Source organism: Pseudomonas sp. D3-10 (assembly GCF_051132175.1).
Taxonomy (GTDB): Bacteria; Pseudomonadota; Gammaproteobacteria; order Pseudomonadales; family Pseudomonadaceae; genus Aquipseudomonas.
In genome coordinates this window covers 398490-513832 of record NZ_CP071668.1, presented here as the reverse complement: position 1 = coordinate 513832, position 115343 = coordinate 398490, and the positions used below count along the sequence as shown (strand labels likewise).

Here is a 115343-nt window from a genome sequence, read left to right as displayed (position 1 = left end):
CTGGCACCGACCCTGGCACTGATCGACTCGGCAAATATCGGCAAGCGCATGGATTTCGACTCGGACATCCTTGTGCGCCTGTCCTGGCGCAACCAGCCGATGCGCTGGCTGCGCACGCGGGTCCATTACCCTCTGGACGGGGTCTCGCACTTTCGCCTGTTCCACGACAATGTGCTGATTTCTCGCATGCACACCCGGCTGTTCTTCGGCATGCTGGTGCGCTTGCCGGTGATTCTCTGGCAACGGTGGCGCCCATGAGCACAAACCAGCAGCACTGGGCGGATCGCCAGGAGCGCGGTAGCTTCTGGCTGATGAAACTCACCGCGTTTGCCGCCAAGGTGTTGGGCCGTCGGCTGCTGACACCGGTGCTGTACGGCATCGTCCTGTACTTCTTCGTTTTTGGTCGCAGCGCCCGGCAGGCGGCCTGGCAGTATCAGCAGCGCCTCGCCGACTGGAGCGGCCGCCCCGAGTTGCGCCCGACCCACCGTCGAGTCTTTGGGCAATTCATGGCCTTCGCCGACTCCCTGCTGGACAAGCTCGACGTCTGGAACGGCAAGCTAAGCATCGAGCAGATCGAAATCGTCGACCCGGCGCTGCTGCGCAACCATTTGCGCGACACGCGAGGGCAGATGTTGGTCGGCGCACACCTGGGCAACCTGGAAATGTGCCGAGCCCTGGCCGAACTGGGTGAAAAGGTCACCATGAACGTGCTGGTGCATACCAAGCACGCCGAGCAATTCAATCGCTTGCTGGGCGAAGCCGGCGCCACGCACTTGCGGCTGATCCAGGTCAGCGAGCTAAACCCGGTGATCATGCTGCAACTGAGCGAACGCCTGGAGCGCGGTGAGTGGCTGGCGATCGCTGGCGATCGCGTACCGCTGCATGGCGGGCGCAGCGTGACGGTGGACTTCATGGGGTATCCGGCGGCATTCCCGCAAGGCCCCTGGCTGTTGGCCGGCCTGCTGAAATGCCCGGTCAACCTGCTGATGTGTCTCAAGCACGAAGGACACTATCGCGTCACCCTCGAACCGTTCGCCGATGCCGTGGTGTGGAAGCGCAACGAACGCGACCACGTGATTGCCCATTGGGCCGGCTTGTACGCCGAACGCCTGGCGCAATATTGCCTCCAGGGGCCACAACAGTGGTTCAACTTTTACCCTTTCTGGAAGACCGATGACGATGCCCACTCTTGAGCCGGTAACCTTCGGCGAACGCCCCCTGCGCATTGAAGATGTGCTGGCCCTGGCCAACCGTCAGGCGCCGACGCAATTGCAGGATGATCCGACGTTCCGCCAGCGCATTGCCAAGGGTGCGCAGTTCCTCGATTCCCTGCTGGACAAGGAAGGCGTCATCTATGGCGTGACCACCGGCTACGGCGACTCTTGCGTGGTGGCCGTGCCGTTGCACCACGTCGAGGCCCTGCCCCGTCACCTCTACACCTTCCACGGCTGCGGCCTGGGCAAACTGCTCGATGCCCAAGCCACTCGCGCCGTGCTCGCGGCCCGTTTGCAGTCGCTGTGCCACGGTGTGTCGGGGGTGCGGGTGGAACTGCTGGAACGGCTCCAGGCCTTCCTCAAGCACGACATCCTGCCGCTGATTCCGGAAGAAGGTTCGGTGGGCGCCAGTGGCGATTTGACTCCGCTGTCCTACGTCGCCGCTACGTTGTCCGGTGAACGGGAGGTCATGTTCCGTGGCGAACGCCGCCTGGCCGCCGACGTGCACCGCGAGCTGGGCTGGACGCCGCTGGTGCTGCGGCCAAAGGAAGCCTTGGCGCTGATGAACGGCACCGCCGTGATGACCGGCCTGGCCTGCCTGGCCTTTGCCCGCGCCGACTACCTGCTGCAACTGGCGACCCGCATCACCGCGCTGAACGTGGTCGCCCTGCAAGGCAATCCGGAACACTTCGACGAACGCCTGTTCGCCGCCAAGCCGCACCCGGGGCAGATGCAGGTCGCCGCGTGGCTGCGCAAGGACCTGGCCATCGACGCCCCGACCGCGCCGTTGCATCGTCTGCAAGATCGCTACTCCCTGCGCTGCGCCCCGCATGTGCTCGGGGTATTGGCCGACAGCCTGGGCTGGCTGCGCGGGTTCATCGAAACCGAACTCAACAGCGCCAACGACAATCCGATCATCGACGCCGAAGCCGAGCGCGTGCTCCACGGCGGGCACTTCTACGGTGGGCACATCGCCTTCGCCATGGACAGCCTGAAGAATCTGGTGGCCAACGTCGCCGATCTGCTGGATCGCCAGCTCGCCCTGCTGGTGGACGAGCGATACAACCATGGCCTGCCTAGCAACCTGTCCGGCGCCAGCGCCGAGCGGGCGATGCTCAACCACGGCTTCAAGGCCGTGCAGATCGGCACCAGCGCCTGGACCGCCGAAGCCCTGAAAAACACGATGCCGGCCAGCGTGTTCTCGCGCTCTACCGAGTGCCACAACCAAGACAAGGTGAGCATGGGCACCATCGCTGCCCGAGACGCGATCCGCGTGCTGGAGCTGACCGAACAGGTCGCCGCCGCCACCTTGTTGGCCGCCAACCAGGGCGTCTGGCTGCGCAGCCGCGCCGAAGACGCACGACCGCTGCCACCGGCCCTGGCCACGATGCACGAGCAACTGACCGAGGATTTCCCGCCGGTCATTGAAGACCGCGCCCTGGAAGGCGAACTGCGCCTGTGCCTGCAACGCATTGCCGAACAACACTGGAGGCTGCATGCGTAGCCAAGGCGTTCTGCACGTCGACACCCAGATCGTGGTGCCGTTTTTTGACGTCGACTCGATGAACGTGGTCTGGCACGGCCACTACGTCAAATACCTGGAAGTGGCCCGCTGTGCCCTGCTCGACCTGATCGGCCACAACTACAACGACATGCTCGAATCGGGGCATGCGTGGCCGGTGATCGACCTGCAGTTGCGCTACGTACGCGGTGCCGTGTTCGGCCAGACCCTGACCGTGCGCGCCAGTCTGGTGGAGTGGGAAAACCGGCTGAAGATCAACTACCTGATCAGTGACGCCGCAACCGGCGAACGCTTCACCCGCGCCAGTTCCGTGCAAGTGGCCGTGGACATGGCCACTCGCGAGATGCTGCTGGCCTCGCCTCGGGTGTTTGTCGAAGCGGTCGAGAGGAAACTGTCATGAAGCGCCTGCTCACCTGGCTGCTGCTGTGCAGCCTGTCGCCGCTGGCCCAGGCGTTCGACCTGCAGCAATTGAGCGATCAACTGGCGCGCCCGGACGTGATCCACGGCCAGTTCATCCAGGAAAAACACCTGCGCGCCCTGCCCCAGCCCCTCGTCAGCAAGGGCCGCTTCGTGCTGGCGAAAAACCAGGGCCTGCTGTGGCTGCTGCAAACGCCGCTGCAACAGGACTATCGCATCACCGCCAAAGGCATAGCCCGGCGGGACGGCAGCACCTGGCAGATACTGCCGAACAAAAGCGCCGGCGCCCAGCAGAACCGGTTGTTCCTGGCGGTGTTGCAGGGCGACAGCAGTGGCTTGCAGCGTGACTTTGAACTGAACCTGTCGGGGGAGCCGCAACAATGGAGACTCACCCTGACCCCACGCTCGGCGCTGCTCAAGCAGGTCTTCCACCAGATCAACATTGACGGCGGCCAATTGGTCCAGCGCATTGAACTGCTGGAAGCCCAAGGCGACAGTACCGTCCTGCTTATGCGCGAGAGCACCAGCACGCAACCCTTGAGCGAAGCGGAGCAACATGACTTTTCCGAGTGAACGGAGGCTGCCGTGGCTGTTCTTGATCCTGCTGCTGGCAGTGCTGGCGCTCGCCGGTTGGCAATGGCGCAACGGTGCGCCGTTGTCGGCGAACCTGATGGAACTGGTGCCGGGCACATCGCCGGATGCGCTGGAGCTGATCGCTGAACAACGCATGCAGGAACCACTGAACCGCGAAGTGTTGGTGCTCGTCGGCCACGCCGACCGCCAGCAAGCCATCGCCCTGGCCCGCAGCCTGGGCGAGCAATGGCAGGCCAGCGGCCTGTTCGACAAGGTCCAGTGGACGCTTGAAGCCGACCTGCCTGCGCTGCGCAGGCAATTGCTCGACGGCCGGCTGGCCATGCTGTCGGCAACTGATCGGCAACAGTTGATCGACCAGCCCGAGGCATTTATCCAGCAACGGGTGCAAGCGCTGTTCGACCCGTTCAGTGGCTTCAGCCTGGTGCCGAGCCAGGACGACTGGCTAGGCCTGACCGGGCGCATCCAGAACAGCCAGCCCCAGCGCGGCGCCATCGAGCTGGACGTCGGCAGCGGTGCGCTGGTTGCCGAAGCCGACGGCAAGCATTGGGTCATGTTGCGGGCACGCACCCAGGGCAATGCCTTCGACATGAACCTGCCCCTGCAGGTGGCCGAGCTGCTGCAACGCAGCCGCGAGCACGCGAGCCAGGCCCAGGGCAATCTCTTGGCGGCCAGCGGCCTGCTTTACGCCGCCAGCGGACAGCAACAGGCCTCGCGGGAAATCACTTGGGTCGGCGGCGGCGCAACGGTGGGCATCCTGTTGTTGTTGTTGCTGGCCTTCCGCCGCTTTGCCGTGTGGCTGGCGTTCGTGCCGGTGCTGGTGGGCATGTTGTTCGGCGCGGTGGCCTGCGTGGCGGTGTTCGGTCGCATGCACGTCATGACCCTGGTCTTGGGTTCGAGCTTGATCGGCGTCGCCGTGGATTACCCACTGCATTATCTGTCCAAGAGCTGGAGCCTCAAGCCGTGGCGCAGCTGGCCGGCGCTGCGCTTGACCCTGCCGGGCCTGAGCCTGAGCCTGGCGACCACCTGCATCGGCTACCTCGCACTGGCCTGGACACCTTTCCCGGCCCTGACCCAGATCGCCATCTTCTCCGCCGCAGGCCTGGTCGGCGCCTACCTGACGGCGGTCTGCCTGTTGCCGGCGTTGCTCAAGCGGGCGGACTTGCGTCCCGCACAGTGGCCGCTGCGGGTGTGCGAAGCCATGCTCCAGTGGCGAGAAGCGCTGCTGGCCCGGGTGCGCACGCCCGTCCTGTTGGCGTTGCTGTTGGCCTTCTGTGGCGGTGGCCTATGGCAACTGAGCAGCAAGAACGACATCCGCCAGTGGATCGGCACGCCCCAGCAGCTGACCGACGAAGCCCGCGATGTGGCTCGCATCACCGGTTTCCAGCCCACCAGCCAGTTTTTCCTGATCCGTGCCGACGACCAAGCGCAACTGCTGGAGCGCCAGACCGCCCTCAACGAGCGGCTGGACCAGTTGATCGGCTTGGAAAAACTCCAGGGCTACCTGTCTCTCAATCAACTGGTCAGCCCGCCCGCCGAGCAACAAAAAATCCGTGAGGCCCTGGCCCGGTTGCCGGCGTTCTGGCAGCCATTGCTGGACGTCGGCGTGCCGGTTGCCGCGTTGCAAGCGCAGTTGCAGCAATTGCAGGCCCTGCCAGTGACCGACATCGACGCCGCGCTGACCGGCCCGCTCGCAGAACCCTATCGCACCCTCTGGCTCGGCCCGACAGCGCAAGGCGTGGCGGCGGTGGTCAGCCTGCAAGGCTTGAACGATGCCGCGTTGCTGCGGGTGCAGGCGGTTGACTTGCCCGGCGTGCAATTGGTCGATCGCCTGGGTGACCTCAATCGCGTCTTTGCCGCCACGCAGGTCAGCGCCGCCGAATTGAAACTGGCCTCCTGCGTGCTGATCGTCCTGGTGCTGATCTGGCCGTTCGGGGCTGGCGGCGCGTTGCGCGTTGTCGCCCTGCCGCTCCTGGCAGCGCTGTGCAGTCTGGCGAGCCTCGGCTGGCTGGGACAGCCGCTGACGCTGTTCAGCCTGTTCGGCCTGTTGCTGGTGACCGCCATCGGCGTCGACTACGCGATCCTGATGCGTGAGCAGATTGGCGGAGCCGCCGTGAGCCTGCTGGGTACGCTGCTGGCGGCGATCACCACCTGGCTGTCGTTCGGCCTGCTGGCGCTTTCCAGCACACCGGCGGTGAGTAATTTCGGCCTGGCGGTAAGCCTCGGATTGGCGTTCAGCTTCCTGCTTGCACCGTGGGCCGGGCGTCAACCCCATGGGTCCAGCGCTGCGGAGCCGGTCCAATGATGACGGCGCTGTTCTGGGTCATGGCCCTGGCGCTGTTCGCCGTGGCGACGCTGGCCGGGCGACGCTTCGGGCTGATCCCCATCGTCAGCCAATTGCTGCTGGCGACGTTCGGCCTGCCCTTGTTGATGTATGGCTGGATCGAGCCGGGCTGGCACCTCAGCGGTGCGCAACTGGTCGAGCCCGTGTGGTTGAAGAATCTCTACAGCCTCGCCTTCGCCCTGTTGCTGGGGCATATCCTCAGCGATGTGATCGACCTGCGCCTGGACCGCCAGAGCGTGAAGATTGCCCTGCCAAGCTTTGGCGTACCGTTTGCCTGTGGCTTGGCGACCGCGTTCTGGCTGCTGCCACCCCAGCCCTGGATCAGCTCGCTGGCGGTGGGGCTGCTGTTCGCGATCACGGCGATACCGGTGCTGTACCTGTACCTGCGCCATATCGCCTACCCGCCCGCCGCCACTCGCCGATTGGTACAGACGGCCATCCTGATCGACCTGATCTGCTGGAGCCTGTTCGCCCTGGCCCAGGGCAGCCTGCACCTGGGCAACCTGTTGCTGCCGCTGGCCGGTGCCTGCCTGCCGATGCTGCTGCGATTGGCGGGCCTGCGCCAACCGTTGCTGCACAGCGGCCTGTTCTTCGCCCTGCTGGTGGTGGCCGAACATTACCGACTCAATGCGCTCATCGTCGGCATCGGCTACCTGCTGTGCATGGCCGCGCTCAAGGTGCCGCTGGTATTGCCCCTCGGCGCCGAGTGGATGAACAGGTTGCAGACCTACCTGGCCATCCCGTTGATCCTGACGTTCGGTATCGTGCAGATCAACGTGCACAGCGCGATGGACAGCCTCGGCTGGGCCCAGCTGGGGGCGTTGCTGCTGTTGCCCATTGCCAGCAAACTGCTGGGCAACTGGCTTGGGCTCGGCTGGGCCGGGGCGTCCTTCGCCGGCGCCAGCCGCGTGCGGGAAAGTATCTTGCTGAATATTCGCGGCTTGAGTGAAATCGTCTTCCTCAATCTGCTGCTGCAACAACAACTCATCAGCCACGCGCTGTACTTCGCGCTGATGCTGATGGGTTTGATCGCGACTTTGCTGCCGGCCCTGGCCGGTTTTCACCGTATTCCTTCGCACGCCGTCCCGGCCAGGAGCCCCAGTGTCAACAGTTGAAATGGAACGTCGACAGGTCGTCATCATTGGCGCAGGCCCTTCCGGCGCCATCGCCGCCGCGCTGCTCAAGCGCAAGGGGCATGATGTGCTGGTCATCGAGCGCCAGCATTTCCCGCGGTTCTCCATCGGCGAGAGCCTGTTGTCCCACTGTCTGGATTTTGTCGAAGAAGCCGGCATGCTCGACGCGGTCAATGCCGCTGGGTTCCAGCGCAAGAACGGCGCTGCATTCGCCTGGGGCGAGCGCTACAGCGCCTTCGATTTCGGCGACACTTTCAGCGAGGGCAAGCCCACTACGTTCCAGGTCCAGCGCGCCGACTTCGACAAGTTGCTGGCCGACCAGGCGGCCCTGCAAGGGGTGGAAATTCGCTACGGCCAGGCCATTGCCAACGTTGATTTCAGCCTCGCCAGGCCGCAACTGGGCGTGCAGCGCGAGGATGGCAGCGAGTACCGGGTCGAGGCGGATTTCGTCCTTGACGCCAGTGGCTATGGCCGGGTCCTGCCGCGCCTGCTGGACCTTGAGGCGCCGTCCAATTTCCCGGTGCGCCAGGCCGTGTTCACTCACATCGAGGACCGCATCGACAGCCCGGTATTCGATCGCGAGAAGATCCTCATCACCACCCATCCGACGAAACGCGACGTGTGGTTCTGGACCATCCCCTTCAGCGATGGGCGTTGCTCGGTGGGCGTGGTCGCGGCAGCGGAACATTTCGCGGGCCGCACCAATGACCTCGATGCCTGCCTGCGCGGCTTTATCGACGAGACCCCAAGCCTGTCCGGCGTGCTGGCCAATGCTGCGTGGGATACTCCGGCGCGGACCATCGGTGGCTACTCGGCCAACGTGAAGACCCTGCACGGCCCTGGCTTTGCCCTGCTGGGCAACGCCGCGGAATTCCTCGATCCGGTGTTTTCTTCCGGCGTGACCATCGCCATGCGCTCGGCGAGCATGGCCGCCGGCGTGCTGCATCGTCAGTTGCAAGGCGAGCAGGTGGATTGGCAGGGCGAATTCGCCGAGCCACTGAAACGCGGCGTCGACACGTTCCGCTGCTACGTCGAAGGCTGGTATGCCGGCACGTTCCAGGACGTGATCTACTACACCGAAGGCTCCGCCGACATCCGCCGGATGATCAGTTCGATCCTCGCCGGCTATGCCTGGGATCAACGCAACCCGTTCGTCAGCGAACCCAAGCGGCGCCTGCGCGTGCTCTCGGAAATCTGCGCGAGCCCAGCGCCATGAGCAAACAACCATGAGCTACCTGAGCGATAACTACGTCCAAGAAACCCGCTTCGGCTTCTGGTTCCTGCGCAGCCACACCTGGCAGCATCATGTGCTGCGCGTGGCGGTCGAGGATCTGCGCGGTCTGTTCAATACCGCGCCGCCTTCCAATCCGGTGCTGCTGGATGCCGGTTGCGGCCAGGGCAAGTCGTTCCAGTACCTGCGCCAGGCATTCGCGCCGCAACGCCTGATTGGCGTGGACGCCGACCCCCACAGCCTGGACCTGAGCGCCCAAGAAGCCGCTCGCCAGGGCATGGCCGTGGAACTGATCGGCAGCGATTGCGCGACCTTGGCCGTGCCCGATGCCAGCGTCGACCTGCTGTTCTGCCACCAGACCTTTCACCACCTGGTGGAACAGGAAAAAGCCCTCGCCGAGTTCTATCGGGTGCTCAAGCCCGGCGGCTACCTGCTGTTTGCCGAATCCACCGAAGCCTACATCGATACCTGGGTGATCCGCTGGCTGTTCCGCCATCCCATGCACGTGCAGAAAAGCGCCGCGCAATACTTGGCGATGATCCGCAACCAAGGCTTCCAGTTCGAGGACCGCAACGTGTCCTATCCGTTCCTGTGGTGGAGCCGCGCCAAGGACTTCGGCCTCCTGGAGCGTTGGGGCCTGCGCCGGCCCAAGCCGTTCGGCGAGCGCGAAGAAACCTTGGTCAACGTGGTGGCACGCAAGCCGCTCGAAGGGACCGCCACATGATCCGCTGCCTGTTGATCGGTTGCCTGCTGCTGCTCAGTGCCTGCGCCAGCCACGCGCCGCTGCCCGAGCGCATGCCAACCCTGGCGCTGCCGCTGCAATTGCACATCGAGCGGCAACTGGACGGCCAGCGCCAGGATTGGCTGTTGGTGATCCAGCGTGAAAACACCGGCATACGCTGGTCGATGATGGACCCGCTGGGCATTCCCCTGGCGCGCCAGCGCCTGGTGGACAACCAATGGCAAGCCGACGGTCTGCTGCCGCCCAATGCCGAGGCGCGGGAATTGTTCGCTGCGCTATTGTTCGCCTTGACCCCGGAAACCGAGCTTGCCGATCGCTACCCCGTCGCCCGGCAACACGGTGTCGAACGAGCCCTCGATGCGCGTTGGCAGGTGCGCTACAAACGGCCCCTGGATTTTGAGCTGCGCCTGCCTCAAGGCCCGCACTACCGCATCACACCGCTGACCGAGAGCGCACCATGACCGCTTATCTGAACGCCCTCGGGGTCATCTGCTCCTTGGGCCGGGACAAACAAAACGTCGCGCGCAACCTGTTTGCCGGCGATTGCTCGGGCGTGCGCGTCGAAGCCGGCTGGGTGGCCGAGCGGGCATTGCCGGTGGCTGCGGTAAGGGGAGAACTGGCCCCCATCCCCGAGGCACTGGCGGCGCAACGCAGCCGCAACAATCAACTGCTGCTCGAAGCGGGGTTGCAGATTCGTGCTGACATCGACCAGGCCATCGAGGCGTACGGCCCCGCGCGCATCGGTATCGTTCTGGGCACCAGCACCTCGGGCATCGACGAGGCCAGCCAGGGCATTGCCCATTACCTGCGCGAGCAGCGGTTCCCCGAAGGCTACGATTACCAGCAACAAGAACTCAGCGCGCCGGCCAATTTCCTTTCCGACTGGCTTGGCTTGAGCGGGCCCTCCTATGTGATCTCCACCGCCTGCACCTCCAGCGCGCGGGCCTTGATGAGCGCCCGTCGCCTCCTGGACCTGGGCTTGTGCGATGCGGTGCTGTGCGGTGGCGTGGACAGTTTATGCAAACTGACCTTGAACGGTTTCTCTGCGCTGGAAGCGGTGTCGAACGAGCGCTGCAACCCGTTTTCGGTGAACCGCAGCGGTATCAACATTGGCGAGGCGGCTGTGCTGTTTCTCATGAGCAAGACGCCAGGCGACGGCCATTCGATCGCCCTGCTCGGGGATGGCGCCAGTTCTGACGCGCACCACATTTCCGCGCCGGAACCCAGCGGTCGCGGCGCCCGCCAGGCGATGGAAAAAGCCCTGCGCTGTGCCGGCCTGGACGCCAGCCAGATCGACTACCTGAACCTGCACGGCACCGCCACGCAACATAACGACGCCATGGAAAGCCATGCGGTGGCTGGATTGTTTCCGGCGGGCGTGCCCTGCTCGTCCACCAAGCCCATGACTGGCCACACGCTTGGGGCGGCGGGCGCGTTGGAAGCGGCTTTCTGCTGGCTGACCCTGAGCCCTGACAACGTCGCCCAGGCCTTGCCACCCCACCTTTGGGACGGCCAGGCGGACCCCGAGCTGCCGGCGCTGGACTGGATAGATAGCCGTGCCCGCCTGAACCCGACCTTCCCCCGACGCCTGATGAGCAACTCGTTTGCCTTCGGCGGCAACAACGTCAGCCTCATTATCGGAGACGCCCAATGATCGACTGGCCGCTCGCCGAATTGCTGCCCCATGCGGGCGACATGATTCTCATCGACCGGGTCGTGTCCTTCGATGACGAACAGATCCATGCACTCGCCACGGTCAAGCCCGGCGGCTTGTTCAACCGTGAAGACGGCGCGCTGCCGGCCTGGGTCGGCATCGAATTGATGGCCCAGAGCGTCGCGGCGTTCGCCGGTTGCCACGCTCGCCAGCGCGGCGATGCAGTGGAGCTGGGCTTTTTGCTCGGGACCCGCAAGTTCGAATGCAACGTCGAGCATTTCCCTCTCGACACTGAACTGGCCATCCATGGCGTGCGCTCCCTGGAAGACGACAACGGCATGGGTGTGTTCGAATGCCACATCCACGCGCCGGGCATCCATGCCACGGCGCGACTGAACGTATTTCGTCCGCCCCATGCTGCCCAGTACCTCAATGAAACTTCCGCAACAGGAACCCAGCCATGACTGAATCCGTACTGGTCACCGGCTCCAGCCGTGGCATCGGCCGCGCCATCGCCTTGCGCCTGGCCCAGGCCGGGCACGATATCGTCTTGCATTGCCGCAGCGGCCGCGCCGAAGCCGAAGCGGTCCTGGCAGACATCCAAGCGCTGGGCCGCAACGCCCGCGTCCTGCAATTCGACGTGTCCGACCGCGCCGCCTGCAAGGCCGCCCTCGAAGCCGACGTCGAAACCCACGGCGCCTATTACGGCGTAGTGCTCAACGCCGGCCTGACCCGCGACGGCGCCTTTGCGGCCCTCAGCGAAGACGACTGGGACAGCGTGCTGCGCACCAACCTCGACGGTTTCTATAACGTGCTGCACCCGGTGATGATGCCGATGATCCGACGCCGCGCCGCGGGACGAATCGTCTGTATCACGTCAGTGTCCGGCCTGATCGGCAACCGTGGCCAGGTCAACTACAGCGCCTCGAAAGCCGGCTTGATCGGCGCGGCCAAGGCGTTGGCCATCGAACTGGGCAAGCGCAAGATCACGGTCAATTGCGTCGCGCCGGGGTTGATCGACACCGCCATGCTCGATGAAAACGTACCCGTGGAAGAATTGATGAAGATGATCCCCGCCCAGCGCATGGGCACCCCGGAAGAAGTCGCCGGCGCGGTGAACTTCCTGATGTCCGCCGAAGCTGGATACATCACTCGGCAAGTCCTGGCCGTCAACGGAGGCTTGTGCTGATGAAGCGCGTCGTCGTCACCGGCATGGCCGGCATCACCTCCATCGGCAGCGACTGGGAGACCATCGCCGCCAACTTCGCCGCCAACCGCAGCGGCATCCGGCGCATGGATGAGTGGGACCGTTTCACCGAACTGAACACTCGCCTGGCCGGGCCCATCGACGATTTCCAGGTCCCGGCCCATTGGACGCGCAAGCAGTTGCGCAGCATGGGCCGGGTCTCACGCCTGGCGGTGGCCTCGGCTGAGCAGGCCCTGGCCGACGCTGGCCTACTGGGCGACCCGTCGATCAAGGACGGGCGCATGGGCGTATCCTGCGGCTCGTCCACTGGCAGCACCGATGAGATCAAGGCCTTCGGCAACATGCTGCTCAACAGCGTGGCCGAAGGGCTGAACGCCAACTCCTATGTGCGGATGATGCCCCACACCACGGCGGCCAACATCAGCATCTTCTTCGGCCTGACCGGACGGTTGATCCCAACGTCCAGTGCCTGCACCAGCGGCAGCCACGGCATCGGCTATGCCTACGAAGCAATCAAGTTCGGCCGCTTGCCGCTGATGCTCGCCGGCGGCGCGGAAGAACTGTGCCCGACCGAAGCGATGGTCTTCGATGCGCTCTACGCCACCAGCCTGAAAAACGATGCCCCGCAGACCAGCCCGCGTCCCTACGACAAGGGCCGCGATGGCCTGGTGATCGGCGAAGGCGCCGGCATGCTGGTGCTCGAAGAACTGGAACATGCCTTGGCCCGTGGCGCACGGATCCATGCCGAAATCGTCGGCTTTGGCAGCAACGCCGACGGCCAGCACGCCACCCGTCCCGAGTTGAGCACCATGCGCCGGGCCATGGAACTGGCCCTGGAGGATGCCGGCCTCGAACCGTCCGCCATTGGCTACGTCAACGGCCACGGCACGGCCACTGAGCAGGGCGACGTCGCCGAGACCCTGGCCACCAGCAGCCTGTTCGGCGAACACATGCCCATCAGCTCGCAGAAAAGCTTTTTGGGCCACACCCTGGGCGCCTGCGGTGCGCTGGAGTCCTGGTTCAGCATCGAGATGCTCAACCGCGACCTGTATGTACACACGCTCAACCTCGATGAGGTCGACCCCGAATGCGGCACACTCGACTACTTGCGCAGTGAGTTTCGCGCGATGAGCAACGAATACGTGATGAACAACAATTTTGCCTTCGGCGGGGTCAATACCTCGCTGATTTTCCGTCGCTGGCATTGATTCCCATCAATCCTCTGGTCAAGGAGACCATGATGCCGTTGAAGAAAATCGCTGTAACCGCCGCCCTGTTGCTCGGCGCCTTGCCAAGCCTCAGCCAGGCCCGTGATACCGCGTTGTACCTGCCATTCGACAAAGTGGTCGCCGAAGCCATCCGCACCGGCAAAATCGACGGCAGCGTGAAGTTCTACCTGGCCGGCCACAAACCGGCCGGCAACGTCTCCGTGGTCAGCCCGGGAGCGGTCACCAACAAGAAAACCAACGCGTTCAACAAGTCCGACGAAGCGGCCTGCGAATGGGTACTGCAATCAGCCCTGATCAGCCTGCACGAGGCCGCGAAAAACGCCGGCGCCAACGCCGTCACCAACATCGTCAGCTTCTACAAGCGCAACGAGCGCAAGGACCCCACGACCTATGAATGCCACGCTGGGGCAATCATGGCCGGGGTAGCGTTGAAAGGGGATCTGGCGAAGGTGCAGTAGTCAGGATTTGGGGCTTACATAGCTAAATCCACTGTGGCAGCGAGCTAGCGGTGAATCAGTACCGGTGATGCCGGATCTACTGACGTCATCGCGAGCAAGCTCGCTCCCACAGGCCTCTACCCAGACGCGCCCTTGTGGCGAGGGAGCTTGCTCCCGCTGGGCTGCGCAGCGGCCCCCAGCAGACTAACTGGCCCCCCTTTCAAACTCCTTCTCCGACACATTCGCACCGAGCCTGCCGAACGAGGTGCAACATGTGCTGGGCATCCATGGCCCTTTATCTGGTACCGCCAACCACTCTGCTGATGGCCTTAATGATGCTGGCTGAACGTCCGTCCACAATAATCATCATAGGGCGATCATCGTGCTGAGCAGCGCTCTCGCGCTCAACCTCGGGCCAGGAGACGCCAAGCAAAGATCAGAAATCGGAGTACATAATTTCCGAAACTTCCCACAACAAAACCCTTGAACCTCGCGCTAGGGTCACGTTCCCGACCACCAGCCAAAAATCCAAATCTCGCCATGAATTCACCGCCCGTCGGACCTGTCAACTCTGACAGTATCCAAAAGCTTCAAAGCGGTTCCAGATTCTAAACACGAAAAACATTCCTCAACCCCAAGGATGTTTTAGGTCAACGTTCGGCCGGCTGTTCGCCCTCCGAGCCACCACTCGTATGTTGATCTCTAACAACTACGGCCCGCCGATGGATAAGAAACTGATGGACACGATAACCTGGTCAGGCGTCGTCTCCACGTCTTCCTCACCCCACAGCGCAACCACGGCCGGGGAACAGAACGTGGTGGTTGACGATGTGAAGCTGACGCACGCTTACGCACATGTGAATGGAATATGCCTGCACTATGTGATCTGCGGCGATGGTGAGCAGCCGGTCCTGCTGGTGCATGGGTTTCCGGGCAGTTGGCGCAACTGGGAGCCGTTGATCGGGCCGTTGGTTCGGGCGGGTTTTACCCTCATCGTTCCTGACTATCGCGGCGCGGGTGAAACGGATATTTCCAGCGCTGGGTATGACAAGAAAAACCTGGCCCATGACCTGCGCGAATTGGTGATACATCTGAAGCTCAAGCAAGTCGATATCATTGGCCACGATATGGGGTTGATCATTGCCTACGCCTACGCCGCGCTTTATCCAGATGACACCAAGCACCTGATATTGATGGACGGATTCCTTCCCGGTATTCCCGGATGGGAAAGTGCCTACAACGGCGACCCGTCAACCGGCATCGCGAGCAAATGGCATTTCCGGTTTTTTGGCAAAACAGCTATCACCTTGATCAAGGGGCAGGAAAGAACCTACCTGGACCTGTTCTTCGATGACTTTGTCTTCGAAGGCAACGACAAAGTGCCGGATGAAGTGCGCCAGGCCCTGGTAACGGACTACGCCCGGCCTGGCCGAATGGAGGCCGCATTCAAACTTTACTCAGCCTGGGTGGAACACGACGCCAAGGACAACCTGGAGTTTTCCAGGAACAAGCTGACGGGTCCGGTACTCACCATCGGCGGCGATCATTCCCGGGGGCGGACGCTGATCGAGCAGGCCGCTTGCATTGCCGCGCAACCACACTCGCTGATATTGAAAAATACCGGGCACTGGCTCCTTGAAGAGCAACCGCAAGCTACTCGCGACGCAATTCTGGCATTCCTGCAATACAAGGAATATCCACATCCCCGAAATTCGTAACCCGAAGCTGACGACTGCACCGTCGCCCTTCCCATCGTGCGGTATTTATTTACCGCTCCTGCGTCGGCGTTCTCCAATAGCTTGCCTCTTCCGAAACTTTCCCAGGAAGAGCCCATGTTGGATAACGACTCACCGCCCCAGCCCAACATCCCACAGGGCAATGGCGCCAGCGATCCCAGTGCCGAATCGACACGCCAGGTCAGCGCCTCGCAGCGGCAAATGATAAACCTGAGCAAGGCCGCGCCACGTCCTTGCCGGGTCACCAGGCAACACTTGGAATATTGGTTCAAGCGAACCTTCCCCACCGTCGCGGGCGATATGGCGGTCGATCAGCTTTTCGTGCGCACATCGCAGAAGGCCCGGCTCTCTCAATCGGAACGTGAACCCAACGGGCAAAGCTCCAGACAAAAAAATGAAAATATTGCCGGCCTTAAACATTTTTTCTGGCGCGCCATTGCCGGCCAGGTAGATATCAGCGATAGCTTTGCTGATCTGGACAGCCTTGAAATAGTCGTGGAAATGGACGGCTCCAAGCGAGTGCCCACCGCCCTGAACAGTCCCGCGGCGAAAAAACAATTCCAGCGACTGCTCGGTACCACGCCAGTCGCTTATGAACAGCTGCTCATGACAGCGCTGGATGACTTCTGGGATACGCCGGCCGCGTTCAGCCAGGGACGAAACGTCAGTGAGTGGTTGGCGAACGAACTCGCTGCGCAACTCACGGCACTGGCGAACCTTCATCTGCATGACAAAACGCTGAGCCCGCCGATGCATAAGGCGATAATGGATTCGCTGTCGGCGCCGGACGCGGCGTCTCGTAACCAGCTGGCGGAGGGTACCAGGCCCGGGGTGTACAGCCTGATCGCCGCTTTCAATGATTGGGGATTGTCCGTTCCGGTAACCAGCGCCGCTGTCCTGTCGCGACATGACGCGGACGTGGAATGGGGAGGTGCCGTGCTGTACCGTCCCGGTAGGCCGTTGGAGGTCTACGAAGATTCAAAGCAACTGAAGATTTCCTTCATAGGCGACAGCACCGCAGATGAGGTGGAACTCGTGCCGTTGGAGCAAAACTTCCTGACGCGTCTGGTCACGGACGTGCGGACAACGCAAAAAGCCGCCATCCGCGATGCCTTGTCGAGCGATGTTGTCGACGGGGAAAACATCTCCGGTTGGATGCATCGGCTGGACGCCGCAGCGGACCTTGGAATGCGATTGGATCTGGCATGCGCCCTGGACGAACGTGAGTTTCGGCTGAAGCTCAAGAGCCTGCATCATTGGCTGCACGCCAGCCCCCATATCATCGGCAGCGACCGTCTGGCGTGGTGGCAGGCGACGCAGGCCTTACAAGAAACCCTCACCGATATGGCGGCGCCGCCGGACCCGGTTTCAATGGGCACTGCGCAGGCCATTCGGGACCAGGCTCGCACGCTGCTGGCCGGCTTCATCAAAGCGAAGTACCCAGCGGCTGATCCTGACGACATAACCTTGAGTATCCGAAAAGAGACAGTCGATCCGCACGCGCCGACGGGCCATTCACCGTTCGGGTCTGGGGTCTCAATGGGCAGTGCCAAAGCGTTCCAGGACGACACGCGCTTGCTGACGGACTGGGCGATGTCCAACCTGACGAATGATGAGCGCCAGGCAGCCCACCACACCGTCGTTGGCCCGTTGAGCTTTGCACAGATTGTCGATGTCATCGAGCGGGCCGACGTGGGTGCGCGCCTTCCGGCTGTGCTGCAACGCATGGCACGGGAGCGCCAGACTCAATGGATGGGTGTGAAAGCAAAGCACATGCGGGCCCAGGTGTGGGCGGCCCATATCTCGGGAGACCTGCGACACGACAAGGACAACACCGGCTTGAAGCTGGTCCTGGCGGCACTGGACCGCCCTGGATCGGCGGGACGTGGCAAGGTCAACGGGCATGAAGTGGTCGTCCGGCAATTGCATTGGGGCGACAGCGTATTGAAGGACCTGCTTGCGTTCGGAGTGAAGTCATTCGCCAGCCGTCCTTCGTTGACCTTGTACACGCCGGGTGCGCCGGACGGAAAAACCTTCAGGGACGTGGATGCATCAGGCAGCGGACGGGCGTTGCAAACAGCGTTGGCGCAGACCCTCACGGCCACCCCGGAGATGACCCGCTGGCTGATCTCCCATCTTCCGTTGCCGGAGCAAGCCGCTCAGGTCGCAGGCATGTTGCCGGCAGAAGATGACCTGACCGTCCAAGCGAAAATAAAAAAGGTCACGCAATCGGTTTTCAAATGGACAAGGGACAGGGCTCGAAACGATTTCGCCTTCAAAGTCACTTCGCCCGTGATCGAGGGAGACCTGTTGAAGGCGTTGCATGAAACGCAGATAACCCATGTCCTCAAAACGGTACAAACCCTGACAGTGAGCAACGCCGAACGCGACAGCGCGGCGGCTCGGGAAGGGCGTCGCAACGGTGTAGCCCTGTTGACCGGGGCTATGTCCATGGTTCCGGTGGGCCGCTTGGGTGGGATATTGGGACGAGCGATCTTGCCGACCCTGGCAGGCGGTGCCGCCGTCTCGGCGATACAGGATGAAGACGGCAGCGTCGGCCAGTGGACGAGCGATTTCATCCGCGGGCTGGGTGAGGTGCTGGCCGAGGGCGGGCAAGACTTGATCATGGCCCGCGCGACACGGCGTCGGGGCAAGGCCCATCCGGCCTTGGCATCGCTGCCTCGCATGCCGGACCCGCAGCTAAAGCCGTTCCAGCTCAAAGGCTTCGATGGCAAGGGGCTGCTGCCCGAGGGGCGCAGCCTCTATAGGGATGTGCAGGGACAGGGTTATCTGAAGCTCGGGAAGGATTACTTCAAAACGGCTTTCCAGAACGGCGAACAAGTCATCTACACACCGAGCAACCGCACGGACCAGCGCGCAGTGACGTGGGAAAACGGCCAATGGACCGTGCAGGAGCGGCAGCGTCTGCTCGGCGGAGGAGGGTATTTCAGCCGGGATCCGGAGCGTGCCGAAGATCGAACCTTCAACGCACTGGTGGAGGGCGTGCTGCCCAACGGGCATGACCTGCCTCGCGAAGTCGTCGACATGACGAAGCGTGTCGTCCGCACGATGCCTGAGACCTTGGCCGAACGCATACTCAAGGAAAGTATCGATGACGTTGGCGCCACCGACGTCGAGACTTACCGCTCGTTGATGAGAACCGTAAATCGACAGAATTTTGCCAGGCATAAAGCTCACCGTAAGAACCTGGCCAATAAAATCTGTATTTGGGAACTGGTTGAGCGAACGAATGACAATCTTCAAAAAGGAAAACACTTTTCCCTCACCCCGCCGCAAAAAATGCGGCTGTATGAGACGCTGGTCAAGCACAAGGATGAGTTCACCCTCGACCATCAACTCAAAGTAAGCACAACGATATTGCCCGACAACGTCACGGGTGCGAAATACATTGTGATCGTCCCGAAAACGGGAAAGAAAAAAGAGGCTGCCGACAGGATAGCCAAGGATATTACCGACACGGTGAAGTACGTGGAAAACTCCATGGACGCCAAGTTGGACACGATGTTTACCGGGGACGGGCCAGCTGTGGCGGCCGCAAGGCAAGCGTACCTGGATTCGCCGGAGTATCAGGCCAAGATCATCGACGAATTCAGGAAAGAAAGGGCCCGTCGACACAGACCCGGGTTACTCACCGAGATCAGGAATTTCAAGATCCCCTACATTATCGTCAACCGAGGCAAGACCCAGCGAAGCGCGTTTTTCACCACTGAAGAAGACATCAACAATTTCACCAGAACCCTTCAAAACTACAGCCCTTTCGATATCGAACTGGTCACCCAAGCCGCCTCCAACAAGGTCACCGGACAGGCTTCCGCTTCTGCTCCAGCCGCTATCACGCCGCAGGCTCCCACCGTTATTCCCAGGTACACGGTGACGATCAGCCCATTGGCTGAGGCGCAGATGTCATATGACAATTTCCCGGGAACCGCCAGGGTGAAAGTCATGGAGATCATGGATGACCTCCGTGCCGGCAGGATCACCACAAAAAAAATCAACCGATATTACTGGTACGACATGGCCCAGTTGGGTTTTGGCGGAGGAAGAGGTGCATGGCGCGCCGCGTTCGAACGTCACGGCGATACCTGGACTCTCCAAGGTTTTTACGACTATCACGCGACCCGAAACGCTACGGTCTGGGGGGATTGAGCAAGAGTGCCAGGTCAGCCCGTGGACCGCGGATACATTGCGTACAGAGCCTAGGATCCGGGTGAATCCGCTCCGTCGGTCAACAACGCCACAAACGCCGCGGCCATCGGCGAACGCTGGTCCTTGCGCTGGACCAGCCACACCGCCGAAACCGCCGCCGGGTCTAGCAGCGGCCGATAGACCACGCCGTCGATACGCATGCGTTGGTAAGACGCCGGCAACACCGAGACCCCGAGGCCAGCCGCCACCAGGCCGATGATGGTCATGGCCTCCCCTGCTTCCTGGGCGAAGTGCGGACTGAAACCGGCGTCGCGGGCCAGATTCAATAGCTGGGCGTAAAGACCGCTGCCGTAGCTTCGTGGGAAAAATACGAAAGGCTCGTGGGCCAGCGCCGACAGGTACAAGCCTTCGTCGCTGCCCTGGGCAAGCGGGTGCTTGGCGCCAAGCACGGCCACCAAGGGCTCGCGGCTGAGCTCGATTTCCACCAGTGAATCGGGCAACGGCAACGGCCGCATGATGCCCACCTCGATGGTTTCATCCACCAACGCATCGGAAACCTGGGTGCTACTCATCTCTCGCAGGTTGAGGTGGACGGCCGGGAAGCGTTGGCGAAAGTTGAAGATCGCTTGGGGAATGGTCGAATTGAACGGTGCCGAGGACGTGAAACCGATTTTCAGCTCGCCCAATTCTCCCAATTGGGCACGGCGCGCTACGTCGGCCGCCTTGTCGACTTGCGCCAGCACGCGTCTGGCTTCTTCCAGGAACAGCCGCCCGGCCTCGCTCAGTTCGACCCGACGATTGGTGCGCTCGAACAACCGCGCGCCGATTTCTTCTTCCAGCGCCTGGATCTGCTGGCTCAAGGGCGGTTGAGAGATGCCCAGGGCCAGCGCGGCGCGGCCGAAATGCAATTCTTCGGCAACGGCGATGAAGTAACGCAGGTGGCGCAATTCCATGGGTAATCCAATAGGTCGCAAAACGTCTTAAACAGGTCGAATAATATATTGGATAGAAACATTAGCCGGCTATATGCTTTTTTCAACGCCTGCCTGGTCGTGCTCCCGAGGTCAACCGTGAAAACTGCTACCGCTCCACTGGCCCATGAAGTCCCGTCTCGCACAGAGGACAACGTCGGCGCCGAACTCAAAGACATCTTCATTGAAAAAGGCACGCCGATGTTCATGCGTACGGTGCTCGCCTTGTTCTGTGGCGGCTTCGCGACGTTCGCCCTGCTGTATTGCGTGCAGCCCATGATGCCGCTGCTGTCCCTGGAGTTTTCAATCAACGCCGCCCAGAGCAGCTTGATCCTGTCGGTGGCGACCGGCCTGCTTGCCATCGGCCTGTTGATCACCGGCCCGATTTCCGACCGTATCGGTCGTAAATCGGTCATGGTGGCGGCGCTGTTTGCCGCGGCGCTCTGCACAATCGCCAGTGCCATGATGCCCACTTGGCAAGGCGTCCTGGTCCTGCGCGCCTTGGTGGGGTTGTCGCTCAGTGGCTTGGCCGCGGTGGCGATGACGTACCTGAGCGAAGAAATTCATCCCAAGCACATCGGCCTGGCAATGGGGCTGTATATCGCCGGCAACGCGATTGGCGGCATGAGCGGGCGCCTGATCGCCGGCGTGTTGATCGACTTCGTCAGCTGGCACACCGCAATGCTGGTAATCGGCGGCCTGGCCCTGATCGCGGCGGCGGTGTTTTGGCGGATTCTTCCTGAATCGCGCAATTTCCGCCCCCGGTCGCTGCATCCACGCAGTCTGCTGGACGGTTTCATCATGCACTTTCGCGACGCCGGCCTGCCGCTGCTGTTTCTTGAAGCCTTCGTGTTGATGGGCGCGTTCGTGACGCTGTTCAACTACATTGGCTACCGCCTGCTGGCCGCGCCTTATCACCTGGACCAGGCATTCGTCGGGCTGCTTTCAGTGGTGTACCTTTCCGGCATCTACAGCTCGGCGAAGGTGGGCGCCATGGCCGACAAGCTCGGGCGTCGCAAGATGCTCTGGGCGACCATCGCCCTGATGTTGGCGGGCCTCGTCCTGACCTTGTTCACACCGCTATGGCTGGTGATCATCGGCATGCTGGTGTTCACCTTCGGTTTCTTCGGGGCGCACTCGGTCGCCAGCAGCTGGATTGGCCGTCGCGCCCTCAAGGCGAAGGGGCAGGCGTCGTCGCTTTATCTGTTCAGCTACTACGCCGGCTCCAGCGTCGCGGGCACCGCGGGCGGCGTGGCGTGGCACCTGGGAGGCTGGAACGGTGTCGGCGTGTTCATCGGGACGTTGCTGGTGATTGCATTGTTGGTGGCGGTGAAACTGGCGAAACTGCCGCTGCTGCCGGGAAATGAGCAACACATAAACAGCCAGACATAAAAAAGCCCGTCCGGTAGGGGCCGGACAGGCGGGTAGGACAGGGCTGAAATCAGTCGTGATATTGGCCCGACAACTCATGCACCGCGCGCAGGAAGGCGCCGGCGTGTTCCGGGTCGACTTCCGGCGTGATGCCGTGGCCGAGATTGAACACATGGCCACTGCCCTTGCCATAGCTGGCGAGGATGCGTCCGACTTCGGCACGGATGGCTTCAGGCTTGGCATACAGCACGGTCGGGTCCATGTTGCCTTGCAGCGCGACCTTGTGACCGACACGCTGGCGGGCGTTGCCGATGTCGCAGGTCCAGTCCAGGCCCAAGGCATCGGCGCCGGCATCGGCGATACTCTCCAACCACAGCCCACCATTCTTGGTGAACAGGATCACCGGGACCTTGCGACCTTCGTGCTCTCGGATCAGGCCGCTGACGATCTTGCGCATGTAGGCCAGGGAGAACTCCTGGTATGCCGCCGCCGACAGGTTGCCGCCCCACGTATCGAAGATCTGCACCGCCTGGGCACCGGCCATGATCTGGCCGTTGAGGTACGACGTGACCGACTGCGCCAGCTTGTCCAACAGCAGATGCATGGCTTGCGGATTGTCGTAGAGCATCGCCTTGGTCTTGCGGAAATCCTTCGACGAGCCGCCTTCGACCATGTACGTCGCCAGCGTCCAAGGGCTGCCCGAAAAGCCGATCAACGGGACGCGACCGTTGAGTTCACGGCGGATGGTGCTGACCGCGTCCATGACGTAGCCCAGGTCCTTCTGCGGATCGGGGATCGGCAGGGCCTCGATGTCGGCCAGGGTGCTGACGACTTTCTTGAAGCGCGGACCTTCGCCGGTTTCAAAGTACAGGCCTTGGCCCATGGCGTCGGGGATGGTGAGGATGTCGGAAAACAGGATCGCCGCGTCCAGTTGCGGGTAGCGGTCCAGCGGCTGCATCGTGACTTCGCAGGCGAACTGCGGATTCATGCACAGGCTCATGAAGTCACCGGCCTTGGCGCGGCTGGCGCGGTACTCCGGCAAATAGCGACCGGCCTGACGCATCATCCACACAGGGGTGACGTCTACGGGTTGCTTGAGCAGGGCGCGAAGGAAGCGGTCGTTCTTCAGGGCAGTCATGTCGGCATCCGGAAAAAAAGTGCGGGCATTTTCTCAGAGCGCGACGTAAAAGGCACGGCAAGAGCCGTGCCTTTTATCTATCGGGGCAATTTGTCGCGGTGCCAAGCAACTTCAGCAGCACCACAAAACGACTGTGGGAGCGAGCCTGCTCGCGAAGAGGTCGGTCTATCCAATATTGAAGTTGGCTGACAGACCGCTTTCGCGAGCAGGCTCGCTCCCACAGGGTTACTGCATTTCAACTCGGGATCGCGTTCAGACCTGCAAGTAATCCAGGATCCCTTCCGCCGCATTGCGGCCTTCGAAGATCGCCGTCACCACCAGGTCGGAACCCCGGACCATGTCGCCGCCGGCGAAGATCTTCGGGTTGCTGGTCTGGTGCTTGTACCGACCCTGCTCCGGGGCAACGACGCGGCCCTGGCTGTCGGTCTGGATGCTGAACTGCTCGAACCATGGCGCCGGGCTCGGGCGGAAGCCGAAGGCGATGACCACGGCGTCCGCCGGGATGATCTCTTCGGAACCGGGGATCGGCTCGGGGCTGCGGCGACCGCGGGCGTCCGGCTCGCCGAGACGGGTCTCGACCACCTTCACGCCTTCGACCTTGTCCTCACCGACAATGGCGATCGGCTGGCGGTTGTAGAGGAACTTCACGCCTTCTTCCTTGGCGTTCTTCACCTCTTTGCGCGAGCCTGGCATGTTCGCTTCGTCACGACGATAGGCGCAGGTCACCGACTTGGCGCCCTGGCGAATCGACGTGCGGTTGCAGTCCATCGCCGTGTCGCCACCGCCGAGCACCACGACCTTCTTGCCCTTCATGTCGACGAAATCATCCGGCGACTTTTCAAAGCCCAGGTTGCGGTTGACGTTGGCGATCAGGAAGTCCAGCGCGTCGTAGACGCCCGGCAGGTCCTCACCGGCAAAACCGCCCTTCATGTAGGTGTAGGTGCCCATGCCCATGAAGACCGCATCGTACTCTTCGAGCAGTTGCTCCATGGTCACGTCCTTGCCCACCTCGGTGTTCAGGCGGAACTCGATGCCCATGCCGGTGAAGACTTCGCGACGATTGCTCAGCACGGTCTTTTCCAGCTTGAACTCGGGGATGCCGAAGGTCAGCAGGCCACCAATTTCGGGGTTTTTGTCGAACACCACCGGGGTCACGCCGCCACGTACCAACACGTCGGCACAGCCAAGGCCCGCCGGGCCCGCGCCGATGATCGCCACGCGCTTGCCGGTCGGCTTGACCTTGGACATGTCCGGGCGCCAGCCCATGGCGAACGCGGTATCGGTGATGTACTTCTCCACCGAACCAATGGTCACCGCGCCGAAACCGTCGTTGAGGGTGCAGGCACCTTCGCACAGACGATCCTGCGGGCACACCCGGCCGCAGACTTCCGGCAGGGTGTTGGTCTGGTGGGACAGCTCGGCGGCCTGGAGGATGTTGCCCTCAGCCACCAACTTCAGCCAGTTGGGAATGAAGTTGTGCACCGGGCACTTCCATTCGCAGTACGGGTTACCACAACCCAGGCAACGGTGGGCCTGGTCGGCCGACTGCTGGGGTTTGAAAGGCTCGTAGATTTCCACGAACTCTTTCTTGCGTTGACGCAACAGTTTCTTCTTCGGATCCTTGCGCCCGACATCGATGAACTGGAAGTCGTTATTCAGACGTTCAGCCATTGTTAAAACCTCATCAAACTCTTCAGGCGCATATCACTGCGGGTTGGCACGGGTGCTGGAAAGCAACGATTTCAGGTTGGCCGCCTTCGGCTTGACCAGCCAGAAACGACGCACGTAGTCATCGAGGTTCTCGGCGAGTTCACGACCCCACTCGCTGTTGGTTTCCTCGACGTACTCGTTCAGCACGCGTTGCAGGTGGCTACGGTAGGCCTCCATCGCCTCGCCGCTGATGCGCTGGATTTCCACCAGTTCGTGGTTGACCCGGTCAACGAACGTGTTGTCCTGGTCAAGCACGTAGGCGAAACCGCCGGTCATGCCAGAACCGAAGTTGTAACCGGTCTTGCCCAATACGCAGACGAAACCACCGGTCATGTACTCGCAGCAGTGATCCCCGGTGCCTTCCACCACGGTGTGGGCGCCGGAGTTACGCACGGCGAAACGCTCGCCTGCGGTGCCGGCGGCAAACAACTTGCCGCCCGTGGCGCCGTACAGGCAGGTGTTGCCGATGATCGCACTGTCCTGGGTCTTGTAGACGCTGCCCTTGGGCGGAACGATGACCAGCTTGCCACCGGTCATGCCCTTGCCCACGTAGTCGTTTGCATCACCTTCCAGGTACATGTTCAGGCCGCCAGCGTTCCAGACGCCGAAGCTTTGCCCGGCCGTGCCCGTGAAGCGGAAGGTGATCGGCGCATGGGCCATGCCCTGGTTGCCGTGTTTGCGAGCGATTTCCCCGGAGATCCGCGCGCCGATGGAACGGTCGCAGTTGCAGATGTCCAGTTCGAATTCGGCACCGCTCAGGTCGTTGATCGCCGCAGCGGCCATGTCGACCATCTTCTCGGCCAGCTCACCCTTGTCGAACGGCGGGTTGCGATCGACATGGCAGAACTGTGGCTTGTCCGCCGGAATCAGATCACTGCCCAGCAACGGGGTCAGGTCCAAGTGATGCTGCTTGGCGGTCTGGCCCTCGATCACTTCCAGCAGATCGGTACGGCCGATCAGCTCTTCCAGCGAGCGTACGCCCAGCTTTGCCAGCCACTCGCGGGTTTCTTCGGCCACGTAGGTGAAGAAATTCACCACCATGTCGACGGTACCGATGTAGTGGTCCTTGCGCAGCTTGTCGTTCTGGGTCGCCACGCCGGTGGCGCAGTTGTTCAGGTGGCAGATGCGCAGGTATTTGCAGCCCAGGGCGATCATCGGCGCGGTGCCGAAGCCGAAGCTCTCGGCGCCGAGGATGGCGGCCTTGATCACGTCCAGGCCGGTCTTCAGGCCACCGTCGGTCTGCACCCGGACCTTGCCGCGCAAATCGTTGCCGCGCAGGGTCTGGTGGGTTTCGGCCAGGCCCAGTTCCCACGGCGCGCCAGCGTATTTGATGGAAGTCAGCGGCGATGCGCCGGTGCCGCCGTCATAGCCGGAGATGGTGATCAGGTCGGCATAGGCTTTCGCCACGCCGGCGGCAATGGTGCCTACGCCCGCTTCCGCCACCAGTTTCACCGAGACCAGGGCCTTCGGGTTCACCTGCTTGAGGTCGAAGATCAGTTGCGACAAGTCTTCGATCGAGTAGATGTCGTGGTGCGGTGGTGGCGAGATCAGGGTCACGCCGGGAACCGCATAGCGCAGCTTGGCAATCAGGCCGTTGACCTTGCCACCGGGCAATTGGCCGCCTTCGCCGGGCTTGGCGCCTTGGGCAACCTTGATCTGCAGCACTTCGGCGTTGACCAGGTATTCCGGCGTAACGCCGAAGCGGCCGGTCGCCACTTGCTTGATTTTCGAACTCTTGATGGTGCCGTAGCGCGCCGGGTCTTCACCACCTTCACCGGAGTTGGAACGCGCACCGAGGCGGTTCATGGCTTCGGCCAGGGCTTCGTGGGCTTCCGGGGACAACGCGCCCAGGGAGATACCGGCCGAATCGAAGCGCTTGAGCACCGATTCCAGCGGTTCCACTTCACTGATGTCCAGCGGCGTGTCGAGGGTCTTGACCTTGAGCAGGTCGCGGATCATCGACACCGGACGGTTGTCCACCAGCGCGGTGTATTCCTTGAACTTGCTGTAGTCGCCTTGTTGCACGGCCGCTTGCAGGGTGTTGACCACGTCCGGGTTGTAGGCGTGGTATTCGCCACCGTGGACGAACTTCAACAGGCCGCCTTGCTGGATCGGCTTGCGCGGGCTCCAGGCTTCGGCCGCCAGGGCTTTCTGCTCGGCTTCGATATCGACGAAACGCGCACCCTTGATGCGGCTCGGTACGCCACGGAAGCTCAGTTCGCAAACTTCTTCCGAGAGACCGATGGCCTCGAACAATTGCGCGCCACGGTACGAAGCGATGGTCGAGATGCCCATCTTCGACAGGATCTTGAGCAGGCCCTTGGTGATGCCTTTGCGGTAGTTCTTGAACACCTCGTAGAGGTCGCCCAGCACTTCACCGGTACGGATCAGGTCGCCCAGCACTTCGTAGGCCAGGAACGGATAGACCGCCGAAGCGCCGAAGCCGATCAGCACCGCAAAGTGATGCGGGTCACGTGCGGTAGCGGTTTCCACCAGAATGTTGGAATCGCAGCGCAGGCCTTTCTCGGTCAGGCGATGGTGCACCGCGCCAGTGGCCAGGGAGGCGTGGATCGGCAGCTTGCCCGGGGCGATGTGACGGTCAGTCAGCACGATCTGGGTACGGCCGGCGCGCGCGGCTTCTTCAGCCTGGTCGGCGATGTTGCGGATCGCTGCTTCCAGGCCGACGCTTTCGTCATAGTTCAGGTCGATGACCTGACGCTCGAAGCCAGGACGTTCGAGGTTGGTCAACGAGCGCCACTTGGCCGGCGAAATGACCGGCGAGCTGAGGATCACCCGCGAGGCATGCTCTGGCGATTCCTGGAAAATGTTGCGCTCGGCGCCCAGGCAGATTTCCAGGGACATCACGATCGCTTCGCGCAGCGGGTCGATCGGCGGGTTGGTCACCTGGGCGAACTGCTGGCGGAAGTAGTCGTACGGCGTGCGCACGCGCTGGGACAGTACCGCCATCGGCGTGTCGTCGCCCATGGAGCCGACCGCTTCGTAGCCCTGCTCGCCCAGCGGACGAAGCACCTGGTCACGTTCCTCGAACGTCACCTGGTACATCTTCATGTACTGCTTGAGCTGGTCGACGTCATAAAAGGCCGAACCGTGGTCGTTGTCTTCCATGGTCGCCTGAATGCGCAGGGCATTCTTGCGCAGCCATTGCTTGTATGGATGACGGGACTTGAGACGGTTGTCGATGGCGTCGGTGTCGAGGATCTGGCCGGTCTCGGTGTCCACGGCAAAGATCTGCCCAGGGCCTACGCGGCCTTTGGCGATGACGTCTTCGGGCTGGTAGTTCCAGACACCGATTTCCGAGGCCAGGGTGATGAAACCATTGGTCGTGGTGACCCAGCGCGCCGGGCGCAGGCCGTTACGGTCCAGCAGGCACACCGCATAGCGACCGTCGGTCATGACGATACCGGCCGGGCCGTCCCACGGCTCCATGTGCATGGAGTTGTATTCATAGAAGGCCCGCAGGTCCGGGTCCATGGTCTCGACGTTCTGCCAGGCAGGCGGCACGAGCATGCGCACGCCACGGAACAGGTCGATGCCGCCGGTGACCATCAGCTCCAGCATGTTGTCCATGCTCGAGGAGTCCGAACCGACGCGGTTGACCAGCGGGCCAAGCTCTTCGAGGTCCGGCATCAAATCGTTGGCGAACTTGGTGCGACGGGCCAGGGCCCAGTTACGGTTGCCGGTGATGGTGTTGATCTCGCCGTTGTGGGCGAGGAAGCGGAATGGCTGGGCCAGTGGCCATTTCGGCAGGGTGTTGGTGGAGAAGCGCTGGTGAAACACGCAGATCGCGGTTTTCAGGCGCTCGTCGCTCAGGTCCGGATAGAAGGCGGTGAGGTCCGCCGGCATCATCAGGCCTTTATAGATAATGGTCTTGTGGGAAAAGCTGCAGATGTAGTGATCGGTGTCGGCGGCGTTGGCCACGGACGAACGACGACGGGAGCTGAACAGCTTGATCGCCATTTCCTGGTCGCTCAGGCCTTCACCGGCAATGAACACCTGTTCGATCAGCGGCAGGCGCTCGAGGGCCAGGCGGCCGAGGACGCTGGTGTCGATCGGCACTTTGCGCCAGCCGACGAGTTGCAGGCCGGCGGCCAGGATCTCGCGGTTCATGTTCTCGCGAGCGGCCTGGGCCTTGACCGGGTCCTGATTGAAAAACACCATGCCCACGGCGTACTGCTTGGGCAGGGTCACGCCAAACGTTTCCTGGGCAATGGCACGCAGGAACTCGTCTGGCTTTTGAATCAGCAAGCCACAACCGTCACCGGTCTTGCCGTCGGCGTTGATCCCACCACGGTGGGTCATGCAGGTCAGGGCCTCAATGGCCGTTTGCAAAAGGGTATGACTGGGCTCGCCCTGCATATGGGCTATCAGGCCGAAACCGCAGTTATCCTTGAATTCATCTGGTTGGTACAGACCTGCTTTCATAGACACTTTCTCACCAGGCTGCCTCTTAACGAGGCAAATTTCTTTTCAATTCAACCAGTTGCATACCGCGCCGAACGTACGCCAGCTTTGCGGGGGCAAAAGGGAGGTCATTGTACACACCGACACAGAGGCCCACAAATTTGACGACGAACTGTCGCAAATCCATGTCGCATTTGTGAAAGGTTTAAAGCTATATGCTGTGCTAGTCAAAACTTTTTTGGGTTCGACCGCTACGACTCAAACACTACTGTGACGCAGACACCACAAGGCGCGCGGCCTGAAAGGCCGCCCGCCCTTGCGGAAATTTTGAGGTTGCCGGGAGAGGCGGCCTGGGTAAGGCCGCCGAATCATCAGCGAGTTGCTGCCAGTTCCTGTTGGACGCTGGCGACAGTGCGAGGCCAAGGTTTACCAGCCTGAACCTTCGCTGGCAAGGCCTTGATGGCGGAAACGGCTGCGTCACGGTTGGCAAAGCTGCCGTAAGTAATGACATACAGCGGCTTGCCGTTGAGTACTTTCTTGAAATAACGGTACTCGCCGCCTTGCTCCTTGACGAAGTTCTGCGCGGCGGTTTCAGAGCTGGTGCCGAGGATCTGCACCACATAGTTGCCCGGAGCCTGGCCGGCGTACCAGCTACCGCCCGCGGCCTTGGCCGGGGCAGCAGGCTTGGCCGCGGGTGCTGGCGCCGCCGGTTTGGCCGCTGGCGCAGGTGCTGGAGCAGGCTTGGCGGTGGCGACCTGAGTAGGCGCAGGGGTCGGCTTGGCGGCCGGAGCCGGCGATGGCGTCGGCGCAGGGCCGGCCGGTACGCCCGCAGGCGGCGCGGTGGTGGTCACAGTAGGTGGCACGTCGCTGGTGTCTTCGATCGGAGGCGGCGCTCCGTCGTCACCCTCGGTGATTCCACCGGCGGCTTCAGCCAACGGACCGCGCATGACCGGCTGCGACTGGCCGACCAGCGGCAGTGGCATTGGCTGGGTATTGCCGGCGAATTCCACCGCCGGGGCACCGCCGTTGGGTTGTGGCGTGCCCTGACCGAGAGGCAGCTGTGCCTGTTCGTTGGCAGGTGCGCCGGTGGTCGGTGCTTTGCTGCGACCCGGCATCAGCCAGGCGGCAGCCACCGCGACCACGACCACGGCGGAAATCGCCAATACGTGTTTCTTCGGCATGTTGAACCCCATACTTGGACGCTTCACCGCTGAGCGGCTGGCGATCATGATTTCGATCAGAGCATCTCGGGCTACCTGGTTGATATTCCCTGGCCAGCCGTCGGAGCTTTCGTGAATCTCAGAGATCTGATCCGCGGTGAAAAGTTCGATACCCCGGCCGGCGCCTTCGAGACGCTGGGCCAGATATTCACGGGTTTCTTCCTCGGTGTAGGGCGCCAGTTCGATAACGTGGAAACGCTCTTCCTCAAGGTCCAGTTGCTCGAGGTCAGCGATCAACGACGACTCGCCAAACAGGAACACATGAGGACGACCCTCCGGCGCGCCGGCAGCCAGGGCCAACAGGGCTTCCAGGGCGGATTCGTCGAGTTGCTCGGCATCGTCCACCAGCAGATAGACTTCCTGCCCCGTCAACGCCAGTTGCACGATCTGGCCGAGAATCGCGCCGATTTCCGCCTGCTCGACATTCAGTGCCTGGGCGACCTGACGCAGCACGCCAGCTGCGTCGCCGGCGCCACGGGCCGATATCACGACGCTTTGCACCGACTGTTTGTTGGTGCTGGCCACCAGGGCCTGGCGCAGCAAGGTCTTGCCGCTGCCCTGGGGGCCGGTGACGACCAACAGCAACTGGCTGTAGCGCGCCAGGTGATGCAACTGGCCCAGCACCGGCTTGCGCTGGGCGGGAAAGAATTTGAAACCCGGGACCCGTGGGGCGAAAGGGTCGTGACTCAACTGGAAATGGCCGAGGAAAGCCTCGTCGGCATGCAAACTAGTCATCGGAATCTTTTTAACCTTTAAGCTGAGCCAGGGCGCGGTAGTCCGCTCCCAGCGTGGCCTGTAGAACCTCTTTCGGATAATCGTCGGTCACCACCGCTTCGCCCATGCGGCGCAGCAGCACCAGACGCAGACGACCGTCGATCACTTTCTTGTCGATTGCCATGTGTTCAAGGAAATCCGCCTCGCTCATTTCCTCGGGCGGCACCACCGGCAGCCCGGCACGCTGGAACAGACGGATCCCACGATCACGCTCCTGCTCGCTGATCCAGCCCAGGCGCATGGACATTTCCAGGGCCATGACCGTACCTGCGGCAACCGCCTCGCCATGCAGCCAGACGCCATAGCCCATGTGGGTTTCAATGGCATGGCCGAAGGTATGGCCCAGGTTCAGCGTGGCGCGCACGCCCGATTCACGTTCATCGGCGCCGACCACCGCGGCTTTGGCGGCACAGGAGCGCTCGATGGCGTAAGTCAGCGCCGCCTGATCCAGCGCGCGCAGGCGGTCGACGTTGTCTTCGAGCCAGCCGAGGAAAGGCTCGTCGCAGATCAGTCCGTACTTGATGACCTCGGCCAAGCCCGCGGACAACTCACGGGGCGGCAGGGTCTTGAGCGTTGCCGTGTCGATCAGCACCACGTTGGGCTGGTAGAACGCGCCCACCATGTTCTTGCCCAGCGGATGATTGATGCCAGTCTTGCCGCCCACCGACGAGTCGACCTGGGACAGCAACGTGGTGGGAATCTGGATGAAATCGACACCGCGCTGATAGCAAGCCGCCGCAAAACCGGCCATGTCGCCGATCACACCGCCACCCAAGGCAACCACGGTGGTGCGTCGGTCATGCCGGGCAGTCAGCAGGCCGTCGAAAATCAGTTGCAGGGTTTCCCAGTTCTTGAAGGCCTCGCCGTCGGGCAACACGACGGAAATGACCGAATAGGCAGACAGACTGCGTGCCAGGCGTTCCAGATACAAAGGGCCGACGGTTTCGTTGGAGATGATCGCGACTTGCCGCCCGGCGATGTGCGGCGCCAGCAATTCGGGCTGGTCCAGCAAGCCTTCGCCAATATGAATCGGGTAGCTGCGCTCGCCCAGGTCGACCTTAAGTGTCTGCATGTGTCCCCACGGTGAAGATGAAATCAGGCGTCCTGCCTGCATTGACGAAATTACACGGTGCCCGCTGTGGCGCCAGTTAATGGCCATCCGCCACGCCCCAGACGGGCCAAGGCGGGACGCCGAGGATAGCGCATTTCGCGCCGCGCATTAACGGGGGGGCAATTGTTGCAGGCGATCGAGGATTTCCAGTACCACCATCCGTGGCGGCCGCTCGTCGGTTTCGATGACCAGGTCGGCGATTTCCCGATACAGAGGGTCACGCACTTCCAGCAGGTCCCGTAAGGTCTTGGCCGGGTCGGCCGTACGCAGCAGCGGCCGGTTGCGATCGCGGGCGGTACGGCCAACCTGCTGTTCGACGGAAGCATGCAGATAGACCACTCGCCCTCCGGCATGCAGCGCCCGACGATTGGCTTCGCGCATGACCGCGCCGCCGCCGGTGGCCAGCACCACGCCTTCAAAATCGCACAGCTCGGCAATCATCGCCTGCTCGCGGTCCCGAAAGCCCGGCTCGCCTTCCTTATCGAAGATCCATGGGATATTGGCACCCGTGCGCAATTCAATTTCCTTGTCGGAATCTTTGAATGGCAGGCGCAGCTCTTTGGCCAGCAAACGACCGATGGTGCTTTTTCCAGCCCCCATCGGCCCAACAAGAATCAAATTTCGCACAGAATCAACGACTCACAGCAATCGCCTGGTTGTTCATGATACGCGGAGTGAGAAACACCAGCAGCTCGGATTTTTTCTCCGAGACCACATCACGCCGGAAAAGGCGGCCAAGATACGGCACATCGCCAAGAAATGGCACCTTATCTACAACCTTGCTCTGAGTATTTGAGAAAACGCCACCAATAACAATGGTCTCGCCGTCATTGACCAGCACCTTGGCGTTGACCTCATTCTTCTTGATCGGCGGGACATCCTGCACTTTGTTCAGATAATCCGGCTCATCCTTGGTGACCTTGACTTCCATGATGATGCGGTTGTCCGGGGTGATCTGCGGCGTGACCTCCAGCGACAACGATGCTTCCTTGAACGACACCGAGGTGGCGCCACTGGAGCTGGCTTCCTGGTAGGGAATTTCCGTGCCCTTGAGGATTTTCGCGGTCTCCTTGTCGGAGGTCACCACCTTGGGCTGGGAAACGATTTCGCCGTTGCCGGTTTTTTCCATGGCGGTCAGTTCCAGGTCCAGCAGCACGTTGTCCGTGATGAACGCGATACCAATCCCTGAGGTGTTGCCTGAAGCCCCGAGGTCGACGAACGGTTGGTTGGTGCCGGTACTGCCCGGCGTGCCGATGGTCGTGGAGTCTCCCGTGGTGACGCCGGAAGAATTCCAGTTGCCCTTGTTCTGTATCGAGCCCCCCCAGCGCACGCCCAGGCTCTTGTCGTAATCGACGTTGGCCTCGACGATTCGCGCCTCGATCATCACTTGACGCACGGGTATGTCCAGTTGCGCGACGATCCGGCGCAGCTCGTCGAGCCGGTCCTGGGTCTGGTAGGCGATGATGTTGTTGGTGCGTTCATCGACCGTGATCGTGCCCCGCTCGTCGGCCTTCGCCTCGGCACTGGTGACCGACTGGAACAACTTGGCGATGTCGGCGGCCTTGGCATAGTTGACCTGCAGCAGCTCACGCCGCAGCGGTGCCAGGTCGGCAATCTGCTTCTGGGATTCAAGCTCCTGGCGCTCGCGTGCCGCAATCTCGTCGGCGGGCGCCACCAACAGGACATTACCGACCTTGCGCTTGTCGAGCCCCTTGGTCTTGAGCACGAGATCCAGCGCCTGGTCCCACGGCACGTTCTGCAACCGCAGGGTGATACCGCCTTGCACGGTGTCGCTGGCCACCAGGTTAAGGTTGGTGAAGTCGGCGATCAACTGCAGCACCGAGCGCACTTCAATGTCCTGGAAGTTGAGTGACAGCTTTTCCCCGTTGTAGGCGGCGCGGTCGCTGTTGCGTTTCTGCAAGTCTTCGACCGTCATTGGCCGGACGCTCACGGTCAGCTTGTTGTCGGTCTGGTAGGTCGAGTAGTCGAAGGTGCCGCTGGGTTCGATGCTGATGGTGGCGCGGTCGGAACCCGCGCTGGCATTGACGAACTGCACCGGGGTGGCGAAATCCTTGACGTCCAGGCGCACCCGCAGGGGTTCGGGCAACTGGGTCCTGGGGAAGTCGAGGATGATCCTGCCTTCGCGCTCCTGGATATCGGGCGCAATGGAAGGGTCGGACAGGTCAATGACCACATTGCCTTCCCCTTGGGTCCCACGCTGGAAGTCCACGCCCCGGATGGCCTTGCCTGCCGGAGCGCTGGCTCTGGTGAGGGACGGTACGGCTCCGGCAGGGCGCGGTGCCTGCGCCGCGGCCCTGGCGGTCGCGCCCTTGCCAACCACTACGAAGAGGTTGTTGCCCTCGATCCGCGTGTCATAGGGCGCCAGCTGGGTAAGGCCGATGATCAGCCGCGTGCGGTCCCCCGCCTCGACCACGGTGGCGCTGCGTGCGTTGCCGCCGCCCAGGTCATGGCTTTTGCTGGCCAATCGATTGGTCACGCCGGGCAGGTCCAGCGCGATTCGCGCCGGTTGTTCGGTGGTATAGCCCCGAGGTGGGGGCGGCGGACCATCGAAGCTGAGCTTCAGCTCGACACGGTCCCCCGGCAACGCCGCGACATCGAGCGTCTTCAGGCTGGCCCCCTGAACCATCGGTGACAACAGCGCTATCCATAGCGAAATACCGAGGGCTGGAAAAATCCTGTTCATTGTTCGAATTCCACTATGAGTGCTCTTTCAAAGGAATGGTCCGCGGCCGCTCCAGCCAGGCGCCCTCGCCATCGGGAACGATTTCGACCACATCGACCTGCGTGGCGCTGATCGCGACGACCCGCCCATCATTGCGTCCCAGGTAGTCCCCCACCTTCAGCCGATGTACGCCGCCCGCGCCTCGTACCAGTGCAAAGGAACCGCTGGCATTGGAGATCGTCCCGACCATCTCGAACTGCTCGATATTAAAGCCTTCCAGGTACTGCTTGACCCGGTTGGGATCGGGCCGCACGTTGCGCGAGCCCTGCGGCCGACCCGCCTGGTCCATGCGCACTTGCCTGGAGAAAGGGCTGCGCAGGTTCGCGGCGCTGTAGGTGAAGGTTTCGTTGGGCTTGAAGGTCGGCGTTGGCTCGATCTTGCCAGGTGGGCGCAGGCGCACCTCGTTCATGTAGGCATCCAGGTCACTGAAGCCGTCGTCGCTGTTACAGCCGGCCAACGCGACCAACCCGGCCAGCAGGCTCATACGCCAGGCCGACATCATGGCTGCGCCTCCTGCTCGTTGTACCGGTAGGTCTTGGCCTGGATGCTCATGCGCAGCTTCGTCCCCTCCTCGGGCTCCATCGGGGCGATCTCGAAGTCGTGCAGAGTCACGATTCGCGGCAACCCGGCCACGCCGCTGACGAATGTCGCCAGGTCATGGTAGCCGCCCGTCACGGTGATCTGGATCGGCAGCTCGATGTAGAACGGCTGGGTGACTTCCGGCAGCAGTTTGATTTCCTCGAACTCCAGGCCACTGCCCAGGCCGGTGCGGGTGATGTCTTCCAACAGGCCTGGCACTTCGGTGTCGCTGGGCAACTGCCGCAACAACACGCCGAACGAGGTCTCCATCTGCTTCATCTGCTCGGTGTAGCGCTCCAGGTTCGCCGCCATGTGAGCCTTGCCCGCAAATTGCGCCTTGAGGGTGTTCTCCTCTTCCTGCACTTGCTGCAACTGAGTCTGCAGGTCACTCAAGGCGAAGTTATAGCCCAGCCCCAGAACCAGTATCACCAGCACAATGCCAGCCAGCCATTTGATCGGTGCCGGCCACGAACCAATATTGTTGGTGTCCAAGTCGCTGAGGTCGATCTTGCGCAGTGCGTCCAGCCATTCTCCGGGCTTCATTGGGCGTCCTCCGCATCGGCCGGGCGGGTCTGGCGAACCGTCAGCTGAAAGATGTTCGCCTGGTCGAGCTGGCCCGCCGTGGTGGCCTTCACTTCCGTCAGGCTCGGAGCGTCGAACAAGTCCGATGAGTCCAGGTTGCGCATCAGGTCAGAGACCCGGTTGTTCGACTCCGCGGCCCCTGTTATTGACAAGGTGCCCTCTTCCATCTTGACGTCAGTGAAATACACACCGTCGGGCAGGGTCCGCGCCAACTGATCGAAAATCCGCGCGCTGACCGGCCGATTGCCCTGCAGGTCCTGGATGATGCGCATGCGCTCCAGCAATTGTTGCCGCCGTGCCTTCAACTCGCTGATCTGCTCGATGCGCTCGTCCAGGACGGCAATCTGCTCGCGCAGGTGGCTGTTGCGCGCTGTTTGATAGTCGATGGCACTGTTCAGATATTGCACCGCGATCAAGGTCAGGCCCACCGCACCGACCAGCGCGCCGACCAATGCCAGCAGAAAGCGTTTGCGGCGCTCTTCGCGCAGCTCTTCGCGCCAGGGTAGAAGGTTGATCCGCGCCATCAGTCGAAACTCCTGAGGGCCAACCCGCAGGCGATCATCAGCGCGGGCGCGTCACTGGCCAGGGCGCCCGCGTTGACCTTGCTGCTCAGGGCCATGTTGGCGAACGGATTGGCCACCTGGGTGGGTGTGCCCAGGCGCTGCTCGATCAGCCGATCCAGCCCCGCCACCGAAGCCGTGCCGCCGGCCAACAGGATGTGATCGACCGCGCTGTACTGGCCGGAGGCAAAGAAAAATTGCAGCGAGCGCGATACCTGCTGGACCAATGCTTCGCGAAACGGCTGCAGCACCTCGCTGAGATAGTCGTCCGGCAACCCTCCCTGCTTTTTTGCCAGGCCGGCCTGCTCCGGCGTCAGGCCGTAGCGGCGCTGGATTTCCTCGGTCAGTTGGCGGCCACCGAACAACTGCTCGCGGGTATAGATGATGCGCCCGTTGTGCAACACGCTGAGGGTGGTCATCGTGGCACCGATGTCGACGACCGCCACCGTCAACCGCTCCTGAGTCGCCGCCAACTGGGTCGCGAGCAGACCAAAGGCACGCTCCAGCGCGTAGGCCTCCACGTCGACCACGCGGGCCGTCAACCCAGCGAGAGCCAGCGCGGCCTCGCGGACCTCGACATTTTCCTTGCGACACGCGGCCAGCAGCACCTCGACCCGCTCGGTGCTGCGGGGCGAAACGCCAATAACTTCGAAATCGATCGCTACCTCATCCAGGGGGTAAGGAATGTACTGGTCGGCTTCGATCTTGAGCTGGTTTTCCATTTCGTCATCGGACAGCCCGGCATCCATCTCGATGGTCTTGGTGATGACCGCCGAACCCGCGACGGCCACCGCCACGTTGCGCAAGGGCGTCCTGGCCTTGGCGAGCACCCGCGACAGCGCCTGCCCCACGCCTTCGAGCTCGGCAATGTTCTTTTCGATCACGGCATTGGCCGGCAGAGGCTCGACCGCATACGACTCGACGCGATAACGATCACCCTGGCGACTCAATTCGAGCAGCTTCACCGACGTCGAGCTGATGTCGATTCCCAGAAGCGCATGGGCTTTTTTATTGAAGAGTCGTAGCACTACCAATTCCCTATGACTATCCGTGAGTTACGGACTCTCTAATAAGCGTTGCGTTCAATCCCCCCGGTCCGACGAACGTCCGGATGGCGTTCCCGACGAAAAAAAATGCTTATAATGCCCAGCGTTTTTTTTCGCTTTGTTGCAAGCACGGGTTCTTCCCTGCACCTGGCGCCTTTTCATTCTTTGCCTGGATATCCAAAAGCCTTGATTCGTCTGCTGAAATTTTTCGGATGGTCCATCGTCGCCGTTTTCTGCGGACTGCTCTTGGGCCTGAGCGGTGCGTTTCTTTACCTTAGTCCGGGATTGCCGTCCGTGGAGGCGCTGAGAAGTATTCAGTTGCAGATTCCCCTGCGGGTGTACAGCAGCGACAACAAGTTGATCGCCGAATTTGGCGAAATGCGCCGCACGCCGATCCGTTTCGCCGACATTCCGCCCAATTTCATCAATGCGTTACTAAGTGCTGAAGACGACAATTTCGCCAACCACTACGGCGTCGATCCCGGCAGCCTGATGCGCGCCGCCAGCCAGCTGATCAAGAGCGGCCACATCCAGTCCGGTGGCAGCACCATCACCATGCAGGTGGCGAAGAACTTCTTCCTGACCAGCGAGCGCAGCTTCTCGCGCAAGACCACCGAGATCCTCCTCGCCCTGCAAATCGAGCGGCAGCTGACCAAGGACGAGATCCTCGAGCTGTACGTGAACAAGATTTACCTGGGCAACCGCGCCTACGGCATCGAGGCGGCAGCCCAGGTGTATTACGGCAAGTCGATCCGCGATGTGAGCCTGGCGCAGATGGCGATGATCGCCGGCCTGCCCAAGGCGCCGTCGCGCTTCAATCCGCTGGCCAATCCGGCGCGCAGCAAGGAACGTCGCGACTGGATCCTGGGGCGCATGTACAAGCTCGGCAAGATCAGCGAAGCGGACTACACCGCCGCGGTCAATGAGCCGCTGAACGCCAGCTACCACGTCCCGACTCCAGAAGTGAACGCCCCGTACATCGCCGAGATGGCCCGTGCCGAGATGGTCGGTCGCTATGGCAGCGACGCCTACACCGAAGGTTTCCGCGTCACCACCACGGTGCCAAGCGATCTGCAGGAAATGGCCAATACCGCGCTGCACGAAGGCTTGATGACCTATGACCAGCGCCATGGCTACCGGGGCCCTGAATCGCGCCTGCCAGGCAAGACCAAGGAAGCCTGGGCCCAGGAACTGACCAAGCAACGCACCATCAGCAGCCTGGAACCGGCGATCGTCACCCAGGTGGACAAGGACGGCATCAAGGTCCTGACACGCAATGGCGATTCGGAAGAGCACGTGGCCTGGGACACCATGAAATGGGCCCGTCCGTTCCTCAATACCAACAGCATGGGGGCCAATCCTCGCCAGCCATCGGACGTGGCGCAGGTCGGCGACCTCGTCCGGGTGCAGCGCCAGCCGGACAATTCCCTCAAGTTCAGCCAGATCCCGGCCGCCCAGGGCGCGCTGGTTTCCCTGGACCCGCAAAACGGCGCGATCCGTTCGCTGGTGGGTGGCTTCGCATTCGAGCAGAGTAACTACAACCGTGCCTTGCAGGCCAAGCGCCAGCCGGGTTCGAGCTTCAAGCCATTCGTCTATAGCGCCGCGCTGGATAACGGCTACACCGCTGCCAGCCTGGTGAACGATGCGCCGATCGTCTTTGTCGACGAATACCTGGACAAGGTCTGGCGCCCCAAGAACGACACCAATACCTTCCTTGGCCCGATTCGCCTGCGCGAAGCCTTGTACAAGTCCCGCAACCTTGTATCGATTCGCCTGCTGCAGGCCCTGGGCGTGGACCGCACCATCGACTACATCAGCAAGTTCGGCTTCAACAAGCAGGACTTGCCGCGCAACCTGTCCCTGGCCCTGGGCACCGCGACGCTGACGCCGATGGAGATCGCCACGGGCTGGAGCACATTTGCCAACGGCGGGTACAAGATCACTCCGTATATCATCGATAAGATAGAAAGCCGCAACGGCGAAACGCTGTTCCTTGCCAACCCGCCACGGGTCCCCACGGGCGAAGAGGCCAGCAACGGCGTCGCCGCGCCTGCCACTGAGACCTTCACGGTGAACGCAACAGGTGGCGAAGCCACCACCGCCCCTGCCGTACCACAAGCGCCGGCAATCGCCGAACGCATCGTTGACGGACGCACCACCTACATTCTCAACAGCATGCTGCAGGACGTGATCAAGCTCGGCACCGGCCGTCGAGCCCTCGCCTTGGGCCGCACCGACCTGGCGGGCAAGACCGGTACCACCAACGAATCCAAGGACGCCTGGTTCTCCGGCTATAACGCCGATTACGTGACCACCGTCTGGACCGGTTTCGACCAGCCCGAAAGCCTGGGTCGGCGAGAGTTCGGTGGCACCGTGGCGCTGCCGATCTGGATGAGCTACATGGGCGCCGCCCTCAAGGACAAGCCGCCACACACCCAGCCTGAACCGGAAGGCATCCTCAGTCTGCGAGTCGACCCGGTCAGCGGCCGCGCGGCCACGCCAGGTACGCCGGGTGCGTACTTCGAACTGTTCAAGAGCGAAGACACCCCGCCGTCGGTCAACGAGCTGGGCAACGGCGTAGCGCCGGGCAGCCCGTTGCCGGCAGACGAGGCGGCGCCGATCGATTTGTTCTGACCGAGCCTCACCCAAAAGCCCCGTCTTCAAAAGAAGTGCGGGGCTTTTTTTGGGCACCATCCTGTGGGAGCAAGCTCCCTCGCCACAGGGTTGAAGTGAGACTCGAGCGTTGAGCTGGCCCGGGGTGAATTGAAGATAGTCATCGCGAGCGAACTCGCTCCCACAGGGGATTTGCGGTGGTCATACAAAGCGGCGGCCAATAAAAAGCCCCGGCTCATCAGAGCCAGGGCTTTTTTAATTGAAGCGCTACAACGACTTAGCCGTTGAACACGTCATCCACGCTCTTGAGCGGGTAGTTCTTCGGGTACGGCAGGGTGGCCACGCCCGTCTCGATGGCGGCCTTGGCCACGGCGTCGGAGATCAGGGTGATCAGGCGGGCGTCCATGGGTTTCGGGATGATGTACTCACGACCGAATTCCAGCTTGATGCCGCCGTAGGCGTCGCACACTTCCTGAGGCACCGGCAGCTTGGCCAGTTCGCGCAGGGCGTTGGCGGCCGCGACTTTCATTTCTTCGTTGATGCGCTTGGCGCGAACGTCCAGGGCACCACGGAAGATGAACGGGAAGCCCAGCACGTTGTTGACCTGGTTCGGGTAGTCCGAACGGCCGGTGGCCATGATCACGTCGCTGCGAGTCGCGTGAGCCAGCTCTGGGGAGATCTCCGGATCCGGGTTCGAGCAGGCAAACACGATTGGGTTCGGCGCCATGCGCAGCAGGTTTTCCGGGGTCAGCAGGTTCGGGCCCGACAGGCCGACGAACACGTCCGCACCGTCCAGCGCGTCCGCCAGGGAGCGCTTGTCGGTCGCGTGGGCGAACACGGCCTTGTATTGGTTCAGGTCGTCACGGCCGGAGTGGATCACGCCGGTACGGTCGATCATGAAGATGTTTTCGATCTTGGCGCCCATGCTCACCAGCAATTTCATGCAGGAGATGGCCGCAGCGCCCGCGCCCAGGCAGACGATCTTGGCTTCCGGCAGGGTTTTGCCAGCGATTTCCAGGGCGTTGATCATGCCGGCTGCGGTCACGATCGCAGTACCGTGCTGGTCATCATGGAAAACCGGGATGTCGCACTGTTCGATCAGGGCGCGCTCGATCTCGAAGCACTCAGGTGCCTTGATGTCTTCCAGGTTGATGCCGCCGAAGGTGATGGAGATGCGCTTGACGGTGTCGATGAAGGCTTGCGGGCTTTCGGAATCGACTTCGATGTCGAACACATCGATGCCGGCGAAACGCTTGAACAGGACTCCCTTGCCTTCCATGACTGGCTTGGAAGCCAGCGGGCCGAGGTCACCCAGGCCGAGAATCGCGGTGCCATCGGAAATGACTGCAACCAGGTTGCCCTTGCCGGTGTATTTGTAGGCCAGCTCAGGGTCGCGAGCGATTTCACGCACTGGTTCGGCTACGCCGGGGCTGTAGGCCAGCGACAAGTCGCGGGCAGTAGCGGTGGCCTTGGTGAGCTCGACACTCAGCTTTCCTGGACGAGGATTAGCGTGATATTCGAGAGCGGCAGTTTTCAGATCAGACATGTGGGCATTCCGCTTTTTACTGTGTTGGACAGACGGACCGCCGAGGATACGCGCCTCGCAAAGTCCCTACAAGACTGACCAGTCACTCCTGTCAAGCGCCCTGCCCTACGACTTTGGGCCAAGAGCAGCGAAACACAAGGGCTTGATGCATACAATCGAGCAAAGAAATGTCTACAATTATTTTCTCAGAGCACCGGCTGCAACATTGCCGGATCGGTCAGCGGCAACATCCATCGCGCCTGCCCCTGCTTGGTAGCTCCACGTCGAGAGCGATCGATGACCCAACCGCGCGCCTCGACTGTCCGGCCTTGCAGGCGCTTCAACATCGACGCATCGAAATTGCGCTGCAGGTTGGGAGCGATGTGCAGGACAACCGCGCCTTGCAGTTCGATCCAGATACCGCCGCGATTGCGTTGCACGCTGTCTACACGGCCGCTGACCAACGCAAAGCCGGGCGCCTTGATTTGCTCGGCTCGCGTGACCGGGGATTTCTTCCAGATCCCGAGCCTTGCTTGCCGCGCCTGGCGCTCCGCCGCCTGCTGACACTCCACCAACTCAACGTTCGGCGCGACCGCCACCAGGAAACCCAGCCCCTCGGCAATCAACTGTTCTTCCAGGTTTCGGCCCTGGCGGTCGTAGACATGAGCAAGCGTGCGCCCGTAATCATCGCGGTCGTCCCGACCCGGCAATACCTTGACCCGGCCGGCGCTGGCGGCCACCAAGGCCTCGAGTCGCTGGTGCGCCGCCACGGCGAACGGTTCATCAGCACGCCCGCGCTTGCCCAGCTCCGGGCTGTTGAGGCCGATCATGCGGATGCGACGACCGTCCTCGAGGTACACGGTGTCGCCGTCCACGACCCGCTGAACGGCCACTTCGGGCAGCTCACCCGGCGAAGGGCAGGACGCCTGAGCACCACAAAGCCAAATCGCGGACACAAAAAAGGCGCCCGCAAGGGACGCCTTTTTCATCAGTCTGGAATAGCCCGAAAGACTTTCCAAAATGATTAGCCTCAGGCTTTCGGAGTAACTTTGCCGAAAGCACCGAAACGATCGGCGAACTTCTGAACGCGACCGCCGGTATCCAGAGTCTTTTGCTTACCGGTGTAGAACGGGTGGCATTCGTTGCAAACGTCGATCGCCAGGGCTTTGCCGTAGGTCGAACGGGTTTCGAACTTGTTGCCGCAGCTGCAGGTGACTGCAACAACTGGGTAGTCTGGATGGATATCGGTTTTCATGGTGTTTTCCTCAGGCTAGCGTGCCGCCACCCAACACTATTGTTGAATACCGCACGTAATTAGGCCGCGGATTCTACCAGACATCGTCATTCACGCAAGCTATGCCTTGTACCAACCGTCTGCTAGGCTCGCCCCCACCACACCCCTGTGGGAGCAAGCTTGCTCGCGATAGCGGTGGATCTGCCACATGCATGTTGACTGACAGGCCGCCATCGCGAGCAAGCTCGCTCCCACATTGACTTGCGAATTTGTCCGTTTACCGAGATCCCCGCGTGCCCGACGCCATCCTGCGCCTCGCCTTGCCATCGCCCCTGCGCCGCCTGTTCGATTACCGCGCCCCGGCTGGAGTGCCGCGTGCCCAGTTGCAACCGGGCATGCGTCTGCGCGTGCCGTTCGGCCGGCGGGAAATGATCGGCATCCTGGTGGAAGTCAGCGATCAAAGCGAAGTGCCGGTCGATAAGCTCAAGCCAGCCCTGGCCCTACTCGATGCGACGCCACCGCTGCCGGCGCCGCTGCTCAAATTATGCCTGTGGACCGCCCAGTATTATCAGCACAGCCTGGGTGACACCCTGAGTTGGGCCCTGCCGGCGCTGTTGCGCCAGGGCGAACCGGCCGAGGCGCGCCAGGAGCGGTTCTGGTCGGCGGCACCGGGCGCCTCGCTGGAGGATCCGCGTATCGCCCGCGCACCGCGCCAGCGCGAAGCCCTGGCGACCCTGGCCCAGCATCCCCATGGCGTGGCGCACCCGTTATTGAGCAAGTTGATGCTCAGTAAGGACAGCCTCGACCTGTTGTTGGCCAAGGACCTGGTCCAGGTGGAAGTCCGCCGGCATGCTCCGAGCGCACGCCATGAACACTGGCTGGCCCAGCCGGAACTGCCACTCAACGCTGAGCAACGGGCCGCTTGCGAGGCCATTCGCGCGGGCTTCGACAGCTACCACGCCTTTTTGTTGGCGGGCGTCACCGGCAGCGGCAAGACCGAGGTCTACCTGCAACTGATCCGCCAGACCCTCGAAGCCGGCAAACAAGCCCTGGTGCTGATCCCGGAGATCAACCTCGGCCCACAAACCCTGGCGCGCTTCGAACAACGCTTCAATGCGCGAATCGCCCTGGTGCACTCGGCGGTCAACGATCGCGAGCGCCTGGAAGCCTGGCTCGCCGCCCGGGACGGCGAGGCAGATATCATCATCGGCACCCGCTCGGCGCTGTTCACACCGATGAAAAATCCCGGTCTGATCATCATCGACGAAGAGCACGACGGTTCTTATAAACAGCAGGAAGGCCTGCGCTATCACGCGCGGGATCTGGCGCTGGTGCGCGCCCGTCAGGAAAACATTCCCATCGTCCTTGGCTCGGCCACGCCCTCGCTGGAAAGCCTGCACAACGCCTACACCGGTCGCTACGGCCTGCTGCGCCTCAACGAACGAGCCGGCGGCGCCAAGCAACCACGCTTCCTGCGCCTGGATGTGAAAAGTCGTCCACTGGACAGCGGCATTTCCGGACCGATGCAGCAAGCCATCGGCCAGACCCTGGCAGCCGGGCAACAGGTCCTGGTCTTCCTCAACCGCAGGGGGTTCGCCCCGACCCTGCTGTGCCATGATTGCGGCTGGATGTCCGGTTGCGAGCGCTGTGATGCACGAATGACCGTCCATCAACGCTACGGCGAACTGCGCTGCCACCACTGCGGGCACTCCGAGCGTGTGCCGAGGAACTGCCCGCAATGCGGGAAAGTCGACTTGCGTCCCGTGGGCGCCGGCACCGAGCGCGCCGAAGAGCGGCTGGGCATTTTGTTTCCCGACTATCCGGTGCTACGCGTGGATCGCGACAGCACTTCCCGAAAGGATGCGATGAACAATCTGTTCGCCACCATCCAAAAAGGCCAGCCCTGCGTCCTGGTGGGCACGCAGATGCTCGCCAAGGGGCATCACTTCCCCCGTGTCACGCTGGTGTCGATCCTGGATGCCGACGGCGGGCTGTTTTCCGGCGATTTCCGCGCCAGCGAGCGCATGGCGCAGCTGATCGTCCAGGTCGCAGGCCGCGCCGGGCGCGCCGAAGAGCCAGGCAAAGTGATCATCCAGACCCACCTGGCGGATCATCCGCTGCTGATACAACTGACCGAGCAAGGCTATTTTGCCTTCGCCGAGCAGGCGTTGAGCGAACGCCGAGGCGCCGGGCTGCCACCGTTCGCCCACCTGGCGCTGTTGCGGGCCGAGGCTCACAAACCGGGGCAGGCTGAAGGTTTTCTGGATGAAGCGTGCAGCGAGGCGGAGCGTCTGCTGGCGGAACAGAACCTCACCGGCATCGAACTCTTGGGCCCGGTGCCAGCGCCGATGGAACGACGCGCCGGGCGCTATCGTGCCCAGCTTTTATTGCAGGCCAATGCCCGGGCGCCGCTGCATCGGCTGTTGAATGCCTGGTTGCTGGTGCTCGAACAGATGCCCAGCGGGCGGGCGGTGCGCTGGTCGCTGGATGTGGATCCGGTGGATTTGTACTGACCCAGGCGCCGCCTTCGCGAGCAGGCTCGCTCCCACAGAAACCTCATTTCAATGTGGGAGCGAGCCGGCTCGCGAAGGCGTCCGAACAACCACCACACATCCCCAACCAACCCGCTACAGTTGGCAAGCTCGCCCGCGCCACGGATAATGCCCAGTTTTTCCACCAGCGCATCGAAGCGCCGCCGCGCCTGCGGTTGAAAGAGAAGACCATGAAAGACACCATTCGCCAGCTCATCCAGCAAGCCATCACTCAACTCGTCACTGAAGGTGTGCTGCCAGAAGGCCTGTCGCCGGCGATTCAGGTCGAGAACACCCGCGACAAGACCCACGGCGACTTCGCCAGCAACATCGCGATGATGCTCGCCAAGCCGGCCGGCATGAAGCCTCGCGACCTGGCGGAAAAGATCATCGCAGCGCTGCCGGCCGACGAGAACGTCAGCAAGGCCGATATCGCCGGCCCAGGCTTCATCAATTTCTTCCAGAACACCCAGGCCCTGGCCTCGCGTCTCGACGCGGCCCTGGCCGACGCGCGCCTTGGCGTACGCAAGGCCGGACCATTGCAGCGCACCGTAGTCGACCTCTCGGCCCCTAACCTCGCCAAGGAAATGCACGTCGGCCACCTGCGCTCGACCATCATTGGCGACGGCGTGGCGCGCGTGCTGGAGTTTCTCGGCGACACCGTGATCCGCCAGAACCACGTCGGCGACTGGGGCACGCAGTTCGGCATGCTGATGGCCTATCTGCAGGAAAACCCCATCACCAGCGACGAGCTGTCGGACCTGGAAAACTTCTACCGCGCCGCCAAGCAACGCTTCGACGAATCGCCCGAGTTCGCCGACCGCGCCCGTGGCCTGGTGGTCAAGCTGCAGGCCGGCGATGCCGAGTGCCTGGCGCTGTGGACCAAGTTCAAGGACATCTCCCTGTCCCACTGCCAGAAAATCTACGAGCTGCTGAACGTCAAGCTGACCATGGCCGACGTGATGGGCGAGAGCGCCTACAACGATGACTTGGTCAACGTGGTCAACGACCTTCGCGCCAAGGGCATGCTGGTAGAAAGCAACGGCGCCCAGTGCGTGTTCCTGGAGCAGTTCAAGACCGCCGATGGCGAGCCCCTGCCGGTGATCATCGTCAAAGCCGACGGCGGCTACCTCTATGCCACCACCGACCTGGCGGCCGTACGCTACCGCAACGGCGTGCTCAAGGCCGATCGGGTGTTGTATTTCGTCGACCAGCGCCAAGCCCTGCACTTCCAGCAAGTGTTCGAAGTGGCGCGCCTGGCTGGCTTCGTGACCCACCCGATGGAAATGGAGCACATGGGCTTCGGCACCATGAACGGCGCCGACGGCCGCCCATTCAAGACCCGCGACGGCGGCACCGTAAAATTGATCGACCTGCTGACCGAAGCCCAGGACCGCGCTTACACCTTGGTCAAGGGCAAGAACCCGGACCTGGCCGAAGACGAACTGCGCAACATTGCCAAGGTCGTCGGCATCGACGCGGTGAAGTACGCCGACCTGTCGAAACACCGCACCAGCGACTACAGCTTCAACTTCGACCTGATGCTCAACTTCGAAGGCAACACCGCGCCGTACCTGTTGTACGCCTACACCCGCGTGGCGGGGGTGTTCCGCAAGCTCGGCAAACGCTTCGACGAAGTGGAGGGTCAGATTGTCCTCGAGGCCGCCCACGAGCAGGAGCTCGCGGCCAGGCTGGCCCAGTTCGGCGAGGTGCTGAACAACGTCGCCGACAAAGGTACACCGCATACTTTGTGTGCCTACCTGTACGACGTCGCTGGCCTGTTCTCCAGCTTCTATGAGAACTGCCCGATCCTCAGCGCCGACACCCCGGCACAAATGCAGAGCCGCTTGCGCCTCGCCGCGCTGACCGGACGTACGCTCAAGCAAGGCCTGGAACTGCTGGGCCTGGAAACCCTGGAGCGCATGTAAGTTGGCCGCCAAGAAAAAACCTGCACCCAAACGCGGCGCCAGTCGTTACCAGCCCCCGGCCAAAAAGCCGATTCCGGGCTGGTTGTGGATGGCCATCGGCCTGACCGTCGGCGCTTTCATTGTCTTTCTGATGAAGCTGGAGCCGGGCCAGGGCGATGACGTCAAGCGCGTGCGGCAAGAGCAGCAGAAAGCCACGCGGATCGCCGAGGCCAACAAGACCCCGCCGAGCCCGACGCAACCGGTGAAGCCGAAGTACGACTTCTATACCCTGCTGCCGGAATCGGAAGTCATCGTGCCGCCCGATGCCGTGCCGGAGAAAACCCTGCCGACACCACAAGTGCCTCAGGTGCCGGCCACACCGGTGACCCCGGCCGAAGCCGCCAAGATCGACACCGCCCGCGCCCAGGCGGCCCTGGCCGGCATCACGCCGCCACCCGCGCCGCCCGTACAAAAGGCTGCGCCAGTGACGAAGTTCTTCTTGCAAGCCGGCTCGTTCCGCAAGGAAGCCGATGCCGACAAGGTCCGGGCACAGATCATTTTGCTGGGCCAGTCGGTGTCGGTGGAATCCGGCACGGTGAAGGACGAAACCTGGTACCGGGTACTGGTTGGCCCGTTCAGCAATCGGGAAGAGCTGACCAAGGCCCAGAAACAACTGGCCGGCAGCGGCTTCAGCAACCTGTTGTTACAACAACGCCAGAGCCGCTGAAGGCAGGCGACCGCGATCCTGTGGCGAGGGGATTTATCCCCGCTGGGTCGCGCAGCGACCCCAACAGCAGCGGACCTGGTGAGTCTGATGCACCGCGTTCTCTGATTTTTGGGGCTGCTTCGCAGCCCAGCGGGGATAAATCCCCTCGCCACAGGGTCGCGGAACAATCACAGCGCACCACTCGTCCCCTCCCCCACACCACAGTTGAAAAAAACCACGCCACCCCCATATGAGTTCCATCCGGGCATTTTCGCCCCGCTGCGTGGAGACTCTTCCCTTGACCACCATCGTTTCAGTCCGCCGTCACGGCAAAGTCGTCATGGGCGGCGACGGCCAGGTTTCACTGGGCAACACCGTGATGAAAGGCAACGCGAAGAAAGTCCGCCGCCTGTACCACGGCCAGGTCATCGCCGGTTTCGCCGGGGCCACCGCCGATGCCTTCACCCTGTTCGAACGTTTTGAAGGCCAGCTTGAAAAACACCAGGGCCACCTGATCCGCGCCGCCGTCGAGCTGGCGAAGGAATGGCGTACCGACCGCTCCCTGAGCCGCCTCGAAGCGATGCTCGCGGTCGCCAACAAGGATGCCTCGCTGATCATCACCGGCAACGGTGACGTCGTTGAGCCTGAAGACGGCTTGATCGCCATGGGTTCCGGTGGCGCCTACGCCCAGGCCGCCGCCAGCGCCCTGTTGAAAAAAACCGACCTGTCGGCCCGGGAAATCGTTGAGACAGCCCTTGGCATTGCCGGCGACATCTGTGTCTTCACCAACCACACCCAGACCATTGAGGAGCAGGACCTCGCGGAGTGAGCCCATCCAGGCCCAGACTTCCGCTTGAGGACCGCCAATTATTATGTCCATGACTCCCCGCGAAATCGTCCACGAACTCAATCGCCATATCATCGGCCAGGACGATGCCAAGCGCGCCGTCGCCATTGCCCTGCGCAACCGCTGGCGCCGGATGCAGTTGCCTGAAGAACTGCGCGTCGAAGTAACACCCAAGAACATCCTGATGATCGGCCCGACCGGTGTCGGCAAGACCGAGATCGCCCGTCGCCTGGCCAAGCTCGCCAATGCGCCATTCATCAAGGTCGAGGCCACCAAGTTCACCGAGGTGGGCTACGTGGGCCGCGACGTCGAGTCGATCATTCGCGACCTGGCCGATGCCGCTATCAAGCTGCTGCGTGAGCAGGAAATCACCAAGGTTCGCCATCGCGCCGAAGACGCCGCCGAAGAACGCATCCTCGATGCGCTTCTGCCGCCTGCGCGCATGGGCTTCAACGCCGACTCCGCCGCGACACAGGATTCCAACACCCGCCAACTGTTCCGCAAGCGCCTGCGCGAAGGCCAGCTGGACGACAAGGAGATCGAGATCGAAGTGGCCGAGATGGCCGGTGTCGACATCTCCGCGCCGCCGGGCATGGAAGAGATGACCAACCAGCTGCAGAGCCTGTTCGCCAACATGGGCAAGGGCAAGAAGAAAAGCCGCAAGCTCAAGGTCAAGGAAGCGCTGAAGCTGGTGCGCGATGAAGAGGCCAGCCGCCTGGTCAACGAAGAAGAATTGAAGGCCAAGGCCCTGGAAGCGGTCGAGCAGCATGGCATCGTGTTCATCGACGAGATCGACAAGGTCGCCAAGCGCGGCAATGTCGGCGGCGCCGATGTGTCCCGCGAAGGCGTGCAACGCGACCTGCTGCCGCTGATCGAAGGCTGCACGGTCAATACCAAGCTGGGCATGGTCAAGACCGACCACATCCTGTTCATCGCTTCCGGCGCGTTCCACCTGAGCAAGCCGAGCGACCTGGTTCCTGAGTTGCAAGGCCGCTTGCCGATTCGTGTTGAACTCAAGGCGCTGTCGCCGGAAGATTTCGAACGCATCCTGAGCGAGCCCCATGCGTCGCTGACCGAGCAATACTGCGCGCTGCTCAAGACCGAAGGCCTGAACATCGAGTTCGCGCCCGAAGGCATCAAGCGCCTGGCGCAGATCGCTTGGCAGGTCAACGAAAAGACCGAGAACATCGGTGCCCGCCGCCTGCACACGCTGCTTGAGCGTCTGCTCGAGGAAGTCTCGTTCAGCGCCGGCGACCTGGCCAGCGCCCACAACGAAGCGCCGATCCGCATCGACGCCGAGTACGTCAACAGCCACCTGGGTGAGTTGGCGCAGAACGAAGACCTGTCGCGCTATATCCTGTAAGCCACCGACAGGTTTCCCCGGACATGTGGGAGCGAGCAAGCTCGCTCCCACATGAACCGCGTAGTTTTGCAGATCAACGCGTCCTCAGAGACGGATCATAGGCCATGACCAAACTCCCCACCGCCATCAACCTGCACAAAGCCTCCAAGACCCTGACGCTCAAGTACGCGCCAGACGAGGAGTACCACCTGCCAGCGGAATTCCTGCGGGTGCACTCGCCCTCCGCCGAGGTCCAGGGCCACGGCAAGCCCATCCTGCAATACGGCAAGCTCGGCGTCGGCCTGACCAAGGTTGAACCGGCCGGCCAGTACGCACTGAAATTGACCTTCGACGACGGCCATGACAGCGGATTGTTCACCTGGGACTACCTGTATCAGTTGGCAGTGCGCCAGGAAGTCCTGTGGAACGATTATCTCGCCGAGCTCAAGGCCGCCGGAAAAACCCGCGATCCGAACGAGTCCGTCGTCAAGCTGATGCTCTAGCTCAAGGGCTGGCGCTTTAGGGCGAATTTTCTAGACTCATCTGCTTGAATGCCCGCGCAGCATCGTCAATGACTGGCCTGCTTGCGAAAAAAATTAAACTCGGGTAACCAATGGAGCTGGCAAGTTCCCTGCAAAGGAACCGGCGAGTTCCTGGCACACGTTTCCTCATTGCCCTCGATGCGGAATTAATGGTCACCCCGAGCAGCGTACCTGGTATTGGCCTTGCGGCTTCACGGCACGGCCCCGGTACTCGTCTGAAGGACAATGGAGCGTCGTAGATGAGCAACAAGAACAACGATGAGTTGAAATACCAAGCCTCGGAAAACACCCTGGGCTTGAATCCCGTCGTCGGCTTGCGCAGGAAGGACCTGCTGGCCTCTGCCCGGATGGTGCTGACCCAGACCATCAGACAACCCCTTCACAGCGTCAAGCATGTGGCCCATTTCGGCGCTGAGCTGAGGAAGGTCCTGTTCGGCAAGTCCGAGTTGCAGCCCACCAGCGACGACCGTCGTTTCGCCGATCCGGCCTGGAGACAGAACCCGCTCTACAAACGCTACCTGCAAACCTACCTGGCGTGGCGCAAGGAGCTGCACGCCTGGATCGACGACAGCAGCCTCTCGCCCCAGGACATCAGCCGCGGGCATTTCGTGATCAACCTGATGACCGAGGCGATGGCCCCGACCAACTCGGCGGCCAACCCCGCGGCGGTCAAGCGCTTCTTCGAAACCGGCGGCAAGAGCCTGCTCGACGGTTTGTCCCACCTGGCAAAAGACTTGGTACACAACGGCGGTATGCCAAGCCAGGTCGACATGGGCGCCTTCGAAGTCGGCAAGAGCCTGGGCGTGACGGAAGGCGCCGTGGTGTTTCGCAACGATGTGCTGGAGCTGATCCAGTACCGCCCCATCACCGAGCAGGTGCATGAGCGGCCGCTGCTGGTGGTCCCGCCGCAAATCAACAAGTTCTATGTATTCGACCTGAGCCCGGATAAGAGCCTGGCGCGCTTCTGCCTGCGCAGCAACGTGCAGACATTCATCATCAGTTGGCGCAACCCCACCAAGGCGCAGCGCGAGTGGGGCCTGTCGACTTATATCGAAGCGCTCAAGGAAGCGGTGGACGTTGTCACGGCCATCACCGGCAGCAAGGACGTCAACATGCTGGGCGCCTGCTCGGGCGGCATCACCTGCACCGCGCTGCTGGGCCATTACGCCGCGCTCGGCGAGAAGAAGGTCAATGCCCTGACGCTGCTGGTGAGTGTGCTGGACACGACCCTGGACACCGACGTGGCCCTGTTCGTCGACGAGCAGACCCTGGAAGCGGCCAAGCGCCATTCCTACCAGGCCGGCGTACTGGAAGGCCGCGACATGGCCAAGGTCTTCGCCTGGATGCGTCCCAACGACCTGATCTGGAATTATTGGGTCAACAACTACCTGCTGGGCAACGAACCACCGGTGTTCGACATTCTCTTCTGGAACAACGACACCACGCGACTGCCGGCGGCGTTCCATGGCGACCTCATCGAGATGTTCAAGAACAACCCGCTGACCCGCCCCAATGCACTGGAAGTATGCGGCACGCCGATCGACCTCAAGCAGGTCACTGCCGACATCTTTTCCCTGGCCGGCACCAACGACCACATCACGCCGTGGAAGTCCTGCTACAAGTCGGCGCAGCTGTTTGGAGGCAAGGTTGATTTCGTGTTGTCGAGCAGCGGCCACATCCAGAGCATCCTCAACCCGCCGGGCAACCCCAAGTCGCGCTACATGACCAGCGAGGACATGCCGGCCAAGGCAGAGGACTGGATGGAAAACTCCACCAAACACACCGACTCCTGGTGGCTGCACTGGCAAGCCTGGCAGGCCGAGCGCTCGGGCAAGCTAAAGAAAGCGCCCTCGGTGCTGGGCAACAAGACCTACGTGGCCGGTGAGGCGGCGCCGGGCACTTACGTGCATGAAAGATAGCTGTGAGCTTCAAGCTACAAGCGCCTTAACTTGAAGCTTGAAGCTTGAAGCTTGAAGCTGCCATTCTGCTTTTTTAACCCCAGGGCTTGAAGCATGCCGCAACCGTACATCTTCCGTACCGTCGACCTGGATGGCCAGACCTTGCGCACCGCGGTACGTCCCGGCAAGCCCCATTTGACCCCGCTGCTGATTTTCAACGGCATCGGCGCCAACCTGGAGCTGGTCTTCCCATTCATCGAGGCCCTGGACCCGGACCTGGAAGTGATCGCCTTCGATGTGCCCGGGGTCGGCGGTTCGTCTACACCGAGCCGGCCGTATCGCTTTCCCGGCCTGGCCAAGCTCACCGCGCGGATGCTCGATTACCTGGACTACGGGCAGGTGAACGTGATCGGCGTGTCCTGGGGCGGCGCCCTGGCGCAGCAGTTCGCCCACGACTATCCGGAGCGCTGCAAGAAGCTGGTGCTCGCCGCCACGGCCGCCGGCGCGGTCATGGTGCCCGGCAAGCCGAAGGTGCTGTGGATGATGGCCAGCCCCCGGCGCTACGTGCAGCCGTCACATGTCATGCGCATCGCTCCACTGATCTACGGCGGCTCGTTCCGCCGCGACCCAAGCCTGGCGGCCCGTCACGCGGCCAAGGTGCGTTCGGCCGGCAAGCTCGGTTATTACTGGCAGCTTTTCGCGGGCCTTGGCTGGACCAGCATCCACTGGCTGCACAAGATCCACCAGCCAACGCTGATCCTGGCCGGAGACGACGACCCGCTGATTCCCCTGATCAACATGCGCATGCTGGCCTGGCGCATTCCCAATTCTCAGTTGCACATCATCGATGACGGCCATCTGTTCCTGATCACCCGGGCCGAGGCCGTGGCACCGATCATCATGAAATTCCTGGAGGAAGAACGTCAGCGCGCGGTCATGCACCCACATCCCGCACCGCTGGGTGGCGGCTGACACCGCCCATTGCGCCTGGCAGGACGCCGGATCACGCAACTACCCGAAACAGCGTCTATGTTGTCTGGTTCGGTGTGTTTGTTTTTAGCCTGATGACGAAGGAGTTGACTCATGCGCGACAAACCGGCGAAGGGTTCCATGCCCGCCCCTGCCAGTTTCATCAATGCACAAAGCGCGGTCACCGGCCTGCGCGGCAGGGACCTGCTTTCTACCTTGCGCAACGTCGCCGCTCATGGCTTGTGCAATCCGGTGCACAGCGCCCGGCATGCGTTGCGGCTGGGCAGTCAACTGGGGCGCGTGCTGCTGGGCGAAACGCTGCACCCCACCAACCCCAACGACAAGCGCTTCGCCGACCCCACCTGGCAGCTCAATCCATTCTATCGTCGTAGCCTGCAAGCCTACCTGAGCTGGCAAAAGCAGGTCAGGAGCTGGATCGACGAAAGCGACATGAGCGAGGACGATCGCGCCCGTGCCCATTTCACCTTCTCGCTGCTCAACGACGCGGTGTCGCCCTCCAATACGTTGCTCAATCCGCTGGCGATCAAGGAACTGTTCAACTCCGGCGGCACCAGCCTGATTCGTGGCATCAGCCACCTGGTGGACGACCTGCTGCACAACGATGGGCTGCCCCGGCAGGTCACGCCCCAGGCTTTCGAAGTCGGCAAGACCCTGGCAACCACACCCGGTGCGGTGGTGTTTCGCAACGAGCTGCTGGAACTGATCCAGTACAAACCGATGAGCGAAAAGCAATTCGCCACGCCAGTGCTGATCGTGCCGCCGCAGATCAACAAGTTCTACATCTTCGACCTCAGCCCCTCAAATAGCCTCGTCCAATACGCCCTGAAAAACGGCTTGCAGGTCTTCATCATCAGTTGGCGCAACCCCGACGTTCGCCATCGTGAATGGGGCCTGTCCAGCTATGTCGAGGCGACGCAAGAAGCCATGAACGTCTGCCGGGCGATCACCGGCGCACGGGAAGTCAACCTGTTGGGCGCCTGCGCCGGCGGCATGACCATCGCCGCCCTGCAAGGCCATTTGCAGGCCAAGCGCCAGCTGCGCCGGGTCGCCAGTGCGACGTACCTGGTCAGCCTGCTGGACAGCGAGATGGAAAGCCCGGCAACGTTGTTCATCGACGAACAAACTCTCGAAGCCGCCAAGCGTCGCTCCTACCAGCGAGGCATTCTCGACGGGCGCGACATGGCCCGCGTATTCGCCTGGATGCGCCCCAACGACCTGGTATGGAGTTATTTCGTCAATAACTACTTGCTGGGCAAGGAGCCGCCGGCGTTCGACATCCTGTACTGGAACAACGACTGCACTCGGCTTCCGGCGGCGTACCACGGCGATCTGCTGGACTTTTTCAAGCACAACCCGCTGACCCGCCCGGGCGCGCTGGAGGTGTGCGGCACGCCGATCGATTTGCAAAAAGTCACGGTGGACAGCTTCAGCGTGGCGGGCATCAACGACCACATCACCCCATGGGACGCGGTGTACCGCTCGACGCTGCTGCTGGGGGGCGACCGCCGTTTCGTGCTGTCCAACAGCGGTCACGTGCAGAGCATTCTCAACCCGCCGGGCAACCCCAAGGCCAACTACATCGAGAACCCGAAGCTGAGCAGCGACCCCAGGGCTTGGTACTACGACGCCAAGCACGTCGAGGGGAGTTGGTGGCCCCAGTGGCTGGGCTGGATCCAGGAACGCTCCGGCGAACAGCGCGAAACGGTCATGGCGCTGGGCAACAGCAAATATCCGCCTCTGGAAGCCGCGCCCGGAAACTATGTACGGGTGCGCTGAAGGCCTCACCACGGCCGCATCGCGGACCGTGGCACGACTCACCATTAAGAAGACCGGATGAAGACCCGCGACCGTATCCTTGAATGTGCCCTGCAGTTATTCAACGAAAAGGGCGAGCCGAACGTTTCCACCATGGAAGTCGCCAACGAAATGGGCATCAGCCCCGGCAACCTGTATTACCACTTCCACGGCAAGGAACCGCTGATACTCGGATTGTTCGAGCGATTCCGGGCCGAGCTGGCGCCACTGTTGGACCCACCTGCCGATGCACAGCTGGCGCCGGAGGACTATTGGCTGTTCCTGCACCTGATCGTTGAACGCCTCGCTCAGTACCGGTTTTTGTTCCAGGACCTGTCGAACCTGGCCGGGCGCCTGCCGAAGCTGGCCAAGGGCATTCGCCAGTTGCTCAACGCGCTGAAGCGAACCCTGGCCTCATTGCTGGCGCAACTCAAGGCCCAGGGGTTGTTGGTCAGCGACACCCAGGCGTTGGGGCAACTGGTGGAACAGGTCACCATGACCCTGCTGTTTTCCCTGGACTATCAGCGGATCCTGGATCGCGAAGGCGACGTTCGCCTGGTGGTCTATCAGGTGATGATGCTGGTGGCGCCACACCTGCCGCCGGCGATCAAGGTCGCCACCGAGCAAATGGCGTTGCGGTATCTGGAAGAGCACGAATAACGAGCGGCAGTGGCAGTGGCAGTGGCAGTGGCAGTGGCAGTGGCATACCCATTGTGGGAGCGAGCCTGCTCGCGATGGCTGCGGCACATTCAACGACAATGTGTACCGGCACACCGCCATCGCGAGCAAGCTCGCTCCCACAGTAGGGTTCTATGGCGCAAAAAAAACCCGGCCATTACAGGCCGGGCGTTTTTTTCAGCTCTGTAGATCAGGACTGGGTGGGAGGCGTCGATGGAGTCGGCGTAGATGTTGGCGTGGCCACCGGGGTTGGAGCCGAGGCGGAGTTCGCCGTGCTCACCGGAGCTGTTGCCGGTTTGGCGGCGGCGGTTGGCGCCTTCGGTGCAGCCGCTTTTGGTGCAGCCGGTTTCTTCACGGCCGGCTTCTTGGCCGCTGCGGGTTTCGCTGCTGCCTTGGCCGCAGGTTTGGCCGCCGCTTTTGCCGCTGGCTTGGCTGCCGGTTTGGCGGTAGCCGGTTTGGCTGCGGCGGTTTTGGCCGCCGGTTTAGCTGCGGGTTTAGCCGCAGCCTTGGTTGCTACCGGCTTGGCCGCTGCCTTCGCAGCTGGTTTGGCCGCTGCGGTTTTGGCCGCAGGCTTGGCCGCCACTTTTGCCACAGGCTTGGCCGCCGCCTTGACCAGTGGCTTGGCCGCCGCCTTCGCCGCAGGCTTGACCGCCGCCGTCTTGGTTGCCGTAGCCTTGGTCGCAACCGGTGTGACCTTGGCCCCGGTGAGTTTTTCGATCTGCCTGGTCAGAGTGTCGACCTTGTTGTGCAGTTCCTTGACTTCATTGCGGCTGGGCACGCCCAGACGGGAGATCGCGCTGTTCAGGCGCTTGTCAAAAGCCCCTTCCAGCTCACCCCATGTGCCCAACGCACGGTCCTTCGCGCCGCTGATGCGCGACTTGGCGGACTCGGCAGAGTCCTTGGCTGCGTCGACTTGCTTGCCGACTGCCGTCTTGGTGAGTTTTTCGGCTTTCTCGCCGTCCTTTACCAGGGACTCGAAGAGTTTGCTGCCGTCAGTGTCGATCTTCGAGTACACGCCTAAACCAGCAAGCCAGATTTTGCGGGAGTACTTTTCAATCTTCCCGGCCCACGAGCTGCCTTCTTTTTCGGTGATTTTTTTGCCAGCCATCCCGTTCTCCTTAATGTTTACGCGCGACACGTTCGAGCAATGCCGTCAGCTCATCGAGCTTAGCAGAGAGTGCCTCAACGTCATGTTTAGACGGAATGCCGATACGATTCAAGGCACTTGCAACACGCGCGTCGAATACTTTCTCGACTTTGTGGAGTTGAACTTCGACCCTGGCCTTGAACGTATTGACCTCGGACTTGGCTTCGATCAGTTCGCTATTGGCCGCTTCAAGTTTCCCGGCAATCTTCTTTTTGCCTTTGGTTTCAACTACTTCGCCAGCCTTTACCAACTCCTGGAAGTACTCGCTGCCTTCCTGGCCGACCTTTGTATAGGCGCCCAGGCCCGCTAGCCAGATCTTGCGCGCATACGTTTTCACGTCGCTCAGCGTGGAAGATTCAACGTCCGTTTTTTTCTTCAGGATAACTTTGGCCATGGTGCACCTCACTCGAAAAAGGTTTGAGGAACTGCCCGCACACGGACGGGCTCAGGCACAAAGTAGTGGCAATAATTAGAAACGGCACCCTAACAACCGACACAAATCCCGAGACATCTGATTTCCAATGTGGGAGCGAGCCTGCTCGCGAATGGAGGGTATCAGCGACATCAGTATTGAATGGCACACCGCTTTCGCGAGCAGGCTCGCTCCCACAGGAGATTTTGCTCAACTTAAGTTTTGCGCGTTTCCAATCAATCAAGCCAACGCCTTATCCAGCGCCTTTTCGATTTCCCCCTTGATCGTGCCGCTCATGGCCGACATCAACATGCCCAACTCCACATCGACGCGAATCGAATCCTCGCCTACATGCACTTCGCCCTTGACCCCGGAGCGCTTGAGCTTCAGCGTGTCGCCTTCCCACGTGGGCTCCAGGCCATAGCTGTCGGACAGTTTCTGCGCCAACTTCTCAGCCTTTTCACGGGCCGCTTCCTTGCCCAAGCCATGTTCACGTTCAACCGTTATACGGGCCATCTGATAACTCCTGCTTGATCGAGACTTGCCTGAACGTTCAGACCCTGCCTGCGTCAAAACGTCCGGGCGATGGTTCATCTTACCTGCAGCCTTGCCAAGACAAAGCCCTCCACCGGGATTAGAATGTCCCGCATTCTTTTTTGGTGACAGCGATATGACTGATCAGCGCAAAGGCAGCGATGCCGAACCCACCACTCACTTCGGCTTCAAGAACGTGCCGGAAAGCCAGAAGGCGGAAAAAGTCGCTGAGGTTTTCCACTCGGTGGCGGCCAAGTATGACTTGATGAACGACTTGCTTTCGGGCGGCATGCATCGTCTCTGGAAGCGTTTCGCGATCGAGCTGTCGGGCGTGCGCAGCGGCAACCGCGTGCTGGATATCGCCGGTGGCACGGGCGACCTGACCAGGAAGTTCTCCCACATCGTCGGCCCGACCGGCCACGTGGTGCTCGCCGACATCAACGAGTCCATGCTCAAGGTCGGCCGCGACCGCCTGCTGGACCTGGGTGTGGCCGGCAACGTCGAGTTCGTCCAGGCCGATGCCGAAAAGCTGCCTTTCCCGGATAACCACTTCGACTGCGTGACGATCGCCTTCGGCCTGCGCAACGTGACCCACAAGGAAGACGCCCTGCGCTCGATGTTGCGCGTGCTCAAGCCTGGTGGCCGGTTGCTGGTGCTGGAATTCTCCAAGCCGACCAATGCGCTGATGTCCAAGGCCTATGACGCCTATTCGTTCGCCTTCATGCCGCTGATGGGCAAGCTGATCACCAACGATGCGGAAAGCTATCGCTACCTGGCCGAATCGATCCGCATGCATCCGGACCAGGAAACACTGAAGTCGATGATGGTCGAGGCCGGTTTCGACCGGGTGACCTATCACAACATGACTTCAGGCATCGTCGCCCTGCACCGCGGTATCAAGCCCTGATGTTGCTCACCGGCCTGCTCGCCAGCGTGGAACTCGGGATCAACCGAGTCCTGCGCCTGGACAGTACGGCGCCGGTGCGCCTGGCGCGCTTGAGTGGCAAGGTGATCGCTGTCGACTGCCGCAACCCGGCATTGCAACTGTTTATCCTGCCCAGCGATGAAGGCCTGATGCTCGCCGCCCATTGGGAAGCCGAAGCCGATTGCACGCTGCGAGCCCCGGCATCGAGCCTGCTGGAGCTAGCGCTGAGCAAGAACAAGACCGCCGTGCTGCACGGCCCGGACGTCGAGCTCGACGGCGACAGCGGTGTGCTGCTGGAGCTGGCGGCGATCCTTCAGGACCTGGAGCTGGACTGGGAATACGAAGTGTCCCGCTGGATCGGTCCGGTGGCGACCCAATTGCTCAGCGGTCACCTGCGCAGCCGCAGCCGCTGGTACCGCCAGGGCTTTGCCAGCCTGGGACAGAATCTGAGTGAATACCTGGCCGAAGAATCGCGTACCCTCGTGGGCCAACGCGAGGCCCAGGCCCGTTTTGATGAACTGGACCAGGTCAAGCTTGACCTGGAACGTCTCGAGGCGCGTTTCGAGCGCCTTTCCCGATCCCTTGAATCCAAGCGATAACGCATGAAGCTGCTTGCCGTCCGCCGTCTGTTGCGCATCCAGCGCGTCGTGATCCGCTACCGCCTCGATGACCTGCTGTTCGCCTTGCCGCTGCCCTGGTTCCTCCTGGCGCTGCGCTTTGTGTTGCCATGGCGCTGGTTCCCCCGGCGTACCCTGGACCTGACTCGCGGCGCACGCTTGCGCCTGGCCTTGCAGGACCTGGGGCCAATCTTCATCAAGTTCGGGCAGATCCTCTCGACCCGTCGCGACCTGCTGCCCGAAGACATCGCCGATGAGCTGATGCTCCTGCAAGACCGCGTGCCGCCGTTCGACTCGAAGTTATCGGTGGCGCTGATCGAAGGGCAATTGGGCAAGAAGATCAGCGAGGTCTTCAGTCGCTTCGATGTCGAGCCCCTGGCCTCGGCGTCGGTCGCCCAGGTCCACGCCGCCCAGCTCAAGACGGGTGAAGAAGTGGTGGTCAAGGTGATTCGTCCTGGCCTGAAGCCGATCATCGCCCAGGACCTGGCGTGGCTGTTCATTCTTGCCCGCGCCGCCGAGCGGTTGTCTGCCGACGCGCGCCTGCTACACCCGGTGGACGTCGTCCAGGATTACGAAAAGACCATCTACGACGAACTCGACCTGCTGCGCGAGGCCGCCAACGCAAGCCAACTGCGTCGCAACTTCGAAGGCTCGCCGCTGCTCTATGTGCCGCAAGTCTATTGGGACTGGTGCCGGCCGAAAGTCTTGGTGATGGAGCGCATCTACGGCATCCAGGTCACCGACCTGGCGACCCTGGCCGACCAGCGCACCGACATGAAACTGCTTGCCGAGCGCGGTGTGGAAATTTTCTTCACCCAGGTGTTTCGCGACAGTTTCTTCCACGCCGACATGCACCCAGGCAACATTTTCGTCAGTACGGTGCAGCCGTGGAGCCCGCAGTACATTGCGATCGACTGCGGCATCGTCGGCAGCCTCACCCCCGAGGACCAGGACTACCTGGCCCGCAACCTGTTCGCCTTCTTCAAGCGCGATTATCGCCGCGTCGCGCAGTTGCACATCGACTCGGGCTGGGTGCCCGCCGAAACCAAGCTCAACGAATTCGAAGCGGCGATACGCACTGTATGCGAGCCGATCTTTGAAAAACCATTAAAGGATATTTCCTTCGGCCAGGTCCTGATGCGCCTGTTCCAGACCGCGCGACGCTTCAACATGGAAGTTCAGCCGCAGCTGGTACTGCTGCAAAAAACGCTGTTGAACATCGAAGGCCTCGGCCGCCAGCTGTACCCGGACCTGGACCTTTGGAACACCGCCCAGCCCTTCCTCGAACGCTGGATGCGCGAGCGGATGAGCCCGAAAGCCTTGCTGGGCAACGTCCAGAGCCAATTCGAACAGCTCCCGCACCTGGCCAACATGACCCGCGACCTGCTCGAACGCATGTCCCAACCCCACGCCAACGATCCCGCTCCACCATGGAAACGCCGTCGGGACGACTGGTTCCTGCGTTTGCTCGGCGCGGCCCACCTGGGTGGCGGCGCGGTGCTGGCGGCCGGTGGGCCGTTGAGCCAACTGGGCCATTGGCCCGCCGGCGTCATGGTGGCCGTTGGTTTGTATCTGGTCGTTCGCCGATAGCACGAAACAGCTGCAAGCGATAAGCTGCAAGCCGCGAGCTCAAACGGTTGGACCTATCACTCAACCCCTACACAGAATCGCTTTTACTTGCAGCTGGAAGCTTGAAGCTGCCGTCAGGACCAAAGATGAAAAACTGGCAGGACGAGATCAAATGGGACGCCGACGGCCTGGTGCCGGCCATCGCCCAGGATCACAAGACCGGGCGCGTGTTGATGATGGCCTGGATGAACCGCGAGGCACTGGCGCTGACCGCTGCCCAGAACCGCGCCATCTATTGGTCACGTTCCCGTGGCAAGCTGTGGCGCAAGGGCGAAGAGTCCGGGCATGTGCAGCACCTGCATGAGATGCGCCTGGATTGCGACGGTGACGTCATCATCCTGATGGTCGAGCAGGTCGGAGAAATTGCCTGCCATACCGGCCGTCAAAGCTGCTTCTATCGAGTCTTCGAGAACGGCGACTGGAAAACCGTCGACCCGGTGCTCAAGGACCCGCATGCCATCTATTCAGGACATACCCATGAGTGACACCCTGACCCGCCTGGCCCAGGTGCTGGAAGAGCGCAAGGGCGCAGCGGCCGACAGCTCCTATGTCGCCAGCCTGTACCACAAGGGCTTGAACAAGATTCTGGAAAAGGTCGGCGAAGAATCGGTCGAGACCATCATCGCCGCCAAGGACGCCGCCGTCAGCGGAGACTGCAGCGACGTGATCTACGAGACCGCCGACCTTTGGTTTCACAGCCTGGTGATGCTGGCCCAGCTGGGGCAGCATCCCCAGGCCGTACTGGATGAACTGGACCGTCGCTTCGGTCTGTCCGGGCACGTCGAGAAAGCCTCGCGCCCATCCGCCTGATCAATTCTTGAGAGGAATAACCACATGGGTATTTTTGATTGGAAACACTGGGTCGTCATTCTGGTGGTCGTGGTGCTGGTGTTCGGCACCAAGAAATTGAAGAACCTCGGCACCGATGTCGGTGAGTCGATCAAGGGTTTTCGCAAGGCCATGAACGATGACGAGAAACCGGCCGACACCACGACCAACCAGGCTCAACCCGTGCCACCGGCCCAACCGGTCCACCCGCAGGCCACACAGCCTGTGAATGCACCGAACACCATCGACGTGCAGGCCCAGAAAGTCGAAGAGCCAACCCGCAAAGACTCGTGAGCACTGACTAATGTTTGGGATCAGCTTCACTGAACTGCTGCTCGTCGGCCTCGTTGCCCTGCTGGTGCTGGGTCCCGAGCGCCTGCCGGGCGCTGCGCGTACCGCCGGCCTGTGGATCGGCCGCCTGAAGCGCAGCTTCAATGCGATCAAACAGGAAGTTGAACGTGAAATCGGTGCCGACGACATCCGTCGGCAACTGCACAACGAACACATCCTGTCGCTGGAACAGGAAGCGCTAAAAATCTTCACGCCGACCCAGCAGGAGCCGACACCGGTCCAGCCTGTGGCCGAGCCGACGACCGCACCCCAGGCACCGGCTGTCGAAGCCTCGCCAGCGGTGGCTGAACCGGTTAAACCGGTCGATCCGGCGCCTGCGACGACACCGACTCCCAACGATCCCACTTTGCCGCCACGAGCCCCATGAGCGATATCCCTGAAAACGACCAGCCAATGCCGCTGGTATCGCACCTCACCGAGTTGCGCACCCGCCTGCTGCGTTGCGTCGCGGCGGTTTTCGTTATCTTCGCCGGGCTGTTTGCCTTCACCCAGCAGATCTACACCTTCGTCTCCACGCCGCTGCGCGAGTACCTGCCGGTGGGTGCGACGATGATCGCCACCGACGTGTCGTCGCCGTTCCTGACGCCGCTGAAGTTGACGATGATGGTCTCGCTGTTCCTGGCGATCCCGGTGATCCTGCATCAGATCTGGGGCTTCATCGCACCGGGCCTGTACAAGCACGAAAAACGCATCGCCGTGCCGCTGCTGGTGTCGAGCATCCTGCTGTTCTACACGGGCATGGCCTTCGCCTACTTCTTCGTGTTCCCGCTGATCTTCAAATTCTTCGCCGCCGCCACCCCGGCGGGCGTGGAAATGATGACCGACATCACCAGCTACCTGGATTTCGTCATGACGCTGTTCTTCGCCTTCGGCGTGGCGTTCGAGATCCCCGTGGCGGTGGTGCTGCTGGTGTGGATCGGCGTGGTCGATGTCGCCTACCTGAAGAAGATCCGCCCGTACGTGATCATCGGCTGCTTTGTGGTCGGCATGATCCTCACACCACCGGACATCTTCTCCCAGACCTTGCTGGCGGTACCGATGTGGCTGCTGTTTGAAATCGGCATCCTGTTCGGCGGCCTGGTGCGCAAGCGCCGGGAAGAGCCTGAGGACCAGCACGTCGATGATCACAACGACCAGCCGCCAGCGACCCAAGCGTGAACCTGCTGCTGCTCGAAGAGGCCGATTTCATCGGGCCTGACCGCGTCGTCCTGAGCGACCGTCGGTTGACCCATATGCAGGAAGTCCATCGCTGTATTGTCGGCGACAGCCTGCGGGTCGGCCGCATCGACGGCTTGATGGGCTCCGCCCAGGTGCTGCGCCTGGACCCTCGCGAGGCCGAACTGCAAGTGACCCTCGACCAGCCACCGCCGGCCAAATTGCCGCTGACGCTGGTACTGGCATTGCCGCGGCCGAAGATGCTCAGGCGAGTGTTCCAGACCGTGGCGACCATGGGCGTGCCGCGTGTGGTACTGGTCAACAGTTACCGCGTGGAGAAAAGCTTCTGGCAGACGCCATTCCTGGAGCCCGAAGCCATTCGCGAGCAATTGATCCTGGGCCTCGAGCAGGCCCGGGACAGCGTGCTGCCTGAGATCGTCATCGAAAAGCGCTTCAAGCCCTTCGTCGAGGATCGCCTGCCGGCCATCGTCGATGGCACCCTCGGGTTGGTCGGCCACCCCGGCAATCATCCGCCTTGCCCCCGGGCACTGACGGAACCGGTGACCCTGGCAATCGGCCCGGAAGGTGGCTGGATCCCTTACGAGATCGACCTGCTGGGCAAGGCCGGCCTGCAGCCGGTGCAGCTGGGCGACCGGATCCTGCGGGTCGAGACCGCCGTCACTGCCCTCCTGGCGCGGTTGTTCTGACCCTGCAGCACGCTGACAGACACCTCGCCACGAAATCTCGGCAAACGCCTACAGAACCCACCAAAGCCGCCGATACAGTCCCCATAAAACCAATATAAACGCTCCAAGGGAGTATCAGCATGTTCCGGTGGCTTGCCCAGGGTCTGGGAAATGTAAGCGTCAATCGCAAACTCGGCGCGGGCTTCGGCCTCGTGCTGTTCCTCACCTTGATGATTGCATTCACCGGTTGGTCCGGCCTGGGCAATGTCATCAGCCGGGGCGACAAGCTGGGGTTCATTGCCAGTCTCAATGACTTGAGCAAGGACCTGAACCTGGCCAGCACCGACTACAACAACACCCGAGGCGAGAAAGGGCCGCAACAGGTCAACGACCTGCTCGGCAAACTCGAAGCCGGGCTGAAGACTGCTCGCGAGTTGATTGAACGGCCGGCGGACGTTGCGCTGGTCGACCAGCAATTGGCCGCCGTCGCCGAATACAAAAGTGCTTTCGAGCTGATGACCAGCGCCACCGTCAGCCGCGAAGATGCCCGCAGCAAACTGGGCGCCAGCGCCGACAACACCGTGGCCCGCGTCGCCGAGGTAGAAAAATCGCTGCTGCAAGGCGGCGATATTGCCCAGTTCAACAACATAGTGACCCTGAGCAAGGCGATCCAGCAGGCGCGCTATCAGGTTCGCGGCTACACCTACAGCGGCAAAAGCGAGGCCCAGCAACCGGCCATCGACGCAATCACCGATGTCCTGAAACTGCTGGCACGCTTGCCAGCCCAGTTGCCCGAGGAGCACGCCGACAAACTTCAGCAGGCCAGCGACTCGATGAATGTCTATCGAGCGGCGGTCAGCCAGTTTCGTGATTCCCAGCTCGACAACGGCGCTGCGCTGCAGCGCATGATCGAGCAAGGCCAGGTATTGATCGATTCCAGCCAGAAACTCACCGTGTCCCAGACCGCCGTGCGCGACCACGACACCGCTCAAGCCAAGACCGTCCTGATCGCAGCCGCCGCCCTGGCCCTGTTGTTTGGCGTGGTCGCTGCCCTGGTCATTACCCGCCAGATTGTCGGCCCGCTGGATGAGACGCTGAAGGTGGCGGAACGCGTCGCCGCAGGCGACCTCACCCACAACCTCACGTCTGACCGCCGCGACGAACTCGGCCAACTGCAACGGGCCATGCAACGCATGACCGTGGGCTTGCGGCAGCTGATCGGTGGCATCGGTGAAGGCGTCACCCAGATTGCCAGCGCCGCTGACCAACTCTCCGCCGTGACCGAGCAGACAAGCGCCGGGGTCAACAGTCAAAAAGTGGAAACCGATCAGGTTGCCACGGCCATGCATGAGATGACCGCCACGGTGCAGGAAGTGGCCCGCAACGCCGAGGAAGCTTCCGAGGCCGCCGTCGCAGCCGACCAACAGGCCCGTGAAGGCGACAAGGTGGTTGGCGAAGCCATCGCTCAGATCGAGCGCCTGGCTAAAGAGGTGGGCAACTCCACCGCTGCCATGGGCGATCTGAAGCGTGAAAGCGACAAGATCGGCAGCGTCCTGGACGTGATCAAGTCCGTGGCCCAGCAAACCAACCTGCTGGCCCTCAACGCAGCCATCGAGGCAGCCCGTGCTGGTGAAGCCGGGCGAGGCTTCGCCGTGGTGGCTGACGAGGTTCGCAGCCTGGCCCAACGCACCCAGAAATCCACCGAAGAAATCGAAGAGCTGATCGTCGGTTTGCAAAACGGTACCGAACAGGTCGCGACCATCATGGACAACAGCCGCAGCCTGACCGACAGCAGCGTCGAACTGACCCGCCGCGCCGGGGGCTCACTGGAGAACATCACGCGCACGGTGTCGGCGATCCAGTCGATGAACCAACAGATCGCCGCGGCTGCCGAACAGCAAAGCGCCGTCGCTGAGGAGATCAACCGCAGCGTGCTGAATGTGCGTGATGTGTCGGAGCAGACAGCGTCGTCCAGCGAGGAAACCGCAGCTTCGAGCGCTGAACTGGCGCGGCTGGGGGTTCACTTGCAAACGTTGGTGGGGCGGTTCAGGGTTTAACTTGGACTAGAGGGCTTGCTCGCGAAAGAAGATATCGAATGTGCCGGCCTCATCGCGAGCAAGCTCGCTCCCACATTTGATCTTCAGCGCCGCAGCTCTCACCTACACCGCAAACCCATTGTGGGAGCGAGCCTGCTCGCGATAGCGGTGTCACGGCCAGTGGAGATGTCGAACGTGCCGGCCCCATCGCGAGCAAGCTCGCTCCCACAGTTGATCTTCAACGCCGCAGCTCTCACGTACACCGCAAATCCATTGTGGGAGCGAGCCTGCTCGCGATAGCGGTGTCACGGCCAGTGAAAATGTCGAACGTGCCGGCCTCATCGCGAGCAGGCTCGCTCCCACATTTGATCTTCAACGCCGCAGCTCTCACCTACACCGCAAACCCATTGTGGGAGCGAGCCTGCTCGCGATAGCGGTGTCACGGCCAGTGAAGATGTCGAACGTGCCGGCCTCATCGCGAGCAGGCTCGCTCCCACATTCAATCTTCAGCGCCGCAGCTCTCACGTACACCGCAAACCCATTGTGGGAGCGAGCCTGCTCGCGATAGCGGTGTCACGGCCAGTGAAGATGTCGAACGTGCCGGCCTTATCGCGAGCAGGCTCGCTCCCACATTCAATCTTCAGCGCCGCAGCCCTCACGTACACCGCAAACCCATTGTGGGAGCGAGCCTGCTCGCGATAGCGGTGTCACGGCCAGTGGAGATGTTGAATATGCCGGCCTCATCGCGAGCAGGCTCGCTCCCACATTTGATCTTCAGCGCCGCAGCTCTCACGTACACCGCAAATCCACTGTGGGAGTGAGCCTGCTCGCGATAGCGGTGTCACGGCCAGTGGAGATGTTGAATATGCCGGCCTCATCGCGAGCAAGCTCGCTCCCACATTTGATCTTCAGCGCCGCAGCTCTCACCTACACCGCAAACCCATTGTGGGAGCGAGCCTGCTCGCGATAGCGGTGTCACGGCCAGTGGAGATGTCGAACGTGCCGGCCCCATCGCGAGCAAGCTCGCTCCCACAGTTGATCTTCAACGCCGCAGCTCTCACGTACACCGCAAATCCATTGTGGGAGCGAGCCTGCTCGCGATAGCGGTGTCACGGCCAGTGAAAATGTCGAACGTGCCGGCCTCATCGCGAGCAGGCTCGCTCCCACATTTGATCTTCAACGCCGCAGCTCTCACCTACACCGCAAACCCATTGTGGGAGCGAGCCTGCTCGCGATAGCGGTGTCACGGCCAGTGAAGATGTCGAACGTGCCGGCCTCATCGCGAGCAGGCTCGCTCCCACATTTGATCTTCAGCGCCGCAGCTTTCACGTACACCGCAAACCCATTGTGGGAGCGAGCCTGCTCGCGATAGCGGTGTCACGGCCAGTGGAGATGTCGAACGTGCCGGCCCCATCGCGAGCAGGCTCGCTCCCACATTTGATCTTCAGCGCCGCAGCTCTCACGTACACCGCAAATCCATTGTGGGAGCGAGCCTGCTCGCGATGGCGGTGTCACGGCCAGTGAAGATGTCGAACGTGCCGGCCCCATCGCGAGCGGGCTCGCTCCCACATTTGATCTTCAGCGCCGCAGCTCTCACGTACACCGCAAATCCATTGTGGGAGCGAGCCTGCTCGCGATGGCGGGGTCACGGCCAGTGGAGATGTTGAATATGCCGGCCTCATCGCGAGCAGGCTCGCTCCCACATTTGATCTTCAACGCCGCAGCAGTCATGTACACAGCAAGGCAATTGTGGGGGCGGGCTGCTGGAAAAACTGAGTTTGCGCCCAACAAAAAGCCCCGCTTCCTTTCAGAAGCGGGGCTTTTTGTTTATCAGGCCAACTGAGGCTGTACGCTAACCGGCTGAAGCGGCAGCAACGGTGCATGTGGATCGGCCTTGACCGACTCACGCCATGCCGCCAGCCACTCGGGATGCGCCTCGTTCCAGACCTGCTCATGCAGGCGGGACAAGGCAACCGGGTCGCTCAGCAGCGCCAGTCGCTCGGCATTGCTGAGACCGGCCGGGCCAGCCTTCAGTGCGTGACGGACGCGTTCGACCCGTAGCCATTCAATCGGTTCGGCCTGGCCGTGACGGGAAGTCGCCAATGCACACGCCAAGGCATTCTGTTGCGGATCGACCACCGCCCGGATGAAGCCGTCGTTCAGCGCGTGCCAACGGTTTTCGTGGGTGTACTGGTCAGTCGACAGCAGCTCCTGAGGCGGTGCGTATTCCTCGGGGATCAGGAACAGTCTTTCATCACGGGACTTCAAGCCCAGGCCCACGCGACTGGAAATCACCGAGACCGGGATCGACAGCATCAGCGAGCCGACGATCGGCACGAGCCACCACAGGAAGCTTGGGTTCAGCCAGATCACCAGCAGTGCCCAGAAGAAGCCCAGTAAGGTCTGCGGGCCGTGGCGCTTGATGGCTTCGCTCCATGGCGTGGAGTCGTCGTCACGCTTGGGCGAGTTCCAGGTCGCGGCCCAGCCCAGGAAAGCGGCAAGGACGAAGCGGGTATGAAAGATCATGCGCACCGGCGCCAGCAACATGGAGAACAGCATCTCCAGCAGCATCGACATCGTGACCTTGAACTTGCCACCGAACTCTTTCGCGCCTTTTGCCCAGATCAGCACGATACTCAAGAGCTTGGGCAGGAACAGCAGCACGATGGTGGTCGAGAACAGGGCGATGGCCTTCTCCGGGTGCCATTGCGGCCAGAGCGGATATAGCTGGCGCGGCTCCAGGAAGTATTGCGGCTCCATCAGCGTGTTCACGGCCAATAGCGCGGTGGACAGCACCAGGAAGAAGAACCACAGCGGCGCCGACAGGTAGGACATCACGCCCGTCAGGAATACCGCGCGGTGCACCGGGTGCATGCCCTTGACCAGGAACAGCCGGAAGTTCATCAGGTTGCCGTGGCACCAGCGACGGTCACGCTTGAGTTCGTCCAGCAGGTTCGGCGGCAACTCCTCGTAGCTGCCTGGCAAGTCATAGGCAATCCACACGCCCCAACCGGCGCGGCGCATCAGCGCCGCTTCAACGAAGTCGTGGGATAGGATCGCACCCGAGAACGCCCCTTTACCCGGCAACGGCGCCAGGGCGCAGTGGTCGATGAACGGTTTCATGCGGATGATCGCGTTGTGGCCCCAATAGTGCGACTCACCCAACTGCCAGAAGTGCAGGCCGGCGGTGAACAGTGGACCATAGACGCGGGTGGCGAACTGCTGCATGCGTGCATACAGCGTGTCCATGCCCGAGGCTTTTGGCGCGGTCTGGATGATGCCGGCGTCCGGCGTGGCTTCCATCAGACGCACCAGGCTGGTCAGGCATTCGCCGCTCATCACGGAGTCCGCATCGAGCACGACCATGTACTTGTAGTCACTGCCCCAACGACGGCAGAAGTCGTCGAGGTTGCCGCTCTTGCGCTTCACGCGGCGACGGCGACGGCGATAGAAGATCTTGCCGAAGCCGCCGGCTTCCCGGCAGACATCCAGCCAGGCTTGCTGTTCGGCGACGCAGATATCGGTCTCGTTACTGTCGCTGAGCACGAAGAAGTCGAAGCGATCCAGGTCACCGGTGGCCGCGACGGATTCGAAGGTGGCGCGCAGCCCGGCGAATACCCGTGGCACGTCCTCGTTGCAGATCGGCATCACCAGCGCGGTGCGAGCGTCTTTCGGAATTGGCTCGTTGCCGGCGCTGGCACCGGAGATACGGTACTTGTCATGACCGGTGAGCAGTTCGAGAAAGCCCATCAGCGCGGTCCAGAAACCGGCCGACACCCAGCAGAACAAGATCCCGAACATGATCAGGATGCTGGTTTGCAGCGCATACGGCAGCACTTGCGTGGCCGTTTGCAACAACGGCTGGTGCAGCACTTCGTCCAGGTCCACCAGCGACCAGCCCTGGTACGGCATGATGCCTTTCATGTACCAGCCGGCGACGATGGTCTGGCCGAGCATCAGTATCAGCAGGATATAACGACGGATCGACCCCACGGTGCGCCAGCGAGCGTGCGGCAAAACGCGCTCGTCCTTGGGCGGCTTCGGCGGGTTGGTGCGACCGGTCAGGCGGCGCCATGCACGCACCAGGATATTGGTACGCCATGGCTCCGGCACGACCTTGGTCCGGCGAATCGGCGGCGTTGCTTTCAAGCACACCCGACCACTGGAATCGAGCGCCAGCATTTCGGCGTCCTCGAGTTCCTCGGCGGTGCTCAGCGTCAGGCGACGGCCTACCGAGGCTTGGGCCGCCTCGGTGGGTGCATCGAATGTCGGCGAAGCCAGGCGTTCATGCAGTTCGCTGAAGGACTTGCAGCCCGCCAGCTCGGCGCGCTGCTCGTCGGTCATCGGCAAATGGGCCAGATACTCGCGAAGAGATTCTGGTTGTACGGGAGTATTACTCATCGGCAGGCAACTGATAGCTCCAGGTCTCGGTCAGGACTTGCTCAGTCTGTTCCGGTTCCTGCGGGGTTGGGGTCGGCTCGGCGGCGGCGGTGGACGCCTTGACGGCCTTGGCTTCTTTTTGCTCGTTGGCTTGCTCGTTGGTTTTTTCTTTCTCGCTCTGCTGCTTGGCAACCTTGTCGGCCTTGGCCAAGGTGGTCACGGAATGCGAGGCGGCCGGCAGTTCGACCGGCACAAGCGGCCGGACCAGGGCGGCACGCATTTCGGTGGCCTTGCTCGGGTCCTTGATCTTCAGGCGCAGCGTCAAGCGCCAGCCCTTGGTTTCCGGGTTGTAGCGCACGCTGTTTTCAACGATCTCGGCGTTGTCGCCGACGCTCACCTGGCTACGCACCTCTGCGTTTTCCGGCAGGGCTTGCAGGGACGGGCCTTCAAAATCAACCAGGTAGGCCACGCTGCCATCCGGCTGGCGGATCAGGTTGGACTGTTTGACGTCGCCGGTGGAACGCAGGGTCTGCTTGACCCAGGCGCTGTCTGGCGAGTGCAGGCTGGCTTCATCGAGGGTCCAGTGCAGGCGATAGGCGAAGTCCAGAGGCTGGCCTGGCTCAGGCAGCTTTTCCGGGCTCCAGAACGCAACGATGTTGTCGTTGGTTTCATCGGCAGTCGGGATCTCGACCAGGTTCACGGTGCCCTTGCCCCAATCGCCTTTCGGCTCGATCCAGGCGCTTGGACGCTTGTCGTAACGGTCGTCCAGGTCCTCGTAGTGGCTGAAGTCACGGCCACGTTGCAGCAAGCCGAAACCACGCGGGTTTTCCACCGAGAAGCTGCTCACGGCCAGGTGTTTCGGGTTGTTCAAGGCACGCCAGATCCACTCGCCGTTGCCGGCATGAATGGACAGGCCGCTCGAGTCGTGGAGCTCGCGACGGTAGTTCAGCACTTTGGACGGCTGGTTGGCGCCAAACAGGAACATGCTGGTCAACGGGGCGATGCCCAGCTTGTTGACGCGATCACGCAGGAATACACGCGATTTCACGTCGACCACGGTGTCGGTGCCTGGACGCAGCGTCAGGCGATAGGCGCCGGTCGCCCGTGGCGAATCCAGCAAGGCGAAGATCACCAGATGCTTGTCGGTCGGTTTCGGGCGCTGGATCCAGAATTCGCGAAAGCGTGGGAACTCTTCACCCGACGGCAGTGCGGTGTCGATGGCCATGCCACGCGCGGACAAGCCGTAAACCTGGCCTTTGCCGATGACGCGGAAGTAGCTCGCGCCCAGCATGGTCATGATCTCGTCTTGCTTGTCGGCCTTGTTGATCGGGTATAGCACACGGAATCCCGCGTAGCCCAGCTGTTCGGTCGCCTTGGGATCGAACTTGACGTCACCGAAATCGAAGCGCGCCGGGTCATATTTGATCTCATCGACGGTGGTCGCGGTGATCTCATTGATTTTCACCGGCGTGTCGAAGTGCATGCCCTGGTGATAGAACGACAGCCGGAACGGCGTCTTCTGGTCGGCCCATTCAGCTTTTTCAGTGCGGAAACGAATTTTCTGATAATCGGCGAACTTCATTTCGCGGAATTCATTCGGCAAATTGCTGCGCGGGGCTTCGAACTTCTGCCCGGCCAGTTCTTGTGCCTTCGCCGATACATCATCCAGGCTGAATGCCCACAGTTGGCCGGCGCCAAACAGGCACAACAGGGCCGAGCCCGCTACCAGAGCGTTTCTAAACCGTTTGGCAGTCATTTTTGGTGCATTACAGGGACTAACAATCACGAGCAACCCTCGCCGAAAACTGATCAAAAAACCAACGGCCAGATAAAGTATCTACACGGTAACGGCGCTGAAAAACCGTTCCTGCGGACCACTCTTGCCAAGTTGGCGAGCATTGTTCCGACTCCGACGGGGCAAAATGATTCCCCAAACGGTTCAGGACAAGTCTCTACCTAAGTCAAATGGACCAGCGAACGCTGGTCCCCCGTAGCGCGCGATTATCTAGTAGGCCGCGTGACAACGCATCAGGGCTAGCAAAGTATTTATCGAGAAAACATCCTGTTTTGCCTCGAAACCGGACCGAAAAGATGTTTCAAACGCTTTCAGGCCTGTAACAGAAAGGTTACCGGGCCATCATTGACCAGATGCACTTGCATGTCGGCGCCGAATCTACCTGATGCCACGGTGCCATGCACCTGTTTCGCCTGGCTGAGCAAATAGTCGAACAACTCTTCACCGAGAGCGGGAGGCGCGGCGGTCGAAAAACTCGGGCGCAAGCCGCTCCTGGTGTCCGCCGCCAGGGTGAATTGCGACACCAACAGCAAACCGCCCTGCACATCCACCAGGGACAGGTTCATCTTCCCGTCGGCGTCGCTGAACACCCGGTAGTTAAGCAGCTTATGCAGGAGTTTGTCGGCGTGGGCAGGGGTATCCCCGGGCTCGACAGCCACCAGCACCAGCAAACCATGGTCCACCGCACCGACAATTTCCCCCGCGACTTCTACCCGGGCGCCGCGAACCCGTTGCAGCAACCCTTTCATGCTTCTTCGGGCGGCAGATCAAGCAGGCGTCGGGCCATTTGCGCGGCCGCGCGTACCAGCGCATCGGTGATCCCTGGCTCCGAGGCTGCATGGCCGGCGTCGCGAATCACCTGCAACTCGCTGTTGGGCCAGTTCTGGTGCAGCTCCCAGGCGTTGTCCAGTGGGCAGATCACATCGTAGCGGCCATGCACGATGACGCCGGGCAAATGGGCGATCTTGCCCATGTCGCGGATCAACTGGTTGGGTTCAAGAAATGCATTGTTGGTGAAGTAGTGGCATTCGATCCGGGCAATCGACAGCGCGCGCTGTGGCTCGGAGAAGCGGTCGACCACCAGCGGATTCGGGCGCAGGGTCGCGGTACGGCCCTCCCACGTCGACCAGGCCTTGGCCGCGTGCATCTGGGCGATCTGGTCGTTACCGGTCAGGCGCTTGTGAAAGGCGCTGAGCAGGTCGTCGCGCTCATCCAGTGGGATCGGCGCGATGTAGTCCTGCCAGTAATCCGGAAACAGGCGGCTGGCGCCGGCCTGGTAGAACCACTCGATTTCCTGGGGACGGCAGAGAAAGATCCCACGCAAGATCAAGCCATGCACCCGCTCCGGATGGGTCTGGGCGTAGGCCAGGGCCAACGTTGACCCCCAGGAGCCGCCGAACAGCACCCACTTCTCGATGCCCAGATGTTTGCGGATGCGCTCCAGGTCCTCGACCAGATCCCAGGTGGTGTTGTTTTCCAGGCTGGCGTGAGGCGTGGAACGACCACAACCGCGCTGGTCGAACGTGACGATGCGATACAGGTTCGGATCGAAATAGCGGCGGCTTTGCGCATCGCAACCGGCCCCCGGGCCACCATGAATGAACACCACCGGCAGGCCTTCTGGCGAGCCGCTTTCATCGACGTAGAGCGTGTGGGTGTCATCGACAGCCAGATCGTGCCGGGCATGGGGTTTGATCTGCGGGTACAAAGTCTGCATTGCGCGCTCCGTAAGGGGTCGAGTCATCCCTGTGGGGACTTCTATTTAGTCTGCCGTCCGGCATCATAAACCCGAATCACCTCAATGAGCATGCCCCCGCACAGTCAAAGCGTGTCAGCCAGGTATGCCAGCAGTGTGCGATACATCTGATCGACCTCTGGCACCAGGCCACGTGCGCGCAGGCAACCGTGGACCAGCCCTTCCCCCCGATACAGGACCGACACGCCCCCTGCGACATTCAATCGCTCGTGATAAAGAACGCCGTCATCACGCAGGGGGTCCCATTGCGCGACGGCGACAAAGGCAGGCGCCAAACCGCTCAGATCGTCGGCAAGCAACGGGGCGGCGTAGGGCGTGGGGGCGGCACCGTGCAGGTACATGGCGTCGTAGCGTTGCAGGTCGCTGCTGCTCAAGAGAGGTGCGTCGAAACACTCCTGGCGCGACGGCAAATGCGCGGGGCCGCCTAGCGCCGGGTAAATCAGCACTTGGGTTCGCGGCTGAGGCTGGCCTGCATCACGCAGGGCCAGGCACAACGCGGCGGCGAGATTGCCTCCAGCGCTGTCGCCAGCCAGCGCTTTGCGTCGTGGATCAATGGCGAATGGGACGTCTGCCAAGTGATGCCACACCGCGAGGCAGTCTTCGAAACCGGCCGGATAGGGATGCTCCGGGGCGAGCCGGTAGTCCACCGCCACGACCAGTACACCAAGGCTTTCAGCCAGCTCCATGCAAATGAAGTCATGGGAATCCAGGTCCCCTACCACCCAACCACCACCGTGCAGGTAAAGGATGCACGGCCAGCCGGCCAATGGTGGCGCGACGCGCGCGTGATAGGTGCGGATGGCCACGCCAGCCAATTGCAGGTCCTCGACTGCAAGCGTTGACGGGCGCGACGGGGTGAATGCCCGACACATCTGGCTGTAGGCCTCGCGCGAGCCGGCGAGGCTGTCGTCCGGGCTCGTGAAGCTCAGGGTCTTGTCGATGAAGGCAGTCATTGCCTGGGAAAGTGGGTAGGCCACGGGGTTCTCAATGTCCAGGAGCTTGCATCAGTTCTTGAGACTCGCCTGCACCGCTGCAATTCCATCCTTGCCGTCGAAGCTGGTCACGCCGGCCAGCCAACGCTGCAGATCCTCGGGGTGCTCGCGCAGCCATTGCCTTGCGACGTCCTGGGGAGTCTTGCGCTCCATGATCGGCACCATCAGCTGACTTTCCTGGGCAGCGGTAAACGTCAGGTTTTCCAGCAGCCGCTGGACGTTGGGGCAACGCTGGGCGTAGTCCGGCGCGGTCACGGTGGAGACAGTCGCGGCACCTTCGTTCGGGCCATACACGTCTTCGCTGCCCGTCAGGTAGGCGATGTTCATGTTGATGTTCATCGGGTGCGGGGTCCAGCCAACGAAGACCACGAACTCCTTGCGATTCACCGCCCGTTGCACCGCCGCCAACATCCCCGCCTCGCCGGATTCGATCAGTTTGAAATCCTTGAGGCCAAAGTGATTGGTCTCGATCATGGTCTTGATGGTGGTGTTGGCGCCACTGCCCGGCTCGATGCCGTAGATCTTGCCGCCGAGCTCATCCTTGAACCGGGCGATATCGGCAAAGCTCTTGAGCCCTGCCGCCGCCACGTAATCGGGCACGGCGAGCGTGGCCTGGGCGTCGGCCAGGCTAGGTTTGTCCAGGACCTTCACTTGGTTGGCCGCCAGGAACGGGGCGATGTTCTTGTCCATCGCCGGTTTCCAATAGCCCAGGAAGATATCGAGTCGCTTGTCGCGGATGCCGGCGAAGATGATCTGTTGCACGGCGCTGGTCTGCTTGCTTTCGTAGCCAAGGCCGGTGAGCAGTACGTCCGCCATGCCACTGGTGGCAATGACGTCGGTCCAGTTGACCACGCCCATGCGTACGGCCTGGCAAGACGCAGGCTCGGCGGCCATCGCGCCGGAGCTTAGTAGAACGGTACCGCAGAGGAACGATAGACAGCGTTTGGACAGTCTTTTCATCGCGTGGGTCTCGTGCGGCAGTGGATTGTTGTAGGTCGGCGTCTAGATGCACCGTGCCTGGAACATTACGCAGCGTCGAGGGGGCGAAGGTGAACTGTGGCGACTTGGTTTTGCACGGTGGCGACAGTCCCCATTCCAGGGAGTCAGCGCCCATAAACCTGTGGCGAGGGGATTTATCCCCGCTGGACTGCGTAGCAGTCCCAAAATTCTGAATCCGTGTGGATCATCTATCTTTGGGGCCGCTTCGCGACCCAGCGGGGATAAATCCCCTCGCCACAGGTATTGGGTAGGTCTTTATTTCTTGTAGGCCTGCCGCCCCCACGCCAGGAAACCTTCGAGCAATTCCCTGAGCACCACCTGGGTCGGCGCCGCCAGGTCGGGCCGATAGTTGAACGGTTCGAACTCTTCCATGTAGGTGCTCTGGCATAGCTCCAGTTGCACCGCATGGATGTCCTGGGCCGGGTTGCCGTAATGGCGGGTGATGTGCCCGCCCTTGAAACGCCCGTTCAGCACGTGGGTGAACTGATCATGGCGGGCGCAAATGCCTTCGAGTTCGCTCGCCAGCGTCGGATTGCAACTGGCGCCGTTGAAGGTGCCCAGGTTGAAATCCGGCAGCTTGCCGTCGAACAGGTGCGGGATCACCGAGCGGATCGAGTGGGCATCGAACAGCAAGGCATAGCCGAACTCGGCCTTGAGCCGCGCCAGTTCTTGCTGCAGCGCTTGGTGATAGGGCATCCAGACCTGTTGCAGGTACGTCGCCCGCTCTTCGGCGGATGGCTCCAGACCTTCACGAAACAACGGCACGCCATCAAACAGCGTCGCCGGGTACAAGCCGGTGGTGGCACCGACGTACATCGGTTTGTCATCGGAGGGCCGGTTCAGGTCAACGACGAACCGTGAGTATTCGGCGGCCAGGGTGCTGGCGCCAAGCTCATCGGCAAACTCATAGAGCCGCGGAATGTGCCAATCGGTGTCCGGCAGGCTTTGGGCTTGCGGGATCAATCCGGCCTGTACCGCCGGGGTCAGGCGCAGGCCGGCATGAGGCATGCTGATCAACAGCGGCACGCGCCCTTGCTTGAAATTCAGGACCTTCTCCACAACCGTTCTCCTCAATCGATTTCCACGCCGTGACGCACGACGCGTTTTTCCAGCTCGCCACCGAGCCAATAGGACAGGTCAGCGGGGCGATCGATGTCCCAGGCGACAAAGTCCGCTACCTTGCCCGCTTCCAGCGAACCATGGGTCCCGGCCATGCCCAAGGCTTGAGCCGCGTGGATCGTCGCCCCAGCCAGGGCTTCTTCCGGGGTCATACGCAAACAGGTGCACGCCATGTTCAACATCAAGCGCAACGACAATGCCGGCGAGGTGCCGGGGTTGAGGTCGCTGGCCACGGCGATTTTCACGCCGTGCTTGCGCAGGGCATCCATGGGCGGCAGCTGGGTTTCACGCAGGAAATAAAACGCCCCTGGCAACAACACCGCCACGGTGCCGGACGCGGCCATGGCCTTGGCGTCGTCCTCGGTCATGAACTCCAGGTGATCGGCCGACAGCGCCTGGTAGCGCGCCGCCAGGCTGGAGCCATTGAGCGACGACAATTGTTCAGCGTGCAGCTTCACCGGCAGGCCCAATTGCTGCGCGGTGATAAACACCCGCTCGACCTGCGCCGGGGAAAAGGCCAGGTACTCGCAAAAAGCGTCAACGGCGTCCACCAGCCCTTCAGCCGCCAACGCGGGCAGCATTTCAGCGCAAATGTGCTCGATGTAGTCATCGGCGCGATCCTGGTATTCCGGCGGCAAGGCATGGGCCGCCAGGCACGTGCTGCGCACACTGACCGGAAGCTCGGCACCGAGGCGGCGGATGACGCGCAGGATCTTGCGCTCGCTGGCCAGGTCCAGGCCGTAGCCGGACTTGATTTCCACCGTGGTCACGCCATCGCGCATCAGGCTCTTCAGGCGTCTGGCGGCGCTGGCGAACAGCTCGTCCTCACTGGCGGCGCGGGTGGCGCGCACGGTGCTGGCGATGCCACCGCCGGCCGCCGCTATTTCGGCGTAGCTGACGCCTTGCAGGCGCTGTTCGAATTCACCGCTGCGGTTGCCGCCAAACACCGTGTGGGTGTGGCAGTCGATCAGCCCCGGCGTGACCCAGGCGCCCTTGAGGTCGTTGACCGCCGGATAGTCGCCCATCGGCAGTTCGGCACGGGGGCCGATCCATTGAATGTGCTCGCCCTGGGTGACGATGGCGGCGTCTTCTATGATCGAGTAGACGCCCTGGGCCATGGTGGCGGCGTGGCAGTTTTGCCAGAGGGTTTTCATCCCGGTTTCCTCGTCGCGTTCAAAATCGAATCGCGAGCAGGCTCGCTCCCACAAGGGTCAGGGTGTACCCAAATGAATGTTCAACCCCTACCCCTGTGGGAGCGAGCTTGCTCGCGATGAGGCCCTTAAAGACTCGGCAACAACTGCGCCGTGACCAGCTCGTTCAGGCAGCGACTCGCCAACAATTCACTCGCTGCATTGATATCCGGGGCAAAGAATCGGTCCTTCTCATAGAACGGCACTTCTGCACGCAACAGACCCCGGGCCTGTTCCAGCTTGGCGGAGGTCTTCAAACCGCCGCGCAGGTCCAGCCCTTGGCACGCCGCCAGCCACTCCACCGCCAGGATCCCGCGGGTGTTCTCGGCCATTTCCCACAGGCGCTTGCCAGCGGCCGGGGCCATGGAGACGTGGTCTTCCTGGTTGGCCGAGGTCGGCAGGCTATCCACCGAATGAGGATGGGACAGCGCTTTGTTTTCACTCGCCAGCGCCGCCGCTGTCACCTGGGCAATCATGAACCCGGAGTTCACACCGCCATTGGCCACCAAAAACGGCGGCAGCTGCGACATGTGCTTGTCCATCATCAGCGAAATGCGTCGCTCGCTCAGGGAGCCAATTTCGGCAATCGCCAGGGCCATGTTGTCCGCCGCCATCGCCACCGGTTCGGCGTGGAAGTTGCCACCGGAAATCACATCGCCCTCGGCGGCGAACACCAGCGGGTTATCCGACACGGCGTTGGCCTCGATCACCAGCACCTCGGCAGCCTGGCGGAACTGGGTCAGGCAGGCGCCCATCACTTGCGGTTGGCAACGCAGGGAGTACGGGTCCTGGACCTTGTCACAGTTCTGGTGCGAATCGGAAACTTCGCTGCGCTCGCCCAGCAGGTCTCGATAGGCCGCGGCGGCATCGATCTGGCCTTTCTGGCCGCGAGCCGCATGGATGCGCGCATCGAATGGCGAACGCGAACCGAGCACCGCTTCGACAGTGAGGCTACCCAGGGCCAGGGCGCCAGCGAACAGGTCTTCGCCTTCGAAAAGGCCGCGCAAGGCAAACGCGGTGGACACCTGGGTGCCGTTGAGCAGCGCCAAGCCTTCCTTCGCGGCCAGGGTCAGCGGCGCGAGGCCAGCAACTTTCAAGGCGTCGACGGCCGGCAGCCATTCGCCCTTGTAGCGGGCCTTGCCTTCGCCCAGCAGCACCAGGGACATGTGGGCCAGCGGTGCCAGGTCACCGGATGCGCCCACCGAACCTTTCAACGGAATGTGTGGATAAACCTCGGCGTTGATCAGCGCGATCAGCGCATCGATCACCTGCCGACGAATGCCCGAGAAACCTCGGCTCAGGCTGTTGACCTTGAGCACCATGACCAACCGCACCAGCGCATCGCTGATCGGCTCGCCCACACCGGCGGCATGGGACAGCACCAGGGAACGCTGCAGGTTTTCCAGGTCCTCGCTTGCGATGCGAGTCGAGGCCAGCAGGCCGAAACCGGTGTTGATGCCATAGGCGGTGCGGTTCTCGGCAAGAATCTGTTCCACGCACGCAACGCTGGCTTTGATCTGCGCCGACGCACTGGCATCAAGGCTCAGGGTGACCGGTTGCTGGTAGATGTCGCGCAATTGAGCCAGGCTCAATTGGCCGGGAATCAGGTTTAAGGCAGTCATTTATTGCTCCTTTTGAGAGTTTTGTTTTTTCATTCGCCAGTCGCTCCGGAATGCTCCGTTATCCGTCACCTTCGCTTTTTGGGCGATGCCTAGGGGCTATAGGTGCCTTGGCACGCTGGCGCTTTTTTGATCAATGCAAATTCGGTAATACGTTTTTCAGGAGGTGCGGGTCGCTGAGCAGCCCGGCGGCACTGGCGATGTCCGGCGCCAGCCAGCGGTCCTGGTCGTAGGCCGGAACGCGCTCGCGCAGCAGTTTCCAGGCGATGTCGGTGCCGGCGCCGAAGCGCTGCGCCTTGAGAAACTCGAAGGCCTGGGCCGCCAGCAGGTACTCGATGGCGAGGATCTGCGTGCAGTTTTCCAGCGCCCGGTGCAGCTTCAAGGCCGCGTTGGTGCCCATGCTCAAATGGTCTTCCTGCAACCCGGAGGTGACGAAATTGTCCAGCACCGCCGGTTGCGCCAGTTGCTTGTTCTCCGCGCACAGCGACGCGGCAACGTATTGCACGATCATCATTCCCGAGTTCACGCCCGGGTTGGCGACCAAAAATGCCGGCAAGCCGCTGACGTGAGGATTGATCAGGCGGTCGAGGCGACGCTCGGCGATCGAACCGATCTCGGCCATGGCAATCGCCAGCAGGTCCGCCGCCAACGCCACCGACTGGCCGTGTGGATTGGCCTGGGACATGACCCGGAAACGCTCCGGCGTACCCAGCAGCATTGGGTTATCGGTGACAGCGTTGAGCTCGGTTTCGATCTGTTGCCGAGCATGCTCCAACTGATCGCGAGCGGCGCCGTGAACCTGGGGAATCGAGCGGATGCTCAAGGCATCCTGGGTGCGGATACCCAGGCTCGAAGCAATGACTTCGCTGCCATCGAGCAACGCGCGCAGATTCGCACCAACCTGTTGCATGCCCGGGTGTGGCTTGAGGGCGATGATCTCGGCATCGAACGCGGCAATCTGCCCGCGCTGGGCCTCGAAGCTCATGGCACCGATCACGTCGGCCCATTGCACCAGCCGCGTGGCATCGGCCAGGGCCAGGCAACTGAGCCCGGTCATGCACGGCGTGCCGTTGACCAGGCACAAACCGTCCTTCGCTCCCAACTGCACCGGCTGCAGGCCTTCTGCGGCCAAGGCCTGTTGCGCCGGGACGATCTGCCCGCGATAGCTGACTTGCCCAACGCCCAACAGCGCGATACCGATGTGGGCCATGTGGGTCAAGTAACCCACTGAGCCCTGGGACGGCACTTGTGGCGTAATGCCGCGATTGAGCAACGCCAGTAATGCCTCGACCACCCGGCGATGGATACCGGACTTGCCTTGGCTGTAGTTGTGGATAGCGGCGCAGAGAATCGCCCGGGTCTGCTCGTCGGCGAGTGCCGGGCCGACGCCACAGGCGTGGCTGAGCAGGGTGTTGCGCGACAATTGGCTGAGCTGTTCGTCCTTGAGCGAGACATTGCACAAGGCGCCCAGGCCGGTGTTGACGCCATAGGCACGCTCGCCGCTTTCGACGATGCGCTGGACGATGGCCTGGGCATTGTCGATCCGCGCCCAGACCTGGGCCGACAGCTCGAGCGTAGCGCCGAAGCGGGCGACGGCGACTACGTCCTGCCAGCGCAGGGGGGCGCCGGTGATGATGATTTTTTCAGCCTGGGACATCCTCGACCTCATCTGTACAACTTAAATATTTATGCTGCTTTGCCGACGCTTTCGCGAGCAGGCTCGCTCCCACAGGGATTTGCCTTTGGACACAAATCTGTGAACAAAGGAGGCCCCATTGTGGGAGCGAGCCTGCTCGCGAAGAGGCCAGCCCTGTCACCCACAAAACCTCAAACCTCCGCCGCTCTGCGCTGCACGAACCGATCGACATACTCATCCGCCGGCGAGTGCAGGATCTCTCGCGGCGTGCCGACCTGAATCAGCTTGCCGTCCTTGAGGATCGCAATGCGGTTGCCGATGCGCACGGCCTCGTCGAGGTCGTGGGTGATGAAAACGATGGTCTTGTGCAGGGTCTTTTGCAGCTCCAGCAACTGGTCCTGCATTTCCGCGCGGATCAGCGGGTCGAGGGCGCTGAAGGCTTCGTCCATGAGGATGATGTCGGTATCGGCCGCCAAGGCACGGGCCAGGCCGACGCGCTGGCGCATGCCGCCGGAGAGCTGGTGCGGGTATTTGTTCTCGTAGCCTTTCAGGCCGACGGTGTTGATCCAGTGCAGCGCGCGCTCGGCGCACACCTGCTTGCTTTCGCCGCGCACTTTCAAGCCATAGGCGACGTTGTCCAACACGCTCTTGTGGGGAAGCAGGCCGAAGCTCTGGAAGACCATGCTGATCTTGTGCCGACGAAATTCGCGCAGGGCGTCCATGTCCAGCTGCAGGATATCCTCGCCGTCCACCAGGATGGCGCCGCTGGTTGGGTCGATCAGCCGGTTGAAATGGCGCACCAGGGTGGATTTTCCGGAGCCCGACAGGCCCATGATCACGAAGATCTCGCCGGTGCCGATGCTCAGCGACAGGTCGTTCACGCCGACCACGCAGCCGGTCTCGGCCAGCACCTGGTCCTTGGTCTTGTTCTGGCGGATCAGCGCCAGGGCTTCCTTGGAGCGGTTGCCGAAAATCTTGAAGACATTTTTGACTTCGATCTTGCTGATGACTTCGTTGCTCATTTGCTCACCTCGTGCCGCGGACGACCATAGGCCTGGGTAATGCGGTCGATGACCACGGCGAGAATCACGATGGCCAGCCCCGCTTCCAGGCCCCGCCCGACGTTGAGGGTCTGGATGCCCACCAGCACGTCTTCACCCAGGCCACGGGCGCCGATCATCGAGGCGATGACCACCATCGACAGGGCCATCATGGTGGTCTGGTTGATCCCGGCCATGATGCTCGGCAGGGCCAGGGGCAGCTGCACGCCGAACAGCTGTTGCCAGCGATTGGCGCCAAAGGCGTTGATGGCCTCCATGACTTCACCGTCCACCTGGCGAATGCCCAGGTCGGTGAGGCGAATCAACGGTGGCGCGGCATAGATCACCGTGGCGAAAATCGCCGGGACCTTGCCCAGGCCAAACAGCATCAACACCGGAATGAGGTACACGAAGCTGGGCATCGTCTGCATGATGTCCAGCAACGGCATCAGCACCGAACGCAGGCGGTTGCTGCGCGCCGAGAGGATGCCCAGCGGGATGCCGATCATCACCGAGATCAGCGTCGCCACCAGCATCAGCGCGAGGGTCTGCATCAGTTTGTCCCACAGGCCCACCGCACCCACCAGGAACAGCAGGCCGACGATCACCGCCGTGGCGACAACCTTGCGGGTGGCGTGCCAGGCAACACCGCCGACGATGGCCAGCATCAGCCACCAGGGTGCCATGCGCAGCAGGCCTTCAAGGCTGACGATGGCCCACAGCAACGTGTCGGAGATCTGCCGGAACACATCGCCATAGTTGGTCACCAGGGCGTCGACCCAACCGTTGACCCAGTCGGCGATGGAGAAGGTAAAGCTTTCGGGAAACATAAGAGACTCTCGATCAGGTGGATGCGGTGAACGTCCCGGCCCGCCCTCTGGCTGGCCGGGAAATATTCGACCTACAGAGCCGCGTCGATTTTCTTGGCTGCGTCTTCGCTGACCCAGGCATGCCAGACTTCAGGATGTTCCTTCAGGAAGATCTTCGCCAGCTTCGGCGACTCGATCCGCTCTTTGGCCATGCGGCCGAGGTTCTGGTTCAGGATATCGATCGGCAGGTTGACCTTTTCCAGCACAGCCACCAGCTCCGGGGCTTCGTCGTGGAAGGTCTTGGACAGGCCGACCTTGATGCTCACGCTTTTATCCACGCCCGGTTTTTCTTCCAGTTTCACCAGGTCCACCTGGCCCATCAGCGGCGTCGGCGACCAGTAGTAGAACAGGATCGGCTCGCCACGCTTGTAGCTCGACAGCACGGCCGCATCCAGCGCCGGGCCGGTGCCCGGACGGAAGTTGGTATAAGTCTTTTCCAGGCCGTAGCTCTTCAGCATTTCGCTGTTGTCCAGCTCGCAGGTCCAGCCGGCCGGGCAGTTGTAGAAGCGACCCTTGGACGGTTCCTCAGGATCCTTGAACACGGCGGCGTACTGGCTCAGGTCGGCGATGTTCTTCAGGCCTGGCGCCTTGGCTTCCAGCTTGCGCTTGGCATCGCCTTCGATCACGTAGCGTGGCACGTACCAGCCTTCGATGGCCCCCACCACCGGCGCACCGACGCCCACCACCTTGCCGGCCTTCTCGGCCTTGTTCCACACTTCGCTGCGGCCGACCCACTCTTCGGCGAACACCTGGATGTCGTTGCTGCTCAGGGCGTTTTCCATGGTGATGGAGTTACCAGGCAGGCTATCGGTCTTGCAGCCGTAACCCTTGTCCAGCACCACTTGCATCACGTCGGTCAGCAGCATGCCGCTTTCCCAGTTCAGGCCGGCGAACTTCACCGGTTTGCCCGACTCGCACCAGCCTGCCGCTTGCGTGGCGCCGGCACTGGCCAGCACGCCCATGGACAGCAATGTGGTCAGCAGGGTCTTGTTCGATTTCATTATGTGACGCTCCTAATCAGTTGGATTGGCTTACGGCAGTCAAGAGGCATCCAGCCCTGTCAACGTCCCATCAGACCGCTTGGATGCGGCCCGCCCTGCTCGGTTGTGCGTCAACCGCGTCCTGCTCGACCGGCAGGATCAATTGATCGGGTACGGCGCTGTGCCATTTTCTAGCGATGACGTAGTACAGCACCGCCGGAACCACCAAGCCGATGATCCACGAGATATCCACACCGCCCATGGCTTCCACCAGCGGACCGGTATAGAACTTGGTGGCGATGAACGGCAACTGGACCAGTACGCCGAAGACGTAGACGCTGATACCCAGTGCGTTCCAACGACCGTAGCGACCGTTCGGATCGGCGAGTGCCGGCACGTCATAGCGCTCGCGGGTTATGCAGTAGTAGTCCACCAGGTTGATCGCGCTCCAAGGCGTAAAGAACGCCAGCAGGAACAGGATGAAGGACTTGAACGCACCGAGGAACGAGTGCTGGCCGAGCAGCGCGATCAGGGTCGCGGCGCCGACGATGAACAGCACGAACACCAGGCGTTGCACCCGCGTTACGTTCAGGTGACCACGGAAACCGCTGATGATGGTCGCAATGCACATGAAGCTGCCGTAGGAGTTCAGCGTGGAAATGGTGACCTTGCCGAACGCGATGCTGAAATACAGCAGCGCGGCGGTGGCGCCGGTGCCACCCAGGCCAACGATATAGGCCACTTCGTGGCCGGCGAACTGCCCGTTGGCCGAGGCGGCGGCAAACACACCGAGGATCATCGCCACCTGCGCGCCGATGACTGAACCTGCACCTGCGGCAAAGAAGGTTTTCACCGAGGACGTCTTGCTCGGCAGGTAACGCGAGTAGTCCGCGACGTAGGGGCCGAAGGCGATCTGCCAGGAGGCCGCGAGCGACACCGCAAGCAGGAAACTGCTCCAACTGAAGTGGCGGATCTGCAGGAGTGCGCCCACATCCGTATGGCTGATCAGGCGAGCGAACAGGTAAACGAAGGCGATCACACCGATGATGCTGGCGACACGGCCGATCCAGTGAATCACCCGATAACCAAGCACCGTGACCAACACGATGACACTGGCGAAAATGAGGATGCCGACACTGTCGCTGACGCCAAACAACTGGCCCAGCGCCTGGCCGGATAGCACGGTGCCCGTTGCGGTGAAACCCAGGTACATCAGGCACACCAGCACGATCGGGATGGCCGCGCCATATACACCAAACTGCACCCGGCTGGAGATCATCTGCGGCAGCCCGAGCTTTGGCCCTTGGGCGGCGTGCAACGCCATGACACCACCGCCGAGCAACTGGCCGATCAGCAAACCGATCAACGACCAGAACACATCACCCCCCAACACCACCGCCAACGCACCGGTGACAATGGCGGTGATCTGCAGATTGGCCCCCATCCAGAGGGTGAACTGGCTAAACAGATGACCGTGTCTTTCCCCTTCCGGGATGTAGTCGATCGAGCGCTTCTCGATCAACGGCTTGCTGCTATCGCGTGTGCTGGTGACAGCCATGGTTCAACCTCTGTGGATTGTTCTGGTTCGAACGATGCTCTTATTTGTGGGAGCGAGCCTGCTCGCGATGAGGCCGACACATTCGATACATGCGTTGGCTGACAGGCCGCCATCGCGAGCAGGCTCGCTCCCACAGTTTTTGCACTTACTTGCCAGTGATCATCGGCAGGTTGAGCCCCTGCTCCTTCGCGCAATCGATCGCGATCTGGTAACCGGCGTCGGCGTGGCGCATCACGCCAGTGCCCGGGTCGTTATGCAGTACGCGAGCAATCCGTTCGGCCGCTTCGTCGGTGCCATCGCAGACAATCACCATGCCCGAGTGCTGGGAGAAGCCCATGCCGACGCCGCCGCCGTGGTGCAGCGAAACCCAGGTCGCGCCGCTGGCGGTGTTGAGCAATGCGTTGAGCAGTGGCCAGTCGGAAACGGCGTCGGAACCGTCCTGCATGGATTCGGTTTCGCGGTTCGGGCTGGCCACGGAACCGGAGTCCAGGTGATCGCGGCCGATGACGATCGGTGCCGACAACTCGCCGCTGCGGACCATCTCGTTGAACGCCAGGCCCAACTTGGCGCGTTGGCCCAGGCCAACCCAGCAGATCCGCGCCGGCAAGCCTTGGAAGCTGATGCGCTCGCGAGCCATGTCCAACCAGTTGTGCAGGTGGGCGTCGTCGGGGATCAGTTCCTTGACCTTGGCGTCGGTCTTGTAGATGTCCTGCGGGTCACCGGACAACGCCGCCCAACGGAACGGGCCAATGCCGCGGCAGAACAGAGGACGGATGTAGGCCGGGACGAAACCCGGGAAGTCGAATGCGTTTTCCACGCCTTCTTCCTGGGCCATCTGACGGATGTTGTTGCCGTAGTCGAAGGTCGGCACGCCCATTTTCTGGAATTCGAGCATCGCTTTGACGTGGACGGCCATCGATTGCTTGGCGGCCTTCACCACGGCGGCGGGTTCAGTCTTGGCGCGGGCACGGTATTCGTCCCAGGTCCAGCCGGCAGGCAAGTAACCATTGAGTGGGTCGTGGGCGCTGGTCTGGTCTGTGACCATGTCCGGGCGCACACCACGGCGGACCATTTCTGGCAGGATTTCAGCCGCGTTCCCACACAGTGCGATGGAAATCGCCTTGCCTTCGGCGGTGTATTTCTCGATGCGCGCCAGGGCGTCGTCCAGATCCTTGGCTTGTTCGTCGACGTAACGGGTTTTCAGGCGGAAATCGATACTCACCTGCTGGCACTCGATGTTCAGCGAGCACGCACCGGCCAAAGTCGCGGCCAACGGTTGCGCGCCGCCCATGCCGCCGAGGCCGGCGGTCAGGACCCAGCGGCCCTTGAGGTTGGAGTCGTAATGCTGCCGGCCGGCCTCGACGAAGGTTTCATACGTGCCTTGCACGATGCCCTGGCTGCCGATGTAGATCCAGCTGCCGGCGGTCATCTGGCCGTACATGGCCAGGCCCTTGGCGTCGAGCTCGTTGAAGTGCTCCCAACTGGCCCAGTGCGGCACCAGGTTGGAGTTGGCGATCAGTACGCGCGGGGCGTTGCTGTGGGTCTTGAACACGCCCACCGGCTTGCCGGACTGCACCAGCAGGGTTTCATCGTCATTCAGATGGGTGAGGCTTTCGACGATCTTGTCGTAGCACTCCCAGTTGCGCGCCGCGCGCCCGATGCCACCGTAGACCACCAGCTCCTTGGGGTTCTCGGCCACTTCCGGGTCGAGGTTGTTCATCAGCATGCGCAGCGGCGCTTCGGTCAGCCAGCTCTTGGCGGTCAGCGTGTTACCGCGAGGGGCACGGATTTCAACGTCACGGTATTTTTCAGGTTTGCGGGTAGCGTCGGTCACAGCAAAAACTCCTCAGCGATCAATCCAGACCAGCCCGGGCAGTGGGCAGCGATTAAGCGAACGTAGCGTTGAATGCAGAGGACTCATACGCATACGTCTTTACTTGTATGTACAAGCATATGCAATCAAGCGGCCAACTTGTTGAAGGGCTAATCAAGAAAAATTGAAGAATCGGCGAGAAGCCTCGTAATAGAAGGGCCGCCAAGCTGCATGAAATTTTTGGAGGAGGTTTTTGGGAAGCAATCAGAAGGGCATAAAAGCGTGGTATTGCGCCACGCTGGGGCGTTCGGTAACAAGTTGGTGCGCGGGTAGGGAACAATGAGCGCACTTTTTGTGGCGAGGGAGCTCGCTCCCGCTGGGCTGCGAAGCGGCCCCATACCTTGCGACTGCTGCGCAGTCGAGCGGGAGCAAGCTCCCTCGCCACAAAAGCTCTGTCGCAGGACTTCTTTAGTGAGCCGTCAGCTCGATCACGCAGCATTGGCCGTGGGTAGTGATGTCCAGCAGCCCAGCGTTACCGCTCAGTTGCAGGCAGTCATAAAGCCCCAGTGCCTCGACAGTTTCATCCATCTTGACCCTCAGCGTCGGAGCGGCACTGAACACCAATACCGTTCCCGCCTCGCTGAAAAAACGCTGCTGGCCGCCCAGCCATTGCAGCCGCGCGCGGTAACGCTGCGGCGCGTAGATCAGGTTGAAGTCGCGAATCGGCCCCTCCAGCAGCGTGCACTGCACTTGGCTCTCGCCGCTGAAGGCAAAGGGATCCAGCGAATGCAGCGGCCGCGTGGCGTGGCCATCGACAGTCAGCGTCATGCCGCCACCTTGCAAGACCGTGATGATCCGTTCGTAGCCAGCGAAGGTGGAAAAACCACCCGATTCACCGATATCGGCAATGGACAGGCGCCAGCCGAAACCTTCCAGGCCGGTGCCGGCATCGCGGGTGATTTCCTCGGTGCTGCCACCGCCGTTTTTCCACGGCATGGACGGGTAATCCGCTGCGCGTAAAACCTTCAATTGGCTCATTTGTGGAAACGCCCTTCCAGACTGTGACGCGAGCCCGGATGGATCAGGCGTGCGGCGGTCACCGGCTGGCGCCCTGACCAGGTACGGCGACGGATCAACAGGCACGGCTCGCCCCGCTCGATCTGCAACAGCTTGCATTCACTCGGCTCCGCCAGGATCGCCTCGACCACATGCTCACCTTCGGTCAGCGGCGCAACCTGGTTCAGGTAGGCATAGGGCGTTTGTTGAGTGAAGTCCTGCTTGAGGTAATCAGGCGCCACCAGCGCGTTGACGAAACGGTCCTCGATTTGCACAGGAATGTCGTTTTCGAAATGCACGATCAACGAATGGAATACCTTCTGGCCTTCGCGCATGTCCAGGGCCAGCGCCCGCTCGGAACCGGCGGCCTCTTCTTCCAGGGTGATGACCTTGCACGTATGGCGATGACCACGGGAGGCGATTTCATCCGCAATGTTATGCACTTCGAACAGTGCGGACTGGCTCTTGGGCTCGGCGACGAACGTGCCGACGCCTTGCATGCGCACCAGCAGGCCATCAGCGGTCATTTCCCGCAGGGCCCGGTTGATGGTCATGCGGCTGAAGCCCAACTGGCTGACCAGTTCGCTTTCCGATGGCACGCGGTAATGGGGCGGCCAGTTTCCACTGTCGATCTGCTGGGTGATCATTTGTTTGACGCGGGCGTACAAGGGCGCCGGACTGTCACCCATGGTTGCGGCCAGCGGCGGTTTGGCAGGCGGAGTCGGCACGGCGTATTCCTGTTCTGCGAATGTTGATGACTAGCTTGCCGGAGTTTACCGGGCAGGCAAACGTCTGTATATGTATATACAAATTACACGCAACGAGGTTCAACCGATGTCCGCCTTCTTTGCCGAGCGTGCGCTGCTGCCTGATGGATGGGCCAATGATGTACGCCTCGAGGTCAACGCCGAGGGGGTCTTGACCCATGTCCAGGCCGATTCCCACGCAAACGGCGCCGAACGGCTCGGCGGTCCCCTGCTCCCGGGCATGCCGAACCTGCATTCCCATGCGTTCCAGCGGGCCATGGCCGGACTGGCGGAAATGGCGGGCAACCCCAATGACAGTTTCTGGACATGGCGCGACTTGATGTACCGCCTCGTCGGAAAAATCAGCCCCGACCAGCTCGGCGTCATCGCACGGCAGCTTTACATCGAAATGCTCAAGGCCGGCTACACCTCGGTTGCCGAATTCCATTACGTACACCATAACACCGACGGCAGACATTACGCCGATCCGGCCGAACTGGCCTTGCGTATCAGCCAGGCCGCCGGTGAAGTGGGCATTGGCTTGACGCTGCTGCCGGTGCTTTACAGCCATTCCGGTTTTGGCGGCCAAGAGCCCAACGACGGGCAGCGCCGGTTCATCAACAGCACCGAAAACTACCTGAAGCTTCAGTCACGCTTGCAGCCGATCCTGGCCGGGCAACCGTCCCAGGCGTTGGGCCTGTGCTTCCACTCGCTGCGCGCCGTGACACCCGGGCAGATCCACGATGTGCTGGCCGCCAGCGACCGCGATTGCCCCGTGCATATCCACATCGCCGAACAGCAAAAGGAGGTTGACGACTGCTTGAGCTGGAGCGGCGTGCGTCCGCTGCAATGGCTGTATGAAAATGCCGAGGTGGATCAACGCTGGTGTCTGGTTCATGCCACCCACGCCAATCCACAGGAAGTCAGCCTGATGGCCAAGAGCCGGGCAATTGCCGGTCTGTGCCTGACCACGGAAGCCAACCTGGGTGACGGAATTTTTCCGGCCGTGGATTTCCTAGCCCAAGGCGGGCGGATGGGCATCGGCTCTGACAGCCATGTGTCGTTGAGCGTCGTGGAGGAATTACGCTGGCTGGAATACGGCCAGCGGCTGCGGGACCAGCGCCGCAACCGGTTGTACCGAACGGATCAGCCGATGGTCGGGCGTACCCTGTATGACGCCGCACTGGACGGTGGCGCCCAGGCGTTGGGCCAACCGATCGGCGCATTGGAAGTCGGCAAGCGCGCCGACTGGCTGGTGCTCGATGGCAATGATCCTTACCTGGCCACGGCGACCGGTGACGGCATTCTCAATCGTTGGCTGTTTGCGGGCGGCGATCGCCAGGTGCGCGATGTGATGGTCGGCGGAAAATGGCAGGTTCGCGACGGCCGTCACGCCGGCGAAGAAGAAAGCGCCCGAGCGTTTACCCGGGTGCTGCGCGAACTGCTGGGCTGACGACAATTCAATGTGGGAGCGAGCTTGCTCGCGATAGCGGATTTTCCATCAACATCTATGTTGACGGTAAAGGCCTCATCGCGAGCAAGCTCGCTCCCACAGGTGTTTTACTACATCAGTCCGAAGTCTTGGCCATCTGCCGGTCCGACGCACGCCAGACCAACCGCGTCGTGTCGTAGCCCTGCTGGCGCGCCTTGCTCAGCAGTTCTTCGCGCACATCGACATTGACCGTTGGCGTGCGCGACAGCAACCACATGTAACGCCGGCTCGGATCGCCAACGATGGCGGTCTTGTAGTCATCGCTGACATACAAGACCCAATATTCTCCCTTCGCCACACCCGGCAGGATCCGCGAGAACCAGGTGTCGAATTCGACCCAGAGCTTGTCGGTCTTGCCTGGCACCTGCGGGTAAGCGGTGCCCCGGGCTTCTTCCCACTTCCAATCGGAAGTCAGGCAGCGGTTGAACACATCCACGTTGCCGTCGGGCTTGAGGGTGTAATGGGCTTCGGATTGCGCGCAGTTGCGCTGGAAATACATCGGTAGGCGGGCCAGCTCGTACCAGGTCCCTTGGTAACGCTTGAGATTGACACTGTTGACGGTCTTGGGCGCCAACGGGTCTACGCCAGAAGTGGCACAGCCGGCCAATACCAGGCCAGCCAAAAGCACAAAAACTAACCGCATCATTATTTTTTTCTCCCGTGGGCGCTTGGCCCCGGTTTACTTCAGGTTACTTCAGGCCTTGGCCGGAAAACATCAACACTTTGTCACCGGCGTATTGCACGCTGATAAAGCTTTTCTGGTCGCCCCAGGTGCAGCTGGACATGCCGAGCGCGCCCGAACAGTCAGTCGGCTTCCCCAGCAACGTCTCGACTTCGGCCTTGGGCATGCCCGCCGACAGCTTCGAGTAGTTTTCCTGGTTGACCTTGCTGCATGCGGTCAATACGACGCACATGAACAGCAGGGCGATAGATCGCAGCGACATGGTGTAACTCCTGGAGCGGAAGGGAGGTGGCAGGGTGCCAACCTGAACCTTAGAAGAGAAAACCCCTATCTGGTTCCCCGACGCCCCCAGTATTTATTGGTTGTCCCGAGGGTATTCGACGGGTGAAACAACCGAACTGTGACGCCGTCGTGCCTTTCGTCGGGATGAGTCCATCGACGCCTGATGCGCCGCGCCTGCGGGCCGATAAAAAGTAACAGCGTAAAATCCTGTGTTATGGCAAATTGACGCCCCTTTTTGACCCGTCCCTCCGCGGTAGCGTTCTTAATGACCAGAAACATGAAATTCAGCCACAAAATCCTGTTGGCTGCCGCCCTTGTGGTGGCCGTCGCATTCGCCTGTTTCATCCTGTTCAACGATTACCGCCAACGACAAAGTCTGTATTCCAGCACCGAGACCTCCATGCAGGAACTCGGCAGCCTGACCAGCCGCAATATCCAGACGTGGGTCGAAGGCCGGATCCAACTGCTGCAATCGCTGGCCCAGCAAATCGCCATCGATGGCAGCAGTGCCGACAGCCTGAAACGCGCGGTGGGCCTGCCTGCCTACACCGGCAATTTTCAGCTCAGCTATTTTGGCGGCACCGACGGCGTAATGTTTTCGGTGCCGGCCGGCAATCGCGCCGCCGACTACGACCCGCGCGCCCGTGGCTGGTACAAGGCCGCCAACAGCGCCCAACAGACCATCGTCACCGAACCCTACATCGCCGCGTCTTCGGGCAAGCTTGTGATCACCGTTGCCACGCCGGTACAGCGCCAGAACCAGATGATCGGCGTGGCGGGGGCGGACATCGACCTGACCAGCGTCAGCGCCATCATCAACTCGCTGAACTTCGGCGGACATGGTCATGCGTTCATCGTCAGCGCCGATGGCAAGATCCTCGTCCACCCTGACAGCAAGCGCGTGCTCAAGACCCTCGCCGAGGCCTATCCCAACGGTGCGCCGCAAGTCAGCCCGGGCATGAAGGAAGTCGAGCTCGACGGCAAGACCCAGTTCATTTCCTTTACCCGAGTCGCCGGCGTACCCGGCGCCGACTGGTACGTGGCGCTGGTGCTCGACAAGAGCGCGGCGCTGGCGATGCTCAGCGAGTTCCGCACCTCGGCCCTGATTGCCATGGTCATTGCCGTGGTGTTCATCATCGCCCTGCTGAGCATGCTCATCCGTGTATTGATGCAACCGCTGCTGATCATGGGCCGCGCCATGCATGACATCGCCGAAGGCGAAGGCGACCTGACCCGCCGCCTGACCATCCACGGCCATGATGAATTCGGCGCGCTGGGCACTTCGTTCAACCGTTTCGTCGAGCGTATCCACGCTTCGATCCGCGAAGTGGCTTCCGCCACGGGCCAGGTCAATGAAGTCGCCCTGCGTGTCGTCAGCGCCTCCAATTCGTCGATGTACAACTCCGACCAGCAAGCCTCGCGCACCAGCAGCGTGGCCGCGGCCATCAACCAGCTTGGCGCCGCCGCCCAGGAAATTGCCCAGAATGCCGCCCTCGCCTCGCAGCACTCCAGCGAGGCCCGCAACCTGGCCGAAGATGGCCAGCAAGTGGTGGATAAAACCATCACGGCGATGCAACAGCTGTCAGCCAAGATCAGCGATTCTTGCGACAACATCGAAACCCTGAACAGCAACACGGTGAACATCGGCCAGATTCTCGAAGTGATCACCAACATTTCCCAGCAGACCAACCTGCTTGCCCTGAACGCCGCCATCGAAGCGGCCCGGGCCGGTGAAGCCGGTCGCGGCTTCGCGGTCGTCGCCGACGAAGTGCGCAACTTGGCCCACCGCACCCAGGATTCGGCGCAGCAAGTGCAGAAGATGATCGAAGAGTTGCAAGTCGGCGCGCGGGAAGCGGTGCTGACCATGACCGATAGCCAGCGCCAGAGCGAAAGCAGCGTCGGCATCGCCAACCAGGCCGGCGAACGACTGGGCAGCGTGACCCAGCGCATCGGCGAGATCGACGGCATGAACCAGTCCGTGGCCACCGCCACCGAAGAACAGACCGCCGTGGTGGAATCGATCAACGTCGACATCAATGAAATCAACACGCTGAACCAGGAAGGCGTGGAAAACCTGCAAGCCACCTTGCGGGCCTGTTCCGACCTGGAACAGCAGGCGGCGCGGTTGAAGCAGTTGGTGGGCAGTTTCCGGATCTAACGCCTGGAAGGGCCCCATCGTCGAATCGCCGCCCGGAGCGAGCTTGCTCCGGGCGGCGATCCGACAATAGCGGCATCAGCCTCGCAAAAAATTCAGAACCTGGACCCAGGCCTGCTCAAGAATTCCACTTCCTCAGCCGTGGACTCACGCCCCAACACCGCATTGCGATGGGGAAAACGTCCGAACCGGGCAATGATCTTCTGATGCCGTTCGGCATAATCCAGGTTGTCTTCGAACACCGCGCGCTGCGCCTCGGGTTGCTCCCGGACCAGCTCGATGAACCGAGACACGGCTTCGTTCTGCACCGCGAGGTTTTCGCAATGTTCGAGGACGAGGTAGATGAAGACACGCTGAATTGGCCGCAGTTGCTGGTCGAAACCTGCCGTCAGGCCTTGGGCCACCAACGCTTGGGCACGCAAGTCGCCGGAAAAGCTTTTGGGCGTGTTGCGAAAGATCATACGCGGGAGCTGATCCAGTAGCAGCACCAGGGCCAGCCAACCTTCCGGGCGTTGCGCCCAATCGGTCAATCCGCCGGCCAGTGCTTGCTCGACCCAATCGCCGAAGCGCTCTTGCGCCTGGCGATCATGGCCTTTGCCAAACCACAGCTTGCCCTTGTCAGCCGCTATTTCGTCCGGCGTTTGGGCTGTGCCAAACCACCAATCGAGCAACGGCTGCCAAGGCCCGGTCATGGTTTACTCCTTGTGGTAAGCCGTGGCGCGTGCCACTTCTTCTTTCGAACCGAGGAATACCGCAACTCGCTGGTGCAGGCCCTCAGGCTTGATGTCGAGGATGCGCTGGCGACCGTCGGTGGAAGCGCCACCCGCCTGCTCTACCAGGAACGACATCGGGTTGGCTTCGTACATCAGGCGCAGCTTGCCCGGCTTGGACGGCTCGCGGCTGTCGCGCGGGTACATGAACAGACCGCCTCGGGTCAGGATGCGGTGTACATCGGCAACCATCGCGGCCACCCAGCGCATGTTGTAGTTCTTTTTCAGCGGGCCTTCTTCACCGGCCAGCAACTCGCTGACGTAGCGCTGTACCGGAGCTTCCCAGTGACGCTGGTTGGACATGTTGATGGCGAATTCCTGGGTGGTTTCAGGAATGGTGATGTCTTCGTGGGTCAGGACGAAACTGCCCATCTCGCGGTCCAGGGTAAAGCCTTTCACGCCGTCGCCCAGGGTCAGCACCAGCATGGTCTGAGGACCGTAGATGGCGTAACCGGCGGCGACTTGCTCGGTGCCGGGCTGCAGGAAGGCCTTTTCATTCAAGGCTTCGTTCTGGCTCAGGTATTCGTTCGGGCAACGCAGTACCGAGAAGATTGTGCCGACCGGCGCATTGATGTCGATGTTCGACGAGCCGTCCAACGGGTCGAATACCAGCAGGTAGGCGCCTTTCGGGTATTTGCCCGGGATCTGGTAGGCATTGTCCATTTCCTCGGACGCCATGCCGGCCAGGTGACCGCCCCACTCGTTGGCTTCCAGCAGGATTTCGTTGGAGAGCACGTCGAGCTTCTTCTGCACTTCGCCCTGCACGTTTTCGGTGCCCATGCTGCCCAGGACACCGCCCAGCGCGCCCTTGGACACGGCGTGGCTGATCTCCTTGCATGCACGCGCCACCACTTCGATCAAAAAGCGCAGATCGGCAGGGGTATTGTTGCTGCGGGTCTGCTCAATCAAATAGCGACTCAAGGTAACGCGGGACATGGACGGCTCCGAAGAATAGGGGGCGGAAAACCCGCGCAGTTTAGCGCGAGTCGGGACTTAATTCCTCCTATGAGACGGGATATGGAGGATTGAGTTCACGGGGTGGGGCCCGCTTGGGTATTTATGTTGATTGACAAGGCGCCATCGCGACCAAGCTCGCTTCCACAAGTTGACCGAGTTGCTCTAACGAATGCGGTCTATTGTGGGAGCGAGCTTGCTCCGGGCGGCGATCCGACGATGAACACACCTCAGTTCTTGACCGGCGGCTTGCGCAACAGGCTGAACGCCATCGCCGCGAGGAACAGCACGCTCAGTAGCAACACCGCCCACAAGCCCATTTTCTTCCAGTTGGTGTCAACGACCGCAGGCACCGCTTCAACCGTTGGCGTCAACGTAGTGGTTCCGTTCACCTTCGCCGCACCCAGCGCCGCCAGGCGTGACGGTTTGTAATCCGGAATCAGCGTGGTCAACGGCAAGTTGGCCGCCTTTACCGTCGCGCTGCCCAGTGCCAGCTGGTATGGCCCTTCGCCCCGTGCCAGGAACACCACCTGGGTCGCACGCACGGCAAAACGCAGCGCAGGCGCTTCGGTGCCCAGACCGCCGCCGCGCTCATCCACCGTCAGCTTCAATTGTTGAACGGTCTGGCCGGACAACTGCAGCTGGTTTTGCTGCACGTCCTGACCGTTCTGGGTCAGGCGATAGAGCAAGCCACCGCCCATCGGCTGCCACGGATGGCTGCTTTCACGGCGACCGGCCAGGGTCACTGGCGCCAGGCTGTTGGCCTGGCTGAGCTCCACCTGCACCTGCTCGATGTCCAGCCCCATCGGCAACTGCCATGTGTACTCACCGGCCTTCGTCGTGTTGCCGGCAAGCGGTTGCGACCAGACCAACGGCAGCGGCAGGCTTTCGCGGCTGGCGCTTTGCAGTTGGGCTGAGGTCAGCACCGGCGCCGAGGACGGAGAATCCCACAGCAACCGCAAGTACCGCGCCGATTGCCCGGGCAGGTTCACTTCGTGCTGCTCGACCCGCTCATCGGCAAATGTCAGCCGGGCGACCTGCCCTTCCCCCCAGGCCTGCCAATGCTGCAAGTCATCGCTGGCTTCGATGGTGAAGCGCTGGAAGCCGTCGCGCTCGCTGGTCCAGTCGAGAATCAACTGCTGCAACGGTGCCTTGATTGCGCTGGCATCGAGCAGCCAGCCGCGCAGTTCTTCTTCCCCCGCTTCGAGTCGGCTGGACGGCTGCACTTGCACCAACGTGCCGTTGGCGTTCGATTGCACCCGCACGCTGGGCGCGCGCTCGCTGTCGTCCGCGGCGTTGTACAACGGGAACCACTTCACATCGGTGAGGGTGCGATTCTCCCGGCTCTGGGCCGACTCGCGCACCAACGCATAGGCCTGGGCCTGCCCGGCGGCGTTGAAGACCCGCAGGTCACTGAGGTCGGTTTGCCGCGCCTGCAACTGGACGTCCAACGGTAACGGCAAGCGATACCACGGCCCCTCGCCGCTCAAGGCCAACGGCACCTGATGGGCAAAATCCTGCGGTTGCTCCTGCGCCGTCGCCGACAAGGCTGCCCACAGCCCGACCACGCCCAACCCGATTCGACTTAACTTGCGACTCAAGACGACACTCCCTCACTGACAGGCATCGGCGGCTCGGCATCGGCGGCCGGCTCCGGACGTTTCGGTGGCAGCGGCGCAAAATAGCCGACCACCAGCAACAACACGCCCACGCCAATAAACGACACGATCCGCGCCAGACCGCCACGGTTACTCAATTCGACGAAGAACAGCTTGGCCACGACGACAGCAATCAACGCGGCGCCGATCAGCCACACCTCACGGCGATGGCGCAGGTGACCGCCGATCATCAGGCCCAAGGCAATCAAGGTCCAGACAATGGACAGACCGGCCTGCACGAACATGGATTCAAGCAACGCATCCAGTTCGTACGCAACCCCCATCCACTGGTGCGCACAGCGCATCACCACGGCAGTGAAGAACGCGAACAGCGACACACCGGCGGTCAACTGAGCGATATGCCCGACGCGACTCCAACGGTTTGTCGACTGCTCCACGGCGTTGCGGGCCCACACGTAAATACCGAACAAGGCGAACAGCAGGCCCAGCTCCAAGGGATTGAGCAACGGCACATAGGGCAGTGGCTCAGAGTTGCCGTCACTGAAGGTGTTGGTCAGCCAGAACCAACCGAGCATCAACAGCGCCATCGGTGCCGCCGCGTAGACGCGGTATTCGCGCGGTTGAGCCGATACCGGCCAGGGCAAGCTGCGCGGCGTTGACACCAGCACCAGGTAAAGGCTCGGCAGGATCGCCCAGGCCAACCAGCGCCAGGCGTTGTATTGCTCAGACAGCAACAGCAGGCCGTAACGCAGCTCCAGCATCAACACCGTCATCTGCAGCCAGCAGCCGAGCACATGAGCTGTACTGCGCGCCTGGGCCGGCAGTATCGGCGCGAGCCGTTTCAAGGACATGAAATGCACGGCGAACACCGCAAGCCAGGCCAGCCAACCGAAATCCGCCGCCGGGTGGTAACGGCTGTGCCCGGTCGCCACCAGCACACAGCACGCCGCCGGGATCAGCAAGGTGCCCAACAGCCCCAGCGCCGGCCATTTCAAACGCAGCGACAAGACGCTCCACACCGCCACGCTGGCCGCCGCCACCATCAGCAACAAGCTGCCTTGCAGGTTGGCCGGGGCAAAGCGCAGCACTTCGCTGACCCATGCCAGCGCCCACCAACCGGCGCCCCAAATCAGCAACAGCTCGGACAGGCGCCGCAAACTCAAGGCGTCGAGCTCCTTCGCCGAATGCGCCCGTTGCAGCCGCCATGCACCCACCAGCGCCGCCAGTCCAAGAACCAATGGTGTCCAGAAACCGCTGTGGGCCAGCGGACGAAGATCCTCGGCATCGAGCGCCCCCAACAGCGCCGGCCCCGCAGTGAGGAACGCCGCACCGCCCAGCAATTGCAGCAGCAAGCCGAAGACAAAACTCACCCGCTGCTTCAGGTACAGGCTCAACCAGATGATCAACAGGCCGCTGGCCGCCCACACGCCGCTCGCCGTTTGCCAAGGCAGGACGAAGAGCACCGCGAGATTGATCAGCACCAGTCCCGCCAGCAACACCACCGACAAGCCACGCAGCAACCGCACATCGTTGCGCACCATGTCGTCGCGCGCCGCCAGCAGCATGCCGCCGATCAATGCCAGGCCAATCAGCGAAGCACTGAGCAAACCGCTCCAGCCAGCGCTGAACACGGCCGTCGAATCCCCGTCCGCACCTTGCAGGCGCACCAGGAACAACGCACCGCCCAGCAGTTGCACGGCGAACGCCGTAAACAAGAAGCTACGTGATTGCAGGCGCAGGCCAACGAACAGCGTCGCCAGGCCGGCCAATGCCCAAGCGATGGCGGTGCCGTGGGTGGAGAAGAACAGAGGAGCCAGCAAATAAAGGAAGCCCAGGCCCAGCACCGCCAGCACGGGTTGGCCCTGGCGCTCCCAGCTCGCGATATGGTCAGGCTCTGCCTTGCGCAACTGATAGAAGCTGAACAGCAAGGCACCACCGAGCATCAACGCACCCAGCCAAGAACCTTCCAGCAGGCTGCCTTCACCTGAATGCAATTCGCTGACGAAGGCCAGCGCCGAACCCAATTGCAGCAACAGGGCAAAGACTCGCGCGAAGGGCCGTTGTTGGCGCAGGCCCAGCCAGAAGATGCCGGCGCCCTCCACCGCCCATGCCGCGGCAGTCCAACGGGCATCGAGGCCGAGCGGAATCGCCAGACTGCTGAAAATCACGCCCAAGGCGAGGCAGGTTTCAGCCAGCAGCACGGCGCGACCGCCCATCAATACGCGGGCCAGACCCATGTAGATCATGCCCAGGGCCAAAGCACTGAACGCTGCGGCGAATTCCAGGTGCTGGACCAACGCGAACTGCAAACCGAAGCCTACCAACGGAGGGCCGAACAGCATGCTGCCATCGAGGTAGTCACCCTTGCGGGCCGACCAGCGCAACATCGCATCGCGGCTTTCATCGTCGGGTCCATCGCTCATTTCCATCAGCTTGCGCCGGGTGAACAGCAAGCCGATCACCAAATACATCAGGAAAAACACAATGAGGAACGGTTCGGTGCTCCACAACAATTCCGGCGTATAGGAACGCAAACCCCAGGCGAAACCAATGCCGAAAGTACCAACAAAGCCAATCAGATTGAGCAGGCGCCAGGCCTTGAACCAGGCAATCGCGAGGATGCCGGCGTTGAGCAGGATGAAATAGCTGAACAGCCCGACGTGGTTGCCACTGCCGGTGGAGGTGAGGATCGGCGCGGCAAACCCGCCCAGCGCCGCGGCCGCCGCCAGGCCCATGGCATTCTGGGTGACCGCCAGGATCGCCGAGAACACCGTGACCGCCACCAGCAAGGCCAGCGCTGCCTTGGAATCGAGCAATGGATGCAGGCGCATGGCGGCAAACACGGTCAGGTACAGCACCGCAATGCCCGTGCCTTGGAGCATCAATGCATAACTGTTGTTACGTTGGCGCAACCACCAGCCCAGGCCCAACAGGCCCAGCGCGCTGGCCGCGACGCCGGCATAGCGCAATTCGATCGGCACCACCATGCCTTCGGTGGCGTAGCGCAACAGGAATGCCAGGCCGAGGAATAACAACACCACCCCGACCCGCAACACGGTATTACCGCCGAACAGCCAGTTGCGCGCGGCGGTGATGGCGCGATCGAGCAGATTCGGGCCACGGGGAACCGCAGGCGCAGGCGACGTCGATTCAAGGGGCAACGGCGCAAAGTCACGATTGGAGGGACGGCTGGAAGCGGCCGGCGCAGGGCTCCAGATTTCATCAGGCAACGGCTGGCTGGCCTGGGTGCTCATGACGGAGATGGGTTCGAGGTCTGGCGGCAGTTCCCAGACCAGCTCCGGCTCGGTGCGGGCTTCGGGTTTTGGAGCCTGGGGCGCGACGGCCTCGGCCGCCGGCGCCGGATCACTCGGCTGGGCGGCCTTGCCGCGTTCGAGCACCGCCAGCCGCGCTTCCAAGGTGAGCAGACTCTGCTGGGCCTCTTGCAACAGGATTTGTTGCTTGGCCGCCTGGATACCCAAGCGCCCCAGTCGAAACGACTGGGCGATGCCGAGCCCGACCAACGCGCCTATCAGCGCATCGGCGAACGACTCGTCCACCACCCAGCCGAGTGCCAGGCCCAACAGTGTCAAAATCCATTGCATATGGTCGATATCCCTAAGCGGCCCCTAGCGGGCATGACCGGGAGGATGCGGTGCCTGGATCAGTCTAGTGGAAACCCCAAAACCCTGTGGGAGCGAGCTTGCTCGCGATGGCGTCGTTTCAGGCGACAGTGATCTTGCCTGACATGCCGCTATCGCGAGCAAGCTCGCTCCCACAGTGGATCGTTGGCGCTTCCAGTACTGAATCCGGCTTCACAACCCGGCGAATCAGGCGCTTAGTATATCGACGAAGCCCAACCGTCGTTGGGCTTCGCTCACATTTCTCGCAAGCGTTATTCCAGCGCTTTCCAGATATCGGTGGCGTATTCGCGAATGGTCCGGTCCGAGGAGAACCAGCCCATGCGCGCGGTGTTGAGCACCGCCGAGCGCCACCATTGCTTGGAGTCGTGCCACTTCTCTTCGACCTTCACCTGGGCGTTCCAGTAGGCATCGAAATCGGCGCAGACCAGGAAGCGGTCGTAGTCCACCAGCGAATCCACCAATCCGGTGTAGCGCATCGGATCGTCCGGGGAAAACACCCCGCCCCGAATCGCCTGCAACACATCGTTGAGGCGATGGGAGGCGGCGATGTCCGGCGCGGCGCTGAACTCACCGTTGCGCTTGCGCGCTTCCACCTGCTCGGCAGTCAGGCCGAAGATGAACATGTGCTCATCGCCGACGCGCTCGTGCATCTCCACGTTAGCGCCATCCATGGTGCCGATGGTCAGCGCGCCGTTGAGGCCGAACTTCATATTACTGGTGCCCGACGCCTCGAAACCGGCGGTGGAAATCTGCTCCGACAAGTCCGCCGCCGGAATGATGCTTTCGGCCAGGCTGACGTTGTAGTTGGGCAGGAAAACCACTTTGAGCAGACCGCGCACGGTCGGGTCGTTGTTCACCACCCGGGCGATGTCGTTGGTCAGCTTGATGATCAGCTTGGCCTGGTGGTAACTGGCGGCGGCCTTGCCGGCGAAGATCTTTACCCGCGGTACCCAGTCCACTTCCGGCTCGGCACGAATCGCCTGGTACAGCGCCACGGTGTGCAGCAGGTTGAGCAACTGGCGTTTGTACTCGTGGATGCGCTTGACCTGCACGTCGAACATCGCCGCCGGGTTGACGGCGATGCCCAGGCGCTCGTGAATCAAGTAAGCCAAGGCTTTCTTGCTGTGCAGGCGCTGCTCGGCGAACTGCTTGCGGAACGCCGGCTTGTCGGCGAACGGCTCCAGCTCGATCAGCCGTTCCTCGGGGTTGTCGAGCACGCCAGGCCCCAGAGCGTCGACCATCATCGAGGTCAATTCGGCGTTGGCCTGGAACAGCCAGCGGCGGAAAGTGATGCCGTTCGTCTTGTTGTTGATTCGCTCTGGATAGAGCTTGTGCAGCTCGGAGAACACCGTGCTGCGCATCAACTGGGTGTGCAACCCGGACACGCCGTTGACGCTGTGGGAGCCGAGGAACGCCAGGTTGCCCATGCGCACCCGGCGACCGTTGTCTTCCTCGATCAGCGACACCGAGCGCAGCACGTCGAAATCATGCACGCCCTTGGCCCGCAGCGAATCGATGTGCTGGGCGTTGATCAGGTAGATGATCTGCATGTGCCGAGGCAGCATGCGCTCCATCAACCCTACCGGCCAGGTTTCCAGGGCCTCAGGCAGCAACGTGTGGTTGGTGTAGGACAGTGTGTCCTGGGTGATCTGCCAGGCCGCGTCCCACGCCACATCGTAGACGTCCACCAATTGGCGCATCAGCTCGGCCACGGCAATGGACGGGTGCGTGTCGTTGAGCTGGATCGCCGCGTGATCGCCCAGGGTCAGCACCGAGGTGTGCATGTTGCGATGACGACGCAGCAAGTCCTGCAGCGAAGCGGCGACAAAGAAGTACTCCTGGCGCAGGCGCAACTCCTGGCCGGCCTCGGTGCTGTCGGCCGGATACAGCACGCGGGAAATACTTTCGGCCCGGGCCACTTCGGCTACGGCGCCGAGGTGGTCGCCGGCATTGAAGCGCTCCAGGTGCAGTTCTTCCATGGCCCGGGCACGCCACAGGCGCAGGGTATTGACGCTGGCGCCGCGCCAGCCGACCACCGGCGTGTCATAGGCGATGGCCCGCACGGTTTCGGCCGGGGACCACACCTGGCGAGTCTTGCCGGTTTCGTCGGTGACGGTTTCGACGCTGCCGCCAAAGCCGATTGGGTAGACGACTTCAGGCCGCTCGAATTCCCAGGGGTTGCCGAAATCCAGCCAGTGCTCGGTCTGCTCCTGTTGCCAGCCATCGACAATCGCCTGGCGGAACAAGCCGTGTTCGTAACGAATACCGTAGCCATGACCGGCGATACCCAGTGTCGACATGCTTTCCATGAAGCACGCCGCCAGACGGCCAAGGCCGCCGTTGCCCAGGGCCGCGTCGGGCTCCAGCAGACGGATGCGTTCCAGGTCGACACCCAGCTCGGTCAGCGCTTCGCGGGCGGTGTCCAGCAGGCCGAGGTTGCTCAAGCTGTCGTAGAGCAGGCGGCCGATGAGGAATTCCAGGGAGAGGTAATAGACACGCTTCTGGCCCTTGCGGTAGATCTGCCGCGTGTGGTCCATCCAGTGTTCGACCATGTGGTCGCGGGCGGCAAGGGCGATGGCTTCGAACCAATCGTGATCAAACGCATGATCGGGATCCTTGCCGACGGCATAAGTGAGTTTGGTCAACACAGCGTCGCGAAATGCCGCAACCTCAGCTTCGCGAACAAGTGGTTCTTGAGTCATTGATGAGACCTCGAACGAGCATGGAATTGTCTGAGCCTAGTCGGTCTGACAGACGGTAAAGGCTCTTGGTTCGGTGGTTTTTCCGTCGGCGCCGGAGAATCGTCGCCAAGGAATTGCCGATGGACGAATGAATGCAGGGGCCGTGCCGGTAAGGGCGGGTTTTGTCGGGACGCAAAAAAAACCGGCAGATGGTCGTTCAAAATTTCACCAGTCCCGGTATGATCGCGCGCCCTGATGCATGCTGGTACACGCCGATGATGAAGCCCAACCTGATCGCCGCCGCGGAGATCGACCGACTCGATACCTGGGCCAAGTACTCCGCCCCGATGTGCGGTTCCTGCGTGTCGAGCTGCTGCACGCTGCCGGTGGAGGTGAAGATCAAGGATCTGATCCGGATTGGCATCGTCGATGAGTTCGAACTGGGCGACCCGCCGAAGAACATCGCCAAGCGCCTGCAAAAGGAAGGGATCGTCGAGCGCTACAACCAGAAATCGGAAATCTTCACGTTGCAACGCATGAGCAACAACGATTGCCTGTACCTGGACCGAAAGAGCCGGCTGTGCACCATCTACGAGAAGCGCCCGGACACCTGCCGCAACCATCCACGGGTCGGGCCACGGCCGGGTTATTGCGCGTACAAGCCCAAGGAAGTGGAGCGCGAGCGGAATCCGCGGACGCTGGACAAATTTTGATCGACTGAGGGTTTAGCGGCGCCTGCAATACCGTCTTCGCGAGCAGGCTCGCTCCCACAAGGGCCTTATGTTGTTCACAATCTTGCGTCCGACAAAGAACCACTGTGGGAGCGAGCCTGCTCGCGAAGGGGCCCTCACAGGCACTCCATAAAACCGGGCACAAAAAAACGCCCCCGGTCTCACAACCGGGGGCGTTTTTCATTCAGCCTGGGCTAAATCAGGCCTTGGCTTTCTTGGCGGCGCGGGTACGCTCGCTTTCGTCCAGGATCTTCTTGCGCAGGCGGATCGACTTCGGCGTCACTTCGCACAGCTCGTCATCCTGGATGAATTCCAGGGCCTGTTCCAGAGTGAAGCGAACAGGTGGAACCAGGGCGATGGTTTCGTCTTTACCCGAAGCACGCATGTTGTCGAGCTTCTTGCCCTTGGTAGGGTTCACGCCCAGGTCGTTGTCACGGCTGTTCAGACCAACGATCTGGCCGCCGTAGATTTCCTGGCCGTGCTCGACGAACAGCTTGCCACGCGCCTGGAGAGTTTCCAGGGAGTAGGTCAGTGCCTTACCGGTTTCAACCGAAACCAGAACGCCATTCTGACGGCCGGACATGTCGCCCGACTTCATCACGTCGTAACGGTCGAAGATCGAGGTCAGGATGCCAGCACCGTTGGTCAGGGTCAGGAACTGGTTACGGAAACCGATCAGACCGCGAGCAGGGATGTTGTATTCCAGACGTACACGGCCTTTGCCATCCGGCACCATGTTGGTCAGGTCGCCCTTACGCAGGCCCATCTCTTCCATCACCTTGCCCTGGGATTCTTCCGGCAGGTCGATGGTGACGTTTTCGAACGGTTCGTGCTTCACGCCGTCAACCAGACGGATGATCACTTCCGGACGGCCTACAGCCATTTCGAAGCCTTCGCGACGCATGGTTTCGATCAGTACCGAAAGGTGCAGTTCGCCACGGCCGGAAACCTTGAACTTATCAGCCGAGTCGCCTTCTTCAACGCGCAGTGCAACGTTGTACAGCAGCTCTTTGTCCAGACGTTCCTTGATGTTACGGGACGTCACGAACTTGCCTTCTTTACCGCAGAATGGCGAGTCGTTGACCTGGAAGGTCATGGAAACGGTCGGCTCGTCGACGGTCAACGGCTTCATCGCTTCAACGGTGTCCGGGTGGCACAGGGTGTCGGAGATGAACAGCGAGTCCATACCGCTGATGCAGACGATGTCGCCGGCGGCAGCTTCTTCGACGTCAACGCGGTGCAGGCCATGGTGACCCATCAGCTTCAGGATACGACCGTTGCGGCGCTTGCCGTCGGCGCCGATAGCCACGACCGGGGTGTTCGGCTTGACGCGACCACGGGCGATACGGCCAACACCGATCACACCCAGGAAGCTGTTGTAGTCCAGTGCCGAGATCTGCATCTGGAACGGACCGTCACGGTCAACGGCCGGTGCAGGTACGTTGTCGACGATCGACTGGTACAGCGGGGTCATGTCTTCAGCCATGTCGGTGTGGTCCAGACCGGCAATGCCGTTCAGGGCCGAGGCGTAGACGACTTTGAAGTCCAGCTGTTCTTCGGTGGCGCCCAGGTTGTCGAACAGGTCGAAGATCTGATCTAGAACCCAGTCCGGACGCGCGCCTGGACGGTCAACCTTGTTGATGCACACGATCGGACGCAGGCCGGCTTCGAAGGCCTTCTTGGTCACGAAACGGGTTTGCGGCATAGGGCCGTCCTGGGCGTCAACCAGCAGCAGCACGGAGTCGACCATCGACATCACGCGCTCTACTTCGCCACCGAAGTCGGCGTGGCCCGGGGTGTCCACGATGTTGATGTGGTAGCCGTTCCAGTTGATGGCGGTGTTTTTCGCCAGGATGGTAATACCGCGCTCTTTTTCCTGGTCGTTGGAGTCCATCACGCGCTCGTCGTTGAGCTCGTTGCGCTCCAGGGTGCCGGATTGACGCAAGAGTTTGTCTACCAGGGTGGTCTTACCATGGTCAACGTGAGCAATGATGGCGATGTTGCGTAGATTTTCGATCACTTGTGTATCTCGATCAGAGGATTCGGTGTGCTGACAGGTCGTGGCAGCGATTTACAGTAGAGTCCGACAGTTACAGCGTGTCGGCGGCGTCGGGGGGCCGGTGACGCAGGCCACAGGCAAACAGCCCCGGGCACTTAGCTCGGTCGATAAACGCGCACATTGGCATGCCCCTCACTGAGCAAATGGTGAGCATGCAGGCGACTCATCACGCCTTTGTCGCAATACAGCAGGTACTGGCGAGTAGGGTCCAGTTCCTTGAAACGCGCGTTCACTGCATAGAACGGCATCGTTTGTACCTCGACGCCGGCGATGCTCAGCGGGTCGTCCTCAGCATCGTCCGGGTGACGGATGTCGATGATGATCTGACCGGCCAGCGCTTCGCCGACTTCTTCAATCTGGATGTCCTGGCCCAATTCGTCGATGACCCGATCGATCGGTACCAGCCTGGCGTTCTCGATCGCGCGCTCGAGTACCGCCATGTCGAATTCTTTCTCTTCGTGCTCCACGCGCCCGCGCTTGGCCGCCGTCTTCGGATTGACCGAGATGACCCCGCAGTACTCGGGCATGTGCCGGGCGAAATCGGCGGTGCCGATCTCGTTCGCCGTGTCGATGATGTCCTGCTTGTGGCTGGCGATCAGCGGGCGCAGCACGAGTTTCTCGGTCACGCAGTCGATCACCGACAGGTTCGGCAGCGTCTGGCTCGATACCTGGGAAATCGCCTCGCCGGTCACCAGCGCGTCGATGTGCAGGCGGTCGGCGATGCTCGTCGCGGCACGCAACATCATACGCTTCAAAATGACGCCCATATGACTGTTATCGACTTTGCCGAGAATCTCGCCCAGGACTTCCTCGAACGGCACGCTCACAAATAACACGCGCTGGGAACTGCCGTACTTCTTCCAGATGAAGTGCGCCACTTCCATCACGCCCAGCTCATGGGCGCGCCCGCCGAGGTTGAAGAAGCAGAAATGGCTCATCAGGCCGCGACGCATGATCTGGTAAGCGGCGACGGTGGAATCGAAGCCACCGGACATCAGCACCAGCGTTTGCTCCAGTGACCCCAACGGGTAACCGCCGATGCTGTCGTGCTGGCTGTGGATCACGAACAACCGCTGGTCGCGAATTTCGATGCGCACTTCAACTTGCGGATCTTTCAGCGAAATCCCGGCGGCGCCGCACTGCCGGCGCAATTGGCTGCCGACATAACGTTCCACGTCCATGGAACTGAACGGGTGCTTGCCGGCGCGCTTGCAGCGGACCGAAAAGATCTTGCCGGCCAGTGCATCACCATAATGGAGCATGCACTTGGCGAGGATATCGTCGAAGTCCCCCAGCGGGTACTCGTCAACTTGCAGGAAATGCGCGATGCCCGGCATGCAGCTCAGGCGCTCGGTCATTTCCTTCAGCAGCTTGGGTTCGCTGACGCGGGTTTCCAGTTCGAGGTTGTCCCACACACCGTTCACCACCACGGCCGGGTCCAGGTCACGGAGCACGGCACGGATGTTCTTGGCCAACTGGCGGATGAAACGCATCCGTACCGGGCGGCTCTTGATGGTGATCTCGGGGAAGACTTTTACGATTAGTTTCATGAAAACAGCGCGCGAACGGCCAGCCGAAAAAGGGGGGCGCGGATTATAGCGGAAATTGCTCAAGGTTTAACCAGTTTATGTGCAGATGGTTTTGCATGCACCAAAACGGGTCATTATCGATTGACGGCGCCACATTGCAGTGCGTTATTGTCTGACAATCTTTGATTTGCGCCTGTAAAAGCGTGGATTTGGTGCAAAAAACCCATGGTGGGGCACTGGCATGCAATTTGCTCCCTTGTGAGGCAGGTTGCCTTGGCAGAGTATTCGCGCCGGCATCACCCATATCTAAGGGCACTCCACTACCCGCCCGAAGCCACCCGGAGGACATATGTCGAAGTCGGTTCAACTCATCAAAGATCATGACGTCAAGTGGATTGATCTGCGCTTCACTGACACCAAAGGCACTCAACATCACGTGACCATGCCGGCCCGTGATGCGCTGGACGACGAATTCTTCGAAATCGGCAAGATGTTCGACGGTTCTTCCATCTCCGGCTGGAAAGGCATCGAAGCCTCCGACATGATCCTGATGCCGGACGACGAAACCGCCGTCCTGGACCCGTTCACCGAAGAGCCGACCCTGATCCTGGTCTGCGACATCATCGAACCTTCGACCATGCAAGGTTATGACCGCGACCCACGCGCCATTGCCCACCGCGCCGAGGAATACCTGAAGTCCACCGGTATCGGCGACACCGCTTTCTTCGGTCCAGAGCCTGAGTTCTTCATCTTTGACTCGGTCAAGTTCAAGTCCGATATCTCCGGCTCCATGTTCAAGATCTTCTCCGAACAAGGTTCGTGGATGTCCGACCAGGACGTGGAAGGCGGCAACAAAGGCCACCGTCCAGGTATCAAAGGCGGCTACTTCCCGGTTCCACCGTTCGACTTCGACCACGAAATCCGTACCTCCATGTGCAACGCACTGGAAGAAATGGGCCAGACCGTCGAAGTTCACCACCACGAAGTGGCAACTGCCGGCCAGAACGAAATCGGTGTGAAATTCAACACACTGGTGAAGAAGGCTGACGAAGTCCAGACCCTGAAGTACTGCGTACACAACGTCGCCGACGCCTACGGCCGCACCGCGACCTTCATGCCGAAGCCTCTGTACGGCGACAACGGTTCGGGCATGCACGTGCACATGTCGATCTCCAAGGACGGCAAGAACACCTTCGCTGGCGAAGGTTATGCCGGTCTGTCGGACACTGCTCTGTACTTCATCGGTGGCATCATCAAGCACGGTAAGGCCCTGAACGGCTTCACCAACCCGTCGACCAACTCCTACAAGCGTCTGGTACCAGGCTTCGAAGCCCCGGTCATGCTGGCCTACTCGGCTCGCAACCGTTCCGCCTCGATCCGTATCCCTTACGTTAACAGCCCGAAAGCCCGCCGTATCGAAGCGCGCTTCCCGGATCCGGCTGCCAACCCATACCTGGCCTTCGCTGCACTGATGATGGCCGGCCTGGACGGTATCCAGAACAAGATCCACCCTGGCGATGCCGCTGACAAAAACCTGTATGACCTGCCGCCTGAAGAGGCCAAGGAAATCCCACAGGTTTGTGGCAGCCTGAAAGAAGCCCTGGAAGAGCTGGACAAGGGCCGTGCGTTCCTGACCAAGGGCGGCGTATTCAGCGATGACTTCATCGACGCTTACATCGCACTGAAAAGCGAAGAAGAAATCAAGGTTCGCACCTTCGTACACCCACTGGAATACGAGCTGTACTACAGCTGCTGATCCAGTAAGCGCCGCCACGCACGGCGTGAACTAAAGAGAGGCCTCCTTCGGGAGGCCTTTTTTATGGGCGCAGGATGCGTGCATGATGGTGCGCCGCTTCCCTTACAAGACGAGATCGCCAATGACTTCCCGCTTGAAGATTTGCCTCGCCCTGTCTGCCGCACTGCTGTGTTCCACAGCCGAGGCCAGCAACGCCCCCGACGCCCTGACGCCGTTGCTCAATGCCATCGGCGAACGCCTGCTGATCGCAGATCAAGTGGCATTGAGCAAATGGGACAGTGGCAAACCCGTAGAGGACCGTCCGCGCGAGCGCGAAGTCATTGCCGCCGCCGTGGCCCAGGCGCCCACCTACAAGCTGAACGGCGAGACGGTGGAGGCGTTTTTCGCCGCCCAGATAGAAGCCAACAAACTGGTCCAATACATCAACTTGTCCGACTGGGCCCTGGACGGCAAGGCGCCAGACCTGCCGCGCCCGGACCTGGTAGGCGAGATCCGCCCTAAACTCGACCGCCTGCAAAAACGCCTGCTGCAACAACTGGCCGACTTCGCGCCCTACCGCACCGATCCACAGTGCCCGCAATGGCTGGCCCAGGCCACCCACCACAACAAACAGCACCCGGTGCACCGGCTGGCCCTGATCCGGGCAACCGGCGGACTGTGTATATCCACACAATCCTGAGGCCCCCCCCTTTTCCTGTGGGAGCGAGCTTGCTCGCGATGAGGCGGGCTCTGGGCTGGGCGCAACACTTTGGCCAACCGCCCACCGTGACCTATGCTGCAACTATCACCTCTTGTTTTCGGTCAATTTTTCCATGGGTCGTGGTTTCTCAATCTTCTTTTTGTTGCTGCTGACGCTGCCCGCCGCCGCGCAGATCTACAAATACACCGACGCCAACGGCAACACCGCCTACAGCAACCAGCCGCCCGACGGCGTGCCGGCCCAGGCGGTGGAGTTGCCGCCGCTCAACAGCGTTGAAACCCAGGCTCCGACCACCCCGGAAACGCCCGCACCTGCGCAAAACAACGACGCGCCGCGCAACGCCTACGACCTGCTGGAACTGACCGACATTCCCACCGATGAGGCCCTGCGCGCCAACAATGGCACCTTCACCGTCGGCGTTCGGACACAACCGCGCCTGCAAAGCCCCCATCTGTTCAGGTTGCTGCTGGACGGCCAGCCCTATGGCCAGCCTAGCAATGTGCCACGGCTGCAATTGATGAACATCGATCGCGGCGAGCACAGCGTCGCAGTGCAGGTCATCGACGGCGAGCGCCTGGTGCAGCAGAGCGAAACCGTCACCTTCACCGTGCAGCGGATACACGTTCCTTGAGCCGCTGGTTACTCGCCGCAGCCCTGCTGTTGAGCGCATCGCCGGGCCTGGCGCAGGTCTATACCTACATCGACGCCCAGGGCAATCGTGTCTTCACCGACCAGCCCCGCCCCGGCAATGCCAAGAAACTGCAGCTATCACCGGGCAACCGGATGCAGGCGCCGCCCCCGGGTACAACCTCAACGGCGCCATCGGAGGAACCGCGACCCGAACCATTGTTTCGTTACGAGATGCTCCGGCTGCTGATTCCCGAACCGGACGCCACGATACGCAGCACCGCCGGGGAGTTGATCGTCACCGCTACCAGCGAACCCGGCCTGCAGAAAGGCCATCGCTACCGCCTGCTGCTGGATGGCAAACCCACCGGCGCCGCAGGGCCCAGCCCGGTATTCGCGTTGAAGAATATCGATCGTGGCAGCCATCAACTGGCGGTTGAAATCCTCGATGAGCAAGACCGTATCGTCGAACGCACCGCCAACCAACCCTTCCACATGCAGCGCATGTCCCTGGCACAGAAGCGCCGCGTCAAACCTTGCACAAAGGCCGATTACGGCCAACGTCCCGAATGCCCGCTCGCCGACAAGCCCAAGGAAGAAGAAAGCAGCATCCTGCCGTTCTTCTAATGCCTCAAGAGATGGAGCACCATATTGGTGCAGGCTCCGCACGCCCTACCCAGATACCAACCCATTTTGGTTCGAAACTACCCGAAAGCGCTGGCAGAACGCCGCGTAAACGAGCGCACAAAGGCTGATTGAGGCTTTAAACGCTTCTTTTCGGAGCCTTGGTTTGGTTTTTGCATTTTCCTCGTATCAGCGCATTAATCGCGCGCGCAATTTGAGGGCTTGCCTCCAATTGCTACGCTTTAAAAGAGGTCCTGATGACCATTAGCGACGCACTACACCGCTTGCTGCTCGACAATCTCACCACCGCGACCATCCTGCTCGACGCCGAACTGCGCCTTGAGTACATGAACCCGGCGGCGGAGATGCTCTTGGCTGTCAGTGGCCAGCGCAGCCATGGGCAGTTCATCAGCGAACTGTTTACCGAATCCGCCGAAGCGCTCAACTCCCTGCGCCAGGCCGTCGAGCAAGCCCACCCATTCACCAAGCGCGAAGCCATGCTCACCGCCCTGACCGGCCAGACCCTGACCGTCGACTACGCGGTAACGCCTATCCTGAACAACCACGCCACCCTCCTGTTGCTGGAAGTCCATCCCCGTGATCGCCTCCTGCGCATCACCAAGGAAGAGGCGCAATTGTCCAAGCAGGAAACCAGCAAGATGCTGGTGCGCGGCCTCGCCCACGAGATCAAGAATCCGCTTGGCGGCATACGTGGCGCGGCGCAGTTGCTCGCCCGTGAGCTGCCGGAAGAAAGCCTCAAGGACTACACCAACGTCATCATCGAGGAAGCCGACCGCCTGCGGAACCTGGTGGACCGCATGCTCGGCTCGAACAAGCTTCCGTCCCTGGCGATGTGCAACGTCCACGAAGTGCTGGAGCGCGTCAGCAGCCTGGTCGAAGCGGAAAGCCAGGGCTGCATCACGTTGGTGCGCGACTACGACCCGAGCATTCCCGACGTCCTGATCGACCGCGAGCAGATGATCCAGGCCGTGCTGAACATCGTGCGCAACGCCATGCAGGCCATCAGCAGCCAGAACGAGCTGCGCCTGGGCCGCATCAGCCTTCGCACCCGCGCCATGCGCCAGTTCACCATCGGCCATGTGCGTCATCGCCTGGTGACCAAGATCGAAATCATCGACAACGGCCCGGGGATCCCTGCCGAGCTGCAGGAAACCATCTTCTTTCCCATGGTCAGCGGCCGCCCGGACGGTACCGGGCTGGGGCTGTCCATCACCCAGAACATCATCAGTCAGCATCAGGGCTTGATCGAATGTGAAAGCCACCCTGGCCACACCACTTTCTCGATCTTCCTGCCACTGGAACAAGGAGCCACATCGACATGAGCCGTAGTGAAACCGTGTGGATCGTCGATGACGACCGTTCTATCCGCTGGGTCCTGGAAAAAGCCTTGCAACAGGAAGGCATGACCACCCAGAGCTTCGACAGCGCCGATGGGGTGATGAGCCGCCTGGCCCGTCAGCAGCCGGACGTCATCATCTCCGACATCCGCATGCCCGGCGCCAGTGGCCTGGACCTGCTGGCCAGGATCCGCGAGCAGCATCCGCGCTTGCCGGTGATCATAATGACCGCTCATTCGGACCTGGACAGCGCTGTCGCGTCCTACCAGGGCGGTGCGTTCGAATACCTGCCCAAGCCGTTCGACGTCGACGAAGCCGTGTCCCTGGTCAAGCGCGCCAACCAGCATGCCCAGGAACAACAAGGCCTGGAAGAAGTGCCAGCCCTGGCCCGCACCCCGGAAATCATCGGCGAAGCGCCGGCGATGCAGGAAGTGTTTCGCGCCATCGGCCGCCTGAGCCATTCCAACATCACCGTGCTGATCAACGGCGAGTCGGGCACTGGCAAGGAATTGGTTGCCCATGCCCTCCACCGTCACAGTCCCCGGGCGGCGTCGCCATTCATTGCTTTGAACATGGCGGCGATTCCCAAGGATCTGATGGAATCCGAGCTGTTCGGCCATGAAAAAGGTGCGTTTACCGGCGCGGCCAACCTTCGACGCGGACGCTTCGAACAGGCCGATGGCGGCACCTTGTTCCTTGACGAAATCGGCGACATGCCGGCCGACACCCAGACCCGCCTGCTTCGGGTATTGGCGGACGGTGAGTTCTATCGCGTGGGCGGCCATACGCCGGTCAAAGTGGATGTGCGGATCATCGCCGCGACCCACCAGAACCTGGAAACCCTGGTCCACGCCGGTAAATTCCGGGAAGACTTGTTCCATCGCCTGAACGTGATCCGCATCCACATACCGCGCCTGGCCGACCGCCGCGAAGACATCCCGACCCTGGCCCGGCATTTCCTTGGCCGCGCCGCTCAGGAACTGGCCGTGGAGCCCAAGCTGCTCAAGAGCGAAACCGAGGAATACCTCAAGAACCTGCCATGGCCCGGCAACGTGCGCCAATTGGAGAACACTTGCCGCTGGATCACGGTAATGGCTTCGGGGCGCGAAGTGCATATCAGCGACCTGCCACCCGAGCTGTTGAGCCTGCCACAAGATTCGGCGCCGGTGACCAATTGGGAACAGGCCCTGCGCCAGTGGGCCGACCAGGCGTTGGCCCGCGGCCAATCGAGCCTGCTGGACAGCGCCGTGCCGAGCTTCGAACGCATCATGATCGAGACCGCCCTCAAGCACACCGCCGGCCGCCGCCGCGACGCCGCCGTGCTGCTGGGCTGGGGCCGCAATACCTTGACCCGCAA

General features: G+C 61.8%; 91 protein-coding genes and 2 pseudogenes (2 of these 93 cut by a window edge). 49 read left to right on the top strand and 44 right to left on the bottom strand.

The window, feature by feature from the left end; all coding sequences use genetic code 11:
- From J3P90_RS02240 to J3P90_RS02160, 17 genes are all read left to right on the top strand, one after another.
- Nucleotides 1–258, top strand: the end of a protein-coding gene (locus tag J3P90_RS02240; protein ID WP_434561038.1) for a glycosyltransferase family 2 protein. 477 nt of this gene lie to the left of the window's left edge; only the last 258 of its 735 coding nucleotides appear in the window; the start codon falls outside the window, past its left edge; the stop codon is at nucleotides 256–258.
- Nucleotides 255–1193 carry a glycosyl transferase gene (locus J3P90_RS02235; RefSeq protein ID WP_434649193.1) on the top strand — a complete coding sequence of 313 codons (939 nt, stop codon included), beginning with the start codon at nucleotides 255–257 and terminating at the stop codon, nucleotides 1191–1193. The genes J3P90_RS02240 and J3P90_RS02235 overlap by 4 nt, the downstream gene beginning before the upstream one ends.
- Nucleotides 1174–2718 carry an HAL/PAL/TAL family ammonia-lyase gene (locus J3P90_RS02230; RefSeq protein ID WP_420767079.1) on the top strand — a complete coding sequence of 515 codons (1545 nt, stop codon included), beginning with the start codon at nucleotides 1174–1176 and terminating at the stop codon, nucleotides 2716–2718. Before J3P90_RS02235 ends, J3P90_RS02230 begins: the two co-directional genes overlap by 20 nt.
- Nucleotides 2711–3136 (top strand): acyl-CoA thioesterase, encoded by a 426-nt coding sequence (locus J3P90_RS02225; protein ID WP_030140957.1) that lies wholly within the window; start codon nucleotides 2711–2713, stop codon nucleotides 3134–3136. The genes J3P90_RS02230 and J3P90_RS02225 overlap by 8 nt, the downstream gene beginning before the upstream one ends.
- The gene (locus J3P90_RS02220) at nucleotides 3133–3726 is read left to right on the top strand and encodes an outer membrane lipoprotein carrier protein LolA (protein WP_434608177.1); all 594 of its coding nucleotides are present in this window, start codon (nucleotides 3133–3135) and stop codon (nucleotides 3724–3726) included. The genes J3P90_RS02225 and J3P90_RS02220 overlap by 4 nt, the downstream gene beginning before the upstream one ends.
- Nucleotides 3710–6049 (top strand): MMPL family transporter, encoded by a 2340-nt coding sequence (locus J3P90_RS02215; RefSeq protein ID WP_434675768.1) that lies wholly within the window; start codon nucleotides 3710–3712, stop codon nucleotides 6047–6049. The genes J3P90_RS02220 and J3P90_RS02215 overlap by 17 nt, the downstream gene beginning before the upstream one ends.
- Nucleotides 6046–7203 (top strand): sodium:proton antiporter, encoded by a 1158-nt coding sequence (locus J3P90_RS02210; protein WP_434608182.1) that lies wholly within the window; start codon nucleotides 6046–6048, stop codon nucleotides 7201–7203. Before J3P90_RS02215 ends, J3P90_RS02210 begins: the two co-directional genes overlap by 4 nt.
- Entirely contained in the window at nucleotides 7190–8437 is a 1248-nt protein-coding gene (locus J3P90_RS02205) for an NAD(P)/FAD-dependent oxidoreductase (RefSeq protein ID WP_434561048.1), read from the top strand. Before J3P90_RS02210 ends, J3P90_RS02205 begins: the two co-directional genes overlap by 14 nt.
- Before the next feature lie 10 nt (nucleotides 8438–8447).
- Nucleotides 8448–9176, top strand: a complete 729-nt coding sequence (locus tag J3P90_RS02200) for a class I SAM-dependent methyltransferase (protein ID WP_434675767.1) — start codon at nucleotides 8448–8450, stop codon at nucleotides 9174–9176.
- Nucleotides 9173–9655, top strand: a complete 483-nt coding sequence (locus J3P90_RS02195) for a DUF3261 domain-containing protein (RefSeq protein WP_420767072.1) — start codon at nucleotides 9173–9175, stop codon at nucleotides 9653–9655. The genes J3P90_RS02200 and J3P90_RS02195 overlap by 4 nt, the downstream gene beginning before the upstream one ends.
- Complete coding sequence (locus J3P90_RS02190) at nucleotides 9652–10848, top strand: beta-ketoacyl-[acyl-carrier-protein] synthase family protein (RefSeq protein ID WP_434608185.1); 1197 nt, start codon at nucleotides 9652–9654, stop codon at nucleotides 10846–10848. The genes J3P90_RS02195 and J3P90_RS02190 overlap by 4 nt, the downstream gene beginning before the upstream one ends.
- Entirely contained in the window at nucleotides 10845–11312 is a 468-nt protein-coding gene (locus tag J3P90_RS02185; RefSeq protein WP_420767070.1) for a hotdog family protein, read from the top strand. Before J3P90_RS02190 ends, J3P90_RS02185 begins: the two co-directional genes overlap by 4 nt.
- Complete coding sequence (fabG, locus tag J3P90_RS02180; RefSeq protein ID WP_420767069.1) at nucleotides 11309–12037, top strand: 3-oxoacyl-ACP reductase FabG; 729 nt, start codon at nucleotides 11309–11311, stop codon at nucleotides 12035–12037. Before J3P90_RS02185 ends, fabG begins: the two co-directional genes overlap by 4 nt.
- A complete protein-coding gene (locus tag J3P90_RS02175) occupies nucleotides 12037–13263 on the top strand; it encodes a beta-ketoacyl-ACP synthase (RefSeq protein WP_420767068.1) in 1227 nt (408 codons plus the stop codon). The genes fabG and J3P90_RS02175 overlap by 1 nt, the downstream gene beginning before the upstream one ends.
- Nucleotides 13264–13295: 32 nt before the next feature.
- Nucleotides 13296–13742, top strand: a complete 447-nt coding sequence (locus J3P90_RS02170; protein WP_434561056.1) for an excinuclease — start codon at nucleotides 13296–13298, stop codon at nucleotides 13740–13742.
- A 716-nt stretch (nucleotides 13743–14458) separates the two neighbouring features.
- Nucleotides 14459–15439, top strand: coding sequence for an alpha/beta fold hydrolase (locus tag J3P90_RS02165; protein WP_434675766.1), 981 nt, complete (start codon nucleotides 14459–14461; stop codon nucleotides 15437–15439).
- A gap of 114 nt (nucleotides 15440–15553) precedes the next feature.
- Nucleotides 15554–19624, top strand: a complete 4071-nt coding sequence (locus tag J3P90_RS02160; protein ID WP_434675765.1) for a dermonecrotic toxin domain-containing protein — start codon at nucleotides 15554–15556, stop codon at nucleotides 19622–19624.
- Between the two features lie 50 nt (nucleotides 19625–19674).
- On the opposite strand, the gene J3P90_RS02155 is transcribed toward J3P90_RS02160, so the two are convergent.
- Entirely contained in the window at nucleotides 19675–20577 is a 903-nt protein-coding gene (locus tag J3P90_RS02155) for a LysR family transcriptional regulator (protein WP_420767060.1), read from the bottom strand.
- Between the two features lie 138 nt (nucleotides 20578–20715).
- Here J3P90_RS02155 and J3P90_RS02150 point away from each other — a divergent pair, with 138 nt between their 5' ends.
- Nucleotides 20716–21987 (top strand): MFS transporter, encoded by a 1272-nt coding sequence (locus J3P90_RS02150; RefSeq protein ID WP_434676532.1) that lies wholly within the window; start codon nucleotides 20716–20718, stop codon nucleotides 21985–21987.
- 49 nt (nucleotides 21988–22036) lie between these two features.
- Here the strand turns inward: J3P90_RS02150 and hemE are convergent, their stop codons facing one another.
- From hemE to J3P90_RS02095, 11 genes are all read right to left on the bottom strand, one after another.
- On the bottom strand, nucleotides 22037–23104 hold the full coding sequence (gene hemE / locus J3P90_RS02145) for a uroporphyrinogen decarboxylase (protein ID WP_434561064.1): 1068 nt from the start codon (nucleotides 23102–23104) through the stop codon (nucleotides 22037–22039).
- 252 nt (nucleotides 23105–23356) lie between these two features.
- Entirely contained in the window at nucleotides 23357–24775 is a 1419-nt protein-coding gene (locus J3P90_RS02140) for an FAD-dependent oxidoreductase (protein WP_434649206.1), read from the bottom strand.
- 33 nt (nucleotides 24776–24808) lie between these two features.
- On the bottom strand, nucleotides 24809–29257 hold the full coding sequence (gene gltB / locus J3P90_RS02135; protein WP_420767046.1) for a glutamate synthase large subunit: 4449 nt from the start codon (nucleotides 29255–29257) through the stop codon (nucleotides 24809–24811).
- Nucleotides 29258–29607: 350 nt separating this feature from the next.
- Entirely contained in the window at nucleotides 29608–31191 is a 1584-nt protein-coding gene (locus tag J3P90_RS02130; RefSeq protein WP_420767045.1) for an AAA family ATPase, read from the bottom strand.
- A gap of 10 nt (nucleotides 31192–31201) precedes the next feature.
- A complete protein-coding gene (gene aroB, locus J3P90_RS02125; protein WP_420767044.1) occupies nucleotides 31202–32302 on the bottom strand; it encodes a 3-dehydroquinate synthase in 1101 nt (366 codons plus the stop codon).
- 147 nt (nucleotides 32303–32449) lie between these two features.
- A complete protein-coding gene (gene aroK / locus J3P90_RS02120) occupies nucleotides 32450–32968 on the bottom strand; it encodes a shikimate kinase AroK (RefSeq protein WP_420767043.1) in 519 nt (172 codons plus the stop codon).
- A gap of 4 nt (nucleotides 32969–32972) precedes the next feature.
- The gene (pilQ, locus tag J3P90_RS02115) at nucleotides 32973–35045 is read right to left on the bottom strand and encodes a type IV pilus secretin PilQ (protein WP_420767042.1); all 2073 of its coding nucleotides are present in this window, start codon (nucleotides 35043–35045) and stop codon (nucleotides 32973–32975) included.
- A gap of 13 nt (nucleotides 35046–35058) precedes the next feature.
- Nucleotides 35059–35586, bottom strand: a complete 528-nt coding sequence (locus J3P90_RS02110; RefSeq protein WP_434561072.1) for a pilus assembly protein PilP — start codon at nucleotides 35584–35586, stop codon at nucleotides 35059–35061.
- A complete protein-coding gene (pilO, locus tag J3P90_RS02105; protein ID WP_434608201.1) occupies nucleotides 35583–36206 on the bottom strand; it encodes a type 4a pilus biogenesis protein PilO in 624 nt (207 codons plus the stop codon). Before pilO ends, J3P90_RS02110 begins: the two co-directional genes overlap by 4 nt.
- Nucleotides 36203–36769, bottom strand: coding sequence for a PilN domain-containing protein (locus J3P90_RS02100; protein ID WP_434608203.1), 567 nt, complete (start codon nucleotides 36767–36769; stop codon nucleotides 36203–36205). The genes pilO and J3P90_RS02100 overlap by 4 nt, the downstream gene beginning before the upstream one ends.
- Nucleotides 36769–37833 (bottom strand): pilus assembly protein PilM, encoded by a 1065-nt coding sequence (locus J3P90_RS02095; protein WP_420767039.1) that lies wholly within the window; start codon nucleotides 37831–37833, stop codon nucleotides 36769–36771. The genes J3P90_RS02100 and J3P90_RS02095 overlap by 1 nt, the downstream gene beginning before the upstream one ends.
- Before the next feature lie 207 nt (nucleotides 37834–38040).
- Here J3P90_RS02095 and J3P90_RS02090 point away from each other — a divergent pair, with 207 nt between their 5' ends.
- Complete coding sequence (locus tag J3P90_RS02090; RefSeq protein ID WP_434564161.1) at nucleotides 38041–40485, top strand: penicillin-binding protein 1A; 2445 nt, start codon at nucleotides 38041–38043, stop codon at nucleotides 40483–40485.
- A 256-nt stretch (nucleotides 40486–40741) separates the two neighbouring features.
- On the opposite strand, the gene J3P90_RS02085 is transcribed toward J3P90_RS02090, so the two are convergent.
- The 3 genes from J3P90_RS02085 to rpmE all read right to left on the bottom strand — a co-directional run bounded on the left by J3P90_RS02085 (nucleotide 40742) and on the right by rpmE (nucleotide 43244).
- On the bottom strand, nucleotides 40742–42010 hold the full coding sequence (locus J3P90_RS02085) for a malic enzyme-like NAD(P)-binding protein (protein ID WP_420767038.1): 1269 nt from the start codon (nucleotides 42008–42010) through the stop codon (nucleotides 40742–40744).
- A gap of 185 nt (nucleotides 42011–42195) precedes the next feature.
- On the bottom strand, nucleotides 42196–42978 hold the full coding sequence (locus J3P90_RS02080) for a thermonuclease family protein (RefSeq protein ID WP_420767037.1): 783 nt from the start codon (nucleotides 42976–42978) through the stop codon (nucleotides 42196–42198).
- 41 nt (nucleotides 42979–43019) lie between these two features.
- Nucleotides 43020–43244, bottom strand: coding sequence for a 50S ribosomal protein L31 (rpmE, locus tag J3P90_RS02075; RefSeq protein WP_305497356.1), 225 nt, complete (start codon nucleotides 43242–43244; stop codon nucleotides 43020–43022).
- A gap of 272 nt (nucleotides 43245–43516) precedes the next feature.
- Here rpmE and J3P90_RS02070 point away from each other — a divergent pair, with 272 nt between their 5' ends.
- The 10 genes from J3P90_RS02070 (at nucleotide 43517) to J3P90_RS02025 (ending at nucleotide 56440) form a co-directional block, all read left to right on the top strand.
- On the top strand, nucleotides 43517–45736 hold the full coding sequence (locus J3P90_RS02070) for a primosomal protein N' (RefSeq protein WP_434675764.1): 2220 nt from the start codon (nucleotides 43517–43519) through the stop codon (nucleotides 45734–45736).
- A gap of 209 nt (nucleotides 45737–45945) precedes the next feature.
- A complete protein-coding gene (argS, locus tag J3P90_RS02065; protein ID WP_420767035.1) occupies nucleotides 45946–47682 on the top strand; it encodes an arginine--tRNA ligase in 1737 nt (578 codons plus the stop codon).
- Nucleotide 47683: 1 nt separating this feature from the next.
- Entirely contained in the window at nucleotides 47684–48388 is a 705-nt protein-coding gene (locus J3P90_RS02060) for an SPOR domain-containing protein (RefSeq protein ID WP_420767034.1), read from the top strand.
- A gap of 277 nt (nucleotides 48389–48665) precedes the next feature.
- Entirely contained in the window at nucleotides 48666–49196 is a 531-nt protein-coding gene (hslV, locus tag J3P90_RS02055) for an ATP-dependent protease subunit HslV (protein WP_007968352.1), read from the top strand.
- Between the two features lie 43 nt (nucleotides 49197–49239).
- Nucleotides 49240–50577 (top strand): ATP-dependent protease ATPase subunit HslU, encoded by a 1338-nt coding sequence (gene hslU, locus J3P90_RS02050; protein WP_039592417.1) that lies wholly within the window; start codon nucleotides 49240–49242, stop codon nucleotides 50575–50577.
- Between the two features lie 104 nt (nucleotides 50578–50681).
- On the top strand, nucleotides 50682–51059 hold the full coding sequence (locus J3P90_RS02045; RefSeq protein ID WP_420767033.1) for a gamma-butyrobetaine hydroxylase-like domain-containing protein: 378 nt from the start codon (nucleotides 50682–50684) through the stop codon (nucleotides 51057–51059).
- Between the two features lie 278 nt (nucleotides 51060–51337).
- Nucleotides 51338–53017, top strand: coding sequence for a class II poly(R)-hydroxyalkanoic acid synthase (gene phaC, locus J3P90_RS02040; RefSeq protein ID WP_434649210.1), 1680 nt, complete (start codon nucleotides 51338–51340; stop codon nucleotides 53015–53017).
- Between the two features lie 93 nt (nucleotides 53018–53110).
- Nucleotides 53111–53968, top strand: coding sequence for a poly(3-hydroxyalkanoate) depolymerase (gene phaZ, locus J3P90_RS02035; protein WP_039592414.1), 858 nt, complete (start codon nucleotides 53111–53113; stop codon nucleotides 53966–53968).
- A gap of 111 nt (nucleotides 53969–54079) precedes the next feature.
- Entirely contained in the window at nucleotides 54080–55762 is a 1683-nt protein-coding gene (gene phaC, locus J3P90_RS02030) for a class II poly(R)-hydroxyalkanoic acid synthase (RefSeq protein WP_434675763.1), read from the top strand.
- Nucleotides 55763–55819: 57 nt separating this feature from the next.
- Nucleotides 55820–56440 carry a TetR/AcrR family transcriptional regulator gene (locus J3P90_RS02025; RefSeq protein WP_420767030.1) on the top strand — a complete coding sequence of 207 codons (621 nt, stop codon included), beginning with the start codon at nucleotides 55820–55822 and terminating at the stop codon, nucleotides 56438–56440.
- Between the two features lie 208 nt (nucleotides 56441–56648).
- Here the strand turns inward: J3P90_RS02025 and J3P90_RS02020 are convergent, their stop codons facing one another.
- From J3P90_RS02020 to J3P90_RS02010, 3 genes are all read right to left on the bottom strand, one after another.
- On the bottom strand, nucleotides 56649–57566 hold the full coding sequence (locus J3P90_RS02020) for a phasin family protein (RefSeq protein WP_434676531.1): 918 nt from the start codon (nucleotides 57564–57566) through the stop codon (nucleotides 56649–56651).
- A 10-nt stretch (nucleotides 57567–57576) separates the two neighbouring features.
- Complete coding sequence (locus J3P90_RS02015) at nucleotides 57577–57999, bottom strand: phasin family protein (protein WP_434675762.1); 423 nt, start codon at nucleotides 57997–57999, stop codon at nucleotides 57577–57579.
- A 258-nt stretch (nucleotides 58000–58257) separates the two neighbouring features.
- On the bottom strand, nucleotides 58258–58533 hold the full coding sequence (locus J3P90_RS02010) for a polyhydroxyalkanoic acid system family protein (RefSeq protein ID WP_420767028.1): 276 nt from the start codon (nucleotides 58531–58533) through the stop codon (nucleotides 58258–58260).
- Between the two features lie 154 nt (nucleotides 58534–58687).
- Between J3P90_RS02010 and ubiE the strand changes: the two genes are divergently transcribed.
- The 11 genes and pseudogenes from ubiE to J3P90_RS01955 all read left to right on the top strand — a co-directional run bounded on the left by ubiE (nucleotide 58688) and on the right by J3P90_RS01955 (nucleotide 66799).
- The gene (gene ubiE / locus J3P90_RS02005) at nucleotides 58688–59458 is read left to right on the top strand and encodes a bifunctional demethylmenaquinone methyltransferase/2-methoxy-6-polyprenyl-1,4-benzoquinol methylase UbiE (RefSeq protein ID WP_420767027.1); all 771 of its coding nucleotides are present in this window, start codon (nucleotides 58688–58690) and stop codon (nucleotides 59456–59458) included.
- A pseudogene (locus J3P90_RS02000) lies at nucleotides 59458–60082 on the top strand (ubiquinone biosynthesis accessory factor UbiJ). Before ubiE ends, J3P90_RS02000 begins: the two are co-directional and overlap by 1 nt.
- Nucleotides 60079–61683, top strand: coding sequence for a ubiquinone biosynthesis regulatory protein kinase UbiB (ubiB, locus tag J3P90_RS01995; RefSeq protein ID WP_420767026.1), 1605 nt, complete (start codon nucleotides 60079–60081; stop codon nucleotides 61681–61683). The pseudogene J3P90_RS02000 and the gene ubiB overlap by 4 nt, the downstream one beginning before the upstream one ends.
- A gap of 125 nt (nucleotides 61684–61808) precedes the next feature.
- Complete coding sequence (gene hisI / locus J3P90_RS01990) at nucleotides 61809–62207, top strand: phosphoribosyl-AMP cyclohydrolase (protein WP_434649218.1); 399 nt, start codon at nucleotides 61809–61811, stop codon at nucleotides 62205–62207.
- Nucleotides 62200–62532 carry a phosphoribosyl-ATP diphosphatase gene (locus tag J3P90_RS01985; protein ID WP_047699744.1) on the top strand — a complete coding sequence of 111 codons (333 nt, stop codon included), beginning with the start codon at nucleotides 62200–62202 and terminating at the stop codon, nucleotides 62530–62532. The genes hisI and J3P90_RS01985 overlap by 8 nt, the downstream gene beginning before the upstream one ends.
- 24 nt (nucleotides 62533–62556) lie before the next feature.
- Nucleotides 62557–62844: a twin-arginine translocase TatA/TatE family subunit gene (locus J3P90_RS01980; RefSeq protein WP_420767024.1), complete on the top strand. Its 288-nt coding sequence runs from the start codon at nucleotides 62557–62559 to the stop codon at nucleotides 62842–62844.
- Between the two features lie 10 nt (nucleotides 62845–62854).
- Nucleotides 62855–63268 (top strand): Sec-independent protein translocase protein TatB, encoded by a 414-nt coding sequence (tatB, locus tag J3P90_RS01975; protein ID WP_434675761.1) that lies wholly within the window; start codon nucleotides 62855–62857, stop codon nucleotides 63266–63268.
- Nucleotides 63265–64059, top strand: a complete 795-nt coding sequence (gene tatC / locus J3P90_RS01970) for a twin-arginine translocase subunit TatC (RefSeq protein WP_434649222.1) — start codon at nucleotides 63265–63267, stop codon at nucleotides 64057–64059. Before tatB ends, tatC begins: the two co-directional genes overlap by 4 nt.
- Complete coding sequence (locus J3P90_RS01965) at nucleotides 64056–64763, top strand: 16S rRNA (uracil(1498)-N(3))-methyltransferase (RefSeq protein WP_420767021.1); 708 nt, start codon at nucleotides 64056–64058, stop codon at nucleotides 64761–64763. The genes tatC and J3P90_RS01965 overlap by 4 nt, the downstream gene beginning before the upstream one ends.
- A 119-nt stretch (nucleotides 64764–64882) precedes the next feature.
- A pseudogene (locus tag J3P90_RS01960) lies at nucleotides 64883–65893 on the top strand (methyl-accepting chemotaxis protein); the annotation flags it as partial.
- 33 nt (nucleotides 65894–65926) lie between these two features.
- Entirely contained in the window at nucleotides 65927–66799 is an 873-nt protein-coding gene (locus tag J3P90_RS01955) for a methyl-accepting chemotaxis protein (protein WP_434635622.1), read from the top strand.
- Between the two features lie 1809 nt (nucleotides 66800–68608).
- Here the strand turns inward: J3P90_RS01955 and mdoH are convergent.
- The 17 genes from mdoH to hutC form a co-directional block, all read right to left on the bottom strand.
- Nucleotides 68609–71179, bottom strand: a complete 2571-nt coding sequence (gene mdoH / locus J3P90_RS01950; RefSeq protein WP_434675760.1) for a glucans biosynthesis glucosyltransferase MdoH — start codon at nucleotides 71177–71179, stop codon at nucleotides 68609–68611.
- Complete coding sequence (locus tag J3P90_RS01945; protein WP_420767017.1) at nucleotides 71172–72914, bottom strand: glucan biosynthesis protein; 1743 nt, start codon at nucleotides 72912–72914, stop codon at nucleotides 71172–71174. The genes mdoH and J3P90_RS01945 overlap by 8 nt, the downstream gene beginning before the upstream one ends.
- A 350-nt stretch (nucleotides 72915–73264) precedes the next feature.
- Nucleotides 73265–73702 (bottom strand): D-aminoacyl-tRNA deacylase, encoded by a 438-nt coding sequence (dtd, locus tag J3P90_RS01940; RefSeq protein WP_420767016.1) that lies wholly within the window; start codon nucleotides 73700–73702, stop codon nucleotides 73265–73267.
- A complete protein-coding gene (gene pip / locus J3P90_RS01935; protein ID WP_003196909.1) occupies nucleotides 73699–74670 on the bottom strand; it encodes a prolyl aminopeptidase in 972 nt (323 codons plus the stop codon). Before pip ends, dtd begins: the two co-directional genes overlap by 4 nt.
- Nucleotides 74671–74774: 104 nt before the next feature.
- A complete protein-coding gene (locus J3P90_RS01930) occupies nucleotides 74775–75662 on the bottom strand; it encodes an alpha/beta hydrolase (RefSeq protein ID WP_420767096.1) in 888 nt (295 codons plus the stop codon).
- Nucleotides 75663–75713: 51 nt separating this feature from the next.
- Nucleotides 75714–76661 (bottom strand): choline ABC transporter substrate-binding protein, encoded by a 948-nt coding sequence (locus J3P90_RS01925; RefSeq protein WP_434675759.1) that lies wholly within the window; start codon nucleotides 76659–76661, stop codon nucleotides 75714–75716.
- 294 nt (nucleotides 76662–76955) lie between these two features.
- The gene (hutG, locus tag J3P90_RS01920; protein WP_434649236.1) at nucleotides 76956–77759 is read right to left on the bottom strand and encodes an N-formylglutamate deformylase; all 804 of its coding nucleotides are present in this window, start codon (nucleotides 77757–77759) and stop codon (nucleotides 76956–76958) included.
- An 11-nt stretch (nucleotides 77760–77770) separates the two neighbouring features.
- Nucleotides 77771–78973, bottom strand: coding sequence for an imidazolonepropionase (hutI, locus tag J3P90_RS01915; protein ID WP_434649238.1), 1203 nt, complete (start codon nucleotides 78971–78973; stop codon nucleotides 77771–77773).
- Nucleotides 78974–79098: 125 nt separating this feature from the next.
- Nucleotides 79099–80631: a histidine ammonia-lyase gene (hutH, locus tag J3P90_RS01910; protein WP_434649240.1), complete on the bottom strand. Its 1533-nt coding sequence runs from the start codon at nucleotides 80629–80631 to the stop codon at nucleotides 79099–79101.
- Between the two features lie 130 nt (nucleotides 80632–80761).
- Nucleotides 80762–82285, bottom strand: a complete 1524-nt coding sequence (gene hutH, locus J3P90_RS01905) for a histidine ammonia-lyase (protein WP_434675758.1) — start codon at nucleotides 82283–82285, stop codon at nucleotides 80762–80764.
- Between the two features lie 170 nt (nucleotides 82286–82455).
- Complete coding sequence (locus J3P90_RS01900; RefSeq protein WP_434608229.1) at nucleotides 82456–83286, bottom strand: quaternary amine ABC transporter ATP-binding protein; 831 nt, start codon at nucleotides 83284–83286, stop codon at nucleotides 82456–82458.
- Nucleotides 83283–84134 carry an ABC transporter permease gene (locus J3P90_RS01895; protein WP_420767009.1) on the bottom strand — a complete coding sequence of 284 codons (852 nt, stop codon included), beginning with the start codon at nucleotides 84132–84134 and terminating at the stop codon, nucleotides 83283–83285. Before J3P90_RS01895 ends, J3P90_RS01900 begins: the two co-directional genes overlap by 4 nt.
- Nucleotides 84135–84205: 71 nt before the next feature.
- The gene (locus J3P90_RS01890) at nucleotides 84206–85174 is read right to left on the bottom strand and encodes an ABC transporter substrate-binding protein (protein ID WP_434675757.1); all 969 of its coding nucleotides are present in this window, start codon (nucleotides 85172–85174) and stop codon (nucleotides 84206–84208) included.
- Nucleotides 85175–85244: 70 nt separating this feature from the next.
- The gene (locus J3P90_RS01885; protein WP_420767007.1) at nucleotides 85245–86711 is read right to left on the bottom strand and encodes a purine-cytosine permease family protein; all 1467 of its coding nucleotides are present in this window, start codon (nucleotides 86709–86711) and stop codon (nucleotides 85245–85247) included.
- A gap of 145 nt (nucleotides 86712–86856) precedes the next feature.
- Nucleotides 86857–88545: a urocanate hydratase gene (hutU, locus tag J3P90_RS01880; RefSeq protein ID WP_420767006.1), complete on the bottom strand. Its 1689-nt coding sequence runs from the start codon at nucleotides 88543–88545 to the stop codon at nucleotides 86857–86859.
- 447 nt (nucleotides 88546–88992) lie between these two features.
- Nucleotides 88993–89562, bottom strand: a complete 570-nt coding sequence (locus J3P90_RS01875) for a HutD/Ves family protein (RefSeq protein ID WP_434649247.1) — start codon at nucleotides 89560–89562, stop codon at nucleotides 88993–88995.
- Entirely contained in the window at nucleotides 89559–90269 is a 711-nt protein-coding gene (gene hutC, locus J3P90_RS01870) for a histidine utilization repressor (protein WP_305501386.1), read from the bottom strand. The genes J3P90_RS01875 and hutC overlap by 4 nt, the downstream gene beginning before the upstream one ends.
- A gap of 145 nt (nucleotides 90270–90414) precedes the next feature.
- Between hutC and J3P90_RS01865 the strand changes: the two genes are divergently transcribed.
- Nucleotides 90415–91779, top strand: coding sequence for a formimidoylglutamate deiminase (locus J3P90_RS01865; protein WP_434675756.1), 1365 nt, complete (start codon nucleotides 90415–90417; stop codon nucleotides 91777–91779).
- Between the two features lie 115 nt (nucleotides 91780–91894).
- Here J3P90_RS01865 and J3P90_RS01860 read toward each other — a convergent pair whose 3' ends face one another.
- Nucleotides 91895–92464 carry a lipocalin family protein gene (locus J3P90_RS01860; protein WP_420767003.1) on the bottom strand — a complete coding sequence of 190 codons (570 nt, stop codon included), beginning with the start codon at nucleotides 92462–92464 and terminating at the stop codon, nucleotides 91895–91897.
- 43 nt (nucleotides 92465–92507) lie between these two features.
- Nucleotides 92508–92762 (bottom strand): hypothetical protein, encoded by a 255-nt coding sequence (locus tag J3P90_RS01855; protein ID WP_003186715.1) that lies wholly within the window; start codon nucleotides 92760–92762, stop codon nucleotides 92508–92510.
- A gap of 285 nt (nucleotides 92763–93047) precedes the next feature.
- On the opposite strand from J3P90_RS01855, the gene J3P90_RS01850 reads away from it, so the two are divergent.
- Entirely contained in the window at nucleotides 93048–94940 is a 1893-nt protein-coding gene (locus J3P90_RS01850; protein ID WP_434675755.1) for a methyl-accepting chemotaxis protein, read from the top strand.
- Between the two features lie 92 nt (nucleotides 94941–95032).
- Here the strand turns inward: J3P90_RS01850 and J3P90_RS01845 are convergent, their stop codons facing one another.
- The 5 genes from J3P90_RS01845 to J3P90_RS01825 form a co-directional block, all read right to left on the bottom strand.
- Nucleotides 95033–95629, bottom strand: coding sequence for a DUF924 family protein (locus J3P90_RS01845; protein ID WP_434675754.1), 597 nt, complete (start codon nucleotides 95627–95629; stop codon nucleotides 95033–95035).
- A gap of 3 nt (nucleotides 95630–95632) precedes the next feature.
- Nucleotides 95633–96643: a class 1 fructose-bisphosphatase gene (locus tag J3P90_RS01840; RefSeq protein WP_420767001.1), complete on the bottom strand. Its 1011-nt coding sequence runs from the start codon at nucleotides 96641–96643 to the stop codon at nucleotides 95633–95635.
- Between the two features lie 248 nt (nucleotides 96644–96891).
- Nucleotides 96892–98262: a DUF3999 domain-containing protein gene (locus J3P90_RS01835; protein WP_434649290.1), complete on the bottom strand. Its 1371-nt coding sequence runs from the start codon at nucleotides 98260–98262 to the stop codon at nucleotides 96892–96894.
- The gene (locus J3P90_RS01830; protein WP_434675753.1) at nucleotides 98259–101882 is read right to left on the bottom strand and encodes a DUF2339 domain-containing protein; all 3624 of its coding nucleotides are present in this window, start codon (nucleotides 101880–101882) and stop codon (nucleotides 98259–98261) included. Before J3P90_RS01830 ends, J3P90_RS01835 begins: the two co-directional genes overlap by 4 nt.
- Nucleotides 101883–102172: 290 nt before the next feature.
- Nucleotides 102173–104623 (bottom strand): glycogen/starch/alpha-glucan phosphorylase, encoded by a 2451-nt coding sequence (locus tag J3P90_RS01825; protein ID WP_434561124.1) that lies wholly within the window; start codon nucleotides 104621–104623, stop codon nucleotides 102173–102175.
- 254 nt (nucleotides 104624–104877) lie between these two features.
- Here J3P90_RS01825 and J3P90_RS01820 point away from each other — a divergent pair, with 254 nt between their 5' ends.
- Nucleotides 104878–105315, top strand: coding sequence for a YkgJ family cysteine cluster protein (locus J3P90_RS01820; protein ID WP_003196865.1), 438 nt, complete (start codon nucleotides 104878–104880; stop codon nucleotides 105313–105315).
- 217 nt (nucleotides 105316–105532) lie between these two features.
- Here the strand turns inward: J3P90_RS01820 and typA are convergent, their stop codons facing one another.
- Together typA and thiI are read right to left on the bottom strand one after the other, a co-directional pair.
- The gene (gene typA, locus J3P90_RS01815) at nucleotides 105533–107353 is read right to left on the bottom strand and encodes a translational GTPase TypA (protein ID WP_420766323.1); all 1821 of its coding nucleotides are present in this window, start codon (nucleotides 107351–107353) and stop codon (nucleotides 105533–105535) included.
- 134 nt (nucleotides 107354–107487) lie between these two features.
- On the bottom strand, nucleotides 107488–108942 hold the full coding sequence (thiI, locus tag J3P90_RS01810) for a tRNA uracil 4-sulfurtransferase ThiI (protein ID WP_420766324.1): 1455 nt from the start codon (nucleotides 108940–108942) through the stop codon (nucleotides 107488–107490).
- A gap of 328 nt (nucleotides 108943–109270) precedes the next feature.
- On the opposite strand from thiI, the gene glnA reads away from it, so the two are divergent.
- The 6 genes from glnA to ntrC form a co-directional block, all read left to right on the top strand.
- Nucleotides 109271–110677 carry a type I glutamate--ammonia ligase gene (gene glnA / locus J3P90_RS01805; protein WP_014336114.1) on the top strand — a complete coding sequence of 469 codons (1407 nt, stop codon included), beginning with the start codon at nucleotides 109271–109273 and terminating at the stop codon, nucleotides 110675–110677.
- 121 nt (nucleotides 110678–110798) lie between these two features.
- Nucleotides 110799–111356 (top strand): chorismate mutase, encoded by a 558-nt coding sequence (locus tag J3P90_RS01800; RefSeq protein ID WP_420766325.1) that lies wholly within the window; start codon nucleotides 110799–110801, stop codon nucleotides 111354–111356.
- Nucleotides 111357–111489: 133 nt separating this feature from the next.
- On the top strand, nucleotides 111490–112008 hold the full coding sequence (locus tag J3P90_RS01795) for a DUF4124 domain-containing protein (RefSeq protein WP_434675752.1): 519 nt from the start codon (nucleotides 111490–111492) through the stop codon (nucleotides 112006–112008).
- On the top strand, nucleotides 112005–112631 hold the full coding sequence (locus J3P90_RS01790; protein WP_434675751.1) for a DUF4124 domain-containing protein: 627 nt from the start codon (nucleotides 112005–112007) through the stop codon (nucleotides 112629–112631). Before J3P90_RS01795 ends, J3P90_RS01790 begins: the two co-directional genes overlap by 4 nt.
- 254 nt (nucleotides 112632–112885) lie before the next feature.
- Nucleotides 112886–113971 carry a nitrogen regulation protein NR(II) gene (glnL, locus tag J3P90_RS01785; protein ID WP_420766327.1) on the top strand — a complete coding sequence of 362 codons (1086 nt, stop codon included), beginning with the start codon at nucleotides 112886–112888 and terminating at the stop codon, nucleotides 113969–113971.
- Nucleotides 113968–115343, top strand: partial view of a nitrogen regulation protein NR(I) gene (gene ntrC / locus J3P90_RS01780; RefSeq protein WP_420766328.1) — the 5' portion only. It continues 61 nt past the right edge of the window; only the first 1376 of its 1437 coding nucleotides appear in the window; it begins with the start codon at nucleotides 113968–113970; its stop codon lies off the right edge, out of view. The genes glnL and ntrC overlap by 4 nt, the downstream gene beginning before the upstream one ends.

What these genes read in the sequence shown, in the direction of transcription:
- J3P90_RS02130 (WP_420767045.1), bottom strand. Translation starts at nt 31,191, where the DNA reads ATGACTAGTTTGCATGCCGACGAGGCTTTCCTCGGCCATTTCCAGTTG.
- pilO (WP_434608201.1), bottom strand. Translation starts at nt 36,206, where the DNA reads ATGAAGCCCGGAGAATGGCTGGACGCACTGCGCAAGATCGACCTCAGC.
- J3P90_RS02025 (WP_420767030.1), top strand. Translation starts at nt 55,820, where the DNA reads ATGAAGACCCGCGACCGTATCCTTGAATGTGCCCTGCAGTTATTCAAC.
- J3P90_RS01820 (WP_003196865.1), top strand. Translation starts at nt 104,878, where the DNA reads ATGATGAAGCCCAACCTGATCGCCGCCGCGGAGATCGACCGACTCGAT.
- rpmE (WP_305497356.1), bottom strand. Translation starts at nt 43,244, where the DNA reads ATGAAAACCGATATCCATCCAGACTACCCAGTTGTTGCAGTCACCTGC.
- aroB (WP_420767044.1), bottom strand. Translation starts at nt 32,302, where the DNA reads ATGCAGACACTTAAGGTCGACCTGGGCGAGCGCAGCTACCCGATTCAT.
- J3P90_RS01865 (WP_434675756.1), top strand. Translation starts at nt 90,415, where the DNA reads ATGTCCGCCTTCTTTGCCGAGCGTGCGCTGCTGCCTGATGGATGGGCC.
- J3P90_RS01875 (WP_434649247.1), bottom strand. Translation starts at nt 89,562, where the DNA reads ATGAGCCAATTGAAGGTTTTACGCGCAGCGGATTACCCGTCCATGCCG.
- J3P90_RS02080 (WP_420767037.1), bottom strand. Translation starts at nt 42,978, where the DNA reads ATGAAAAAGGCGTCCCTTGCGGGCGCCTTTTTTGTGTCCGCGATTTGG.
- pip (WP_003196909.1), bottom strand. Translation starts at nt 74,670, where the DNA reads ATGCAGACTTTGTACCCGCAGATCAAACCCCATGCCCGGCACGATCTG.
- J3P90_RS02165 (WP_434675766.1), top strand. Translation starts at nt 14,459, where the DNA reads ATGGACACGATAACCTGGTCAGGCGTCGTCTCCACGTCTTCCTCACCC.
- J3P90_RS01840 (WP_420767001.1), bottom strand. Translation starts at nt 96,643, where the DNA reads ATGTCCCGCGTTACCTTGAGTCGCTATTTGATTGAGCAGACCCGCAGC.
- hslU (WP_039592417.1), top strand. Translation starts at nt 49,240, where the DNA reads ATGTCCATGACTCCCCGCGAAATCGTCCACGAACTCAATCGCCATATC.
- dtd (WP_420767016.1), bottom strand. Translation starts at nt 73,702, where the DNA reads ATGAAAGGGTTGCTGCAACGGGTTCGCGGCGCCCGGGTAGAAGTCGCG.
- J3P90_RS02200 (WP_434675767.1), top strand. Translation starts at nt 8,448, where the DNA reads ATGAGCTACCTGAGCGATAACTACGTCCAAGAAACCCGCTTCGGCTTC.
- J3P90_RS02085 (WP_420767038.1), bottom strand. Translation starts at nt 42,010, where the DNA reads ATGTCTGATCTGAAAACTGCCGCTCTCGAATATCACGCTAATCCTCGT.
- gltB (WP_420767046.1), bottom strand. Translation starts at nt 29,257, where the DNA reads ATGAAAGCAGGTCTGTACCAACCAGATGAATTCAAGGATAACTGCGGT.
- J3P90_RS01985 (WP_047699744.1), top strand. Translation starts at nt 62,200, where the DNA reads ATGAGTGACACCCTGACCCGCCTGGCCCAGGTGCTGGAAGAGCGCAAG.
- ubiE (WP_420767027.1), top strand. Translation starts at nt 58,688, where the DNA reads ATGACTGATCAGCGCAAAGGCAGCGATGCCGAACCCACCACTCACTTC.
- J3P90_RS02010 (WP_420767028.1), bottom strand. Translation starts at nt 58,533, where the DNA reads ATGGCCCGTATAACGGTTGAACGTGAACATGGCTTGGGCAAGGAAGCG.
- glnA (WP_014336114.1), top strand. Translation starts at nt 109,271, where the DNA reads ATGTCGAAGTCGGTTCAACTCATCAAAGATCATGACGTCAAGTGGATT.
- glnL (WP_420766327.1), top strand. Translation starts at nt 112,886, where the DNA reads ATGACCATTAGCGACGCACTACACCGCTTGCTGCTCGACAATCTCACC.
- J3P90_RS01895 (WP_420767009.1), bottom strand. Translation starts at nt 84,134, where the DNA reads ATGTTTCCCGAAAGCTTTACCTTCTCCATCGCCGACTGGGTCAACGGT.
- ubiB (WP_420767026.1), top strand. Translation starts at nt 60,079, where the DNA reads ATGAAGCTGCTTGCCGTCCGCCGTCTGTTGCGCATCCAGCGCGTCGTG.
- J3P90_RS02190 (WP_434608185.1), top strand. Translation starts at nt 9,652, where the DNA reads ATGACCGCTTATCTGAACGCCCTCGGGGTCATCTGCTCCTTGGGCCGG.
- phaZ (WP_039592414.1), top strand. Translation starts at nt 53,111, where the DNA reads ATGCCGCAACCGTACATCTTCCGTACCGTCGACCTGGATGGCCAGACC.
- J3P90_RS01925 (WP_434675759.1), bottom strand. Translation starts at nt 76,661, where the DNA reads ATGAAAAGACTGTCCAAACGCTGTCTATCGTTCCTCTGCGGTACCGTT.
- hutH (WP_434649240.1), bottom strand. Translation starts at nt 80,631, where the DNA reads ATGACTGCCTTAAACCTGATTCCCGGCCAATTGAGCCTGGCTCAATTG.
- J3P90_RS02015 (WP_434675762.1), bottom strand. Translation starts at nt 57,999, where the DNA reads ATGGCCAAAGTTATCCTGAAGAAAAAAACGGACGTTGAATCTTCCACG.
- hutC (WP_305501386.1), bottom strand. Translation starts at nt 90,269, where the DNA reads ATGGGTGACAGTCCGGCGCCCTTGTACGCCCGCGTCAAACAAATGATC.
- J3P90_RS01955 (WP_434635622.1), top strand. Translation starts at nt 65,927, where the DNA reads ATGCAACGCATGACCGTGGGCTTGCGGCAGCTGATCGGTGGCATCGGT.
- J3P90_RS02235 (WP_434649193.1), top strand. Translation starts at nt 255, where the DNA reads ATGAGCACAAACCAGCAGCACTGGGCGGATCGCCAGGAGCGCGGTAGC.
- J3P90_RS01830 (WP_434675753.1), bottom strand. Translation starts at nt 101,882, where the DNA reads ATGCAATGGATTTTGACACTGTTGGGCCTGGCACTCGGCTGGGTGGTG.
- thiI (WP_420766324.1), bottom strand. Translation starts at nt 108,942, where the DNA reads ATGAAACTAATCGTAAAAGTCTTCCCCGAGATCACCATCAAGAGCCGC.
- J3P90_RS01980 (WP_420767024.1), top strand. Translation starts at nt 62,557, where the DNA reads ATGGGTATTTTTGATTGGAAACACTGGGTCGTCATTCTGGTGGTCGTG.
- hutH (WP_434675758.1), bottom strand. Translation starts at nt 82,285, where the DNA reads ATGTCCCAGGCTGAAAAAATCATCATCACCGGCGCCCCCCTGCGCTGG.
- J3P90_RS01900 (WP_434608229.1), bottom strand. Translation starts at nt 83,286, where the DNA reads ATGAGCAACGAAGTCATCAGCAAGATCGAAGTCAAAAATGTCTTCAAG.
- J3P90_RS02220 (WP_434608177.1), top strand. Translation starts at nt 3,133, where the DNA reads ATGAAGCGCCTGCTCACCTGGCTGCTGCTGTGCAGCCTGTCGCCGCTG.
- hisI (WP_434649218.1), top strand. Translation starts at nt 61,809, where the DNA reads ATGAAAAACTGGCAGGACGAGATCAAATGGGACGCCGACGGCCTGGTG.
- J3P90_RS02230 (WP_420767079.1), top strand. Translation starts at nt 1,174, where the DNA reads ATGACGATGCCCACTCTTGAGCCGGTAACCTTCGGCGAACGCCCCCTG.
- J3P90_RS01885 (WP_420767007.1), bottom strand. Translation starts at nt 86,711, where the DNA reads ATGGCTGTCACCAGCACACGCGATAGCAGCAAGCCGTTGATCGAGAAG.
- J3P90_RS02155 (WP_420767060.1), bottom strand. Translation starts at nt 20,577, where the DNA reads ATGGAATTGCGCCACCTGCGTTACTTCATCGCCGTTGCCGAAGAATTG.
- pilQ (WP_420767042.1), bottom strand. Translation starts at nt 35,045, where the DNA reads ATGAACAGGATTTTTCCAGCCCTCGGTATTTCGCTATGGATAGCGCTG.
- J3P90_RS01930 (WP_420767096.1), bottom strand. Translation starts at nt 75,662, where the DNA reads ATGACTGCCTTCATCGACAAGACCCTGAGCTTCACGAGCCCGGACGAC.
- J3P90_RS01795 (WP_434675752.1), top strand. Translation starts at nt 111,490, where the DNA reads ATGGGTCGTGGTTTCTCAATCTTCTTTTTGTTGCTGCTGACGCTGCCC.
- J3P90_RS02110 (WP_434561072.1), bottom strand. Translation starts at nt 35,586, where the DNA reads ATGATGTCGGCCTGGCGTATGAGCCTGCTGGCCGGGTTGGTCGCGTTG.
- J3P90_RS02160 (WP_434675765.1), top strand. Translation starts at nt 15,554, where the DNA reads ATGTTGGATAACGACTCACCGCCCCAGCCCAACATCCCACAGGGCAAT.
- argS (WP_420767035.1), top strand. Translation starts at nt 45,946, where the DNA reads ATGAAAGACACCATTCGCCAGCTCATCCAGCAAGCCATCACTCAACTC.
- J3P90_RS02215 (WP_434675768.1), top strand. Translation starts at nt 3,710, where the DNA reads ATGACTTTTCCGAGTGAACGGAGGCTGCCGTGGCTGTTCTTGATCCTG.
- J3P90_RS02210 (WP_434608182.1), top strand. Translation starts at nt 6,046, where the DNA reads ATGATGACGGCGCTGTTCTGGGTCATGGCCCTGGCGCTGTTCGCCGTG.
- J3P90_RS02140 (WP_434649206.1), bottom strand. Translation starts at nt 24,775, where the DNA reads ATGGCTGAACGTCTGAATAACGACTTCCAGTTCATCGATGTCGGGCGC.
- J3P90_RS01825 (WP_434561124.1), bottom strand. Translation starts at nt 104,623, where the DNA reads ATGACTCAAGAACCACTTGTTCGCGAAGCTGAGGTTGCGGCATTTCGC.
- tatC (WP_434649222.1), top strand. Translation starts at nt 63,265, where the DNA reads ATGAGCGATATCCCTGAAAACGACCAGCCAATGCCGCTGGTATCGCAC.
- J3P90_RS01845 (WP_434675754.1), bottom strand. Translation starts at nt 95,629, where the DNA reads ATGACCGGGCCTTGGCAGCCGTTGCTCGATTGGTGGTTTGGCACAGCC.
- phaC (WP_434675763.1), top strand. Translation starts at nt 54,080, where the DNA reads ATGCGCGACAAACCGGCGAAGGGTTCCATGCCCGCCCCTGCCAGTTTC.
- J3P90_RS02175 (WP_420767068.1), top strand. Translation starts at nt 12,037, where the DNA reads ATGAAGCGCGTCGTCGTCACCGGCATGGCCGGCATCACCTCCATCGGC.
- fabG (WP_420767069.1), top strand. Translation starts at nt 11,309, where the DNA reads ATGACTGAATCCGTACTGGTCACCGGCTCCAGCCGTGGCATCGGCCGC.
- J3P90_RS02100 (WP_434608203.1), bottom strand. Translation starts at nt 36,769, where the DNA reads ATGGCGCGGATCAACCTTCTACCCTGGCGCGAAGAGCTGCGCGAAGAG.
- J3P90_RS02225 (WP_030140957.1), top strand. Translation starts at nt 2,711, where the DNA reads ATGCGTAGCCAAGGCGTTCTGCACGTCGACACCCAGATCGTGGTGCCG.
- J3P90_RS01860 (WP_420767003.1), bottom strand. Translation starts at nt 92,464, where the DNA reads ATGATGCGGTTAGTTTTTGTGCTTTTGGCTGGCCTGGTATTGGCCGGC.
- hemE (WP_434561064.1), bottom strand. Translation starts at nt 23,104, where the DNA reads ATGACTGCCCTGAAGAACGACCGCTTCCTTCGCGCCCTGCTCAAGCAA.
- hutI (WP_434649238.1), bottom strand. Translation starts at nt 78,973, where the DNA reads ATGAAAACCCTCTGGCAAAACTGCCACGCCGCCACCATGGCCCAGGGC.
- J3P90_RS01850 (WP_434675755.1), top strand. Translation starts at nt 93,048, where the DNA reads ATGACCAGAAACATGAAATTCAGCCACAAAATCCTGTTGGCTGCCGCC.
- J3P90_RS02195 (WP_420767072.1), top strand. Translation starts at nt 9,173, where the DNA reads ATGATCCGCTGCCTGTTGATCGGTTGCCTGCTGCTGCTCAGTGCCTGC.
- phaC (WP_434649210.1), top strand. Translation starts at nt 51,338, where the DNA reads ATGAGCAACAAGAACAACGATGAGTTGAAATACCAAGCCTCGGAAAAC.
- tatB (WP_434675761.1), top strand. Translation starts at nt 62,855, where the DNA reads ATGTTTGGGATCAGCTTCACTGAACTGCTGCTCGTCGGCCTCGTTGCC.
- J3P90_RS02185 (WP_420767070.1), top strand. Translation starts at nt 10,845, where the DNA reads ATGATCGACTGGCCGCTCGCCGAATTGCTGCCCCATGCGGGCGACATG.
- J3P90_RS02020 (WP_434676531.1), bottom strand. Translation starts at nt 57,566, where the DNA reads ATGGCTGGCAAAAAAATCACCGAAAAAGAAGGCAGCTCGTGGGCCGGG.
- J3P90_RS01855 (WP_003186715.1), bottom strand. Translation starts at nt 92,762, where the DNA reads ATGTCGCTGCGATCTATCGCCCTGCTGTTCATGTGCGTCGTATTGACC.
- J3P90_RS02045 (WP_420767033.1), top strand. Translation starts at nt 50,682, where the DNA reads ATGACCAAACTCCCCACCGCCATCAACCTGCACAAAGCCTCCAAGACC.
- J3P90_RS01890 (WP_434675757.1), bottom strand. Translation starts at nt 85,174, where the DNA reads ATGAAATCGAACAAGACCCTGCTGACCACATTGCTGTCCATGGGCGTG.
- J3P90_RS02170 (WP_434561056.1), top strand. Translation starts at nt 13,296, where the DNA reads ATGCCGTTGAAGAAAATCGCTGTAACCGCCGCCCTGTTGCTCGGCGCC.
- J3P90_RS01800 (WP_420766325.1), top strand. Translation starts at nt 110,799, where the DNA reads ATGACTTCCCGCTTGAAGATTTGCCTCGCCCTGTCTGCCGCACTGCTG.
- J3P90_RS01945 (WP_420767017.1), bottom strand. Translation starts at nt 72,914, where the DNA reads ATGACTGCCAAACGGTTTAGAAACGCTCTGGTAGCGGGCTCGGCCCTG.
- mdoH (WP_434675760.1), bottom strand. Translation starts at nt 71,179, where the DNA reads ATGAGTAATACTCCCGTACAACCAGAATCTCTTCGCGAGTATCTGGCC.